We start from the raw sequence: 89,020 nt of genomic DNA, 5'->3' as shown, positions 1-89,020 counted from the left end.
GCTGCTTTTCGACGGCGCGCTCCGAGCCGGCGTGCGTCGCTTCCTGGATGCGGCGCTGCAGATCCGCGAGCTTGCCCGCGGTGGTGTGGATGTCGATGTCCGGCTGTGTCGGCAGGTCGGACTCGGTACGCGCAACGGAACTCACCGTGAACCTCCTCGGTACTCGATCTCATGCTGACGGTACGCAGTACCATTCGGGAAGGCAAGTGGCCTCCGAAGGCCGAAACGGGGAAAGATGGGCGATCATGAGCAAGCCATCCGCGCGGTCCCGACTCGCTGACTCCGCCTTCGCGCTCTTCGACGAGCGCGGATACGAGCAGACGACCGTCGACGACATCGCCGAACGCGCCGGGCTGGGACGTACGACGTTCTTCCGGCACTACCGGTCCAAGGAAGACGTGATCTTCCCCGACCACGACCGGCTCCTCGACCTGATCAGGGACCGGCTGGCGACCTCCAGCCACAGCACCGCCCTGGTCGCCGTCTCCGACGCGGTCCGCCTGGTTCTGCTGCACTACCTCGACGAAGGCGACCTCGCGCGCCGGCGGTACGTGCTCACCAGCAAGGTGGGCGCCCTCCGCGACCGCGAGATCGCCAGTGTGGGGCGCTATCAGCGGCTGTTCCGTGAGTTCATCGCGGACTGGATGGGCGACGCGGCCAAGTCGGCGTCCCTCAGAGCCGAACTCATGTCGGCCGCGGTGGTCGCGGCCCACAACCACGTGCTCCGCCGCTGGCTGCGCGGAGAGACCACGGATCCGGTCGGCGAGGTGGACGAGGCGATGCGTGACGTGCTCGCCCTCTTCCCGGCGGCCGGCTCGCCGGCGGGCGGAGCCGGCACCACGGTCGTCGCCTTCCGTACCGGCCAGGACCTCGACGCCCTGCTCCCCTCGCTGAGGCGACTGGTCGAGGGCGGGGCCGAACACTGAGGGCCGCGCTGCCGGGGAAGACACGATGAGTCGCCGCGTGCCGGCGGCCTGGCCTTGTGGCGCGGACGGCCGCACCGTCGACCACGAGGCCCGTCGCCGTTCGGCCGACAACTTCACGCGTGACCGGACGCCCGCACGTCTGCGACGGCGATGGTGGACCCACTCGCAGCGCGGCGATCCGCAGGACTCCGCTACGCGGCGCGGCTCGATTGACGGGCCCGACCCGATGCCGCACGAACCAGCCTGGCCCGCTGCGCGAGGGACGCGGCGGCCCTCTCCCACTCGGGATACGCAAAGGCGAACCCGGCCGCGCGCAGCCGCCCCGGCACCACCCGACGGCTCTTGAACAGCAGCTCGGTGTCCGAGCGCAGCGCGAACGCCCCCAACTCGGCCATCCAGCGCGTCGCCGGCAGCCCTACGGGGACGCCCCAGGCCGTTCGCAGCGCCCGCATGAAGTCGCGGTGCGGAAGGGGCCCGGGCGAGGCGAGGTTCACCGGCCCGTCGAGGTCGTCCCGTGCGACCAGGAACTCCACCGCTCGCACGAAGTCCTGCTCGTGGATCCAGGAGACGTACTGCGCGCCGCCGGCCACCGGACCGCCCAGCCCGAGGCGCGCCAGCCGCGACAATACGTCGAACACGCCACCCCGATCCGGGCTCATGACCATCGCCGAGCGCAGCGCCACCTTGCGGGTCGCGGGAGTCGGCGCCTCGGCCTGCGCCCGCTCCCAGCTCCTCGCGATCTCGACGCTGTACGCCCAGTAGTCCGGCACCCCGGCCTCCGAGCCGCCGATCACCCCGGTCGCCTCGTCGTGCGCCGCGTCGAAACTGTGGGCGTAGACCGTCGCTGTACTCATCTGCAGCCAGACGCGCGGTGGCCGCGCGGCGGCGGCGATCGCCTCGCCGACCACCCGCGCCGAATCCACGCGGGAGTTCATCATGGCTTGCAGGTTCTCGGGGGTGTAACGACAGGAGACGCTGCGTCCGGCCAGGTTGATAACGACATCGCAGCCGTCGATCGCCTCGGCCCAGCGGCCGAGCGTGACCCCGTCCCATCCGATGTCGTGCGCCCGCACGGGGCGCCGGGTCACCACCGTGACCTCGTGGCCCGCCGCCGTCAGCGCGCGGTCGAGAATCGTGCCCACCTGTCCGGTTCCCCCGGGCAGCACTACCTTCATCGAACCCCCTCGGCTTCGCTCGCCACCAGCGTAGCCCCTCATTTTGAACGTGTTCAACTTGGGGATCCGGTGCGCGCCAGGGCGAGGCGGCGGACACGGGCGGGGGGCCGGACGGCTGCGGCGACGTTCGTCGGTACGTCAGCTTCGTCCTTCGCGGCAAGCCCCAGCCGGATCATCGGGCGGACCAGAGGAAGATGCCGGCGATGTGGAGTCCCGCCAGGCGGATGGCGGCGGTCTTCTCGTAGCGGATGGCGATGCCTCGCCACTGCTTGAGGCGGTTGCTGCACCGCTCGACCGTGTTGCGCAGCATGTAGGTCTCACGGTCGAAGCGTTCGTGTTCGTCCGCCGGTGTGTGTCGGCGTTGTCACGCAGTCAGACACTCGCTTTGGCGCCCGTTGGACCAGTCACCCACTCGTCAAGCTTGATCTTGATCCGGGCGACGGTCGGGCTTCGTCGATGGCCAAGGAGAGACCCGTCAGCGCCAGCCGCGCAATGAGTACGCCACTGCCACAGGAGCAGGGCCTGCTGGTTGTCTGTTCTTGGGGCCGGTAACTGTGGACAGTTTCGAACCGCCGACATCCGCCTTGTAAGTTCGATCCGGGCCCGCTCCCGCCGCGGTCGGCCACTGCTGCGAGGGCCGGACGGAGACGCTGGTGTTCGTCCCCGTCCGGTGTCGTTGATGTCAGCACTGGATGTCAGAAGCCTTCTGATCCGTAGCTCTCCGTCCGGCGCAGCGACGTCGCCTGTCGGCTGCCGGCCAGGAGTCGCCGAACGGGGCTTCGGGCGCCGGCGGGGCCGGCCGGAGACGGGTGGCATTCCATCGATCAAGGTGAGGGTTTGACTGACGTCGTTGACGTTGGTCGCGATCATGATGATATTGAGCGCGGTACCGTGTCCGTCAGCAGCAGGTGGTGTTTGCTACCTGCCTGTTTTCGCTGTTCGATCGACAGCGGGTCACGCGCTGCGCCGGCTTGGTTGCGCCGTCGCGGCGGTGATCGGAACTGCTGTGAAACCCATGGCGCCGTTGGATTGTGACCGTCAGGATGGCGTCCGTGAGTGAGCGATCAACTTGGCCGACCGACAGGCTGACCGCACTGAGCCTGGGCCGGAGGCTGGTCGCGGAGGTCTCGGTGTTGATTCCTTTCAAGACTGTTGACCAGGGGGCTTGGGTTCGATGACAACTGGGCCTGTCAGACGGTTCGCGGCATGCGGCGCACTGTTCCTGGCCCTGGCCGGGTGCACGAGCGAGGGGCACGGCAAGGCTGCGGGTACGCCGCGCCCGACTGCCTCTGCTCTCTCATCGGCCTCGGCGGCGTCCACGCCCGTCGCGGGTCCGGCACGTCCCGTAGGGGTGGCGGCCCGGCTTGGGCCGAAGGACAGCGTTCTCGCGAAGTGGCTCCGTACGGCAGCCCTCCCCCCGGGGCACGCCACGCCGGCCCAGAACACCGTGGTGGTCATCCATCGCGGACAGAAAGGCAGTGGCGAGGTGGGCTGGATATCCGGCGACAGCTACTGCCTCGGCTACCACCGTGAGGATGAATCGGGGTTCAGGTGCGGCCCTTATCGCGTCGCCCACGACCCATCCGTGCCGACGGTCGGCCGGATGGAGGGGCTCACCGACCACAGGCCTTCGTCGGACGAGTTCCAGCAGCCTTCCTACAGCCTCGCCATCGTCGTTGACGATCCCGGCCCCTTCCACTTCACCGGGGACGACCACCAGGGCCTCCTGTATCAGTCCCGGGCCACCTTGGAACCCAACCGGACCGTCACCTTCCTCGAATGGGGCTATACCAGCCCTTCCGTACCCCTACGGGCCAAAATCTGCAGTGCGTCCACTCCCCGCTGCATCACCGACCACGACGGCTGACCGCACCGCGGCCAAGCCGGGCACGTTTCCCGACAACATCCCTCGCGCCACGACGATCACATGCGAACTGGGATCGATCGGATAAACCACCCATGTGTTCAAGTGTGGTTGATTTCGACCGGATTCGAGTAGGTTGCGATGCGGATCGTTCTCAGCCGCCCCGTGCCAGGTGACCTGAGGTGGCACCCGGGAAAAGCTGGGCTCGCCAGTCTTCGAGTTGGTATGGTCCACCTGGCCATGAGTCCTCTAGCGGCCTAAGACCCTGCGCTCGGGTTCGCCCGACGCAGAAACCCCGGTTCGAATCCGGGCCGTGGCCACCTTCTTGCCTTCCAGGGTGCGGTTCCACCTCAACCCACCTCGTTGATGGGCACCTGCGCGAGTGTTTTGCGTGCCGCCTCTGGGCTGGGGCAGCGCTTTTGCCGTCTGTCGTCATCTGCCGTTGCCGGCCGTCATCGGGAGGCTTCAAGACGTCCCCAGAGGTAGCCCCGGAGTCCAACAGCGTGGCCCCTCGATGCGAACTATGGCGCGACGGTCACTGAGGTCTGCCGGGCATGTGTGGAGTCCAACTCCTCGGCGCGCTCGTGTGACTGTCTCGCGCACCGTTCGGCAATGCCGCCGACCATCCGGTGCGGGTGCGCCGGTATCCGTCGGATCTGACGGACGCCGAGTGGGCGGTGGTGCGCACGGCTCTGCCGGTACTGGCCTGTCTGGAAGGCCGCGGTGGCCGCTTGGAGGGTTACTGCCACCGGGAGATGCTGGATGCGGTGTTCTATCTGGTCGACAACGGCATCAAGGGGCGGGCGATGCCCGCAGTTTTCCCGGCGTGTGACCGGGTGTATGCCTTCTTCCGCCGTGGGCGCGACGGCGCGTTGGTCACCGAGCCGGACTACCGACTGCGCGGCCGGGTCCGCGAACGGGCCGGGCGGAATCGCCAGAGCCGCGGCAGTCCCAGACGCAGCCCTTCGCAGCGATGACCGTGCCGTTCGCCGGGCATTGTCACAGGCGCGGGCTGGTGTGCTGCGGGACATGCACGTGGCCCCGACCTGGCAGAAGGCTCGCATGGCCAAGTTGATCTACATGTTCAATGTGTCCCTGGACGGCTACATCGCCGACGCGGACGGCAATTTCGACTGGGCTGTACCGGACGAGGAGTGCTGCTCCTTCATCAAGGACGTGCTGCGGCCGGTCGGGATCTACCTGTACGGGCGCCGGCTGTACGACATGATGGCTGTCTGAGAGACGGACCCGTCCATCGCGGGCCAGTCGTCCGGGCGCGGGAGTTCGCGGAGATCTGGCAGGCGGCCGACAAGGTCGTGTACTCCAGGACGCGGGAGTCGGCCTCCACCACCCGGACCCGGATCGAACGCGACTTCGACCCCGAGGCGGTTCGGCGGCTGAAGGCATCTTCCGGACTTGACCTCACCGTCGGCGGGGCCTCCCTCCGCCACCACACCCAGCCGTGAGCACCCGGTGCAGACCGGGTGCGCCGGGTGCTCAGCCAATCTGCCCCTGAAGGACCTGGCGGGCGATTCTCAGCTGCCTGTCCCGCAGCGCGGTGCGGTCCTTGAGTACGTCGGGGTGATCGTCGAGCCAGCGCTGCTGCATCACGGCGAGTCTTGCGTAGGCGGTGCGCAGGTATCCGGTGTCCTGCTTGCAGTGGACGTCCGCCTTGGTTGCGGGGTGGGTGCGGATGTCCGCGTCGGGCGGCAAGGCTCTGATCAGGTCGAGGGGGTCTTTGGCCTGGACGCGGTTGGTGAGCATGCACTGCCGCCAGCCCTCGTTCGCCTTGCGGAAGAGGGAGTCGTGCTTGAGCCACTTGAACGCTGTCTGCTCCCCTTCGTCGAGCTGCATCCGCAGTTCCGTCCACCGCACCCGGCCGTCGCCCAGCATGTGCTTCTCCGCCTCGGCCTGGCAGCCTCCCGCCGGCATGGTCACCTTGAGCAGCTTGCCCTTGACGGAGATCTCGTTTCCGGGTTTGCCGTAGAGGGCGCGGTTGAAGGCCTCTCCTTGCGGCTGCTCCGGTGGCGCCTGCGTCTGGCTGTCCGCCCCGATTTCTTCGAGGGTCTCGAGACCGAACGGAGTCGGGCGGGACACCGCCGCGTCACCCGCCTTCGCCACGGGAGCGGGCTTGAGGGTGAATCCGCGCTCGGCCATGCAGGCGACGAGGACCTGTTGCTGGGCGGTCGCGATCTGTTCGCCGCTCTGGGTCCAGGCGTAGAGCTGGGTGTAGATCGGCGGACGCAAGCCCTGTTCGGCCAGCACGGCCGGGGACAGCGGACGATGGGGTCGGGGTTCGGGGTTCTGGGCCCTCGCGTCGGCGAGCGCCCAGATCGTTGCGCCCACCGTGACGGTCAGGACGCAGGCGGCGATGTGCCGGCGAGTGCCGTGGAAGCTCAGTGCCATGGGAATCCTGTCGAGGTCCGGAACGTGCGGGCCCGGTTTGCGCCGGGCCCGCCGTTCACAGAGGTCAGAAGCAGTCGGTCGACGTTCGGCCCGGGAGCGTCAGCCGGCTGGCCCGGTTCCGGAGGTCAGCGGGCAGCGGATCGCCGCTCTGCCTGTCCGCCTGGTCGACGGTGGAGGCGGAGTTGACGTAGTGACCGGGGTTCAGGCAGAACAGGAAGCCCGTTCCGTTGGTGTTGTCCCAGTAGTGGCTCTCGTAGTTCCCGGTGCTTGAATTGCTGGCCGAGTAGACGTTGTTGTTGACCGTGTCGTTGCGACCGACCCCGCTCACGTTGTACTCGTCGAAGGTGTCGTTGGAGAAGTCCGGATCGGAGTTGAAGAAGGACTGCCGTGCGGAGTTGATGTCGGTGTAGAAGACGCAGTGGTAGCCGGAGGCGCAGTTGGGGCCGGCGGCCGAGGGGGACGCGCTGGCCAGTCCGAGCGTGGCGGTCATGGCGGCCACTCCTGCGACTGCCGCGAGCTTTGTACGCATGTGCTGTCCTGCCTTCCCAGTGATCCGCTGGTGGGTGTTCTGATCGCTTACCGAGCTGAACCTGAGCTTCACGCTGTGTCCTTTCTTCGCGTTCTCTGCGACTCCGACGTCATCTCCACGGCGGGGGGTGCCTGTTGGACTGGTCGGTGTCGTTCTGGAGGGGCGCACCCGTTCCTTCCTTGATCGGAGGGGCCCCGGAGCCGATGCGCCCGGTACGGGAAGCGATCGTTGTGAGACGCGGTATAGGACCCGTATAGGTCCTGATGGGGATGCGTGCGGTAGGTCATCGGGCGTGGCTTCGGCCGGCTGCGCATCGCGGACCTTCGGGGCATGCGGCCAGGGGGTGCCGGCCCGGGAGGCCGCACCACGCGGCAGTCCGCTGATCCACGTCAGTGCGGCGTCATGCGGGGGTCGGGCGGGCCGGCACGGGTGTCTGCGTCGGAGGGCTGGTGTACCTTCGGGCCGCCGGCGTTGATCCGGGCAGCCTTGGGGGAGGCCAAGTGGAGTTGGGGATTCTGGGGGATCTGGCGGTCCGTCGCGAGGGCTTGCCGGTCGACATCGGATCGCCCAAGGTGCGTCTGCTGCTCGCGGTCCTGCTGAGCAGGCCCGACCGGCCCGTGCCTTCGGAGCTCCTCATGACCGCACTGTGGGGCGAGCGACCGCCGCGCTCGGCGCGTAAGAACCTGCAGCTGTACGTCCATCTACTGCGCAAGGCCCTGGGCCCGGAGCGTATCGAACGGCAGGGCGACGGCTATCGCGTGGTGGCGGGTGATGCGCTGGACGCCACGCGGTTCGAACGGCTGGCCCACCAGGCGGAGGAGTCCCTGCGACAGGGTGAGACAGCGGGCGCGCAGGAGTTGCACGGTGAGGCGCTGCGGTGCTGGAACGGGCCTGCGTTCGCGGAGTTCCTGGATACCGAAGCCGTCGCGACCCGGGCGGCCCGGCTGGAGGAGCTGCGTCTTGCCGTGCATGAGCGGTGGGCCGATTGCGGTCTGGCCCTCGGCAGGCATGCCGAGGTGATCGTGGAGCTGACGGGGCTGCTGCCCCGGCATCCCTTTCGGGAGTCGCTCCGCGGCCAGCTCATGACGGCCCTGTATCGCTCGGGCAGGCAGGCCGAGGCGTTCGAGCTCTACCGGCGGACCCATGCGCTGTACAGGACCGAACTGGGCGTCGAGCCCGGCCCGGGTCTGCAGCGCCTGCACCAGGCGATGCTCCGCGGCGATGAGGGCCTCATGCCCTCTCCGGTCCCCGTCGCGGCACTGGTGCCGGTCGGGGCCAACCCCTACCGGGGCCTGCCGGCGTTCACCTCCTCGGATCACGACCGGTTCTTCGGCCGCGACCGGCTGTGCGGGCTGCTGTGGGAGCGCGTGGAACGCTTCCCGGTGGTCGTCGTGTTCGGCGCGTCGGGATCGGGGAAGACCTCGCTGCTGGCGGCGGGCCTACTGGGCCGGATCCGGCGGGATACGACCGCTCGGTGGCAGCCGGTCATGATGACGCCGACCGACCAGCCGGTGAAACAGCTGGCGGCCGCGCTCGCCGAGCACGACCGGCCCGCCGGTCAGGTGCTGCTGGTGGTCGATCAGTTCGAGGAATTGTTCACCGTGTGCTCCGATCCCATGGTGCGGGAGGAATTCGTCGCCGGGCTGTCAGCGGCGTCCCATGCCGGAACGAAGGTCGTACTCAGTGTCCGTGCGGACTTTTTCGTCCAAATGACCGGGCTGAGCGAGCTGGCGCCGGCGCTGATGAGCGAGGCGCAGCTGCTGGTCGGCCCGCCGTCGGCCGCGGAACTGCGAGAGCTGATCGTCCGGCCGGCAGATCTTGAAGGCTGCTCGGTCGACGCCGATCTGCTGGCCACCGTGGTGGCGGAGGCCTCCGGCGCTGCCGCCGCACTCCCGTTGGTGTCCCACGCGCTGCGGGAGACCTGGCGCAACCGGGCCGGCCGCACCCTGACCCTCGCGGCGTACCAGGCAGGGGGCGGGATGCACGATGCGATCGCCCAGACCGCCGAACACGTCTACGCCGAGCTCGAACCCGCCGAGCAGGACCTGGTGCGCCGGCTCATGCAGCGGTTGATCAGCCTGGACGAGGACGGGGTGCGGGACAGTCGGCGACGGGTCCCGCAAACCGAACTCGACGGGATGGGCCCGGCCGCGGCGGTCGCGGACGTGGTCGACGAGCTGGTGGCGGCGCGCCTGGTGGTCGTGGACGAGGATCGGGTGGAGATCGCCCATGAGGCGCTCATCGTGGCGTGGCCCAGGCTGCGGGCCTGGCTGAGCGAGGACCGCCGGCGCCTGGTCGTACGGCAGCGGCTCACCGCCGCGGCCCGAGTCTGGCAGCAGTCGGGGCGGGACGCCGGAGGGCTCTATCGGGGCTTGAGCCTGGCCGAGGCGCGCCCCCACCGCCCGGAGCTGAACCTTCTGGAGCGTGAGTTCCTCGACGCCGGCGAGGTGCTGGCCGAGTCCGAACTCGCCGCGGCGCGGCGCCGGGTCCGCCGGCTGAGGGTCCTGGCGATAGTGCTGGCGGTGCTGCTGACGGCGACCGTGGCCGGGGGCGGTGCCGCCTGGCAGCAGCGGCAGGTGGCACAGCGCGAGCACCTGACCGTCCTGGCCCATCAGGCCGCGCTCACATCGCGCTCGCTGGTCGCCACCGACCCGGACGTCGCCCGGTCCCTCGCCCTGGCCGCCTATCGGCTGCATCCCGACGCCGACACCCTGGGCGCGGTGATCAGTACGTCTGCGTCCGCGCAGCCCAGCGTCGTACTCAACACGAACGGGCCCGCGTCGTTCGGCCTGGCCCTGTCCCCTCACGGCTCGCTGGTGGCCGCGGCCACCAGCGACGGCACCGTGGAGCTGTGGGATCCGAAACGACACAGGAGGCTGGCCTCCTTCACCGAGCATGTCGTCAAGCCGCTCCCCCAGGGGTTCTTCGCGCTGAGGGTGGCCTTCAACGCCGACGGTACCCGGCTGGCGTCCTTGGCCCGGTTGAACAATCCGGAGCAGCCGACCGGAGGCTCGGTCGTCGTGCGGGAGGTCCGGTCGAGGAAGGTGCTGTTCAAGCAGGTAGTGTCCGGCGACCTCAGCAACGGTCTGGCCTTCAGCGCCGACGGCACGGTCGTGGCCTACGGCACCGGCGAGGGCACACGGGTAGCCACGCTCGGCGGTGGCAAGGCCGTGTTCCTGCCCACCGGTATGCCCGCGGCACTCAGCCTGGCCGGCGATCAGCGCTCGCTCGCCGTCACCCGTACCGATGGGACGGTGGCCGTCTGGAACATCGAAACCGGTCGCCGTCGCCTCGAGCTGAACACCGAAGGCGCCCAGGTGGCCCGGTTCGGCTCCACATCCGATGTCCTGGCCACGGCCTCCGAAGAGCACGGCATCAGGTTCTGGCGGCTGACCGGCCGCTCGGCCCGCCAGTTCGCCGACCTCCCGGTGCAGACGGCCTTCCCCTGGATGATCTCCGCGCCGGTCGGTGATCGGATCGCGATCGCCGACGAAGAGGGCATGATCTCGATCTGGGACTACCGGCGCCGCGAGCAGATCGCCCGCCACGCCGACCGCTACCGCTCGGAGACCATGGCTCTTGACCTGGCACCGGACGCGAGCACGGTGGTCTCGGGCGGTCTGGGACGCACCATCGTGGTGCGCCGGACGGCCCTTCCCTTCAGCGGTCACGGCGGCGCCGTGAACGACGTGGACGTCAGCTCCGACGGCCGGCTCGTCGCCTCCGCCGGCGACGACAGGTCCGTACGGATCTGGAATGCCTCCGGTGCTGCCGAACGGCTGCTGGGCGGACACTCCGACCATGTCAAGGCAGTCGCGTTCAGCCCGGACGCCACGGTGCTGGCGGCCGTGACGCGCGACCACACCCTGACTCTGTGGAACCCGTCGACCGGGCGGCGCTACACCACCCTCGCCTTCACCGGTATGGGCACCGGCACGGACGTCGCCTTCAGCCCGGACGGCGGCACGGTCACCGTGATGTCCCTGGGAGGAACGTTCCGCTGGAGGGTCAGCGACCCGGCACACCCCCGTCCACTGCCGGCGCCGACCGGCCCGCGCACCTCGACCGCCATGGCCTACCCCGCTCGGGGCGGCCTCCTCGTCGCGAGCACACCGGCCGGCGGCATCGCCGTGTGGAGCACCGCCGACGATCGGCTGGTGAAGGCTTTCCCGGCCATGCAGGGGTCCACGCAGGACATCGCGGCCACTCCGGCGGGCGATCTGATCGCCACCGCCGGCTCGGACCACACGGTGCGCCTGTGGTCGACCCGGACGTGGAAAGGCAGGGGCACCCTGACCGGCCACACCGCAGCGGTCGGCACGCTCGCCTTCAGCAGGGACGGACGCCTCCTCGCCTCGGCAGGTGAGGATCACACCATCGTCGTCTGGGATGTACGAACCCACCGGCGCATCGCCACCCTCACCGGCCACTCGGCAGACGTGCAGGGCTTGGCGTTCACCCCGGACGGAACCCTGCTGTCCGCGGGAGCCGACCAGCGCATCATCCACTGGCCGCTGACCGCGACCGAAGCCACCCGGCGCATCTGCCGAGCCACCGCCTCACCGCCGACCGCGGCGCAACTCGACCGTTACCTCCCCGGCCAGGACACCGGCGCGCTCTGCCCGCAGCCCTGACCCGGGCACGCCGCCGGCGAGGCGTGCTCCCCTGCAAGCGGTCCGTGGCTGGCACCACCGCCCAGCGCGGCAGGGTGACCTTCGGAAATTCCCGGGCTATACCGACGCAGGGCACGCTCAGTGCACCGGTTGCTCCCGCCGGCGAGCTCACGATGAGGGCCGTACATGACTGCCCCCAACCAGGCCCTCATCATGACCGCCGTGCGGGCGGCACACCGCGACCGAACGCGGCCGTCCCGCAGCGCCCAGCCACAGCGGATGGGCACCTGCCGTCCCATCGCCGCCCGCACACCCCGCCCCAGACACGCATGAACTCGGCACCAAAGAAGGAGACACGGTGAGATCCCTCATCCGCACGCTCAGCCCAGGGCTGCTCGGCAGACTGCTCGTGGCTGTTGCCGCCCTCGTCGTCCTGCCCTGGCAGGCCGCGGCGCCGGCCGCCGCGGCGGCCCCGCCCATCGCCTTCCAACTGCCCTTCACCTGCGGCCAGCAGTGGCGACTCGACACCTGGGCACACGCACCCGCGCTCGACATGGTCCGCGAGCCCGACCAGGTCGGCACCGAAGGAGCACCGGTGCTGGCTCCGGCCTCCGGCACGGTCCGGCAGTCCTTCTACCACTCCAATGCCGGCAACGTGATCCAGATCAACCACGGGCAGCGCTACTTCACCACATACCTGCACCTGCAGAGCCGCGATGTCAGCGTCGGCCAGACGGTGCAGCGCGGCCAACTGATCGGCCGGGTCGGCAGGACGGGGCCTACCTCGAACAACCACCCGCACCTGCACTTCGAACTCGCCTACGACGCCGACAACAACGGATCCGCCACCTGGGGCAACTCCACCTCCGAACGGATCCGCCCCTGGTTCAACGGCGTCGAGTACGGCCAGGCCAACAGCCGGACCTGGCGGAACGTCACCAGTAACAACTGCGGCGGCACACCAGCGCCCACCTGCAGCGGCGTCAACCTCGACTTCACTGCGTACCCCCTCATCCAGCAGGGATCCAACGGCAGTCTGGTCAAGGCGGCGCAATGCCGACTGATCGCCGCCGGACACAATCCGGGAGAACCGGACGGCGACTTCGGGCCCGACACCGCAACGGCGACGATGGCCTTCCAGTCCGCCCGGGGCCTCACGGCCGACGGTGACATCGGCCCCAGGACCTGGACGGCCCTGCTGTCGTACGGCTCGACACCGGCGCTGCGGAACGGGTCGACCGGCGCGGACGTCAGCCGACTGCAGCGAGCACTGACCGCGGCACTCGGCCGAACCGTGGGCATCGACGGGGACTTCGGCCCCAACACCGAACAAGCCGTGCGCGACTACCAGACCACCCGCAGCCTCGGCGTCGACGGCGACGCCGGCCCGCAGACCTGGGCAGCCTTGCAGGCCGGACGATAAGCACCCTCGTGGGCGGGGAAGCACGGCAACTCCGCCCACGACCGGCAACTCCGCCCACGACCGGCGTCGGATCGGCCGCGAGGACGTCCGGTGCTTCAGAGAGTCGAGGCCGGCGTCGCGGTGGTCCTGGAGGGGATCTTGCGCGAGGCCATGCCACAGAACCAAAGCCGAGGCGATCGTGCGGGCGCCGCGTCGCGCGGGGACCACATGTACCTACCCCGGCGGGCGCAGGGACGACGCCGTGTGCAGCCGCCGAGGCTTCCGGTGGGACGAACTACCCCCGCGGGCGCGGGGACGACGGTGCGCCACACCACCGTCGGCCGCATCCTGCGCACCACCACCGCACCGGCCGCACCAGCGGAGCGCACCACCCCCGCGACGAGGAGGCCGTCCCCGCCTGCTCGACCGTGACGACGAGGACTTCGTCGTGGCGACGGCCACCACCCGCCCCGCCAAGCTCGGCCAGCCCTTCACCCGCTGGTCACTGCGCAAACTCGTCGCCTACCTAAGCAAAGTCCACTGCCGGATCATCCGTATCAGCCGTGAAGCGTTACGCGGCCTGCTCGTCCGCCGCGGCATCACCTTCCAGCGCACCAAGACCTGGAAGGAATCTCCCGACCCTGAGCGCGACACCAAACTGAACCGCATCGAGCACGCCCTGGACCGCTTCCCGGACCGCGTCTTCACCTTCGACGCGTTCGGCCCGCTGCCTCACCCCGACCTACGCCTCGTGGGCGAACCCGATCGAGGCACACTTCGGACCGCTACGGCAGTTCACCATCGCCAACTCCCGCCACCGCAACCACACGATGCAGACCCGGGCCCCGCACGCCTACCTCCGCCGGTGCAACGCCAACGCCCGCCACCCGGGCGTCCTGGCCGCCGAAGGCAGGAGTCACGACGAGTCTGAACACAACCTGAACGGCCGGACGGAGTGCCTGGTCAGCCCCATGATCCCGGTGATACGAAAGGGGGTCGCGCAGGGTTCGCCGCCCCCCGGCGCCGCTCGTCCGTCACCTTTCCCCGACCAGCACGACCTCCAGGGTGCGCGGACCGTGCACCCCCTCCACCCGGTCCAGTTCGATGTCACTGGTGGCGGACGGGCCGGAGATCCAGGTCAACGGGCGTGTCGGGTCCAGGCGTTCCAGAGCCTGGGGGACGGAGGCCACCACCTGGTCGGGGACGCGGACGACACAGATGTGGTGGTCCGGGATCAGGGTGATCCGGCGGCGGCCCTGGTCCGGGCCGCCGTCGAGGACGATCGTGCCGGTCTCGGCGACGGCGAGGGCGCAGCCGGTCACCACACTCCCCACCTTGTCGAGCTCACCGGGTGTGCTCACGGCACGGTCGTCGACCCGGGTGGGATCCGCCGCCCCCATCCACTCCGGCGGGAGCCCCGGCGGCACGAGCACGTACCGGGGCCCGCGTTCGGCGAGCAGCCGCTCGATGAGGTCCGGCAGCCCCTCCTCGGTGGTGCGGTGCACGATCGCCCGGTAGTCCGCCAGGTTCTCCGCGAGCAGGTCCACCGTCTCGGCGACACTCCGCGTCCCGTGTTCGCGCAGATAACTCCGGCCCACCGCCTCCTCGTACCGGGGATCCCTCCAGGGCTCTCCGGGCACGGGGGGAGTGTCGTCGTCCCGGGGCACGTCCGCGAGGGCCCGGCGCACCCGGCCCAGGATCAGATCCCTGCCGCTCACTTCGTCGTGTCCTCTCCGCCGCGCGTACGCTGCCACCACACGCGGAACGACTCCGCCGGGACCGCGGGCAGATCACGGGTCCCGCTCCACGCCCGGCCGGGGCCCGGCAGGGTCCGCGGGTGGAAGCGGCGGGTCCCGGAGGCCAGCCGCTGTCCGGCGCCCAGCGCGCCGGGGTGGCTGAACGCCCAGCGCGCCGCGCGCATCGCCGCCCGTTCGGCGGCGTGTCCCCTGGCCGGCTTCAGCACGACGGTGTTGCCGTCCCGGGTCGCCCGCCCGCCCTGCGCGATCCTCTCCCGCAGATGGACGAGGACTTCCGGGATGTCGATCGCGACCGGACAGACCTCGTAACAGGCGCCGCACAGCGAGGAGGCGTACGGCAGGGAGGCGTCGATCTCGCTCGCGGTGCCCCGGAGCTGCGGACTGAGGATCGCGCCGATCGGGCCGGGGTAGACCGAGCCGTAGGCGTGGCCGCCCGCCCGCTCGTACACCGGGCAGACGTTGAGACACGCCGAGCAGCGGATGCAGCGCAGCGCCTGGCGGCCGACCTCGTCGGCGAGCGTGTCGGTGCGCCCGTTGTCGAGCAGGACCAGATGGAAGGCCCGCGGCCCGTCCCCGTCCGTCGTGCCCGTCCACATCGAGGTGTACGGGTTCATGCGCTCGGCCGTCGAGGAGCGCGGCAGGGTCTGCAGGAACACCTCCAGGTCCCGCCAGGTCGGCACGATCTTCTCGATGCCGACGACCGAGATCAGGGTCTCCGGGAGCGTCAGGCACATCCGCCCGTTGCCCTCCGACTCGACGACGACCAGGGTGCCGGTCTCGGCGACCATGAAGTTGGCGCCGGAGACGCCGACTTTGGCGCGCAGGAACTTCTCGCGCAGATGCAGGCGCGCCGCCTCGGCCAGTTCGGCGGGCGTGTCGGTGAGCCCCTCGGGCGCGGCCCTGCCCCAGGCACCCATCTCGCGGACGAAGATGTCACGGATCTCGGCGCGGTTCCTGTGGATCGCCGGGACGAGGATGTGCGACGGCCGGTCCTTGCCCAACTGCACGATGAGTTCGGCGAGATCGGTCTCGTACGCGTGGATCCCCGCCGCCTCCAGCGCTTCGTTGAGCCCGATCTCCTGCGTGGCCATCGACTTGACCTTGACGACCTCGCTCTCGCCGGTCGCCCTGACCAGTTCCGTGACGATCCGGTTGGCCTCCTCGGCGTCGGCGGCCCAGTGCACGACGCCACCGGCCGCGGTCACCGACTCCTCCAACCGCACGAGATAGCGGTCGAGATGGCGGAGCGTGTGATCCTTGATCCGCTTGCCGGCCTCGCGCAGCTCCGCCCAGTCGGAGACCTCGGCGACGGCTCTGGCGCGCTTGGTGCGGATGGTGTGGGTGGCGTGGCGCAGATTGCCGCGCAGGGTGGGGTTGTTGACGGCCTCGCGCGCCGCCTCCGGGAAGGCCGGCATGCCGACGAACGTTCCGCTCATGCGCTCGGCTCCTCTGCCGTACTCGTGTTCTCGCGGGCTTCCGGTCCTGTGACGTCGACCGTGCCGCCGCCTGCTTGCGTGCCTGTTTCGCTGCCGATGTCCCCGCCCGCCTCCGTGCTCGCCAGGATCTCCGCGAGGTGCACGGGCCGCATCCCCGTCCTCAGGCGGCCCATCGTGCCGCCGATGTGCATCAGACACGAGTTGTCGGCGGCGCACAGCACCTCGGCGCCCGTCGACTCGGCGTTGCGCACCTTGTCGAGCCCCATCGCCGCGGAGACGTCGGAGTTCTTGAGGGCGAACGTGCCGCCGAAGCCGCAGCACTCCTCGGCGCCGGGCAGCTCCCGCAGCTCAAGTCCCCTGACGGCACTGAGCAGTCGGCGCGGCCGGTCGCCGAGCCCCAGACCGCGCAGGCCGTGACAGGTGGGGTGATAGGTCACGGTGTGCGGGTAGTACGCGCCGACGTCGGTCACACCGAGGACGTCGACCAGGAACTCGGTGAGCTCGTACGTCTTCGGCACGACCGGCGCCAGCGTCCTGGCCAGGGTGTCGCCACGTCCTTCCGCGCGGGCCCGTTCACCCATCCGCGGATACAGCTCCCGCACCATCGCCCCGCACGATCCGGACGGCGTCACGATCGCCTCGTACTTTCCGAACACCTCGGCGAAACGCCGGGCGAGCGGCTCGGCCTCATGGCGGTAGCCGGTGTTGTAGTGCGCCTGGCCGCAACAGGTCTGCCCCATCGGGAAGTCGACGTCGACACCCAGCCGGGTCAGCAGTTCCACCACCGCGCGGCCGGTGTCCGGATACAGCGTGTCGTTGACACAGGTCAGGAACAGGGCGACACGCATCGCGGCTCCTCGGGGTCGGTCCTGGACGGTTGCAGGGTACGCGGCGGTGTCCGCTTCACGGGTGTTTCATCCTCGGCGCCTCACGGTGTGCCGAGCCTGGCCTCGGCCGCGCGCCACGCCGCCGTGTCACCCCGCGGCTCGTAGTGGCGCAGCGGCTGGGTGCGCGCCACCAGCTCGCGCATCTCGGCACGGTCGCCGACCAGTCCGTGCGCCCGCGCCTGGACGAGGACGTTGCCGAGCGCGGCCGCCTCCGCCGGGCCCGCCACGACGGGCAGTCCGCAGGCGTCGGCGGTGAGCCGGCACAGCAGCTCGTTGCGGGTGCCGCCGCCGACGATGTGCACGACGTCGACCGGATGTCCGGCCAGGGACTGCGCCCGCTCGATCGCCCGGCGGTGCGCGAGCGCGAGGGAGTCGAGGATGCAGCGGGTGATCTCGGCGCGGGACTCGGGCACCGGCTGCCCCGAGGCCCGGCAGGCGTCCGCGATCCGCGACGGCATCCGGCCCGGCGCGAGGAACGCCGCGTCGCCCGCGTCCACGACGGACCGCAGCGGCGCCACCTGGGCGGCGGCCGCGAGGAGTTCACCCAGATCGGGGTCGCCCCACTCCCGTACGCACTCCTGGAGCAGCCACAGGCCCATGATGTTGCGCAGATAGCGGACCGTGCCGTCCAGGCCCAGTTCGTTGGTGAAGTTGGCGGCCCTGCTCGCCTCGGTGAGCACGGGCGCGTCCAGTTCCAGGCCGGCCAGGGACCAGGTGCCGGTACAGATGTAGGCGAACCGCTCCCCGGTCGCGGGAACGGCGGCCACCGCCGAGGCCGTGTCGTGCGAACCGACCGTCGTCACCGGTACGGGCCCGGCCAGTCCGGTCTCCTCCAGCACGCGCGGCAGCAGGGACCCGGCGGGGTCGCCGGGACGGCGCAGCGGCGGGAACAGCCGCAGGTCGATGCCGAGCCGTTCCGCGAGACCGTACGACCAGTCGCGGGTCCTCGGATCGATCAGCTGCGTGGTGGAGGCGTTGGTGAGCTCGGTGCCCAGCTCCCCCGTGAGCCAGTACGCCAGCAGGTCCGGGACGAGCAACAGGTGCTTCGCCGAGGCGAGTTGGGCGGAGGATCGGGCCGCCGTGAGCTGGTACAGGGTGTTGAAGGGCGCGTACTGGAGCCCCGTGGCCGCGTACAGTTCCGCCGCGGGCACGCTCGACCACACCTTCTCCGCGACGCCCTCGGTGCGGGCGTCGCGGTAGTGCACCGGGTTGCCGAGCAGTGCTCCGTCGGCGCCCAGCAGTCCGTAGTCCACCGCCCAGCTGTCGATGCCGACGGAGTCGACCTGCCCGGCCGCGCGGAGTCCGTCGAGGACACCCGCGTACAGCCCGAGGATGTCCCAGCGCAGCCCCTCGGGGACGCGGACGGGCCGGTTCGGGAAGCGGTGCGCCTCCGTCAGGGCGAGCGTGTCCGGGCCGACGCGGCCGACCATGACGCGCCCGCTGGACGCGCCGAGGTCGACGGCGGCGTACGCACGCGCCGGGGCGGTGCGCGCGGTGGAGCCGAGCGGTGCGGAGGTGTGCGGGGCGTTCATCGACGTCATCGCAGGAAAGCGGCGGCGACGCCGGCGTCGACCGGGATGTGGAGCCCCGTGGTGTGCGTCAGATCCCCGCCCGTCAGGGCGAACACGGCGGCCGCGACATGCTCCGGCAGCACCTCCCGCTTGAGGATGGTCCGCTGGGCGTAGAACTCGCCGAGCTGCTCCTCCTCGATACCGTACGTCGCCGCCCGCTGCGCGCCCCAGCCGCCCGCGAAGATGCCCGAGCCGCGCACGACGCCGTCCGGGTTGACGCCGTTGACCCGGATGCCGTGCGCGCCCAACTCGGCTGCCAAGAGCCGTACTTGATGCGCCTGGTCGGCCTTCGTCGCGGAGTAGGCGATGTTGTTGGGGCCGGCGAAGACCGCGTTCTTGGAGGCGATGTAGACGATGTCACCGCCCAGCTTCTGCGCGATCATGACCCGGGCCGCCTCGCGCGAGACGAGGAAGGAGCCGCGCGCCATGATGTCGTGCTGGAGGTCCCAGTCCTTGGCGGTGGTCTCCAGGAGCGGCTTGGAGATGGAGATGCCGGCGTTGTTCACCACCAGGTCGACACCGCCGAAGGCCAGCACCGCCGCCTTGAAGGCCTCGGCGATCTGTTCCTCGGAGGTGACGTCCACGCCCACGGCGACGGCCTTGTCGGGACCGCCCAGTTCGGCGGCGACCCGCTCGGCCCCCTCGGTGTTCAGATCGGCGACCACCACGCAGGCGCCCTCGGCCACGAGCCGTTCGGCGATGGCCCGGCCGATGCCGCTGCCCGCGCCCGTCACGAGGGCGACACGGGTGGCGAGCGGCTTGGGCCGGGGCATCCGCTGGAGCTTGGCCTCTTCCAGGGCCCAGTACTCGATGCGGAACTTCTCCGACTCCTCGATCGGCGCGTACGCCGAGACGGCCTCGGCGCCGCGCATCACGTTGATCGCGTTGACGTAGAACTCGCCCGCCACCCGCGCCGTCTGCTTGTCCTTGCCGAAGGAGAACATGCCGACCCCGGGGACCAGCACGATCGCCGGGTCCGCGCCACGCATCGCCGGGGAGTCGGGCAGCGCGTGCCGCTCGTAGTAGGCGGCGTACTCCGCACGGTACTCGGCGTGCAGTTCCGCGAGCCGGGCGACCGCTTCGTCGAGGGAGGCGGCCGGAGGGAGGTCGAGCACGAGCGGCCTGACCTTGGTGCGCAGGAAGTGGTCCGGGCACGAGGTTCCGAGGGCCGCGAGCCGTGGGTGTTCGGCGCGGGCGAGGAAGTCGAGCACCTCCTCGGAGTCCGTGAAGTGGCCGACCTGCGGGCGGTCCTGGGAGGCGACGGCCCGGATGTGCGGCGCGAGCGCGGCGGCCCGCTCGCGGCGGTCCTCCGCGGCGAGTGCCTCGTAGCCCTCGACGACCGGTCCGAACGGCTCCGCCTTCCCGCGGTCGGCGAGGAAGGCCTCGGCGGTGCGGATGATGTGCAGCGAGTTGCGCTCGCACTCCTCGGCGGTGGCGCCCCACGCGGTGATGCCGTGGCCGCCCAGGACGCAGCCGACGGCCCCCGGGTTGGCCTCCTTGACCGCCGCGATGTCCAGGCCGAGCTGGAAGCCGGGCCGGCGCCACGGAACCCAGACCACGCGGTCGCCGAAGCACTCGGCGGTCAGCTTCTCCCCGTCGGCCGCGCAGGCGAGCGCGATCCCCGAGTCGGGGTGCAGATGGTCGACGTGCGGGGCGTCGACGAGCCCGTGCATCGCCGTGTCGATCGACGGCGCGGCTCCGCCCTTGCCGTGCAGGCAGTAGTCGAACGCGGCCACCATCTCGTCCTCGCGGTCGACGCCCGGGTACACCTCGGTCATCGCGCGCAGCCGGTCGAGGCGCAGCACCGCGAGTCCGGACTCGGTGAGGGTGCCGAGGTCGCCGCCGGACCCCTTCACCCACATCAGTTCCACGTCACCGCCGGTCACGGGGTCGGTGCCGGTGCCCTTCGCGGAGGCGTTGCCGCCCGCGTAGTTGGTGTTGCGGGGATCGGCGCCGAGCCGGCGCGACCGGGCGAGCAGAGCGGCGGCTTCGGGATGGGGTGCCATGTTCCAGGTCCTTAAGGAGAGGGTGTGGGAACCGAGGAGGAGCGCCCCGCCAGGGGCGCGGGGAACTGCGCGATCAGCCCGGGACTGCCCGGGGCCCGCGGAACCCAGCGCCGTGGGGGCGGGCGCGGCGCGGGCTCGTGTGGAAGAGAGGGGACGGACAGCGCGCCGTCAGGGGCGCGGGGAACTGCGCGACCGGCCACGACGATTCCCGCGGCCCGCGGATCACCGAGCGGGGCAGACGCGGCACGGCGGGCCGTCCCGGCCGATCCCGCCCCGCGGAGGAACCCGCCCTCGGGAAGCCGGCCCCCGCGCAAGGGGCTAGGCCCCCCACCCCGCCTGGGTCCCCCCGACCCGCTCGGCGGCGATCCGCTCCGCCCACCCGGACCGGTGATACGCGGCCACCGGGTCGGGATCGAGCCCCAGCTCCGCACGGACCTCGGCGAGCAGCGGCCGCACGTCCGTGTTGTACGCGTCCATGACCACCGCGTTCGCGGCCAGCACGTCCCCGCTCCGCTGAGCCTCGGCGAGCGCGGCACCGTCGACGAGCAGCGCCTTGGCCGTGGCCTCCTGCACGTTCATGACCGAGCGGATGATCGCCGGGATCTTCGCCTCGATGTTGTGGCACTGGTCGAGCATGAAGGCGACGTCCGGCGTGAAGCCGCCGCCGCGGATCACCTCGTACATGATGCGGAACAGCTGGAAGGGGTCGGCGGCGCCCACCATCAAGTCGTCGTCGGCGTAGAAGCGGGAGTTGAAGTCGAAGGCGCCGAGCTTGTCCTCGCGCAGCAGCGTGGCGACGATGAACTCGATGTTGGTGCCGGGGGCGTGGTGCCCCGTGTCGACCACGACCTGCGCCTTGGGGCCGAGCTTGAGGCAGTGCGCGTACGCGGTGCCCCAGTCGGGGACGTCCGTCGCGTAGAAGGCGGGCTCGAAGAACTTGTACTCCAGCAGCATCCGCTGGTCGTCGCCGAGTCGGGCGTAGACCTGCGCCAGAGCCTCCGCCAGCCGGTCCTGGCGTGCGCGGAGGTCGTCCTGGCCGGGGTAGTTCGTCCCGTCGGCGAACCACAGCTTCAGGTCCCGCGAACCCGTGGCGTCCATGATGTCGACGCATTCGAGCAGGTGGCCGACCGCCTTGCGGCGTACGGCCGCGTCCGGGTGGCAGACGGAACCGAGCCGGTAGTCGTCGTCCTGGAAGGTGTTGGAGTTGATCGCGCCGAGCTTCAGGCCGCGCTCCTCGGCGTGCTTGGCGAGCGCCGCGTAGTCGTCGGTCCTGTCCCAGGGGATGTGCAGGGCGACGGTCGGGGCCGCGCCGGTGAACTCGTGCACCTTGGCGGCGTCGTCCAGCTTCTCCTGGGGGGTCCGGGGCACGCCCGGTTGCGCGAACACCTTGAACCGGGTGCCCGAGTTCCCGTACGCCCACGACGGCGTCTCGACGGCCTGGGTCTTGAGCGCGGCCTTCACCGCGGCGAACTCGGTCACTTCGGGACTCCTACGACTTCGAAGGGGAGGGCTTGTCCGACGGCTTCCCGAACCGTTCGGGGCGGTGTCCCGGGGGGCTTCCGAAAGGACGCTCCGCAGGACGCCCGCCCGTGCTGTTCAGCGGACTTCTGAACACACTCTCTGAAACGATTCAGAAGCTGAAACTATGAGCGCCCCGAAAGGCTGTCAACCCCTCCGGCAGGGAGTGATTGCCGTGACCCTGTTGTGACACAAGGCAGTAGAAGAATTTCGACACGAACCCATTGACGTGACCTGGGTCGCATGCCTAACGTCCCGGCAACCCAATTGAAACCTTTCACGACGCTGTGGGGGCCGTCCCGCCGGCGTCGTCGAGGAGCCCCTCATGACCCACCCGTCCGACACGGGACCGGCCCCGGTGCTGGCGCTGAAGGACATCTCGAAGTCCTTCGGCGCCGTGCGCGCCCTGCGGGATGTGTCCCTGGAACTGTTCCCCGGCGAGGTGCACGCGCTCGCCGGAGAGAACGGCGCGGGCAAGTCGACCCTCATCAAGACGCTCGCCGGCGTGCACCGACCGGACGCCGGCCAGGTACTGCTGGACGGCGAACCCACCGTCTTCCACGGCCCCGCCGACGCCCGCGACGCCGGCATCGCGGTGATCTACCAGGAGCCCACGCTCTTCCCCGACCTCTCCATCGCCGAGAACATCTTCATGGGCCGTCAGCCCCGGCGGGCCCTCGGCCGCATCGACCACAAGGCCACCCACGCGGCGACCGCGGCCCTCATGAAGCGCCTCGGCGTCGAACTCGACCCCGAGCGCCCGGCGCGCGGACTGTCCATCGCCGACCAGCAGATCGTCGAGATCGCCAAGGCGCTCTCCTTCGACGCCCGCGTCCTGATCATGGACGAGCCGACCGCCGCCCTCACCAGCAGCGAGGTGACCCGTCTGTTCGGCGTGGTCCGGGCGCTGCGCGAGCAGGGCTCCGCGGTGCTGTTCATCTCGCACCGGCTGGAGGAGATCTTCCAGATCTGCGGGCGCGTCACGACCCTGCGCGACGGAGCCCTGATCTCCAGCGAGCCGCTGGAGGGCATGACGGAGGACGACCTGGTACGCCGGATGGTCGGCCGCGACCTCGACGAGCTCTACCCCAAGCAGGACGTCGAGGCGGGCGAAGTCGCCCTGAGCGTGCGCAGGCTGACCCGGGAGGGCGTCTTCACCGATGTCTCCTTCGACGTCCGGCGCGGCGAGATCGTCGGACTCGCCGGCCTCGTCGGCGCGGGCCGCACCGAGGTCGCGCGCTCGGTGTTCGGCGTGGACCGCTGGGACGCCGGGGAGGTGGAGGTCGACGGCCGCGCGCTGACGAACGGCGCGCCCTCCACCGCCATGGCCGCCGGACTCGCCCTCGTCCCCGAGGACCGGCGCGCCCAGGGTCTGGTGATGGACATGTCCATCGAGCGCAACATCGGCCTGACCGGGCTGCGTTCGACCGCCAGGGCGGGCCTGATGGACCGCGGGGCCGAGCGCAGCCGCTCCCTCGACTGGGCGGTCAGGCTCCAGGTGAAGTACGCCCGGATCGCCGACACCGTCGCCACCCTCTCCGGCGGCAACCAGCAGAAGGTCGTCCTCGCCAAGTGGCTGGCCACCGGCCCCAAGGTGCTGATCGTCGACGAGCCCACCCGTGGCATCGACGTCGGTACCAAGGCCGAAGTGCACCGCCTGCTCAGCGAGTTGGCCGCCGACGGGGTGGCCGTCCTGATGATCTCCTCCGATCTGCCCGAGATCCTCGGCATGGCCGACCGCGTGCTGGTGATGCACGAGGGCCGGCTCACCGCCGAGATCCCGCGCTCCGAAGCCACCGAGGAGTCCGTGATGGCCGCCGCCACCGGGAGGGCCGCCGCATGACAGCCATCGAGAGGGCTGCCCGAATGACCCCGATCATCCCCCGGAGGGCCGCCGCATGACGGTGACCGCGCCCACTCCCGCCCCCACCACCGAGGTGCCCAGGTCCAGCGGCGCCCGGCTGGTGGACCGTGTCTTCAAGATGCGCGAACTCGCCATCCTGGCCGTCTTCCTGGTGATGATCGCCGTCACACAGATGGGCAACAGCGAGTTCCTCTCCGAGCAGGGCGTCAAGGACCTGCTGCTGAACGCGACCATCCTCGTGCTGGTCGCCACCGGCCAGTCCCTCGTCGTCATCACCCGCAACGTCGACCTGTCCGTGGGTTCGACCCTCGGCATCAGCGCGTTCGCGGCCGGCACCTACCTCCAGGGCGGCGGCAACCCCGTCGTCGCGCTGCTCCTCGCGGTGCTGCTCGGCGTCGGCTGCGGACTGGTCAACGGCCTGCTCGTCAGCCTCGGCCAGGTGCCCGCCCTCGTCGTCACCCTCGGCACGCTGTACATCATCCGCGGCATCGACTCCATCTGGGTCGGCTCCCGTCAGATCACGGCGGCCGACCTCCCCGGAGGCTTCGTCGACTTCGGCTCCGGGGGCATCTCGGCGGTCCCGTACCTCGCCCTGATCGCCCTGGCCGTGCTGGTGGTCGTCGCGTACTACCTCAAGCACTTCGGCAGCGGCCGCGAGCTCTACGCGCTCGGCTCCAACCCCGAGGCCGCGCGGCTGGCCGGCATCCCGGTCCGGTCACGCATCCTGACCGCGTACGTCGTCTGCGGCGGCCTCGCCGGACTGGCCGGCGCCCTGTACCTCGCCCGGTTCGGCAACGTCGACTCCGGCACCGGTACCGGCTACGAACTCACCGTCGTCAGCGCGGTCGTGGTCGGCGGCGTCGTCTTCACCGGCGGTTCCGGCAGCGTCTACGGAGCCGCGCTCGGCGCCTTGCTGCTCACCTCCGTCAACAGCGTCCTGCCCGCCCTCGGCGTCAGCTCCGTCTGGGTGCTCGCCATCAACGGCGTCCTGCTCATCCTCGCCATCGCGGTCGACCGGATCGTCGCGCTGCGCGTGGCCTCCGCACTGAAGAAGAGGAACGCCCGCCATGGCTGACTCCGCTCTCGCGCGCGCCGTCCGCTGGGACACGGTCGTCGGCGCCCTGCTCATCGTCCTGCTGCTCTTCTCCTTCTCCTTCGTGGACGGCTTCGGCAACGCCCTCAACCTGTCGTTCCTGATCGGCAACACCCTGCCCATCGCGCTGATCGCCCTGCCGATGACCCTGCTCGTGGTGGCCGGCGAGATCGACCTGTCGGTCGCCTCCACGGCCGGGCTCTCCGGATCGGTGATGGGCGCCCTGTGGAACCAGGGCATGGCGATCGAGACGATCATCCCGCTCTGCCTGGTGCTCGGCGTGGTGTGCGGGCTCGTCAACGGCCTGCTGGTGACCCGGCTCGGGCTGCCCTCGCTCGCCGTCACCATCGGAACGCTCGCCGCCTACCGGGGCATCGCGCAGATCGTGCTGGGCTCCGACGCGGTCACCGACTTCCCCACCCAGTACCAGGACTTCGCGGCCGGACGCATCGGGGACACCTTCGTCCCGCAGGCACTCCCGCTCTTCCTGGTTCTGTTCGCCGTAGCCGTTCTCGTGCTGCACGCCACCCCCTTCGGGCGCTCCGCGTTCGCGACCGGCGCCAACGAGGAGGCCGCCCGGTTCGCCGGCATCCGGGTCAAACGGCAGAAACTGCTGCTGTTCGTCGCGACCGGCTTGATGGCCTCCCTGACCGGCGTGTTCTGGGCCCTGCACTACGCGAGCGCCCGCTACGACAACGCCACCGGACTCGAACTGTCCGTCGTGGCCGCCGTCCTGCTCGGCGGTATCGACTTCGACGGCGGCAAGGGCACGCTCGGCGGCGCCATAGCGGGAGTCTTCCTGCTCGGCTCGCTGCAGAACGTGATGAGCCTCCTCAACGTCTCCGCGCAGTCGCAGATCGTCGTCACCGGCGTCCTGCTCGTCGTCTCCGTGCTCGGCCCCCGGGTCGGGCGCCAGATCTCCGTGGCGAGGGCGGGCCGCAGAGCCGCCTCGACTCCGACCTCGTAACCCCGCTCCGCTCACCCTCGTAAAGGAACCCTCACCCATGCGCAAGTCATCGATCCGCCGCACCTGCGCGGCGCTCGCCGCCGTCACCTCCCTCGCCCTGGCCGTCACCGCGTGCGGCGGCACCACCAAGAACGACGTCAAGGACTCGGGCGGTTCCAACGCCGCCGCCGGCGGCAAGGCCGACCCGAACGCGGCCACCAAGAAGGGGCTGACGGTCGGCTTCCTGCCCAAGGCGGTCAACAACCCGTACTTCACCTCCGCCGACAAGGGCGGCGAGAAGGCGCTGACCGAACTGGGCTCGAAGTACAAGGAGGTCGGCACCAGCAGCGCCACCGACACCAGCGGACAGGTGAGTTACGTCAACACGCTCACCCAGCAGCAGGTCGACGCGATGGCGGTCTCCGCACAGGACCCGGGCGCCCTGTGCACCGCGCTCAAGCAGGCCATGACGAACAAGATCAAGGTCGTCACCTACGACTCCGACACCAAGGCCGACTGCCGCAACGCCTTCGTCTCGCAGGCGAGCGCCGAAGACCTGGGCCGCACCGAGGTGCAGCTCCTCGCGAAGCAGATCGGCTACAAGGGCGAGATCGCGATCCTGTCCGCCGGGCAGACCGCGACGAACCAGAACACCTGGATCGACTTCATGAAGGAGGAGTTGAAGGACCCCAAGTACAAGGACGTGAAGCTGGTCAAGGTCGCCTACGGCAACGACGAGGCCCAGCTGTCCTTCCAGCAGACCCAGGGACTGTTGCAGGAGCACCCCAAGCTCGCCGGGATCATCTCCCCGACCACCGTCGGCATCAAGGCGGCCGCCCAGTACCTGTCCGGCTCCAAGTACAAGGGCAAGGTCAAGCTGACCGGCCTCGGCACCCCCAACGACATGCGCAAGTACGTCAAGAACGGCACCGTCGAGGGCTTCGAGCTGTGGGACCCGGCCAAGCTCGGCGAGCTGGCCGCGCGCACCGCCGTGGCACTGTCCTCGGGGCAGATCACCGGCAAGGAGGGCGAGACCTTCAAGGCCGGTGACATGGGCTCGTTCACCATCGGCAAGGACGGTGTGATCAGCCTCGGCAAGCCGACCGTCTTCGACGCGAAGAACATCGACCAGTTCAACTTCTGACGGTCCGGCCGTCCGGTCCGCCGACGTTGTCACCTTCTGACGTCGTGACGGTCCGGCCGGTCCGACTGCCCGGCCCGGAGGGTCATCGATGCAACGTGTGTGCTTTCTGCTGAAGGTCCGTGCGGACCGCCTCGACGAGTACCGCGAGCGGCACGCCGCCGTGTGGCCCGAGATGCTCGACGCCCTCTCGGCCACCGGCTGGCACAACTACTCGCTCTTCCTGCGCGAGGACGGCCTGCTGGTCGGCTACCTGGAGACCGAGGACTTCGTGGCCGCGCGGGCCGCCATGGAAGCCACCGACGTCAATGCCCGCTGGCAGACGGAGATGGCGCCGTTCTTCACCTCGCTGGACGGCGCCAGACCCGACGAGGCCATGAAGCCCCTCACCGAGGTGTTCCACCTCGCCTGAACGACCGCGGTGTTCCCCCCTCGCGTGAACCTTCGAGGTGTTCCGCCCCGCCCGGGCAGCCCGCCCCACGTGGCGGAACAGCCGCCCGGCCCACCCGCCCGCAGTCCGATCGAGGAGCCCGTACATGAGACGACGCACCGTGCTGACGACGGCCCTGCTGGGCGCCGTGGCAGGCCCCGCCCTCACCGCGCAGACGGCGCGAGCGGCCGTTCCCGGCCCCTCCGTCACCCAGTCCGGCACCACCCGACTCGACTCCCAGGCCCTCTACTTCGTCTCCTACGACGGACTGGTCAACAACAACTCCTTCCAGAAGAACGGCCTGTTGACCTACCGCGGCTACCAGTACGCGGCCTGGTACACCGCCGACCGCAGCGCGGTCGTCGCCCGCCGTGTCCTGGGCGGTGCCACCTGGTCCACGATCACGCTCACCCACAAGCTCAAGAGCAGCGACTCCCACAACGTCATCTCCATGGGTGTCTCCCGGACCGACGGCCGGCTGCACCTGAACATGGACTCGCACAGCGACGGCTTCTTCTACGTCAAGTCGGTGGCCGGGCTGCTCGACAATCCCGCGTCGACGGCCTGGACCTCCGCCGTCCTCGGGGCCGTCCAGACCTCCCTGGACGGCCTCGCGCTCACTACACAGTTCACCTATCCGCAGTTCGTCGCGACCCCGGACGGCGGGCTCCAGCTCTCCTACCGGGTGGGCGTCTCGGGGAACGGGCGCAACGCCCTCGCCGAGTACAACGGTTCGTCCTGGACGGCGCTCGGCGAATGGTCCGCCTCCACCGGGACCTACACCAGCGCGCACGGATCGAGCACCGCCCGCAACATGTACCTGCACGGGATCGACTACGACGTGAACGGCCGGCTGCACGCGTTCTTCACCTGGCGCGAGCAGAACGCCGCCGTGATGTGCAGCGCCGGCGGCATCACCAACCACGACACCGGCTACGTCTACTCCACCGACCGGGGCCGCAGTTGGCGCAACGACGCGGGCACGGTCGTCGGCACCACCGGGACCTCGGGCACCGTCGCCGTCACCGACGCCGGACTCGTCGTCGACTCCCTGGACCCCGACCACTCCCTGATGAACCAGGAGAGCCAGGCCACCGACTCGGCCGGACTGCCGCACGCGATCATCAGCTATGTCCCCGGACGCTTCGGCCAGTGCACCACGAACTACGTCACGGACCGCACGGCCAACGGCCGGGCCTTCCATCTGCGCAAGAACTCCTCGGGCGGCTGGACCAAGACCGAGATCCCGGTCGCCCCGAACTCCAGCCAGCGCACCAGACTGGTCCTGGACCGGTACGACAACGCCTACGCGATCCTGCCGTTCGGGCGGATCGCGGGCGCCTCGAAGGCCTCCGGGCACACCGACTGGAAACTCCTGTTCGACGGCGCCGGGCTGAACGCCTTCGGCGAGGTCGTCATCGACGAGACGCGCGTCCCACAGGACGGAACGCTGTCCGTGATGTACCAGGAGAAGTCCGGCGGGACCACGCCCTCGGCCCTGCACGTCATCGATTTCCGGCTGCCCTCATGACCGCTGTCCGCGGCCCGCTCGCGGGTAATGTGAAGGCCTGCCTGCCGCTACCCGCTCTTCTTCTGGAGGTTCCCGCCTGATGGCCCAGTCGGTGGGTATCAAGGACGTCGCCCGTGCCGCCGGAGTCTCCGTCGGCACGGTCTCGAACGTGATCAACCGCCCCGACTCGGTGGCCTCCGAGACGAGGGCACGCGTCCTGTCCGCCATCGACCGGCTCGGCTACGTACGCAGCGAGTCCGCACGCCAGCTCCGGGCCGGACGCAGCCGGATCATGGGGCTCCTCGTCCTCGACATGGGCAACCCGTTCTTCGTGGACGTCGCGCGGGGCGCCGAGCGCGCCGCGCGGGAGGCCGGACTCGGGGTGATGGTCTGCAACAGCGCCCAGTCCCCGAGCGAGGAGGCCGACTATCTGTCGCTCTTCGCCGAGCAGCGGGTGCGCGGGGTGCTGCTGACACCGTCCGACGCGAGCGGGCGCAACATCGAGGCGTTCCGCCGCAACGGCATCCCCTTCGTGCTGGTCGACCGGGTCGCCGACGGCACCACCGAGTGCTCCGTCTCGGTCGACGACGTGGCGGGCGGCGCGCTGGCCGTCCGGCACCTCGTGGACGCCGGACACCGCTCGATCGCGTACGTCAGCGGTCCCCCCGGTCTCAGCCAGGTGAGGGACCGCCGTACGGGCGCCCTGCACGCCCTGAGCGAGGCGGGACTCGGCCCGGAGAACCTGCGCGAGCTGCCCACCGAGCGCCTCGACGTGGCGGCGGGGCGCGACGCCGGCGCCCGGCTCCTCGGCCTCGCCGAGCGGCCCACCGCCGTCTTCTGCGCCAACGACCTGCTCGCCCTCGGCGTCCTGCAGGCCATGTACGCGGCCGGCGTCGGTGTGCCCGGCGACCTCGCGATCGTCGGCTACGACGACATCGAGTTCGCGGCCGCCGCCGCGGTCCCGCTCACCTCCGTGCGCCAGCCGGCCGTGACCATGGGCGCCCTCGCGGCCGAGCTGCTCCTGGAGGAGATCGACGCGGAGACCGCGCCCGCCCCGCACGAGCACCGCCGGGTCGTGCTCCAGCCGGAACTGGTGGTGCGCCACTCCAGCCTGGCGGCGCGCTGACCAGCGGTTCAGTTTCGCGTCACCGGCCTGCTGAGTCACTGTTCAGTTCATTTTCCCGATCCCCGGGCCGCGGAGCCCGGGCGACATGTGCTCAACTGGGACGCAGCCTGGAATCCGTACGTCTCGGGAGACCTGTTGACCGTCAGCTACCGCCAGCCCGGTGTCGTCCTCACCGACCACCGCTTCACCGTGCCGCTCGACCACGACCGACCGGCGGGCGAGACCATCGAACTGTTCGCCCGCGAGGTCGTGGCGAGCGACAAGGCGCACCAGAATCTGCCGTGGATGGTCTACCTCCAGGGCGGCCCCGGCTTCGGGGCGAATCGTTTCGTCGGCCGTCAGGCCTGGCTCGACCGGGCCCTGAAGGACTTCCGTGTCCTGCTGCTCGACCAGCGCGGCACCGGACACTCCACGCCCGCCAACCGGCAGACGCTGCCACTGCGCGGCGGCCCCCGCGAGCAGGCCGACCACCTCGCGCTCTTCCGCGCCGACTCCATCGTCCGCGACTGCGAGGCCATCCGGCCCTCACTCACCGGCGGAGCGCCCTGGACGGTCCTCGGGCAGAGCTTCGGCGGCTTCTGCACCGTGCGCTACCTCTCCAGCGCCCCCGAGGGCCTGAGCGCGGCCGTGATCACCGGCGGCCTGCCCTCCCTCGACGGGCACGCGGACGACGTCTACCGCGCCGCCTACCCGCGCATCGAGCGCAAGGTCGCCGCGCACTACGCGCGCTACCCGCAGGACGTCGAGCGCGCCCGCCGGATCGCGGAGCACCTGCTCCAGCACGAGCCGGTGCTGAGCGGCGGCTACCGCCTGACCGTCGAGGCCTTCCAGTCGCTCGGCATCCTCCTCGGCGGCAGCGACGGCAGCCACCGCCTGCACTACCTCCTGGAGGACGCCTTCGTCCGCACCCCGCAGGGCCCCGCCCTCTCCGACGCCTTCCAGGAGGAGGCCCAGGCGCTTCTGTCGTACGCGGGCCACCCCCTGTACGCGCTCGTCCACGAGGCCTGCTACGCCCAGGGCGACCGCCCCACCGCCTGGTCCGCCGAGCGGGTGCGCGCCGAGTTCCCCCAGTTCGACGCGGCCAAGACCCTCGCGGACGACGGGCCGCTGCTGTTCACGGGTGAGTCCATCCACCCCTGGATGTTCGAGAACGACCCCGCGCTGCGCCCGCTGCGCGACACCGCCGAGGAACTGGCCGCCCGCACCGACTGGGCGCCGCTGTACGACCCGGCCCGCCTCGCCGCGAACGAGGTGCCGGTCGCCGCGGCGGTCTACCACGACGACATGTACGTCGACGCCGGCCACTCCCTGCGCACCGCCCGCGCCGTCCGGGGTCTGCGCACCTGGGTGACCGACGAGTTCGAGCACGACGGAGTACGGGCCGGCGGCCCGCGCGTCCTGGACCGGCTGCTGGCGCTCACGCGCGACGAGGTCTGAGCCGCCCGACCTCCTCTAGGATTCTGACGAACCGTCAGAATTCTGAGGGGGTAAGGATGATCGACACCACCCGTACGGACATCCCGGTGGGCGAGGAACGCCTCCGCCTCGACGTCGAGGACGGGATCGGCGTCCTCACCCTGTGCAGACCGGCGAAACTCAACGCGTGGAGCTGGGAGTCCACGCGCCAGCTCGGCCTGGCCGCCGAGCGGATCCGCTTCGACCCGTCGGTCAGGGCGGTGCTCCTGCGGGCCGAGGGGCGTGCCTTCTGCGCGGGGATCGACGTGAGCGCCCCGGGCGGCGCGATCACCGGCCGCTCGGGTGCCGAGCGCGCCCACGCCTACTACGAGGGCATCCGCTGGGCCCATGAACGCTTCGCGGCCTTCGCGCGGCTGCCGCAGCCCGTTGTCGCGGCCGTCCAGGGCTACTGCCTCGGCTTCGGGTTCGAGCTCGCGCTGATGGCGGACATCAGGATCGCCTCCCGCGACGCCGTGTTCGCCCTGCCCGAGGCGCAGTTGGGGCTCGCCGTGGACGCCGGCGGGGATCTGCGGATCGCCCGCGAGGCGGGCGCGGGCTGGGCGAAGTTCCTCGCCCTGACCGGGAGACGGCTGGACGCGACGACGGCCGAACGCCTGCACCTCGTCCAACTCGTCACCGAGGAAGCGGCGTTGGACGAGACGGCCCGAGCCGTCGCCGCGGAGATCGCGGCGAACGCGCCGCTCGCGGTGCAGGGCGTCAAGCGCGACATCGACGCCTACGCCGAGGCCCCGCTGACCGCCGCTCTCGACCGGACCGCCCTGTCGGCCGCGCTCACCCTCACCTCCGACGACGCGGGAGAGGGATACGCGGCCAAGGGCGCCCGCCGCGCGCCCCGCTTCGAGGGAAAGTGACCCACGTGTTTTGATCGGACCCTGTTGCGTACGACGAGGCAGGGGGACCGATGCACGACAGTGAACTTCTCGCGGACAGGTTCGAGGAGCACCGGGGCCGGCTGCGGGCGGTGGCCTACCGGATGCTGGGATCGCTGAGCGAGGCGGAGGACGCCGTCCAGGAGACGTGGCTGAAGCTCGGCCGCACCGAAGCGGACGAGATCAGGAACCTGGGCGGCTGGCTGACCACCGTGATCGGCCGGGTGTGCCTGGACATGCTGCGTTCCCGCGCCGCGCGCCGCGAGGACCCGCTCGAACCCTCCGGCACCTTCGTCCCCGACCCGGTCGTCAGCACCCCGGACCGGATCGACCCCGAACAGGAGGTGCTGCTGGCCGACTCCGTCGGGCTCGCCCTCCTCGTCGTCCTGGAGACCCTGGAGCCCGCCGAGCGGCTCGCGTTCGTGCTGCACGACATGTTCGCGGTGCCCTTCGACGACATCGCGCCCGTCGTGGGCCGGAACCCGGCCGCCACGCGTCAGCTCGCCAGCAGGGCGCGCCGTCGCGTCAAGGGAGCCGCTCCCGAGCCCGAGCGGAACGTCATCCGGCAGCGGGAGGCCCTGGACGCCTTCCTCGCGGCGTCGCGCGGCGGGGACTTCGAGGCGCTCCTCGCCGTCCTCGATCCCGATGTCGTGTTGCGCGCCGACGCGGGCGCGCTGGTCGGCGGTGTGACCGTGTCCAAGCTGGTGCGGGGCGCCGAGGCGGTGGCACGGCAGGCGCTGGCCTTCCGCCGGTTCGCGGCGAGTTCGCGGCTCGTCCAGGTCAACGGAGAGGCGGGTGTCGTCTCGATCGTGGACGGCCGGCCGCAGTCGGTCATGGGTGTCACCGTCGCCGACGGCAGGATCGTCGCGATGTACATCCTGGCCGACCCCGAACGCCTCGCCCGTCTCGATCTCGGTGGGGACAAGCCGGGGGAATGACGGTCAGCCGGTGAAGGGACCACGCCCCAGCTGGTCCCGCACCGGCGTGACCGGCGGGGCGACCAGATCCCTTCGCTGCCAGTTGGCGCCGTCGACCACCAGGGTGTGACCGGTGATGAAGCGGGCGTAGGGGGACGCGAGGAAGGTGGCGGCCCAGCCGAGTTCACGGGGTGTGCCGACCCGCAGGGCCGGCTGCCGCCGGCCGAGCGCTTCCCGCTCCGCGTCGTCCTCGCCGGGGCCGCCGGTTCTCGCGTCCCCGGCCGGTCCTTCCCCGCCCTCTCCGCTGTTCCCGCCGGCCGCCGTGGCCGTGCCGGCCGCGGCCCGGGCCAGGTTGCCGCGGATGTCCTCCGTCATGTCCTCGTGCGGCATCAGCCCGGGTACCAGACCGTTGACCTGGATGCCGTACGGTCCCCACTCGACGGCCAGGGTCCGCACCAGGCTCTCCACGCCGGCCTTGGCGGCCGCGCTGTGCGCGAAACCGGGGCCGCCGGTCCAGGCGTAGGACGCGCTGACGTCGATGACCGACCCCGGCGTGCCCGCCGCCAGATGCCGCCGCCCGAACTCACGGGTCATCAGAAACGTTCCCGTGAGGGTGATGTCGACGACCGCCTGCCAGGCGTTGGGGGACATGTCCTCCGTGGGGACGGGGAAGTTGGCGGCCGCGTTGTTGACCAGGACGTCGGGCAGCGCGCTTGCGTCGAACACCTCGGAGACGCGCTTCGGATCCCGGATGTCACAGACCGCGGACCTGACCCGGGTGCCCAGCTTCGCCAACTCCGCGCGGGCGGGCCCCAGATGCCGCTCGCGACGGCTGACGATCAGAAGATCGGCGCCCAGCCGGGCGAACTCCGCCGCGATCGCCCTCCCGAGTCCGGTGCCGCCACCGGTCACCAGCACCAGCGAGCCGTCGTACGTCCCGGCGGGCAGGGCGCTCGCGCCCAGCGGGGGAGGGGCGGGGAGGCCGGGGAGCGCTGTGGAGTCCATGGCGGTCTCGATACCCGGTGCCGCCGCGGAACATCCGGACGGGGAGGACGAGGAACACCCGGCGAGGAGTCGAGGACGTCAAGTCGCCCCGGTTCAGGGCACGTCCGGGCTGACTGGGCCGGAGGTCACGCACGCGTACGGCAGCGCCCCTTCCGCCTCCACGCGCCGCTCCGGTACCTTGACGAGGCCCTGACGGGAGCGGGCCCTACTCGGCCGTGCGGGCCAGGCTCGCCGCCCGCCCCGGCACCACCGGCGCGCGCCGTTCGAGGTGCAGGCGCAGTCCCTCCGGCATCAGGGTCAGCCGCTCGGCCACCCGCAGCCGGTAACCGGGGTCGGGGCGCAGGTCGTAGCGGCGCAGCAGCAGTCCGAGGACCAGCGTCGCCTCGTGCAGCGCGAACTGGCGGCCGATACAGGCGCGCGCCCCGGTGCCGAACGGCTTGAAGGTGTGTGCGGGCCGGGCCCGTACCGCCTTCGCGTCGAAGCGGTCCGGGTCGAACTTCTCCGCGTCGGCGCCCCACACCCGCGGGTCGCGGTGCAGCATCGCCGTCAGGACCAGCGCCCACGCCCCCCGCCGCATCGGGTGGACACCGCCGAGCAGGGTGTCGTCCCGGGCCTCGCGCGCGAACGCCGGGGCCGTCGGCCACAGGCGCAGCGACTCGTCGAGGACCCGGCGGACGTAGCGGAGTCTGGCGACCTGCTCGTAGCCCGGCCGGTCCGTGCCGCCCCAGACGCGGTCGACCTCGGCCCGAGCACGGGCGGCCGCCTCCGGGTGCCGGGAGAGGTAGTGCAGGGCGAAGGACAGGGCGCCCGAGGTGGTCTCGTGGCCGGCGATCAGGAAGGTGATGACCTGGCGGCGGATGTTCTCGGGGGTGAGCCGCTCCCCGGTCTCGGGGTGCGCCGTCTCCAGCATGCGGTCGAGCAGGTCGCCGTCGCCGCCGGCCCGGCGGGAGGCCACCACGGCGTCGACCGTGTGATTCAGGTAGGCCATGTCGGCCGCGTTGCGCCGGGAGGCGCCCCGCAGCAGAAGCGGTGCCAGTGGGACCGGGACGACGTTGAGGCGCTGCGCGTAGGTCAGCGTGCCCACCATCGCGTTCACGAAGGGGTGCGGGCGGGAGCGCTCGAAGGAGGCGAAGTCATGGCCGAAGCCGGTCCTGGCGATCGTCTCCAGGGTCAGCTTCGTCATGTCACCGGGCACGTCCACCGCGCGGCCCGCGGCCTGCTCCCGGTCCCAGTGGTCCGTCAGCCGCTCGGTCACGGCCAGCATCATCGGGTGGTAGCCCTCCATGGCCTCGCGGCTGAAGCCGGGGGCGAGGACGTCGTGCGCGAGCTGCCAGTTGGGCTCGTGGTTGTAGGCGGTGAACAGTCCGTCCCCGGCGACCGGACGGAGGTTGGCGACTCCCAGGCCCACGTGTTTCGCGAACCGCGCCTCGTCGGCCAGTTCGGCGGCGAGATCCGCGCCCCAGACGAAGACGATCTCGTTGCGGAAGGCCCGGCGCCGGAAGATCGGTCCGAGCCGCTTCCCGAACTTCATGGAGTCCTGGAGCGGGGAACGGACGCCGGCGCCGAGCACATCGCCGAGCAGGGGGACGCGGCGCGGCGGGTGCGGGATGCGGTGCAGTTCCGGCCAGCCCAGTTCCGCGCTGCGGAACCCCCCGGGCCGCGCCGTCTCCTTCGTCTCCGCCATCACGCCATCTCCCTTGTGACTCGGGCCGGTTGAGTCTGTTGTACGCGAGTTCAATAGCGGTGTTCAGTCTGATCCCGTTGTTGAACCGGCGTCAAGTAAGGTGCGGGCATGACGGGGAAGCAGGGGGAGCGCGGGCGCCGCCGGCTCAGTACCGCGGAGCGCCGGGAGCAGTTGCTGTCGGTGGGAGCCCGGCTGTTCTCGGAGAGCCCGTACGACGACGTCTGGATCGAGCAGGTCGCCGAGATCGCCGGAGTCTCGCGCGGACTCCTGTACCACTACTTCCCGACGAAGCGGGACTTCTTCGCCGCCGTGGTCGAGCGTGAGAGCGGGCGGATGCTGCGGATGACCGCGGCGGTGCCCGGTGTCCCGGTGCGTGAGCAGCTCGGCGCGGGTCTGGACACCTTCCTCGGGTACGTGGAGGAGCACGCGCACGGGTTCCGTGCCTTCCACCGTGCCGACGCGGCCGGTGACCAGGCGGTGCGCAGGGTCTACCAGCAGGCGCTGGCCGCGCAGGAGACGCAGATCCTCTCGGCCCTCGCCGCGGATCCCGAACTCGGCCGGTCCTGCGAGGACCGGCCCGAACTGCGGATCGCCGTCCGCGGGTGGCTGGCCTTCACCACGGCCGTGTGCCTCGAATGGCTCCGGGGCGCGGATCTGACGCGTGGGCAGGTGCGGGATCTGTGCGCGCGGGCACTGCTCGGGGCGATCACTCCCTGAGGGCCGGTCCGCCCCGTGACCGCGACTCCTTTTCCGGCGGGTGGATCCACGGCCGGGCGATCGGCCGGGGAGGCGTGGTTGGCGTACACCCCGATCTTCGATAGGTTAGGCAAGCCTTACCTAAGGAGGAAGCTGATGGGTGACCGTGACACCTGGACGGCCGCGCCCGCCGCGGCGGAGCACGCCCGTTCGGTGCTCGCCGCGGCCTGGTCCTGCGCCGTGAGCGCCGAGGGCGGCCGGGAGGAGTTCTTCGGCTCGCACTCCGTCACCGCGGACGGCCGGGTGCTCCTGCGGGTGCCCGAGGACAGCACGCTGCTCGCCGCGGCCATCTGCTCCCCGCGCGGAGAACCCTCCGCCGTCCTGGAGTTCGCCGATGTCGCACCGGTTCCCGTACGGAACCGGGTCCGGGCCCGGCTCTGGCTCGCCGGCTGGTTCGTCCCCGAGGACGGACAGCTCTCCTTCCGCACCACCCGGGCCGTGCTGCGCCGGCCCGGCGGGACGGTGGTGATCGACCTGGACGAACTGGCCGAGGCCCGGCCCGACCCGCTGGCCCTCGCCGAGGCCCAGCTCCTCAGCCATCTCGCCGACGCCCACCCGGACGCCGTCGAGCGGCTGACCCGGCTCGTCGAACCGGACAGTCTGCAGGGCGCCGTGCGCGTCCAGCCCCTCGCGGTCGACCGCCACGGACTCACCCTGCGCGTCGAACGCGCGCGCGGGAACGGCGATGTGCGCCTGCCGTTCCACGCACCCGCCGACGACGTCTCCCAGCTCACGGAGCGCATGCACGTCCTGCTCACCCAGGCGAGCCTCGCCTCCTGCCCCCGTCCCCTACAACGGCAGCGCACAGACCGCGAGGGGTGAGGCGAACGGCTCGCCCGCGCGCCGGAGTTCACCGCTCTCCTGGTCGACCCGGAACACCGTGACCGTGCTCGACCGCTGGTTCGCCGCGAACAGCAGCCGTCCGTCCGGCGAGAACGCGATGTGACGCGGGAAGTCGCCGTCCACGGGCACCGTGTCCAGCAGCCGCAGCCGGGCGCCGTCCGCCTCGATCGCGTACCGCGTCAGGCTGTTGTGGCCCCGGTTGGCGAGGAACGCGAACGAGCCGTTCGGCGTCACCAGGAGCTGGGCCGGGTAACTCGTCCCGCTTCCCGTGCCCGTGGACTGGGGTTCACCCACCGAGAGGCGGCCGGCCGCGGGGTCGTAGCCGCAGACCGTCACCGTGTTGTCGGCCTCGTTGGCGAGATAGGCGTACCCGCCGCCGGGGTGGAACGTGAGATGGCGCGGCCCCGCGCCCGGCCTCGTCCGCGCCCGGGAGACCTCGGTGAGCGTGCCCCGGGTGTCGTCGAGACGGTAGCTGTACACCGTGTCGGTGCCCAGGTCGACGGCGAGCAGGTGCCCGCCGTCCGGAGTCGTGATGAACTGGTGCGCGTGCGGGCCCTGTTGGCCGGGACCGGGAGCCGGGGACGTGTGTCTGGCCAGATCGGTGCGCTCGCCGAGCGCGCCGGACGCCTCGATGGGATGCACCGCGACGCTGCCCGAGGCGTAGTTCGCGCTCAGCAGCCAGCGGCCGCTCGGATGCACCGACAGATGACAGGGGCCCGAGCCGCCGGTGGAGCGGCTGTTGAGCACCTCGTTCCCCGGGAGACCCACGGCCGTCACCGCGCCCGGCGTCTGCTCGTCCACCGCGTAGAGCGTCAGGCCGTCCGGATGCGCCGCGAGGAAGGACGGGTTGTCGACGCCCGTCACCACACCGCCGCCGGTGACCGCGCCGGTCGCCGCGTCGTACGTGGCGAGACCGATCCCCTTCCCGCCGCCCTCGCCCGAGGTGTACGTGCCCAGGAACAGCGGACGCGGACCGGAGGAGGGGGCCGGGGACACGGGTACCGGCGCGGCCGCCGACGCGGAACCGGAGGGACCGGCCGCCGAACCGGAGGGACCGGTCGCCGTCGCCTTCGGGAGCGGCGTCTTCTCGGCGGGCTCCGGGGCCGCCCGGGGCGTCGCGCATGCCGGGACCGCCGCCATCGCGCAGGCGGCCCCCGCCAGCGCGCCGACGAAACGCCGTCTGGTCCAGTCGCCGTCCGTGCCGCGCGACGGCCGTGCACCACTGCTCATGCCTGCACCTCGGGGTGTCGGTTGCCTCGGCTGGGACGGCCACCTTGGCGTGCGACACCCCGGACGTGCAAAAACGGTCCCCCGCGTTGCATCCTGCGCAACGCGGGCGACCTACCAGTCGCCGTCCTCCACGGGCTTGCCCGGCTTGCCGAGCGGGTGCACCTGATGGGGCGAGGGCTGCTGCCAGGGCTCGTGGTCGTCGCCCAGCCAGTCGCCGACCGGCTGCACCGAACCGAGCTCGTCCGCAGGCGCCAGATCGGCGGCGTCCTGGTCGTAGTAGTCGTACCAGGGAAGCCCCGCGCGGGTGTACGCCGCGCGGTCCACCGGGGACGGCGGCGGCGCCTCGCCGGTGATGCGGCGCCACTCCGGAGGCGTCACGAGGTGGACGAACACGCGTCCGGCCGGCTCCTTCGCCCAGGCCTTCGACGGACGGTCGTCGCGGTAGACCTCCTGACGCATCGAACCGCCGACACCGAGACCCATCGCCGGGGCACTGCGCGCACGCGGGGCACCCCCGGGACGCGCGGCTCCGGGAGCGGCGCCCGGCGCGGGCGGCGCGGCCATCATCGGCATGGCGCCGCCGTACGCGCCGACCGAGGGAGGCATCGGAGGCATCCGCAGCCGCTCCTCCGCCTTGCGGCGCTCCGCCTCCCGCCACGCCGCCAGCTCCCCGGCCTCCAGCGGGAACGACTGGAGCTGGACACCGCCCCAGACCTCCTCGCCGGTGACCTGGCCCTCGACCGTCGCGCCCAGCCCCAGCGGCACGGCCACGAACTGGCGGACCGTCCCCTTGCCGGAGTTGATCCCGTCGAGCCACGGCTGCCGGGGGAGGACGACATAGTTCTGCGGATCACGGGCGAGCCGGGAGGTCCACGGTTCGCCGGACACGGCGCACACCTTGCCGACGCCCACCTGCAACGCCGCCGGCTCCGCCGTCCCGGCGAAACTCAGCCACATGGCCTCGCGCAGATACACCGGCAGCATCACGCCACCGCGCGCCCGCCACTCGGCGGGCACCCGGTCCCCGTAGTCCTCGACGCGCCGGACGGGGAACTCGCCGAGCCCCGGCGGCAACGCGTGCGTGCCCGACTCGGGCAGGCGCAGCGTCCGTATGAACCGCACCTGCACCCCACCCGGCAGCCGCAGTGCGTTCCCGTCGATCCGCACGGTGTCCTCGGTCATCCGCCCGCCCCCTGGTTCTCTCGCCGCCGCCGACGCCGGGCGGTTCACCTCCCCGGCTTCGTGCGGCTTCCTCTCACGGAACTCCTCACCTAGAACGCCCGGAGGCGGGGGAACGGTTCCGCTTCCGGCGCGGCAGGCGCAGCCGGCGCCGCAGCCGGGTCAGCCGCGGCCTGCGCTCACGCTGCTCGCGGGTGCAGCGGTCCAGCTCCTCGAACAGGCGGCGGGTGCGATGCTCGGTGTCCAGCTCGTCGAGGATGCGGGTGACCTCGGTCAGGACCGAGCCGTGAAGCTGCCACTGGCTCGCGTCGCGCCGGACCTCGTCGAGGAACAGCTGGGCCAGTTTGTCGCGGGTGGCGGCGGCGGTGGCGAGTTCCGCGGTGAGCCGCTCCTCGGCGGACGCGGCGTTCCGGGTGACGTCGCTGGTCACCAGCACCGCGAAACTGACGATCGCGTCGGCGACCTCGGACAGCAGCTCCCGCAGGACGGCCCCGGCCTGCGGTTCGAACAGGGGCCGGGGTTCGCGCTCCTTGGCCAGGTCGGTGAGGCTGCGGGCGATGACCCGCAGGACCACCGTGCAGATCTCCAGGGTGTCCAGACCGGTCCGCAGCACGACCCGGTGCAGCAGCCCCTCGCGCACGCGCGGGTTGAGCTTCAGACTGTCCTCGGCCTGCCGCAGGGCCGCGTCCACCACGGCGATGTCGTTGTCGAGCCGGCGGGCCTCGTGCAGCCGCTCGGCCGCCACATGGAAGGGAGTGTGCGCGACGGCGCCCTCGCCGACCCGCAGCATGAGCTGCCGCATCCGGCGTGCCAGGTCCTCGATCTGCTCACCGGCCACGCCCACCCACACGGGGGGCGCGAGCACGAGGTTGCAGGCGAGACCCACCACCGCCCCGATCAGTGTCTCCAGCACGCGGGCCCACGCGGTGTCGCCCACCCGGGTGACACCGAGGACCAGCATGGCGCTGATCGCCACCTCGGGCACGAACTCGCTGACCCGGACCAGATGTCCCACCGCCAGCGAGGCGAGGATGATCAGCCCCAGACTCCACCAGGTCAGGCCCACCAGGCTGCTGAAGCCGATGGCGATGACGACGCCCACCACGACGGAGTTCACCCGCCGGATCGCGGTGGTGATCGTCGAGTACAGGGTGACCTGCACGACCAGCAGCGCGGTCAGCGGCGCGGTCAGCGGCGCGGGCTCGGGACTGAGGTGGATGGCCACCACGTACGCGATCGTCGCGGCGGCCGTCGAACGAAGTGTCTGGACGACCACCGGCTCCCGGCGCCGCTCCACGATCTTCGCGACGGATGCCGTCCATTCACCACGTGCCTCGTACATCCTTGGGGCCTTCCCGTTTAACACGAGTACCGAACGTGTCGATCGCGGACCGTATCTGTCCGCAAGGCCTCCTAGATTGAAGGCATCAGCCGGGTCGGACCGCATCAGGAGGCACCGAATGAGCGCAATGGGCGACGTCGAGGGCATCGAACTGCTGACACTGTCGCACGACCGGCTGCGCTCCGTGGTCGCCGGTGTGCCGCGGAGCGCCTGGCCGGCGCCGACGCCGTGCGGCGAGTGGACGGTGGCCCAGGTGTTCGACCACGCGCGGCTCGACCAGCAGGCGTACGGCGCGGCGGTCACCGGTACCGGGTGGCCCGAGGCGGACGCCTTCCACCCGCGGGACACCCTGGAGGCCGATGCGACGGCGGCGCTCGACAAGGTCCTCATGGGCGTCGCCGACGTCTACGCGGGGCTGTCCGCCGACGCGGAGGAGGTGGCGACGCCGCTCGGGCCGCTGCCGTTCCGTGTCGCGGCCGCCGCGGCCGCCATGGACGCGGGCGTGCACGCCTGGGACATCGCCGTGGCGACCGGCCAGGCGTCCCCCCTCGACGACGCCCTGGCCGGCGGCATCCGGCTCGCGGCGGACCGGCTGGCCGGCCATCTGCGCGACGCGTTCGGCGTGTTCGCCGCCGCACGCGAGGTCCCGGCGGACGCCGGCCGGGCCGAGGCGCTGCTCGCCTTCCTGGGCCGGGACCCGCACTGGACGCCGGCCGGGGCCTGAAAAGCACCGGCGCCCGGAGCGGCCGCCCGCGGTTCAGTCGCGCAGCTTCGCCAGGAAGGCGGACAGATGGCCGGCCGTTCGGGCGATCTGCTGTTCCGTCGTGAGGGTCTCCTCGAAGCGGCTGCCCGCCAGGAGGGCCTTCTTCCCCCGGATGTAGAGGGAACAGGCGAGGTCGGCGCAGATGTAGATGCCGGCGGAGTTGCCCTCGCGGCCCGCCGCGCCCGCCTTACGGGCCGTCATCAGCGAGACCCCGTCTCCCGGGTGCGTGGTCAGGCACAGCGAGCACATGCTGCGATGCGAAAACCCGCGCCGGGAGGAGGGGAGGCGCAGGGCGACGCCTACGGGCTCCCCTTCCCGTTCGGCGACGAGATAGCTCCGGCCGGGAGCTCCGGGATCGCGCCAGCCCAGGAAGTCCAGGTCGTCCCAGGGGCGTTCGGCGAGATCGCGAGGCATCGCGAGCCGTTCGGTCTCCCCCCGGGAACAGTTGACGAACGAGTCGCGGACGGCCTGTTCGGTCAGTGGTCGCATGGGGTTCTCCTGGCTCGCTCGGGTGCCTTCGGTCAAACCTAGGGGCACTAGGTTTTAACCGAAGGTACCTAGCCCTTCGGAAGGGATCCAATGGATTTCGGGAACGACCGGGCTTCACCGCGCGACGGCTGCCGATCCACGGGCCCACCTGACAGAGTGGGCCCATGGGCGAGGGGGACGCGGGAGTCGGCACGGACGGGTGGGAGCGGGCCGGGCGGGCCCTCAGGGAGGCCGGGCTGCCGCCCGGGAGCCTCGTCGGCCGCCGGGCCCTGTCGGGTGGCACGTACAACACCGTCGAGGAGCTGAGGCTCGCCGACGGCAGCCGCTACGTGCTGAAGGTCCCGCCGCCCCGGACCGTCCCCACGCTGGCCTATGAACGGCAACTCCTGGTCTCCGAGGCGGAGTTCTACGTACAGGCCGCCACCGTCGGGGTACCGGCGCCCTCGCCGGTGGGCGGGTGCCGCGACGGTCACCTGCTGATGACGCACTGCCCCGGCGAGCCCTGGGCGGACCTTGCCGACGGTGAACGCCGGACGCTGCGCCGGGAGTTGGGCCGGCTGGTGGCCCGGCTGCACCGGGTCACCGGCCCGGGCTTCGGCTACCCGTCCGGCGCACTCGGCCCGCTCGCCCCCGACTGGCGGACCGCCTTCACCGGGATGTACGAAGCGCTCCTGGACGACGCCCGCGGCTACGGCGCCTGGCTGCCCCGCCCCGTGGGCGAGGTGGCCCGTACCGCGCGGACCGCCTTCGACGCCCTGGACGAGGTCACCGTCCCCCGGCTCGTCCACTTCGACCTGTGGCGGGGGAACATCCTGGTCGAGCGGGCGGAGGCGGGCCCGCGCATCGGCGGTCTGATCGACGGCGAGCGCATGTTCTGGGGCGATCCGCTCGCCGACTTCGTCTCCCTGGCCCTGCTCGGGAACATCCGCCAGGACACCGACTTCCTGACGGGCTATCAAGAGGGCGGCGGAGTGGTCGCGTTCGATGGAGCCACCCGGCAGCGCCTGGCCCTGTACCGCAGCTACCTCTATCTGATCATGCTCATCGAGACCGTCCCCCGCGCGTCCGGCGACGAACGGGTCGCCTGGGTGCGCGCCACGGTGGCACCCCAGCTCACGGCCGCCCTCGACGAGATCGGCCGGGGCACGGACACCCCGGCCGATCACGGTTCCTAGGCCCCGCCGTTCGGATCACGCGGCGGGACGCGGGCCCGGACGCCAGGCCCAGGAGCGGCCGCGCCTCGGCGGCCGCGCGGGCTCAGGCCGCCTTGCTCGCGCCCCCGCGGTGCTCGCGGACGATCTCCGCGTAGCGGTGACCGCTGCCCTTCACCGTCCGCACCTGCGTCTTGTAGTCGACGTGCACCAGTCCGAACCGCTTGTCGTAGCCGTACGCCCACTCGAAGTTGTCCAGCAGCGACCAGGCGAAGTAGCCGGCCAGCGGAACGCCCTTGCGGGCCGCCGAGGCGCAGGCCGCCAGGTGCTCTTCGAGGTACGCGGTGCGCTCCGGGTCGTCGACGGTACCGTCGGGGCGCACGACGTCGGGATAGGCGGAGCCGTTCTCCGTGACGTACAGCTTGCGGGCGCCGTACTCGTTCGTCAGGCGCAGCAGCAGGCTCTCGATACCGGCGGCCCCGACCTCCCAGTCCATGCCCGTGACGGGCACACCGGGCCGGCGGACCTGGCGGGCGTACGGGGCAGGACCGGTCGGGTCGTCGACCACGCTGGACGGGAAGTAGTAGTTCAGTCCCAGCCAGTCCAGCGGCGCGGCCATCGTCTCCAAGTCACCGGCGACCTCCGGGAGTTCGACCCCGTACACCTCGACCATGTCGGCGGGGAAGCCGCGGCCGTGCACCGGGTCGAGCCACCAGCGGTTGGTGTGCCCGTCCTGCCGCTTCGCCGCCGCGATGTCCTCCGGGCGGTCGGTGGCGGACTCGATGCTGCCCAGGTTGTTGACGATGCCGATCTGCGCGCCGGGCACGGCCGCGCGGATCGCCTGCGTGGCGAGCCCGTGACCGAGCAGGAGGTGGTACGAGGCGCGGACGGCGGCCGTGAGGTCGGTCAGGCCCGGGGCCATCCGCCCCTCCAGGTGGCCGATCCAGGCCGAGCACAGCGGCTCGTTGAGGGTGGTCCAGTGCTGGACGCGGTCGCCGAGCCGCTCCGCGACGGCCGACGCGTAGGCGGCGAGGTGGTGCGCGGTGTCCCGGGCGGGCCAGCCGCCCCGGTCCTGGAGCACCTGCGGCAGGTCCCAGTGGTAGAGCGTGACCGAGGGCGTGATGCCCGCCTCCAGCAGGCCGTCGATCAGCGCGTCGTAGTAGTCGAGCCCTTTGGCGTTGACCGGGCCGTCCCCGCCCGGCATCACGCGGGGCCAGGCGACGGACAGCCGGTAGGCGTTGGTGCCGAGCCCGCGCATGAGGCCGATGTCCTCGCGCCAGCGGTGGTAGTGATCGCAGGCGACGTCCCCGTCGTCGCCGTTGTCGATCTTGCCGGGGGTGTGCGAGAACGTGTCCCAGATGGAGGCGGAGCGGCCGTCCTCGGCGACGGCACCCTCGATCTGGTAGGCCGACGTGGCCGTGCCCCACAAGAAGTCCTCGGGGAGGGCGGCAAGGTCGATGGTCACTGAAGTCCCTTCGTCGTCAATGGTGTCGATGTCCTCGGCGGGTACGGTCACTTGACGGCTCCCGCCGTGAGACCGGCGACGAGATAGCGCTGGAGCAGCAGGAAGCCGGCCACCACCGGGACGCTGACGACCAGCGAGGCGGCCATGATCTGGTTCCAGTACACGTCGTTGAGCGTGGAGTAGCCCTGGAGGCCGACGGCGAGTGTGCGGGTGTCGTCGTTGGTCATCACCGACGCGAACAGCACCTCGCCCCAGGCGGTCATGAAGGCGTAGACGGCCACCGCGACGATGCCGGGGATCGCCGCGGGAACGACGACCCTGAAGAGCGCCCCGAGCGGCCCGCAGCCGTCCACCAGCGCCGCCTCGTCGAGATCGCGGGGCACCGAGTCGAAGTACCCGATCAGCATCCAGATCGAGAACGGCAGCGAGAAGGTCAGATACGTGAGGATCAGACCGCCGCGCGAGCCGAACAGCGCGATCCCGGTGGCGTTGCCGATGTTCACGTAGATCAGGAACAGCGGCAGCAGGAAGAGGATGCCGGGGAACATCTGGGTGGACAGCACGGTGACCGTGAACACGCGCTTGCCGCGGAAGCTGTAGCGGCTGACGGCGTAGGCGGAGAAGACGGCGATCACGGCCGAGCAGGCCGTGGCCGCCCCGGCCACGATCAGCGAGTTCGCGAAGTACTTCGCCAGCGGCACCGTCGACCAGATGTCGATGTACGGCCGCAGCGTCAGTCCGCTCGGCACCCAGCGGAACTTCCCCGAGACGTCCGCGAGCGGCTTCAGCGAACTGGAGACCATCACGTAGACGGGCACCAGGACGAAGCCGGTGAGCAGGGTCAGGAAGATCCGCCGGGACCACAGGAAGGACCGCGGGGGAGCCATCGGCGAGCGGGGGGTGGTGGAGGTGCTAGACATCGGCCGTCTTCCTTCCCCGGGAGGTCAGCAGGAGGTAGACGCCCGTCACGACGAGCAGGAAGAGCAGCAGCAGTACGGACATCGCCGAGCCGGTGCCGAAGTTCCATGTCACGAAGGACGCCTGGTAGATGTGGACCGAGATGAGGTCCGCCGCCTCCGGGGCCGTCTTGCCGAACAGGACGAACGGCGTGTTGAAGTCGTTGAACGTCCACAGGAACAGCACCAGCACCAGGACCTGGTTGACCGGCCGCAGCGACGGCAGGGTGATGCGGCGAAGCTGCTGCCACAGACCGGCGCCGTCGAGGGCGGCGGCCTCGTACAGCTCGCCCGGGATGTTCTGCAGGCCCGCCATGACGATCAGGAAGGCGAACGGCCAGCCCTTCCACACGGACACGGTGAGCAGGGCGTAGAAGCTGTTGTCGCCGATCAGCCAGAACGAGGGCTTGTCGGTGAGGTGGAGCTGGTCGTGCAGGACGTGGTTCACCAGGCCGTTGTCGTGCTGGAACATGAACACCCAGGTGATCACGGCCGCGTACACGGGCAGCGCGTAGGGCACCAGGAACAGGGCCCGCAGGATGCCGCGCCCCCGGAAGGTGTCCTGCATGTAGATCGCGGCCGCCGTGCCGATCAGCCAGCACAGGCCGACCGAGAGCAGCGTGAAGGCGATGGTGACGAAGAACGAGTGCAGCAGTGCCTCGCCGACGGGTTCGTCGAAGTGCACCGACACCGAGTAGTTGTCGAAGCCGGCCCAGGGCGCCGTGCCCCAGTCACGGATGTAGAACTGGGTGAGCTCCTTGAAGCTCATCACGATGCCGATCACCATCGGCACCAGGTGGACCAGGAGTTCGAGGACCAGCGCGGGCAGAAGCAGCAGGTAGGGGAGTCCGATGCGCTTGATCCGCCCGGTGCGGCGCGGGCCGCGCGCCGCACCGGGGGAGCTCTTGCGCACCGTCCGCTCGCCGGGTTCGGCGGAAGCGGCGGTCGTGGTGGTCATGACGGTGTCCGCACTCACTTCTTCGGCATCTGCTGCTGGGCCTTCTCGAGCGCCGCCTTCACCGACGCGGTGGTCACCGCGCGACCGGCGGCGGCGTCCGCGAACAGGCCCTTGACGGCCGTACCGACCGCGGTCTCGAACTGGGACTCGTCGGCGACCTGCGGAAGGGCGGCGGCACTCTTGGCCAGGGTGTCCTTGAGAACCGCGTTCGAGGGGGAGGTGAACGCGGTGTCCGTCTGGGCGGTCTTGACCGGCGGGATGGAGCTGTAGGCGCCGTTGAGGATCTTCTGCTCGGCGTCGCTGGTCAGGAACTTCACGAACTTCGCGGAGCCGTCGAGGTTCTTGGTGTTCTTGAACACCGCGAGGTTGATGCCCGCGACCATCGAGTTGACGTTCGCGCCCGTTCCCGGGGTGCCGGACTGCACGGGCACCGGGGCGATGCCGTACGCGTCCTCGCTCATGCCCTGCGACTTGAGGTTGGCGGCCGCGGACTGCCACAGCAGCATGGCGTTCTTGCCCTTGGCGAAGTCGCTCACCGACTGGTTCTGCGCGTACTCGGCGTTGCCCGGGGCGATGATCTTGTCCTTCGCCATCAGGTCGACGTACTGCTTGACCGCGGCGACGACCCCGTCGTTGGTGAAGTCGGCCTTGCCGTCGGCGGTGAAGAAGTCGGCGCCGTGCTGCTTGGCGAAGACGAAGGCGTGGTGGATGTTCTCCGAGGCGTTCGAGCCCTCCGCGCCGATGCCCCACTTGCCGCCCTTGGAGAGCTTCTTGCCGTCGGCGACCAGCTCGTCCCAGGTGGCCGGCGGGTTGGCGATCCCGGCGTCGGCGAACATCTGCTTGTTGTAGTAGAGCGCGTACGCCATCGAGTACAGCGGCACCGCGGCGGGGTCCTTGCCCTCGGCGCCCGTCGAGCCGAGCGCGGAGTCGACGAAGCGGTCCTTGCCGCCGATCTTGGCGAAGTTCTTCGCGTCCCAGGGCAGCAGCGCGCCGGTGGCCTGGAGCGAGGCGCTCCAGGTGTTGCCTATGTTGAGGACGTCCGGGCCCTGGCCCGACGTGGTGGCGGTGAGGATGCGGTTCAGCAGGTCGGACCAGGGCACGACCTCCAGCTTCACCTTGATGCCGGTCTGCTTCTCGAACTTCTTGAGTTCGGGCGCGAGCACCTTCTTGTCGATCTCGATGCTGGCACCCTGGTTGGACGCCCAGTACGTGAGCGTCTTCGGCGAGGCGTTGGACCCGCCGCTCGACGAGCCGCCGCCACAGGCGGTCGCGGCGGTCAGCAGGGTGATGGTGACCGCACCGGCGGCCGCGGCTCGGATTCTGCGCATGGCTGCTTCTGTCCCTTTCCCGGAGGGAGCGCATGAGGAGCGCCCGTGTTCACTTCCCGAACGATCCTCATGGCTTAATTTAGGACGTGAGTTAAGACCCGGAAGAAAGTCGCGTCAAGGGATCGCGCAGGGGTATCTTGCAGTTCGGGCAGGCCGGAAGGGACATCACATGGCGGGGCGGAACGGGCGGACAGTGCGTGACCTGCGGCGGGGCAATCGCACCGCCGTACTACAACGGTTGTATTTCGACGGGCCGATGAGCCGCTACGAACTCGGTCCGGCGACGGGGCTGAGTTCCGGTTCCATCAGCAACGTGGTCGCCGAACTCGTCGCCGACGGCCTCGTCGAGGAGGCCGGAAGCGTCGACTCCGACGGCGGCCGGCCCCGCACCCTGCTGCGTGTCGTGCCCGGCAGTGGCCACATGATCGGTGTCGACGTCGGTGAGACCCGGGTCCGTATCGAGTTGTTCGACCTGACTCTCACCGAACTCGCCCGCGCGGAAAGGCCGTTGGAGCGCCAGGGATACGAGACCGACCACCCGCTCCCGCGCCGGGAGTACGACGTCGACGTCATCGTGGGCCACATCCGCGACGGCATCGCCGAGGTCCTCGCCGAGGCGGACGTCGCCCCCGAACAGCTCCTGGGCGTCGGCATAGGGGTGCCCGGCATCGTCGCCCGCACCCCCGAACTCGGCGCGGTCGTACACGGCCAGACCATCGGCTGGGACGCCGTCCCGCTGGAGTCCCTGCTCCGCTCCGCCTGCGAACTCCCCGACACCGTCCCGTACTTCGCGGACAACGGCGCCCGCACCCTGGGGCAGGCCGAGATGTGGTTCGGCGCCGGACGCGGCGCCCGCAACGCGGTGGTCGTGCTCTTCGGCTCCGGCGTCGGCGCCTCTCTCGTCACCGAGGACGTCGAGAACGGCCGGTCCGTCGAGTGGGGGCATCTGACCGTGCGGGTCAGGGGCCGCCGCTGCCGCTGCGGCGCCCTCGGCTGCCTGGAGGCGTACGCGGGCGCCGAAGCGCTTCTGGACCGCTGGCGCGAGGAGGGCGGGCGGCCCCCGCAGGGCACGGACGAGGAGACGGCGCTCACCGCGATGCTCGCCGCCGCCTACCCGCCCGAGGGCACCGAGCCCGACCGGATCGCCCTCGCCGTCCTGGAGGAGACCGCCGAGTACCTGGGCGCCGGCCTCTCCGACCTGATCAACCTCTTCCAGCCCGAACGCATCCTCATCGGCGGCTGGGCCGGCCTCCAGCTCGGCTCCCGCTTCCTGCCCGCCGTCCGCCGCTACGCCTCGTCGTACGCCCTGCGCTATCCCGCCCAGCACGTCACCGTGGACCTCGGGCGCCTCGGCCCCGACGCCGTCACGGTCGGCGCCGCGATCCTCCCGCTGGCCGACTTCTTCGCCCGTGGCGGCCGGCGCGAGGAACCCGCGCCGACCGGACCGTCCCCCGCCTGGCGCACGGCCCTGGAGGAACGGGCACCCCACTGATCCTCCGGCGCCCGCGCGGCTCACCCGAAGGCGTTCACCCCCGTCAGCTCGGCCGACAACTCCCACAGCCGGGCGGCCTGTTCGGGGTCGGTCGCGTGGGCGCTCACACCGGTCCGGGTGCCGCCCGCCGGAGCGGGCTCGGCGATGTCGCAGTCCTCGCAGTACACCCCGCCCAGGTCGGCCAGTTGCGGTGAGGTCGCGGCCCACACCTGGGTGGCCGCTCCCTGCCGGGGTGTCTTGAAGCCCTCCGGGTTCAGCGGCGTGCCGTTCTCGTCGATCCAGCCCCGCTCGACCATCTCCTGCCTGGGCAGGTGCCGTTGGAGCGGGGTGAGGATGCCGCCCGGGTGCAGCGAGAAGGCTCGGACGCCGAAGTCCCCTCCACGGCGGTCGAGTTCCACGGCGAACAGGACGTTCGCCGTCTTCGCCTGCCCGTACGCCTCCCACTTGTCGTAGCCGGTCCGCCAGTGCACGTCGTCCCAGCGGATACCGGAGTAGTGGTGGCCCGCGGAGGACACGGACACGACCCGCGCGCCGCCCGGCGCGATCGCCGGCCACAGCCGGTTGACCAGCGCGAAGTGACCGAGGTGATTGGTCGCGAACTGGGCCTCCCAGCCGGGGCCGACCCGGGTCTCCGGGCAGGCCATGATGCCGGCGCTGTCGATGACCATGTCGATGACACGGCCCGAGGCCAGGAACCGCTCGGCGAAGGCGCGCACGCTCTCCAGGTCGCCGAGATCCAGTTCGTCGGTCTCGGCGCCGTCGATGTCCGCCAGCGCCTCGCGCGCGGTCGCCGGGCGACGCGCGGGGACCACGACGCGGGCGCCCGCCTCGGCCAGCGCCCGGGTCGTCTCCAGGCCGAGGCCCGAGTAGCCGCCCGTGACGACCGCGAGCTTGCCGGAGAGGTCGATGCCCCGCAGGACGTCGTCCGCGGTGCTCCGGGCACCGAATCCCGAACCGATCTTGTGCTGTGCAGTGCTCATGCCTCGCACGCTACGAATTCGAGCGGACTCGAAGTCAAGCGGACACGGCCGCGGCGGCGAACGACCCGCCGCGGCAAAGGAAAGACCCCGACCGGACGGGGGAATCTCGGTCGGGGTCGTCTGTGGGGGCGCCGATGGCGGTCGCCACGCGGCGAACGCTCCGCAGGGCTTCAGCCGGACGATCGTCCCCAGGGGTTGTTGTGCGAGCCCCGGGGGCACCGGGAGGAGACCCGGGGACACCGTCCCCTCCGCGCCCTCGGTTTGTTCAACGGGTAACTATCTATGGGTGTTCCCCGGAACGGGGCCGTCAGCGGTGACGTGTGTCACGGAGTCTCGCGGGTCCGGGCCCAGGTGAGCAGGTCCTCCAGCGCCCAGGTGGTGACGACCCGCTCCGGCGGCACCCCGCACTCCTCGGCCCGCGCGCACCCGTAGATCTGCCAGTCCAGCTGTCCGGGAGCGTGCGCGTCGGTGTCCAGGGAGAACAGGACACCCGCCTCGACCGCCTGGCGCAGCAGCCGGCGCGGCGGGTCGAGACGCTCCGGACGGCTGTTGATCTCGACGGCCGTGCCGGTCTCCGCGCAGGCCGCGAAGACGGCTTCCGCGTCGAACGCGGACTCGGGGCGGCCACGGCCCGAGATCAGCCGGCCCGTGCAGTGGCCGAGGATGTCCGCGTGCGGATTGCGCACGGCGGCGACCATACGACGGGTCATCGGCCCCGCCTCCATACGCAGCTTGGAGTGCACGGACACGACCACCACGTCCAGCAGCTCCAGCAACTCCGGCTCCTGGTCGAGCGATCCGTCGTCGAGGATGTCGCACTCGATGCCGGTGAGCAGCCGGAAGGGCGCCCAGCGTTCGTTCAGGTCGGCGACGACCGCCAGTTGCTCGCGCAGCCGCTCCGGCGACAGGCCGTTCGCCACGGTCAGCCGGGGCGAGTGGTCGGTGAGCACCGCCCACGCGTGGCCGAGCCGTGCGGCGGTGCGCCCCATCTCCTCGATCGGGCTGCCGCCGTCCGACCAGTCGGAGTGCAGATGGCAGTCCCCGCGCAGCAGTTCCCGCAGACCCTCACCGCCTTCGGTGAGCGGCCCGGCGTTCTCCCGCTCCACCTTCTCCAGATAGCCGGGCACCTGGCCGGCCAGCGCCTCCCGCACCACCTGCGCGGTCTTCGGGCCGATGCCCTTGAGCGATTCCAGCGTCCCGGTCGCCGCGCGCTCGCGGACCTCGTCGGCCGGCAGCCCCGCGAGCAGGCTCCCCGCGGTACGAAAGGCCCGTACGCGATAGGTGGGCGCCAGACTCCGCTCCAGCAGGAACGCGATCCGGTCCAGGGCCTCGACGGGGTCCATCGGCACTCCTCCCTGCGGTCGCGACGGCCGCCGCACGCTCTCCCCAGCGTTGCCCAGTCGTCGGCGGACCGCACGGCGGACGTCCGGTGCGCAAGTGCCGCCGGGTTCGGAGGTGCGGGGCGGCCACGTCACCCGGCCGGGCGAACGCCTCGATGGACGCTGCCGCGCCCCTGCCGGGCGGCACGGGCGGCACGCTTCTGACGCTTTGCCGCTGACCGGCGGGGACACCGGGAATCGCTTTACGATCTGGTCATGACCGAAAGCGCGAGCCCCCACATCTCCCACCCACGGATCATGGTGCTCGGGGTGCAGCCGGGCACGCCGCCGTTCCGGATCATGGAGATCGACGGCGAGATGGTGGGCGAGGCGAAGGCGATCACGGACGTCCTGGAGTACGCGGCGGCGTACGGCATCACGGTCCACGATCTGGACGATCCCGACGTCGTCCGCTGGGTGGGCGGCGACAAACTCACCTGGCATCCCGGCTGACCCGGTTCGGGCCCGGAACCCCGTCGTGGCGCGGTGCCGCGCCGGGCTCCGGCCCGGCGCGGGGTCACGCGGTCCGCCACGGTGTGATCAGCCGCCGGTGGCGAAGCCGGGGAAGAGGGTCATCCCGCCGTCGACGAACAGGGTCGTGCCGACCACGTAGTCCATGAGGTCCGAGGCCAGGACCGTCACGGCGGCGGCGATGTCCTCGGGCTCGCCGACCCGTCGGTAGGGGATCAGCCTGAGCAGGTCCGCCTCGGCCTCTGGGGTCTCCCAGGCGCTGCGGTTGATCGGGGTCTTGATGGCGCCGGGCGCGACGGCGTTGACCCGGACTCCGCGCGGGCCGAGCTCCTGGGCCAGCGTCTGCATGAGCATGAGGACGCCGCCCTTGGACGCGGCGTAGTTCAGGTGACCGGACCACGGGATGATCTGGTGCACGGAACTCATGCAGACGATCTTTCCGGCGGAGCGGGAGACCTCCGGCACGACACCGCGCCGCAGGAACTCCTTCGTGGCCTCCCTGGCACACAGGAACTGGCCGGTGAGGTTCACGTCGATGACCTTGTGCCACTGTTCGATGGTCATCTCCGTCACCGGCGCGTCCCGTTGCAGTCCGGCGTTGGCCACCAGGACGTCGATCGTGCCGAACTCCTCCAGCATGCGCGCGAACATGCCGACGACCTGACCCTCGTCGGACACGTCCGCCTCGTGCGCGAACGCCCGCACGCCGAAGCCCTGGATCGTCCGGACCACGTCCTCCGCGGCCTCCTGTCCGGCGACGTAGTTGACGACGACGTCGGCGCCCGCCCGGCCGAGCGCGACCGCCGTCGCCAGTCCGATGCCGGAGTTCGCCCCGGTCACCAGGGCCTTCTGGCCCCGCAGCAACGGCAGCCCCGCGAGCTGCCTCTTGATGTCCACGCCTGAGGTCACTGCCGTCTCCTGTCGCCCGCCGAACTTCGGCACCGACCCACAACACTCCTCGGCCCTCGGCGTGTACGCGGGCCGACGGGTGGCCCCACCCGCCCATTCGGGCAGCGATGCCCCTCCAACGGCCCAGCACGGGCTCGGCCGGGCCTGGTCCGGCCGCTCCCGCACCCAGGGGCGCCCGGGGGCTCCGTCATCGGTCGGGGAGGACTGTCGGCGCCGCGGCCGGCCCTCCGGCGGCGGAGAACCGGTCGGAGGAGATCCGCTGCCGGAAGACGTGATAGGTCCAGCCCTGGTAGCAGAGGACGACGGGGAGCAGGACGAGGACGACCACGGTCATGACCTTGAGCGCGTACGGGCCCGACGCGGTGTTGTGGACGGTCAGGTCGAAGGCGCTTCCCGTGCTGGAGACCATGACCCGGGGGTAGAGCTCGGTGAAGAGCGACGCCACGGTTCCGGCGATCGCGAAAGCGGTGGCACCGAAGGCCCAGCCGTCGTGACCGCCGCTGATCAGCCAGGCCGCGGCGGCGACGGCCAGGACGGTGGCGAGTTCGGCGAGGTTGAGGAGGATGCCGCCGTTCGCGAGCGAGCGGGTCCAGAAGACGAAGGCGAGCACCACCAGACCGGCGGGCAGGACGGTGAGCCGGGCCAGTCGGCGGGCGTGCTCGCGGATGTCCCCGCTGGTTTTGAGGGAGACGAAGGTGGCGCCGTGCAGGAGGCAGAGCACGGTGAGGGTGATCCCGGTGAAGACGCCGTAGCCGGTGAACAGGTCGGCGAACGTGCCCGCGTACTCCTGGTCCTTGCCGATGGGGACGCCGTGCAACAGGTCACCGAGGGCGATGCCGAGCACCAGGGGCACGGTCACGCTGCTCGCGGTCAGCAAGGCCGTCCAGTTGCGTCGCCATCGCGCGCTGTCGACGCGGTCGCGGTACTCGATGGCGACGCCGCGGACGATGAGTCCGGCCAGCAGGAGCACGAGTGCGAGGTAGAAGCCGGAGAACAGGGTGGCGTACCAGCCCGGGAAGGCGGCGAACATCGCGGCGCCGGCGGTGACCAGCCAGACCTCGTTGCCGTCCCACACCGGTCCGATGGTGTGCAGCACCGCCCGGCGCTGCGGTTCGTCGCGGGAGATCAGTCCGTGGAGCATGCCGACCCCGAGGTCGAAGCCCTCCAGAACGAAGAAGCCCGTCCACAGCACGGTGACGAGGATGAACCAGAGGGTGGTGAATGCCATCGCGGGCCTTCCGGCGGCTCGGGACCTCAGTAGGTCATCTCGGGTGCGGGCTGGTCGTCCTGGCGCAGAGGGCCGGTGCCCTTGCGCGTGTGGCGTGTCATCAGCACGGCGGCGATCACTGCCATCGCGGCGTAGAGGAGGAAGAAGGCCACGATGCTGATGGTGACCTCGGTGGCGCTGACGGAGGAGGAGACCCCGTCCTTCGTCAACTGGAGGCCTTGCACGATCCAGGGCTGGCGTCCGTTCTCGGTGAGGAGCCAGCCGGACGTGTTGATGAGGAACGGCAGCACCACGGCCCACACCGCCGCGGTCAGGAACCAGCGTGCGCGCGTGAGCCGTTCGCGCCACAGCAGCCACAGGCCCCACACTCCGAGGAGGAGGGCGAGACAGGCGAAGTAGGCCATGACGCGCATCGCCCAGTACTGGATGAAGACATTCGGTACGTAGTTGCCCGGACCGTAGGCCTGCTCGTACTGGCTCTGGACCTCGTTGAGGCCGATGACCTTGCCGTTCCAGTGGTTGGTGGCCAGCAGGGAGAGCAGGTGCGGGATCTCCAGGACCTGCGTGGGCGTCTGGTCGTTGTTGCCCCCACCGATCTGGAAGAGGGAGAAGGAACAGGGCTGGCAGGTCTCCCACTGCGCCTCGGCCGCCGCGATCTTCATCGGCTGGTACGTGCCCTCGGTGACGCCCAGTTCGCTGCCCACGAGCATGTTGAACAGCAGGGCCGGTACGAGGATGAACAGCGACAGGCGGGCCGACAGCCGGAACCCCGAGGCCGCCTCCCTCGCGGCGTCCGGGGCGCCCTGGTCCTGGACCTCGGCCCCGGCCCCGGCCCGGGCGGCCTTCTCCTCGGCGCGGCCCTTGTCGTCGCCCTCGCCGCCCATGTCGCCCTTGTCGTCACGGAGCACCTTGCGCAGCTGCCAGGCCGAAACGGAGAGCATGACCATCGAGCCGGTGACCAGCGCGGCCAGCAGGACGTGCAGGTAGCCGCGGAGGAAGACGGGGTTGGTGAACAGGGCCCAGACGTCGTCGAGCTGCGGGCGGCCGGTGGACGGGTCGGTCTTGTAGCCGACCGGGTGCTGCATCCACGAGTTCGCGGCCATGATGAACAGCGCCGACAGCGCGCTGCCGGCCGCCACCGCCCAGATGGTCGCCAGGTGGACGCGCTTGGACAGTTTGTCCCAGCCGAAGATCCACAGACCGAGGAACGTCGACTCCAGGAAGAACGCGGCCAGGCCCTCCATCGCCAGGGGCGCACCGAACACGTCACCGACCGTGCGGGAGTAGCCCGACCAGTCCATACCGAACTGGAACTCCTGGACCAGGCCGGTCACCACGCCGACGGCGACGTTGATCACCAGCAGGGTCCCGAAGAACCGGGTCAGCCGCAGGTACGCGACCTGCCCTCCTCGGTACCAGGCGGTCTGGAGCAGGGCCGTCAGCAGGCTCAGGCCGATGGTGACCGGGACGAACAGGAAGTGGTAGATCGACGTCATCGCGAACTGCAGCCGTGCCAAGTCCAGCTGGCTCATCTGTCCTCATCCATCAGATCGCACGGCAACGCAGGGTGATGCGGCCGCCCAGACAAACAGACTGGTTCCCTGGCAGCCGGCAAACCGCGCTCGTGAAGGACCGTGGCCATCCGTTCGGGGGATGTACGTCGTCGCCGTGGCCGGGCCGTCAACGCGCTCGCCCGGCCACGGCGCTGACGGCCCGGGTCACCCGGACGGCTTCGTGGCGGTGCGTGCCGTACGCGGGTGTAGTGGATTGGACCTCGACGCAAACCGCCTCGTCCCCACGGCCGGTCCGGGTACGGGCGTGCTCGACGGATGCCCTGAAGGCAGCCCTCGTCGGCGAAGTCGGCCCGCGTCGGCGCCGAGTCGGGCGCAAGACGGATTTCACGATCCGCCGCAGGCGGGGTGCGGGGTTGTGGACGCGCTTGAGATCCCGCGGCGCCGAGCGGTGGAAGGAGGACGACCGCCGTGACCGACGAAGACATCCTCCTGGGCATCGCCCTGACCGTCGCCCTCGCCACGGGCTCGCAGATCCTGGCGAACAAGCTGCGCGTCCCCGCGCTGATCATTCTCCTGCCCGTCGGCTTCACGGCGGGCGCCCTGACCGACGTCATCCACCCCGGAAAGCTCATCGGCCCGGACTTCCCCGCGCTGGTCTCGCTGTCCGTCGCCGTGATCCTCTACGACGCGGGTCTCGGGCTGAACCTGCGCAACCTGACCGGCCGTACCCGCTCGACCGTCGTCCGGCTGCTGGTCATCGGCATCCTGGTCACCTTCTTCGCCGTCGGGGGCATCGGGCCGGCCCTGTTCGGCATCCCGCTGCGGGGTGCCGCGATGATCGGCATGATCCTCGTCGTGTCCGGCCCCACCGTCGTCGGCCCGCTGCTCGAGTACGTCCGGCCGACGGACAGGCTGCGGCGCATCCTGATCTGGGAAGGAACGCTGACCGACCCGATCGGCGCCATCCTCGGAGCCGTCGTCTTCCACGCCGTCGCGACCTCCCACCGGGTCGACCTCGGCCGGGGCTACCAGATCGGACAGTTCCTGCTCAGCGTGGGAGTCGGTCTCGCGGGCGGCGCGGTGGGCACCGCCATTCTCTGGCTGACGCTGAACAAGCTGCGGCTCGGTGAAACGCTCGGCACCCTCGCCCAGTTGGCGACGGTGATCCTCGTCTCCGCGGGCTGCGACATCGTCCGCGACGACACCGGCCTCATCGCCGCCATCTTCACCGGACTCGCCATCACCAACCTGCGGGGGATGGACATGCCGGCCCGCCGGCCCTTCCTCGAAACACTCGTCCAGATGATCATCGGCCTGCTGTTCATCTCCATCTCCTCCGCCGTCACCCCCGACTCCGTGGTGCCCGTGCTCGTCCCCTCGCTGATCCTGATCGCCGTACTCGTCCTCCTGGTCCGGCCGCTCATCGCGTACGCCTCCGCATGGGGCTTCATCGGGTGGATGGCACCGCGCGGCATCGTCGCCGCCTCGACAGCCTCCGCCTTCTCCGCCACCCTCGTGGCGAAGGGACTGCCCGGCGCGTCCAAGATCCTTCCGATCACCTTCCTCGTGATCGTGGGGACCGTCCTGCTCTACGCCCTGACCGCCGCGCCCGTGGCGCGCAAGCTCGGCGTCGTCCGGTCGGCGCGGACACGGCCGCTCCTGGTGGGCGGAGCCCCCTGGGTCATCGGCCTGGGGAAGGCCCTGGAGACCGCCGGACTCCACGTCCTGATGTGGGCCGGACTGGACGAGGAACGCGAGCGGATCACCGCGGCCGGAATCGAACTCGCGCACGGGGAGATGCTGGCGACCGCGACCAACCCCCGAGCCCGCCTGGAAGGCGTGACGGCGGTCTTCCTGCTCACCGACGACGACGATTTCAACGCGCTCGCCTCCGTCGTCATCAAGGACAACGTGCGCGGGCCCGTCTACCGGGTGGGGCCGCCGCGGGACAGCCACGGCGTCGTCGCCCCGTACACCGGCGGCGACATCCTCTTCGGCCGCGCGCTCGTCCGGCACCGCCTGGCGGCCCGCTACGAGCAGGGCGCCCGCTTCCACGTCCAGCCCGGATCCCAGCCGGTCCCCCCGGACCACGACATCCTGTTCGTGGTCCGGGCCGACGGCCAGTTGGCCCCGGTCACCGGCGCGCAGACGATCACACCCCAGCCGGGCGACACCGCCGTACTCATGGGGTCCGTATGACCTCGTGGGCCGCACGCTTCCGCCTGCGGCAGTACGCCAAGGCGAGCCTGTGGATCGTCCCCCTCTTCGGGCTCGTGCTCGGCGTCGCCCTCGCCGAGGCGGCGTCCGCCGTGGACGGCGCGTCCTGGCTGCCGAAGAGCTGGAACTACTCCGCGTCGACCGCGAGCAGCGTCCTCAGCTCCGTGGTCGGCGCGATGATCGCGCTGCTCGGGTTCGTCGTCACCATCGGGGTCCTCGTCATCCAGCAGGCCACCGGGACCCTCTCACCGCGCTACATGCGGCTCTGGTACCGCGACCGCTTGCAGAAAGCGGTGCTGGCCACCTTCACCGGCACCTTCGCGTTCGCCTACACACTGCTGCGGAGCATCGAGACCGATTCCGTGCCCAACCTCGGTGTGACCCTGGCCGGCGTCGCCGTGTCCGTGAGCCTCCTGCTCCTGCTGATCTACCTCAACCGCTTCACCCACAACCTGCGGCCGGTGGCCATCGCCGACATCGTGGGACGCCTGGGCGAACAGGTCCTGGACCGCATGGCGGCCCATGTACGGAGCACCGGGGTGCCCGGCGGGGCACCACCGGTGGCCGGCCCGGTGGCCCGCATCCGGTCGGAACGCGGCGGTGTCATCCAGGCGTTCGACGCGCCCGGCATGGTCGCGCTCGCGGCGCGGCACGACTGCGTGTTCGTGCTGGCCGCGTCGGTCGGGGACTTCGTCCCGCCCAGCGGCACCGTCGTCGAGATCCACGGCGGTGCGCCCGCGCCCGGCCCGCGCCCGGTGACCGGCCTCCTCGCCCTCGGCGCGGAGCGGACCATCGAGCAGGACCCGGCGTTCGCCCTGCGCATCCTGGTCGACATCGCCATCCGCGCCCTGTCGCCCGCGGTCAACGACCCCACCACGGCCATCCAGGTGCTGAACCACATCGAGGCGTTCCTGCACGCCGTCGGACGTGCCGGGACCCGCGGTCAGTACGTGCTCGCCGACGACCGCGGCAGGCCACGCGTCGTGGTGCCCGGCCGGCCCTGGGAGAACTACCTGGAGCTCGCCGTCACCGAGATCCGCGACTACGGCGCGACCTCCGTCCAGGTCTGCCGACGGCTCCGGGCCCTGCTCGAAGGTCTCCTCGCGGCGCTGCCGGACGATCGCGGGCCCGCTCTGCGCGCCGAACTGGGCCTCCTCGACGACGCGGTCGAACGAGCGTTCGCGGACGCCCCTCGCCGCGCCGACGCGCGGACGGCCGACCCCCAGGGCATCGGGGGACGCAGCCGCCAGGAAGCGCCCCCCGACGTCTCACCGACCGGCGAGCCCGGCCCGTAGGACGTCGACAGGGCGTTCCTGGCTCGGCGCGGGCACCCTGTTCATCTCAGGCGTCCTTGCTCGGCGCGGGCGTTCCCGCTCAGCGCAGGCGTTCCGCGATGAGGTCGCCGACCCGAAGGGCGTTGGCGATGGCGGTCAGTGACGGGTTCACCGCGCCGATGCTCGGGAAGAAGCTGGTGTCGACGACGTAGAGGTTGTCGAGATCGTGGGCCTTGCAGTCGACGTCGAGGGCCGAGGACGACGGGTCCGTCCCGAAGCGCACGGTGCCCGCCTGGTGGGCGGTGGCGCCGATCGGCATGCCTTTGTGCAGGTAGAGGCTGTGCGGCAGCAAGTGGTGGGGGTGCATGCCCAGCTGGCCGAGCATCTTCTGGAGCTTGTGCTGAAGACGCGTCAGCCCTTCGGTGTTGTTCTTCTCGTCCAGGGCGAGGTGAATGTCACCGTTGGCGTCGAGCGTGACCCGGTTGTCCGGGTGAGGAAGATCCTCACCGCAGAGCCAGAAGTCCACCGCGTGATGGGCCAGCACCTCGAAGGGAAGATCCGGCGAGGCCATGCCCGCCCACCGCGGTGCCTCGCCCCGGATCTGATCGGAGTCCGACTTGCCGAGCATCTGGATTCCGCCCAGCGGGTAGTCCCAGTCGTCCGCGCCGAGATACCAGTCGTTCAGGGCGAGGGTCTTCTGGAACTGGGTGTCGTTGGGTTCCTTCGACACGGCCATCAGCGCGAGGTTGTTGTGCCGCATGTAGTGGCGGCCCACCACGCCCGAGCTGTTGGCGAGGCCGTCCGGATGACCGTCGTTCGCCGAACGCAGCAGCAGAGCAGCGGAGTTGACGGCACCGCAGGCCACCACCACGATGTCGGCGGAGTACTCCACGACCGTCCCGTCGGCGAGTTCGGTGACCACCTTGTCGACGCTGCGTCCGGTCGGCCCGGTCTCCAGCCTGCGCACGTTCGCCCCGGTGATCATCGTGACGTTGTCGTGCTCCAGGGCCGGGTCGACGCAGATGACCTGGGCGTCGGCCTTGCCCTGCACCAGGCACGGGAATCCGTCGACCCGGTTGCAGCGGATGCACACGCTTCCGTGGGCCGCGCCGCCGTGGTCGTCCTGGGTGAGGTTGACGCCGATCGGCAGGTGGAACGGGTGCAGCCCCTGTTTCTCCAGGTCGTCGCTGAGCTGCTGGATCCGTGGTTCGTGCCGCACCGGCGGATACGCGTACTGGGCACTGACCGGCCCCTCACCCGGGTCCTCGCCGTGCCGTCCGTGCACCAGATACAGGTGTTCGGCCTCGGTGTAGTAGGGCTCCAGATCCTCGTAACGGATCGGCCAGGCCGGGGAGATGCCGCCGTGATGACGCAACTCGCCGAAATCCTCGGGGCGCAGACGGAACAGCGCGGCGCCGTAGAACTTGGTGTTCCCGCCCACGTAGTAGTTCACCTCGGGCGGGAACTTCTCACCGTGTTTGTCGAACCAGAATTCCGGTGCGCGGTACTTGCCCTTGACGAAGACCGCGGTGGACTCCCAGTTGTCCCGCTCGCGCGGCAGGTATCCGCCGCGTTCGAGGATCAGGACACGCTTGCCGGTGGGAGCGAGACGGTGGGCGAGAGTGCCGCCGCCTGCTCCGGTGCCGATGACGATGACGTCGTAGTGCTCGGTTCCTGTCATGAGGGCGCCTCGGATCATGGGGGATGGGTGCGGGCGGGCCGGGACCAGCCGGTTCGTGGGTCGTACGTGGTTCGTTCGCGGGTCAGAGCACGGCGATGGGGTTGACGGGCGAGCCGGTGGCCGCGGGGAGCCGCAGGGGCGCCACGACGCACAGGAACGACCAGCGGTCCGCCTCCTCGCAGAGCGGCACCAGGTCCTCGAACCGCAGGTAGTCCATGAAGTGCAGCCCGAGGGCGTGGATGCCCAGGACGTGCACGGGGAAGTCCACGCCCTCGGTGAGGCTGGGGGCCGTGTCGTTGTTCCCGTCACCGCCCAGTACGGCGACCCGGCGCTCGGCCAGGAATTCCATGGCGGCCGGGTGCAGGCCGGCCCGGCTGCGCGAGGCGTCCCACGGCCCCGCTTCCTCACGCCTGCGGCGGTGGCCGACCCGTACGAGAAGGATGTCCCCGGCCCCGACCCGTACGCCCTGGGCGGCCTCGGCGGCTCTGAGATCATCGGCGGTGACGTGGTCGCCGGGCTCCAGCCAGGGCACGCCCCGCAGGCGCGGGATGTCGAGCAGGACGCCACGGCCGACGATTCCGTCGTGAGCGAGGTCGATGGACAGAGCCGTGGCGCCCTCCGCCGTCAGGGTGCTCGCCGGGACGCCGCCGTACAGCGTGCCGTCGAAGACGACGTGACACAGCGCGTCGAGGTGGCTGTCCGCGTCGCCGTGAACGTTCATGGTGAAGCGGTCGGTGGCGAAGTGCAGCCCTCTGTCCGCGGGTTCGGTCTCGGGGCCGCTGGTGAGCCGGTGGCCGGCCGGGTGCGGATTGTCGGGGGCCACGCGGGTCTCGATCGGAGACGCCAACGAGACGGTCAGGCCGGAGAGGACCTCGGCCGCGGCGGCGAGAACCCTCGCCGGGGTGATGGTGGACAGCGCCCCGCGGGGGCCGGGGGAGGCCGTCGGACCGGCGGTGTCCGCCCGCTGCCGCAGCCGCGCGTACAGGGCGTCGAAGGCGGCGCGGCTCTGCGGGCGGCCGTCGGTGTCCGGCGCGGCCGGCCCCGGCTGCCTCTGCCTCGGCTGCCCACGCCCCGGCTGCCCATCCCCCGGCTCAACCACGCTGCCGCGCCCGGTCGATGGCCTCGTCCAGGGTCGAGGCCGCCATGATGAGCGACAGATGGGTGAACGCCTGCGGGAAGTTGCCGAGTTGCTCGCCGCTGGGGCCGATCTCCTCGGCGAACAGGCCGACATGGTTGGCGTAGGTATGCATCTTCTCGAAGGTGTAGCGGGCCGGCCTGATCCGTCCGGCGCGGGCCAGGGCGTCGACGTAGAGGTAGGTGCAGAGGCTGAAGGTCCCCTCCGAGCCGCGGAGACCGTCCGGGGAGGCGGCCGGGTCGTACCGGTAGACGAGACTGTCCGAGACGAGCTTGCGCTCCATGGCGTCCAGGGTGGAGAGCCAGCCGGGGCTCTTCGCGGCGAGGAACCCGACACGCGGGATCAACAGGAGGGAGGCGTCCAGGACGTCTCCGCCGTAGTGCTGCACCAGGGCCTGCTCGGTCTGGCTCCAGCCCTTGTCCATCACCTGTTCGAGGATGCTGTCGCGGGCGTTGCGCCAGCGCGGGATGTCGGCGGGCCGGCTGAGCTCCGTGGCCAGGCGCAGGCCCCGGTCGAAGGCGACCCAGCACATCACCCGGCTGAACGTGAAGTCGCTGCGGCCTCCGCGCGTCTCCCAGACGCCTTCGTCCGGACGGTCCCAGTTGTCGGACAGCCAGTCCAGCGTCCGGGCGAGTCCCTTCCAGCCGTGGAAGCCCAGTTCCTCGCTGACGTCCATGCCCTCGGCCATCGCGTAGATGGCCTCACCGTAGATGTCGAGTTGCAACTGGTCCGCGGCGGCGTTGCCGGCGCGTACGGGCCGTGATCCCCGGTACCCCTCCCAGTGGTCGAGGATCTCCTCGGTCAGGTGCGGGTCCCCGTCCACCCGGTACATGATCTGCAGCCGCTCGCCGGGCAGGTCCTGCCGGTCGCGCATCCGCTCGCCCAGCCACTTGGTGAACGCCGACGCCTCCTCGGTGAACCCGAGGTCGAGCAGGGCGCGCACGGAGAGGGACCCGTCCCTCACCCACGAGTACCGGTAGTCCCAGTTGCGCTCACCGCCGACCTGCTCCGGCAGGCCCATGGTGGCGGCGGCGACCGGGGCGCCCGTCGGGTGGTAGGTCAGAAGCTTGAGCGTGATGGCGGAGCGGTTCACCATCTCGGCCCAGCGTCCCCGGTAGTGGGAGGTGTGCAGCCACTTCTGCCAGAAGTCCACCTCACGCCACAACGCCTCTGTCACGCCGTCGACGGTGAGCGGAGGAGGGGCCTCGCCGTCGAGGGCGCACGTCGTGAACACGGCGACGGCCGACTCTCCGATGGCGAGCGTGACCGCGCCTGTCACGTCCAGTCCGTCCCGTACCAGCGGAAAGGACGTCTGGAGGTGACCCGCGATCCCGGGCCCCCGGAACACCGCGTCCTGGGGCCGTAGATCCAGCTCGTGGTCGGCACGGCCGTAGTCGAACCGCGGCCTGCACTCCAGCAGGAACCGCACGGTGCCGCGCACCACGCGAATCACCCGCACCAGGCTGTGCCGGTCGGTCGGGGCGCGGCTGGTGTTCGCGGGCATCCAGTCGATGACCTCGCCGACGCCCTCCGGCGACATGAACCGCGTGACCAGCACACCGGTGTCCGGATAGTAGAGCTGTTTGCAGGTGACATCCGAGTGCTCCGGCGCAAGCCGGAAATACCCGCCGCGGTCATGATCGAGCAGCGAGGCGAAGACACTCGGCGAGTCGAACCTCGGCGAGCAGAACCAGTTCACCACGCCCTCGGAGGACACCAGGGCGGCGGTCTGGAGGTCGCCCACCAGACCGTGGTTGGCGATGGGGGGATAGCGGTCCATGAGCGTCCAATCAAGGAGGTTCCGGCGCGATCCACTGTCTGACAGGCCGTACACGGGCGCCTCTCGGAGCCCCGGACGGGCGAATCAGGCCATGGACGTCGGCCGGCGGTGCCTACGAGCCCGGATGCTCCGCGCCGCCTGCCTCCATTTCCGCCGCTCCCCGGAGAGGCGGCACGCCCAGCCGGGCCGTACGGGCTAGCCGACGCCGGCCGACGGGTCGGACCGGCGACCGTGACCCCGTCCAGTTCGAGCGGCTCACGACGCTCGCGGCGGCGGTGGACACGGCGCCCTGCGCACGGAGGACGGGCCTGTTCCTCCCGGCCGTTCGGCGGGGCGCAGACGAGGTCGTCGCGGCCGGCCAGGGTGTCGGGACGGGTGGCGCCGGGGGTTTCGTCAGCCGCCAGTTGTGCCGGGGCGAGGATCGGCCGACCGGATGCAGTCACTGAGGGCGGCAAAGGACACTGATGGACCGGCCGCCGCGCGGACCACGCCCAGGCTGACGCTGTCCGAGTCCAGGGTGGCGACTACTGGGCGGGGGAGTACGTAGAACTCCCATTGAGCTGTGTCGAGTGGTTCGTAGACCGCGTGTTCACGGGCAGTCTGGACGGCGAAGACGTAGACGTCGGCGTTGTGCGACTTTGCCTCCGAGTAGCCGCCGTCAGGTGACCACGTGCGAGCGCGGAGCCCACTGAAGCGGATTTGGGACAGTGCGCACTGCTTCCAGGCTTGCAGGTAGGCGCCGGCCTTGACCTCGATGCGCAGTCCGTCGTCGGTTTCGACATCGTGGCTGGCCCATTCCATACGGGGCTCGTGGGAGCCGACCGCCTGCTGGACCAGGAATTCGGCGAACAGACCGCGTGTGTTGTTCATACGGAGGTCCGGCATGACGAACCGCCAGAAGTCGACCACCGTTGTGTCTGGGACGCCGATGATCGACTCGTCACCGCGGAGCGGTGGCATGGGCCGCGGGGTCAAATGCAGACGGTCAGGCTGCTTCATGGGCCGCAGTCTGACAGCACGGCGCGGACGCTTGCGCACCTGCCGTCAACAGCCCTTGCTGAGACGCTGGCTGGGGGCGCGGAGGCGGAGCTGGGCCCACGCTCCAACTCGCGACTCATGCATGATGATCTGGAAAGCTGTGGATTTCGGGACTGGGCAAGGTGCGCTGGGTGGTTGAGTGCGCCTTAGCCTGGCTGCACCAGTTCCAACGGCTCCGCACCCGCTACGAACGAGGCGCCGATCTCCACCAGGGCCTGCTCGAACTGGCCTGCAGCCTCATATGCCTCAGCCGGGTAATCGCTCAACGCTGTGACCTGCGACCCAGCTGTCGGCGGTTGTCCAGCGCTGGTCGTCGTTGAGCGTCCTCGGGCGGCCAAGCGACGGCCCGAGCGAGGGTGTCGCGCTGTGCCCTCGATGCGAACTACGGGCGCGAGGTCGCTGAGGTCTATGAGCCTGGTCGGTGAATCCCCTGCTCGGCTACGGCTGCGGCCAGGGCCAGGATCGCCTCAACCTGAGCGGCCGCGATGGCTGTGTCGTAGTGACGCTTCCTGGCCGCAGACTTCGCATCAACCGCTTCGAGCAGTTCGCGGGCGTTCTGAGCGTGGGTCGCGTAGTCAGCCATCAGACCTCCCGTGTCGGTGGTACGCACCATAACGATCACGCGAGGTCGGCGAAGTCTCAATGGCTCAGTTCCCCATGCTGGAGAACCCGGGCACACCTGAGAGCATCCCACCATGGGGATCGACCTACAGTTGCACGACGGCCGCCCGCACTGGCCCAGCCGGCGCTCGAAGCGCAAGCCAACGCTGATCCGTCAGTCCTTCGAGCACGGCGAAGCGCTGGCCGAGCTGATGGCCAAGCTCCCTGTAAACACCTCGGGCAAGCTCTGGATGGTCGACCCGTACAACGACACGGCTTTCAACGCGCAAGTGGCCGAGGCTGCCCTCCGCGAGATCCCAGATCTCCTGGACCGCTGCACCGAAGATGCCCAAGTTCAAGCGGTCCAGGACCTCGCGGCCTACTTGAAGGACTGCGCCGCGACTTCGGGCAGCTACCTGATCTTTGTCGGAGATTAGCGCGGTGTCCCCTGCTCAACTCGGTTGACCGGAGGAGCCGTGGTTGCTCTACTGCGATGCCGGACCGGGGAGGGCATGTGGCAGAACTGCCGGAGAGTGTGGATCGCGACATTCTGGAGGGGCGCACCATCCTCGCAGTGAAGGCGATTCGTGAGGCGCGAGGATGCCCGCTCCGCGAAGCGGTTGATCTTTACCATCAGCGCTACGGAGAGCTTCATCCTGAGCCGCTCTCAGCCCAGGAAGCTCCCCGGCCCCGCGTGCTGCGGTTCGAGCAGGACGGCTCTTTGGTCGTGCTTGAGGGGCTGCAAGACGGTCAGTAGCCGAGCCCTCTTCAGCTGTGTGCACGTACGCGGTCTTGGAATCCGTCGTGGTGGCGATGCCACCGTGGGTTCAAATCCCCCACGCACCGCGGGTGAACGGCCCCTGACCAGGAACTCAGTCAGGGGCGTGGGTGCGCGAGGGACCCGTCGACTGGAGACACCTCGGCGGCATCACCGTTCGAAGCCGGAAGGCATGGAGCGGTGTTAAGGGGCGGGGACCTCAGCGGTGAGGCGGCCGGACCAGGGGCACCAGTAGTAGCCAGGGAGGAAGGGGCCGCCGACTTCGTCCAAGTGGTCCTCGACGTAGGGGATGGTGGAGTCGCAGACCTCGGGGGCTCCATCGGCGAAGCTGACGGTGTCCGGGTTGTAGTGGAAGTCCCACGTGGGGTTGTAGCCGGCCGCGCGCATGATGAGCCGGCCGATAACGATCTTGCTTTCCCCGCTCTCGACGATCTCGCGGGCTTCCTTGATGACTTCCGGCCTGTTGATCGCGATGACGAAGTTGTGGCCGGTGACGTCCTTCATGTTGAAGTACGCGACATCATCGGCGGCGCCGGCCTGTCCGCTCTGACCCGTGGCCAGAGCGAGCAGGGCAGTGATCGCGAGGGTGCCGATCCGGGTGGTGATACGTCGCATGGGGCAGCTCCGTGCCTGGGCCGTGACACTCACGACCATTCATGGCGCAAAGTAGTCGAATAACTACCATAAGTAAACGATCATGCTCGGGAGCCTCCCCGTGAAGAGGGCGGCGCACGGCCGAGTGATCCGTGTCGGGTACCGGCCCGGCGCGTCCTCGCGCCAGGGCGGTTCGGCATTTCCCGGTCGTGCGGGAGCGGCGCCGTCCCAGCCCACCACGTGCACCTGGCGGCCGTGCACGGGGCCGGATGGGGCTGGTCGAGGCCGGGACCGGGGCCGACCGGCCCATACGGTGCACCCGGTCAGCCCCTGGGGCGCGACCCTGGACCGCTGGATGCTCGAAGTGTCGACAGGTTTCGAGGAGGCCAGTGATGACGGACGACGACCGCACCCCGGTGCACGCGCTGCTTCAGGACGGCACCACGGTCTGTATACGTTCCGTGCTGCCCCGTGACCACGAGCAACTGCACGGCCTGTACGAGGAGATGTCCCCGGACAACCTCCGCCTCCGGTTCTTCGCCGCGAGCCACCGCTCCGCCGAGATGGCCGCGGACAGGGCCTGTGCCCCGTCGCGGCCCGGGTACCGGGCACTGCTCGCCGAGACACAGGGCCAGGTCATCGGTCTCGCCGAGTACGAGACCGAGTACGAGACCGGTGACGGCGCGGGCACGGCCGAGATCTCCATCGCGGTCGCCGACGGGCTGCACCACCGCGGCGTCGGCACCCTGCTCGTGGAGCACCTGGTCTCCGCCGCCCGCGCGGAGGGCATCCGCGCCTTCACCGCCGACGCGCTGTCCGAGAACCACGAGGTCCTGCGGCTCTTCGCCGATCTCGGCCTGCGCACGTCCCGGCACTTCGAGGGACCCGAGGTGCGCTGCACCATCGAACTGGCCGAGGGCGACACCTACCTCGGGGCCGTCGAGACACGCGGTCGGGGTGCCGGCGTGGCGAGCCTGGAGCCGCTGCTGCGTCCCGACGTCGTGGCGGTGATCGGCGCCGGACGCCGGCCCGGATCGGTGGGCCGGGCCCTCCTGCACCACCTGCGCGCGGGCGGCTTCAAACGCCGGCTGTTCGCCGTGAACCCCGGCGTGAACTCGATCCTCGGTGTGCCGTCCTTCCCCTCGGTCAGCGCCCTGCCCCTCGTTCCTGACCTCGCGGTCCTCGCGATCCCGGCCTCCGCCGTGCCCGCCACCGCCGAGGAATGCGGCAAGGCCGGGGTACGGGCACTGCTGGTGGTGACGGCCGGGCTGGACGCGGATCAGGGCAAGGCACTGCTGGACGCGTGTCGCACGTACGGCATGCGGCTCGTCGGACCGAACTGCCTCGGTGTCTCCAACACCGACCCGGAACTCGTCCTCGACGCCACCTTCGCCGCCGGCCACCCGCGCCCCGGGACGGCGGGGATCGCCGTGCAGTCGGGCGGTGTCGGCATCGCCCTGCTCGACGGGCTGTCCCGGCTCGGCATCGGCGTCTCCTCCTTCGTCTCGCTGGGCGACAAGTACGACGTCAGCGGCAACGACATGCTCCAGTGGTGGGAGGGCGACGGGCGCACCGACCTCGCCCTGCTGCACCTGGAGTCGTTCGGCAACCCCCGCGCCTTCTCCCGCACCGCCCGCCGCGTGACCCGCCGTATGCCCGTCCTCACCGTCGACGCGGGCCGCACCGACGCGGGCCGCCGCGCCGCCGCCTCGCACACCGCGGCCGCCGCCACCCGCACCATGACCCGCCAGGCCCTGTTCACCCAGGCAGGCATCACCGCCACCCGTTCGGTGGGTGAACTCCTGGAGACCGCGGCCCTGTTGCACGCACAGCCGTTGCCCTCCGGCAGCCGCGTCGCGATCGTCACCAACGCGGGCGGCGCGGGCGTCCTCGCCGCCGACGCCTGCGCGGAGGCCGGGCTGGTCCTCCCGGCTCTGACGGCCGAACTGGTGGACGACCTGCTTGCCGTGCTGCCCGACGGTGCCGCCGTGGGCAACCCCGTCGACGTCACCGCCGCCGTCAGCGAGGAGCAGCTCAGGGAGTGCGTGGACCGGGTCGCACGGCATGCGGGCATCGACGCCGTCGTGGTGGCCCTGGTCCCCACCGCCGTCGCCACCGCGACCGGCGACGATCTCGTCCGGGCGCTCACCGACGGGCGGGCCCGACGGGAACGTCCTGTCGCCGTCGTACGACTGGAGCAGGCACTGCCGGTCGAGCTGCTGCCCGTCGCGGACGGCGGCACCATCCCGTCGTACTCCGAACCCGGCGCGGCGGCACGTGCGTTGGCGCACGCCGCCCACCGTGCGGCCTGGCTGAGCCGGCCCGCCGGAACCGTCCCCGACCTCGCGGACATCGACACCGGACGCGCCCGGACGATCGTCGCGGACTTCCTCGCGGCGCACCCTGACGGCGGCTGGCTCGACCCCCGCACGTGCGGCGAACTGCTCGCCTGCTACGGCGTTCCGCAACTGAACTGGGCCTGGGCCGAGACCGAGGACGACGCGGTCCTGGCCGCCGAACGGCTGCGCGGGCCCGACGGCCGCGTCGTCATGAAGGCCCACTGGCCCGGCCTGCTCCACAAGAGCGAACAGCACGCCGTGCACCTCGACCTCCAAGGCGACGCCCAAGTACGAGCCGCCTTCCGGGACTTCGAGACCCGGTTCGCCGGACTCCTGACCGGAGTGGTCGTCCAGCCGCTCGCCGCGCGCGGCACCGAACTGTTCGCCGGGGTCGTCCAGGACGAGGTCTTCGGACCCCTCGTCCTGTTCGGTCTCGGCGGTACGGCGACGGAGGTGCTGGCCGACCACGCGGCCCGTCTCGCTCCTCTGACCGACCACGACGTCCACGACCTGATCACCTCGCCACGCTGCGCACCGCTGCTCTTCGGCGCGCACGGCTCCGGACCGGTGGACCTCGAAGGTCTGGAACAGGTGCTCCTGCGCCTGTCCCGCATGGCGAGCGATCTCCCGCAGCTCACGGAAGCCGACTTCAACCCCGTCCTCGCGACCCCCGGCGCGGTCAGTGTGCTCGACGCACGCGTCCGTCTGCTGCCGCGCCGCGCACAGGACCCCTACCTGCGCCGACTGCGCTGAGGAGGAACAGCCATGAAGAACAACAAGGTCGGATCCGTGATGACGACGGACGTCGTCCGGGCACCGTACGGAGCCCCCTTCAAGGAGGTGGCACGGTTGCTCGCGGGCCACCGCATCAGCGGCCTGCCGGTCGTCGACGACGACGAGAAGGTCATCGGGGTGATCTCCGAGTCCGACCTCCTCGCCCGGCAGGCGCAGACCCCCGACCCGTACGAGCCGAAGGCACGCTTCCGGTTCGTCCTGCCGACCCGCGCCGCCCGGCGGCAGGCGGCCAAGGCGCGGGCCCGTACGGCCGGACAGCTGATGTCCGTACCGCCCGTGATCGTGTACGCGGAGAACACCATCGCCGAGGCCGCCCGGACCATGGCGCAGAACCGGGTGGAGCGGTTGCCGGTGGTGGACGAGGAGGACCGGCTCGTCGGCATCGTGACCCGCCGTGACCTGCTTCAGGTCTTCCTGCGTCCGGACCGGGAGATCCGCTCCGAGGTGATCGACGAGGTTCTGGTGCGGTCGCTGTGGCTGGCACCGCAGACCGTGGCGGTCAGCGTCCACGAGGGGGTGATCACGCTCGACGGTCACGTGGAACGCCGGAGCGAGGCGGAGATCGCGGTCGCCATGAGCCGCCGCATCGACGGGGCCGTCGGCGTCGTCGACCAACTCGCCTATCGCTTCGACGACGCGCACCTGCGCCCCGGTGAGCCGGCCGTGCACGGAGTCACCGATGACTGGCTGCGCAAACTGTGAGAGGAGGCGTACCACCATGCCGAGCAACGTTCTGGTCGCCTATGGGACGACCAACGGATCCACGGCGCGAATCGCGGAGAGAGTGGCCGAGATCCTGCGCAAGGAGGGGATGTCCGCCGAGGCTCTGCCCGCCGGTTCCGTGACGAGCGTCGAGCCGTATGACGCCGTCGTGGTCGGCGGCGGCCTGTACGCGGGGCGCTGGCACAAGGACGCCCGTCACTTCGTGCGGCGGCACCGCCGCGCGCTGGTCGGACTGCCGTTGTGGTTCTTCAGCAGTGGCCCGCTCGACGCCTCGGCCTCGGAACGGGACATCCCGCCCGTGCCCGCCGTGAAACGCGCGATGGACCGGCTCGACGTGACGGAACACGTCACGTTCGGAGGGTGCCTCCAAGAGGGGGCGAAGGGATTCATCGCCCGGAAGATCGTCTCCTCCGGCAAGGGCGGCGACTTCCGTGACTTCGAGCGGATCGAGGCATGGGCGGCCGGTATCCGCGCCGAGTTGGCGGCAAGCGACCCGGAAAGCTGACTCCCAACCCGCGACGAACAGCCCGCGAACAGCCCGCGAACGACCCGCGAACCGTCGTGGCCGGGCGGACTTCGACCGGTCACGACGTGGTTCTGCCCAACTCGTGGGTGGGGGAGGTCGGGTGCGGCCCGTCGCCGGGCGGGGTGATGCGATGTGCTCATCGGCCGGTACGGTTCAGGCGGCGGCGGGGTCCCCTGTCTCCCGTGCCGGCCGGAGGATTCGATGAGCAGGGATCAGCGCGAACGCTCGGAGCGGCACGTTCCGAAGCTGCGACTCGACGAGCTGCTGGGCGAGTTGCAGGTGCGCATCGACGCGGTCAGGGGTACCAGAGACCGGCTGCACAGCTTGCTGGAGGCGGTCCTGTCGGTCGGCCGGGAGCTGGACCTGCCCCAGGTCCTGCGCAGCATCGTCGAGGCCGCCGTCGTGCTCGTGGACGCCGAGTACGGCGCGCTGGGAGTGATCGGTGCCGATCGGAAGCTCTCCGAATTCCTGACCGTGGGCATCGACGACGCACAGCGGGCGCGGATCGGAGCGTTGCCCAGTGGTCACGGCCTGCTCGGCGAACTGATCAGGCACCCGGAGCCGCTGCGGCTGCCGCAGCTCTCCGACCACGGAGCCTCCTACGGTTTCCCGGCCAATCACCCGCCGATGGATTCCTTTCTCGGCGTGCCCATCCGGGTCCGCGACGAGGTGTTCGGGAACCTCTACCTCACCGAGAAGCGCAGCGACAAGGAATTCGACGCCGAGGACGAGGCCGTTCTGTCCACGCTCGCCGTGGCCGCCGGCGTGGCCATCGAGAACGCTCGCCTGTACGAGGAGACCAGGCTCCGCGAGCGGTGGCAGCGGGCCAGCGGAGAGGTCACGAGCCTCCTGCTGTCCGGTTCGCCGAGTACGCAGGTGCTGGAGCTGATCGTCGACCAGGCACGGAAGATCCTCTCCGCGGACATGGGGATGATCGCCGAACGCCTGCCGGGCGAGGAAGCCCTGCGCCCGGCTCTCGCCGTCGGCCTGGACGCGGAGCGGCGCGCCGGGCTGGTGATGTCGGCCGGGGACGGACTGGTGGCGGCGGCGCTGGCATCGGTGGAGCCCGTCGTCAGTGACGACGTCGGGCAGGACGGTCGCAGGGCGGACAGCGAAGCGCCATGGGCGGGGCTGGGCCCTGTCGTCGCCGTGCCGCTCGGTGCGGGCGGGAAGGCACGGGGTGTGCTGCTGCTGGGACGTGTGCCCGGTGGTGCCCCGTTCAGTGAGGCGGCCACCGGCCTGTTGCTCGGGTTCGCCGACCAGGCCGCGCTGGCACTGGAACTCGCCGAGCGGCGACGGGACGCGGAACAGATCGCGCTGCTCCAGGACAGGGACCGCATCGCGCGGGACCTGCACGACCTGGCCATTCAGCGGCTCTTTGCCGCGGGGATGACACTGCAGAGCAGCCAGCGTTTCATGGAGCATCCCGAGGGCCGGCAGCGTCTCGTGCGGACCGTGGACGACCTCGACGACACCATCAAGATCATCCGCTCCACCATTTTCGGGCTGCGGACGCACGACGGTGCCCCGGAGGGCAGCGGGCTGCGCGCCAGGGTCGCCGAGGCGGTGACGGCGGCGACGCTCTCCCTCGGGTTCGCTCCGGCGCTGCGGATCGAGGGCCTTGTCGACACCGACGTTCCCGGCGGCGTCGCGGACCACGCGGCCGCGGTACTCAGCGAAGCCCTCAGCAACGTGGCCCGGCACTCCGGCGCCAGGACGGTCGACGTCCGGCTCCGTCTCGCCGGAGGCCAGTTGACGCTCACGGTCACGGACGACGGCTGCGGTGTCGCGGCCGACGTGCCGCGCAGCGGCCTCAAGAACATGGCGGAGAGGGCCGCCGTCCTCGGCGGGACCCTGACGCTGGGCGAGCTTCGGGAGAGCGGCGGCACGCTGCTGGAGTGGCGGGTGCCAGTGTCGCTGGACGGGGCCGCCGGGACTGGTTGACCGCAAGGCGACCGAAGACTCAACGGGTCGTGTGCTGGTCCCTCGTGTCGGGGTGTTCGATGTGGCTGGCCAGTACCGCCGCCTGGACCCGGCGCTGGACGCCGAGCTTGGCCAGGAGGCGGGAGATGTGGTTCTTGACCGTCTTCTCGGACAGATAGAGCTTCTGGCCGATCTCGCGGTTGGTGAGCCCGTCCCCGATCAGCGCGAGGATGTCCCGTTCGCGCGGCGAGAGACTGGCGAGCTCGGGCGAGAGGGCCGGTTCCTCGGCCGGGTCCGCGCGCAGTTTGCGCATCAGCCGGGCGGTCGTGGTGGGGTCCAGCATCGACTGGCCGGACGCGACGGTACGGACCGCCGAGACCAGGTCGGATCCCTTGATCTGCTTCAGTACGTAGCCCGCCGCCCCGGCCATGATCGCGTCGAGCAGCGCTTCCTCGTCGTCGAACGACGTCAGCATCAGACAGGACAGCTCCGGCATCTGGTTGCGCAGTTCCCGGCACACGCTGATGCCGTCGCCGTCCGGCAGGCGTACGTCGAGCACGGCCACGTCGGGCCGCAGCGCGGGGCCGCGTACCAGGGCGTGCGCGACGCTGCCCGCGTCACCGACCACCGAGATGTCCGGTTCGCTGTCCAGGAGGTCGGTGAGACCGCGCCGCACCACCTCGTGGTCGTCCATCAGGAAGACCCGGATCGGGTTCTGCTCGGAGAACGTACGCGCCTCGGCCATGGCGACCCCTTGTTCAGTGACGGACCACGGACCGTGAGCCCGCTGACGCCGATCATCACCCTCCCGGCCCGGATGCACCAGGGCCGACCGGCCCCATCCGGGCCCGGTCCGTGACCGCGTTGACCCTTCGGAGGTGAAGCCGGCCCTGCGTGGGTGCCGTCGCACGCCGGCTGAGCAGCTTCGGAAGGATCTACGTGCCGCTGCGCTTGCGGTCGTCTCACCGCTCCCGGACGCGCTCCGGGCCGGTGAGGTCGAATCCGACGTCCACCACCCCTTCCACGGCCCGCACCAGCCGGGCGGCCACGGGTACCAGTGCGGTGTCGCGTACGCGTCCGGTGAGGGTGACGACACCGCCCCGCACCGTGACGCGGACCGGCGAGGGCGACGCGTGGAACAGGTAGGACACGATCTCCCTGCGTACCTCCTCGGCGATGTCCTCGTCACTGCGCAGGAACACCTTGAGGAGATCGCCGCGGCTGACGACGCCCTCGAGGCCGCCGGTCTCGTCGACGACGGGCAGCCGCTTGACCTTGGCGTGCGCCATGACGCGGGCCGCCTGCGCCAGGGGCGCGTCCGCGCGCACGGTGATCGCCGGAGACGTCATCAGTTCCTCCGCGGTCAGTCCGCCGGCCTTGGCGAGATCCTTCAGCCGCCGCAGTTGCGTTTCGCGGTCGGGGTCGCCGTCGCGGAACTCCTCCTTGGGCAGCAGATCGGCTTCCGAGACGACTCCGATCACACGGCTCTCGCCCTCGACGACGGGCAGGGCACTGACCTGCCACTGCTCCATCAGTTGCACGATCTCCTTGAAACCGGCCCCACGGCCGATGGCGGCGACGGTGTGGGTCATCACGTCGCTCACGATGTGCGGACTGCCGTGCACGGTGGCTCCTCCGTCGGTTCCGGATACGTCGGTCAGCGGGGGTCGCCGCTGCCGTAGGGGGCGTACAGGTCGAGCAGCCGGGTCCGGGTCGACTGGAGCCGGTGGGCGACGATCTCGCCGGTCCACCGGGTCACGGCGCTGCCGAATCCGGGATCGGCCCGGCACATCGCGCTGACGGTCTCCGCGTCGAACTCGTAGGCCCGCACGGGGCTGGCCGCCCTGGCGCCCAGATGCCAGGTGTGCGGGTGGAACAGCCAGGACCAGCCGACGAGTTCGTTGTGCCCGAGCATTTCGATGACGGCCGCTCGGCGGCCCGGCACTCGTAGGTCGAGGGCCACCGTCCCGGTCCGGATGATCCAGAACCGGTCCGCGAGCCGGCCTTCCTCGAACAGGCGGGCGCCCGCGGGGAACGACACCTCGCGGGCCACCCGCATCAGCCGGTCCCGGTACTCGGTGGGCAGCGCCCTCAGCATGGTGGATGTGGTGGAAGCGTTCATGATCCTGCCTCTTCCTGGCGCGTGATCCTCCCACCTCCAATCTGCGCCCGTGTCCCGCCCGCCGCCATGGGCCACCCGGCCCCCGCGGCGGGCCGCATGGCATCGGCCGGGGCCGATCGGCCCTGAGGGTCGGTACTGCCCGGTCCCCGCGCGCGGGCGGGCGGCCCGCGAAGCCCTGCCGGGGCACGGCGCTCACTACCCTCCAACCGCCTTCCTGTGGAGCCGTCTTGGCTGAACTGTGTCGGCGGGGGTCGTGAAGTCCCCTTCCGTATGGGGCTGGTTGGTCCCCTTCAGGGACCAGCGGCCCCTCCTTCCGCGGCCGGGCGAACACGAGACTGATCCCGTATCCATCAAGGAGGTCATCACATGTCCCGCACCGTCGTCGTCGGTCTGGACGGTTCGCCCGAGAGTCTCGCGGCGGCCGACTGGGCAGCTCGTGAAGCCCTGCGCACGGACGCGCACCTGCGTGTCGTGCACGCCTGGCAATGGCACCCCTACATCTACGCCCCGCTGGCCGGCGTCGCCGTTCCGGCGCCGGAGGACGATCCGCAGCGCGAGTGGGCCGAACGCCTGCCGCACGAGACCGCGGCCAGTCTGGCTGCCGTTCATCCGGGCCTGTCGGTCAGCGCCGAACGCGTCGCCGAGCAGCCGGTCACCGTGCTCCTGGCCGCGGCCGAGGACGCCGACCTGTTGGTCCTCGGGTCCAGGGGGCTGAGCGGAGTCGCCGGTTTCCTGACGGGGTCCGTCGGGCAGGCCGTGGTGGCCAGGAGCCGCACGCCGATCGTCTTCGTACGCGCGGCGGAAGGTTCCGAGGCCGTGCCCGAGATCCGGCACGTGGTCCTCGGCCTCGACCTGGAGCACGCGGACACCTCCGTGATCGCCTTCGCCTTCGAGGCGGCGGCTCGCAGGACGGCGGACCTGCGCGTCGTCCATGGCTGGAGTCTGCCGGCCCACCACGGCTACGGCGGAGCCACCGACGCGGTGGCCGAAGCGGACTTGCTCGCCGAGGCACAGCGGCGCCTGACCGACGTACTGCATCCCTGGCGTGAGAAGTTCCCCTGCGTCCAGGTCCACGAGCAGGCCGTGGTGGGCGGTGCGGGTCCCCACCTCGTGGACGCCTCACGAGACGCGGAACTGGTCGTGGTCGGTCGCCGTCACCGGCGGACTCCGGTCGGCACTCACATCGGACCGGTGACCCAGGCGGTACTGCACCACTCCGCCGCACCGGTCGCGGTCGTCCCGCACGAATGAGCGCCCGGGCCGGGGAAATGCCGTGAGGGGCCCGGGGTACCCGACCCGGTCCCCTCACGTCAGGACGCGGTCCGGTCGGGAACCACGGCGCCATTGCGCGGTGGCGGGGGCCGCCCGGTCCCCCGGTGGGGACCGACCGGCCCATGCGCGGAGCATCCGCCCCGGTCAGGCTGGAGATACCGCGTCAAGTCTCGACTTGAAGGGGATCGTCATGAAGGCACTCGTGTTCCACGGCCCAGGAAGCTCCGCGTGGGAGAGCGTGGCGGATCCCGGTATCGAAGAGGCCACCGACGCCGTCGTCCGGGTCGACACCGTCACCATCTGCGGCACCGACCTGCACATCCTCAAGGGCGACGTGCCGGAGGTGACCCCCGGCACGGTCCTCGGCCACGAGGCCGTCGGTGAGATCGTCGAGGTCGGCAGCGACGTGCGTACGGTCCGGCCGGGCGATCGTGTCCTGGTCTCCTGCATCACGGCGTGCGGACGTTGCCGCTTCTGCCGGGAGGGCGCCTACGGACAGTGCCGCGCCGACGGTGGCTGGATCCTCGGCCACCTGATCAACGGCACACAGGCCGAATACGTCCGCGTCCCGCACGCCGACCTGTCCACACATCTCCTGCCAGGAGCCGTGGACAGCAAGGACGCGGTCCTGCTGGCCGACATCTTCCCCACCGCCTACGAGGTCGGCGTGCTCAACGGGCGGGTACGCCCCGGAGACACCGTCACCGTCGTGGGAGCGGGGCCCATCGGGCTCGCCGCGATCGCGACGGCGCACCTCTACTCGCCCGAGAAGATCATCGCCGTCGATCTCGCTCCGGCCCGGCTCGACGCGGCCAAGCGTCTCGGCGCCGACGCCGTCGCGACGGGCGAGGAGGCCGAGCAACTCGTCTCCGATCTGACCGACGGGCTCGGAGCCGACGTCGTCATCGAAGCGGTCGGTGTCCCGGAGAGTTTCGAGATGTGCACGCGCATGGTGCGGCCCGGCGGACACGTCGCCAACATCGGCGTGCACGGCAGGCCCGCGACCCTGCACCTCGAAAGCCTGTGGATCAAGAACGTGACGATCACCACCGGCCTGGTCGACACCCACACCACCCCCACCCTGCTGCGCATGATGGCCGCGGGCCGGCTTCCGGCCGCGTCCCTCGTCACCCACACGTTCCCGCTGGACCGCATGGAGGAGGCGTACGACGTCTTCGCACGGGCCGCCGACACAGGCGCCCTCAAAGTGGTCCTCGGTGAACCGCAGCACGACGCACTGACGGTCAGGACACCCTGACAGAAGGAAGCGAAGGCCATGTCCGAACAGACGCAAAGCGGCACGTTCAGCGCGGCACCGCAGGACGAGGGAACACCCTGGCCGACGTCGGTCGCGACAGCGGACGCCAGGGAGACACCCCGGCCGACGGTCCGCACGGCCGCTTCGGCCGCGGCGTCACCGGGCGACATCGGGCGGCGCATCGCGACCCGACGGCAGGAACTCGGCCTGACCCGGGAGGACACGGCCGCCCGCGCGGGCACAGCCGCGGGTTACCTCCGGTACCTGGAAGAACAGTCCACGGCGAGACCTGGAAGCAGCGTCCTGATCCGGCTCGCGGGTGCCCTCGACACGAGCGTCGCCGCTCTGTACGGAGGAGAATCCGACCTGCCGCCCGGCCTCGGCCAGGCCGCGGGCCACGCCGCACTGATCGAGCTGGGCTCCGAGGACTGCCTGCGACGACTGTCGACGCACGGCGTCGGAAGGCTCGCAACCGATACCCCGGGCGGCCTTGTCATCCTCCCCGTCAACTACAGCGTCATCGACGGTGCGATCGCCTTCCGGACCGCGCCGGGTTCGACGATCGCGGCAGCGGTCGGATCGAACGTCGCGTTCCAGGTCGACCACGTCGACGAGGCCCTCAGCCAGGGCTGGAGCGTACTCGTCCAGGGCAGCGCCCGGGCCGTGACCGACCCGGACATCAGGCGCCGGCTCGATGCCCTCGCCTACAGCCGTCCCTGGGCCGGCGGCGAAGCGCGCGACCTGTGGGTACGCGTCGAACAGGACCGGATCAGCGGACGCCGGATCGCGGTGCGGTGATCCGGGCACTGCGCGCCGAACACCGGAGGGAATGACCTTCCCCGTTCTCCGGAGACCGGCAGGTCCGATGAGCCTTGGCCCCGATTGTTGTCCCGCCCCAGGTGCAAGGCCGCTTGTGGCAGAAGCGCCGTACCGCGTGAGAGTTGACCCGCTGATGAATCCCAACGACGGATTTCGTGAACTCGGCCGGCAGGAATGCCTGGACCGGCTCGGTGACGCGCCCATCGGCAGGGTCGTCCACACACGAGACGCGCTGCCCGCGGTCCTGCCGGTCAATTTCTGTCTCGACGCCGACTCCGCCGTCGTGCTGCGGACGTCGGCGGACTCGGAACTGGCCCGCACCATCGACGGCGTCGTGGTGGCGTTCGAAGCCGACGCGGTGGACGCGACCGCGCACTCCGGCTGGAGCGTCGTCGTGACCGGCCACGCCCTGGTGGTGAGCGATCCCGCCGAGCATGATCGCCTGACCCGGACAGGACCCCGTTCCTGGGTGCCCTCTCCCCGCGAGGTGTTCATCCGGATCGCGTCCGAACTGGTCACCGGCCGGGAGCTCGTAGGCGGCCGTACGCAGTACGGGGTGGAGCGGTCTTCCTGACCTCCGTCGTCGCGGGGGTGGGCCGAACGGCCCTCGGACAAGGGCGTTCGGCGCCCCGGCCGGTGCTGTCCGGCCCTCGTCCCGGCCACGTTGAACGACAAGTATCGACAGTGCAGGACATTCCGAGCAGCGTGAGGGGAGACCGGCGATGACCACAACGATGACGGCTGGGGACCGGACGGACGAGGCGTGGCACGGTTTCGCCGGGACGTCGTGGCGCGAGCGGATCGACGTGCGTGACTTCATCCAGGCCAACTACACGCCCTACGAGGGAGACGCGGCCTTCCTGGCCGGGCCGACGGAGCGCACCCGAGCCGTCTGGGGTACGGTCAGCGCGCTGTTCCCGGAGGAGCGGCGCAGGGGAATTCTCGACGTCGACACCGCGACCCCGTCGACGATCACCTCGCACGCGCCCGGATACATCGACCGCGAGCGGGAGTTGATCGTCGGTTTGCAGACCGACGCGCCGCTGAAGCGCGCCATCATGCCCAACGGCGGTCTGCGGATGGTCGAGAGCGGGCTGAAGGCGTACGGCTACGAGCCCGACGCCTTCGTCACCCGTGTCTTCGGGACCTACCGCAAGACCCACAACGACGGCGTCTTCGACGCCTACACCCCTGCGATGCGCGCCGCCCGCAAGGCCGGCATCATCACGGGTCTGCCCGACGCGTACGGCCGCGGCCGGATCATCGGCGACTACCGGCGGGTGGCGCTGTACGGAACGACCCGGCTCATCGCCGCCAAGCGCGCGGAACGCGCCGGACTCGACGCCGCGCCGTCGACCGAGCACATCATCCGCGACCGCGAGGAACTCGCCGAGCAGATCAGGGCGTTGGACGAGTTGACCCGGATGGCGGCGACCTACGGCTGCGATGTCTCCCGTCCCGCCGGCACCGCCCACGAGGCCGTGCAGTGGCTCTACTTGGCCTATCTCGCCGCCGTGAAGGAACAGAACGGCGCGGCGATGTCGCTGGGCCGCACCTCGACCTTCCTGGACGTGTATCTCCAGCGCGACCTGGCCGCGGGTGTCCTCGACGAGACCCACGCCCAGGAACTGATCGACGACTTCGTGATCAAGCTGCGCATCGTCCGGTTCCTGCGCACCCCCGAGTACGACGCCCTGTTCTCCGGCGACCCGACGTGGGTCACGGAATCCATCGGCGGCATCGGCGAGGACGGTCGCCCGCTCGTCACCCGCACCTCCTTCAGGTTCCTGCAGACCCTCTCCAACCTGGGTCCGGCCCCCGAACCCAACCTCACCGTGCTGTGGTCGCCCCGACTCCCGTCCGGCTTCAAGGAGTTCTGCGCGAAGGTGTCCATCGACACCAGCGCCGTCCAGTACGAGTCCGACGAACTGACGCGGCCCGGCACCGGCGACGACACCGCGATCGCCTGCTGTGTCTCCGCGATGGCCGTCGGCAGGCAGATGCAGTTCTTCGGAGCCCGCGTCAACCTCGCCAAGGCCCTGCTCTACGCGATCAACGGCGGCCGGGACGAGATCAGCGGCGAGCGGATCGCCCCCGAGACGCCGCCCCTGACCGGCGAGTACCTGGAGTACGAGGAGCTGTCGAAGGCGTACGACGGGATGCTCGACTGGCTGGCGGAGACCTATGTCAACGCGCTCAACGTCATCCACTACATGCACGACAAGTACGCCTACGAGCGCGTCGAGATGGCGCTCCACGACTATCCCGTGCACCGCTTCATGGCGTGCGGCATCGCCGGCCTCTCCGTCGCGACCGACAGCCTGTCCGCCGCCAAGTACGCCCGGGTCAAGGTGATCCGGGACGAGACCGGGCTGGCCGTGGACTACGAGATCGAGGGCGAGTTCCCGGCGTACGGGAACAACGACGACCGGGCGGACGCCATCGCCGTCGGCCTGGTGGACACCTTCATGACGAAGCTGCGCGAGCACCCGACCTACCGGGACGCCGAACACACCCAGTCGGTCCTGACGATCACCTCGAACGTCGTCTACGGCAAGCACACCGGCAACACACCCGACGGCCGCCGCGCGGGACAGCCCTTCGCCCCCGGCGCCAACCCGATGAACGGCCGCGACCGGCACGGGGTGGCCGCCTCCGCGCTCTCCGTCGCCAAACTGCCCTACGAGCACGCCCGCGACGGCATCTCGCTGACGACGACGATCACCCCGGAGGGCCTGGGACACGTGCCCGGCGAACGCGTCGGCCATCTGGTCGGCATCCTCGACGCGTACACGGCCTCCGGCGGATTCCACATGAACGTCAACGTGCTGGACCGGGCCACCCTGGAGGACGCGATGGAACACCCGGACAAGTACCCGGAGTTGACCATCCGGGTCTCCGGCTACGCCGTCAACTTCGTCCGCCTGACCCGGGAACAGCAGCTCGACGTGATCAGCCGCACCTTCCACGGAACGCTGTGAGGACGATGACGACGGGCCGGATCCACTCCTGGGACCTGTCCACCGGCGTGGACGGTCCCGGGACCCGGTTCGTCCTCTTCGTCAACGGCTGCCCGCTGCGCTGCCTCTACTGCGCCAACCCCGACACCTGGCACATGCGCGACGGGAAGGAGGCCACCGTCGACGAGGTGATGGCGGAGATCGAGAAGCACCGCCCGTTCATCACCGCCGCCGGCGGAGGCGTGACCATCACCGGCGGCGAACCCCTGCTCCAGTCCGCCTTCACCGCAGCCCTGCTTCGCCGCTGCAAGGAGGCCGGGCTGCACACCGCCCTGGACACCTCCGGCTTCCTCGGCGCCCGCGCCACCGACCGACTCCTCGCCGACACCGACCTGGTGCTGCTCGACATCAAGTCCTTCGACGCAGAGACCTACCGTGACCTGACCGGCGGCCGACTCGAACCCACCCTGGACTTCGCCACGCGCCTCGACCGCCTCGGCGTCCCGATGTGGATCCGCTACGTGCTGGTCCCCGGCTGGACCGACGATCCGCGATCGGTGGACTCCCTGGCCCGGTTCGTCGCGAATCTCAGCACGGTCGACAGGGTCGACATCCTGCCTTTCCACAAGCTGGGCGCGGAGAAGTACGACACTCTCGGCATCCCGTTCCCGCTACGGGACACCCCTGTTCCCGATCCCGACATGATCGACCGGGTCCGCCGGCAATTCAGGGATCACGGTCTGGCCGCCTACTGACACGCCCTGCCCGAGGGGCGGCGGGGCAGCGGCGTTGTCCGGTCCGCCCCCCTCCGGGCGTGGTCACCTCGCCGGGCCGGAGATGCGGGCCGGTCCAGGGGCACCCGCCGTCGGCGATGGTGTAGTACCCGGTGGGCGCCTCCCTCAGAGTGTGCGTGACGAAGGTGTTGTACAGGCCCAGGTTCTGGCTGGAGCCCTTGGCATAGGCGTAGCCACCGCTGGTGGTGGCCCGTCCCGCCTGGACGTGGCTGTAGTTGCTGCCCGTCCAGCAGGCGGCGGTACCGCCGGTGGTGGTCGCGGTGATCGCCCCCGAGCCGGCTCCCGCCGTGCCGCCGGAGTCCCGGGCGGCGACCGCGTAGGTGTGCGAGGTGCCCGCCCGCAGCCCGGTGTCCGTGTACGACGTGCCGTCCGGTGTTCCGACCGGAGTGCCGTCGCGGCGGACGACGTAGCCCGTGGCACCGCTGACGGCGTTCCAGCTCAGGCTGATGCTCGTGTCGGTGGCTCCGGTCGCCGTCAGTCCGGTCGGCGCGGGCAAGGAGCCCGTTCCGGTCCCGGAGCCGTCGAGGCCGAAGAACGCGGCGATCCAGTGGCTGGAGCAGATCGAACCCAGGAAGTACGGGGCGCCGGTGCTGCCGCACTGCTCCGGGCCGGTGCCCGGGTCGACCGGGGTGCCGTGACCGATGCCGGGAACCCGGTCGACCTCGACGGCGACCGTGCCGTCGGCGGCCAGGTACTCGTCGTGCCGGGTGGAGTCGGGCCCGATGGTGGTGGTGCGGGTGGGGGTCTGGGACAGCCCGTGCAACGCCGTCCACTGGTCGCGCAGTTCACCGGCGTCGACCGGAGCGACCGTCGTGTCCTGGTCGCCGTACCAGATGGCCGTGCGCGGCCACGGGCCGGTGTACGAGGGGTACGCGTCGCGCACCCGCTGGGCCCAGTCGCCCGGGCCGAGGTCGACCCCGGGGTTCATGCACACGTAGGGACTGTTGTCCTTCGTGCAGTTGTAGGGGAGCCCCGCGACGACGGCGCCGGCCGAGAAGACGTCGGGGTAGGTGGCGAGCATGACCGCGGTCATGGCACCTCCCGCGGACAGCCCGGTGGCGTAGACGCGCCGGGAGTCGGCTCCGTACGTGGAGACGGCGTCGCTCACCATCTGCCTGATGGAGAGGGCTTCTCCCTGGCCTCGCTGGTTGTCGCCCGACTGGAACCAGTTGAAGCACTTGTTGAGATTGTTCGAGGAGGTGGTCTCCGCGAGCACGAGCAGGAACCCGTCCCGGTCGGCGAGTTGGGGCAGCCCGGAGTTGTCCGCGTAGACCTGAGCGCTCTGGGTGCACCCGTGCAGCGCGACGACCACGGGCGGGTTCACGGGCAGGGACGCCGGCCGGTACACGTACATGGTCAACGCGCCGGGATTGGAGCCGAAGGTGCCGACGCGGGTGAGTGCGACGGCGGCGTGGGCGGGAGCGGGACCGGTCAGCGCGGCGCCCAGGACCAGGGCGACGACGGTGAGGAGACGGGGCAGGGCGCGAACCCATCGGCTCCGGAGGCGGACGTGGACTGAGGAACGGGGCATCGGCGGCTCCTTCATCGAGTGCCCGGCGTGTTCTCGACTCTCGCGCGCATCGATGGGCGCCGGGCGCGCTGAGGCGTTGCGGCACCTTAGAAGCGGGCACGCGGCGCCGGCATGGCACCAGGCACCACAGCGGGCCCCGAGTCAGTCGACCGCCCACGGATTGCTCGCGTGCCGCCCGGTCTGATAGGGGCGTTGGGATCGGCGAGGCCGTCGGACGTCGGGGCGGTCCATCGCCCTGACACGGGAAAGCTCCAGGCCGCTGTGTGGCCTGGAGCTTCGAACGCCGTGCGGGTTCAGCCTGTTCTGTGACTCCAACGGGGTCCCACGAGGTCCCATTCGACGCCCCATCCGTCGATACGACGCCTGTCCAACCGGTACCGGACCGCAGCGCCGGCGCCGAAGACGATGCCTGTGAGCGCGAGGGCGGCGGTGGCACCCAGGAAGCCGGACTCGACGGCTGCCGTCGAGGAACTGGGCGGAGCGAGGGCGAGCCGACCTTGTCCGTCCTGCCAGACGGTGATCTCGGCTCCGGCCTTGAGGCCGCTGCTCACCTGGGTCCGGCCGGTACGGGCGGAACCGCTGGGTGTCGTCCAGCGTACCGAGGCCAGCCTATGGTCGGTGGTCGTGCCCAACGCGGTGACGGTGCGGGGTACGTCGTTCAGGAGCACGGCTGCGACGGACTGTCGCTCGGCCCGCTGCCGAGCGAACATCTCATCCCCGGCGAGGGCCGTCACCAGCCCGGCGGACACGCCGCCCAGCGCGACGATCCCCCGCACGGCCAGCACGATCCAGGCTTCCACGATGTCATCGCGTCGCCGCAGTGGATTCTTCTTCCACCGCCAGAGCCACTTCCTCGTGTGCTCTCCCCGGGCCATCGGTCTGCACCTCCTCGTCGTCGTTACAGGTTCGACGGTGACAGCCGGAAGGGCGCCCGGACATGGGCCGACCAGGTACCCCCGTAGGGCCGCTCGGCCGCAACTCAGCTACAGGCCAAGGTGGTTCGAGCCGGGCCGGGCGGTCGGTGCCCATCGTGAACTCGGTCCGCACGCGCAGTCCACTTCCATCGAGTTGTCCGGTGAGGGCGGTGGGCCCCTCGGCGGGCGACGGATCAGACGGTGCGCGGTGCGACGGCCACCGGGCAGGCGCTGTGGTGCAGCAGGGTGTGGGACACCCGGCCGAGCTGGAGACCGAAGCGACCGGACCTGTGCCGTGCTCCGAGGACCACCAGGTCGGCGGCGGCCGAGCGACTGACGAGCACCTTGCGGGCCGATCCCTCGATCGCTGTCCTGCGCAGCCGCACTTCGGGATGCTCCGCCGCCGCGTCGGCGACAAGCGCGTCGAGCAGGGCGTAGGCCCGCTGCTCATGCTGATGCGCCGGATCCTCGGCCGACGCCCGGTCGTCGGCTGTCTCGCGTGCGGGGCGGCGCCAGGCGCGGACGACGTCCAGCTCACAGCCACGTGCCTCGGCCTCCCGGAACGCGAACCGGACCGCCTCGCGGCTCGTCTCGGGGTCTCCGGCGCCGAGCAGGACGCGCCCGTGCGAGCCGACCAGAGCGGCCTTGTCACCCCTCACCACGATGACCGGGCAGGATGCGCGGGCCGCGACCGCCAGGCCCACCGAGCCGAGCAGCGTCCCCTTCAGCTCTCCGCGGCCTCTTGAACCGGTGACCAGGGCGGCGGCATTCGTAGCTTGGTCCAGGAGCGCGGACACCGCCTCAGCGGCCACCACTTCCGTGGAGACCTTGAGATCGGGATTGTGCCGGTGGACGCGTTCCGCCGCCGAAGCGACGATGTGCTCCACCAGTACCTTCTCCGAGGTGCGCTCCCGGCTCATCGTCGGCAACGCTCCCTCGTACCGTTCCCACAGCGAGGCGTGGACCAGCCGCACCGGAAGCCCGTTGCGGGTGGCCTCGTCCACCGCCCAGTCGATGGCCAGGAGGCTGCCGTCCGATCCGTCGACGCCCACGACGAGGGGGAGAGTCATTGTCTCCACCGCCTACTCTCTTGCTGCGATGCCGTGCGGGGGTACCCATTCCACGATCGCCCCCGGCGTCGGGCGGTGGCAGGGGCCGTCCAGCCCTTTCCCGGGACGACCGGCCCTGGCGCGCGGAGCCGGACGGCGGTGACCGGCAGGGCCGGCTCTTCGGCTTACCGGCTCCGGTCGGGGAGGGCTACGGTGATGACGTCCCCTTGTGTACGGGCCCGTACCCCGACCGGGACACACCGAGAGGCCGGGAGGAGCAGCGTGGGAACCCCGGACGAGCTCCGCGGACTGCTGCCACAGCTGAAGCTGGACGAGTTGCTGGAGGAACTGCAGGCCAGGCTGGAGGCGGCCCGGAGCACACGTGACCGGGTGCAGAGCCTGCTCGAAGCGGTCCTGTCCGTCGGCCGGGAACTGGACCTGGAACAGGCCCTGCGCTCGATCGTCGAGGCGGCCGCGACGTTGGTCGACGCCAAGTACGCCGCGCTGGGGGTCATCGGATCCGACGGCACGAGCCTGTCGGCGTTCCACACGGTGGGCGTCAGCGAGCAGCAGATCTCCGACATCGGCTCCCTCCCGGAGGGGCACGGCATTCTCGGCGAGCTGATCCGCCACCCCGAACCCCTGCGTCTGGAGAAGCTCTCGCAGCACCAGGCGTCCTACGGCATTCCGGCCGGCCATCCGCCGATGGACAGCTTCCTGGGCGTTCCGATCCGCGTACGCGACGAGGTCTTCGGCAATCTGTACCTGACCGAGAAGCGCGGCGGGGCGCCGTTCGACGAGGAGGACGAGTCGTTGCTGTCCACGCTGGCCGTGGCAGCCGGCGTGGCGATCGACAATGCCCGCCTGTACGAGGACTCACGACTGCGCGAGCGCTGGCTGGAGGCGAACGCGGACATCAGTCACAGTCTGATGTCCGGCAGCGAACGTGCCGAGGCGCTGAACCTGATCGCCGAACACGCCCGGGACATCTCCTGCTCGGCTTTGGCGGCGGTCGCGATGCCCGTGGAGGGCGGCAGGTCGCTGAGCGTGGAGATCGCCGTCGGAGTGGACGCGGAGGCGCACCGGGGGCTGGTGCTGCCTCTGAAGGAGACCCTGGTGGGACTGGCGTTTTCCACCGCTGCCCCGGTCAACAGTGACGACGTCACCCAGGATGACCGGATTTCCCCCGAGCCACCGCGTTTCCAGGGACTGGGACCAGCCGTGGCCGTTCCGATCGGCACCGGCGCGGGTGATGTACGGGGAGTGGTCCTGCTGGCCCGCGAGACCGGCCGACCGGTCTTCTCCAGCACGGAGACCGCGATGCTGCAGGGTTTCGCCGTGCATGCCGCGATCGCCATGGAACTGGCCGAGCGGCGGCTGGACGCCGAGCAGATCGCCGTGCTGCAGGACCGCGACCGGATCGCCCGTGACCTGCATGACCTGGCCATCCAACGGCTCTTCGCCACCGGGATGACGTTGCAGAGCGCGGGCCGGTTCATCACCCACCCCGAAGCCTCCGAGCGGGTGCTGCGGGCCGTGGACGACCTGGACGAGACCATCAAGATCATCAGGTCGGCCATTTTCGGCCTCCGGGCCCGTGAGACCGACGCGACCGGCCGCGGACTGCGGGCCAAGGTCGCCAAGGCGGCCGCCGAGGCCAGGTCAGGACTCGGCTTCGCACCCAGCGTGCGGATGGAGGGTCTGCTCGACACCGACGTTCCACGCGAGATCGCCGACCATGTCGTGGCCGTGCTCGTCGAGGCTCTGGCCAACATCGCCCGGCACGCCCATGCCGGCCGGGCCGACGTGGCGCTGACGACCGACGGCCGTGAGGTACGTCTGAAGGTCTCCGACGACGGGGTGGGCATTCCGGCGGACGGCCGCCGCAGCGGACTGCGCAACATGGCTGAGCGGGCCGAGCAGCTCGGTGGGCGTATGGAGGTCTCCGCTTCCGGCACCGGTGGTGCCCTGGTCGACTGGCAGGTCCCGCTGCCGGTGAAGTAGGGGCTCCATGGGGCCGAAGGCCGACGCCGCCGCGCGATGCGCGGAACGACCGGAGGTCTCGCCGCCACAGGGGCCCTGGACGCGGCCTACGAGATCGTGCGCGGCCGGTGCGGCACCCTGATCCGCGCCGACCTCGCGGCCGGCTGACCGGCAGGCGCGGCGACACCCTCGACGTCATCCACTCCCTGCATCACAACGCCCAACAGCCTTGGAAAAGAGGGCCGTTCGGCCCTCTGGTCGCGGACCTTCGGCATCCGTCGCCGACCGGCGTGCACGGTCAGAGTGAGGGGTGTCAGACACCGACCCGATC

At 70.7% G+C, this 89,020-nt stretch carries 73 protein-coding genes, 1 tRNA gene and 4 pseudogenes; 41 read left to right on the top strand and 37 right to left on the bottom strand.

Annotated elements, in window-relative coordinates; translation table 11 throughout:
- Nucleotides 1-245: 245 nt before the first annotated feature.
- Complete coding sequence (locus ACF07B_RS41460) at nucleotides 246-926, top strand: TetR/AcrR family transcriptional regulator (RefSeq protein ID WP_392182750.1); 681 nt, start codon at nucleotides 246-248, stop codon at nucleotides 924-926.
- 191 nt (nucleotides 927-1,117) lie between these two features.
- Here the strand turns inward: ACF07B_RS41460 and ACF07B_RS41455 are convergent, their stop codons facing one another.
- Nucleotides 1,118-2,101, bottom strand: a complete 984-nt coding sequence (locus tag ACF07B_RS41455) for a TIGR01777 family oxidoreductase (RefSeq protein ID WP_392182749.1) — start codon at nucleotides 2,099-2,101, stop codon at nucleotides 1,118-1,120.
- A 172-nt stretch (nucleotides 2,102-2,273) separates the two neighbouring features.
- A pseudogene (locus tag ACF07B_RS41450) lies at nucleotides 2,274-2,429 on the bottom strand (IS5/IS1182 family transposase); the annotation flags it as partial.
- A gap of 1,122 nt (nucleotides 2,430-3,551) precedes the next feature.
- Between ACF07B_RS41450 and ACF07B_RS41445 the strand changes: the two are divergent.
- The 4 genes from ACF07B_RS41445 to ACF07B_RS41430 all read left to right on the top strand — a co-directional run bounded on the left by ACF07B_RS41445 (nucleotide 3,552) and on the right by ACF07B_RS41430 (nucleotide 5,204).
- Nucleotides 3,552-3,968, top strand: a complete 417-nt coding sequence (locus tag ACF07B_RS41445; RefSeq protein ID WP_392182748.1) for a hypothetical protein — start codon at nucleotides 3,552-3,554, stop codon at nucleotides 3,966-3,968.
- Nucleotides 3,969-4,201: 233 nt separating this feature from the next.
- Nucleotides 4,202-4,285: transfer RNA gene (locus ACF07B_RS41440), tRNA-OTHER, on the top strand.
- 315 nt (nucleotides 4,286-4,600) lie between these two features.
- A complete protein-coding gene (locus ACF07B_RS41435; protein ID WP_392182747.1) occupies nucleotides 4,601-4,942 on the top strand; it encodes a transposase in 342 nt (113 codons plus the stop codon).
- Between the two features lie 85 nt (nucleotides 4,943-5,027).
- On the top strand, nucleotides 5,028-5,204 hold the full coding sequence (locus tag ACF07B_RS41430; protein WP_392182746.1) for a dihydrofolate reductase family protein: 177 nt from the start codon (nucleotides 5,028-5,030) through the stop codon (nucleotides 5,202-5,204).
- Nucleotides 5,205-5,462: 258 nt separating this feature from the next.
- On the opposite strand, the gene ACF07B_RS41425 is transcribed toward ACF07B_RS41430, so the two are convergent.
- Both ACF07B_RS41425 and ACF07B_RS41420 read right to left on the bottom strand, forming a co-directional pair.
- On the bottom strand, nucleotides 5,463-6,371 hold the full coding sequence (locus ACF07B_RS41425) for a hypothetical protein (RefSeq protein WP_392182745.1): 909 nt from the start codon (nucleotides 6,369-6,371) through the stop codon (nucleotides 5,463-5,465).
- 64 nt (nucleotides 6,372-6,435) lie between these two features.
- A complete protein-coding gene (locus ACF07B_RS41420; protein ID WP_392182744.1) occupies nucleotides 6,436-6,861 on the bottom strand; it encodes a hypothetical protein in 426 nt (141 codons plus the stop codon).
- A 539-nt stretch (nucleotides 6,862-7,400) separates the two neighbouring features.
- Between ACF07B_RS41420 and ACF07B_RS41415 the strand changes: the two genes are divergently transcribed.
- The 3 genes and pseudogenes from ACF07B_RS41415 to ACF07B_RS41405 form a co-directional block, all read left to right on the top strand.
- On the top strand, nucleotides 7,401-11,534 hold the full coding sequence (locus ACF07B_RS41415) for a BTAD domain-containing putative transcriptional regulator (protein WP_392182743.1): 4,134 nt from the start codon (nucleotides 7,401-7,403) through the stop codon (nucleotides 11,532-11,534).
- Between the two features lie 337 nt (nucleotides 11,535-11,871).
- Nucleotides 11,872-12,936, top strand: coding sequence for a peptidoglycan-binding protein (locus ACF07B_RS41410; protein WP_392182742.1), 1,065 nt, complete (start codon nucleotides 11,872-11,874; stop codon nucleotides 12,934-12,936).
- Nucleotides 12,937-13,306: 370 nt separating this feature from the next.
- Nucleotides 13,307-13,823, top strand: a pseudogene (locus ACF07B_RS41405) (hypothetical protein); the annotation flags it as partial.
- A gap of 126 nt (nucleotides 13,824-13,949) precedes the next feature.
- On the opposite strand, the gene ACF07B_RS41400 reads toward ACF07B_RS41405, so the two are convergent.
- The 6 genes from ACF07B_RS41400 to rhaI all read right to left on the bottom strand — a co-directional run bounded on the left by ACF07B_RS41400 (nucleotide 13,950) and on the right by rhaI (nucleotide 22,051).
- Entirely contained in the window at nucleotides 13,950-14,633 is a 684-nt protein-coding gene (locus ACF07B_RS41400; RefSeq protein ID WP_392182741.1) for a lactate utilization protein C, read from the bottom strand.
- Entirely contained in the window at nucleotides 14,630-16,108 is a 1,479-nt protein-coding gene (locus ACF07B_RS41395; protein ID WP_392182740.1) for a LutB/LldF family L-lactate oxidation iron-sulfur protein, read from the bottom strand. Before ACF07B_RS41395 ends, ACF07B_RS41400 begins: the two co-directional genes overlap by 4 nt.
- Nucleotides 16,105-16,956, bottom strand: a complete 852-nt coding sequence (locus ACF07B_RS41390; protein ID WP_392182739.1) for a (Fe-S)-binding protein — start codon at nucleotides 16,954-16,956, stop codon at nucleotides 16,105-16,107. The genes ACF07B_RS41395 and ACF07B_RS41390 overlap by 4 nt, the downstream gene beginning before the upstream one ends.
- A gap of 80 nt (nucleotides 16,957-17,036) precedes the next feature.
- Entirely contained in the window at nucleotides 17,037-18,527 is a 1,491-nt protein-coding gene (locus ACF07B_RS41385) for a rhamnulokinase family protein (protein WP_392182738.1), read from the bottom strand.
- A gap of 5 nt (nucleotides 18,528-18,532) precedes the next feature.
- Nucleotides 18,533-20,572 (bottom strand): bifunctional aldolase/short-chain dehydrogenase, encoded by a 2,040-nt coding sequence (locus ACF07B_RS41380; protein ID WP_392182737.1) that lies wholly within the window; start codon nucleotides 20,570-20,572, stop codon nucleotides 18,533-18,535.
- A 318-nt stretch (nucleotides 20,573-20,890) separates the two neighbouring features.
- Nucleotides 20,891-22,051, bottom strand: a complete 1,161-nt coding sequence (gene rhaI, locus ACF07B_RS41375; protein WP_392182736.1) for an L-rhamnose isomerase — start codon at nucleotides 22,049-22,051, stop codon at nucleotides 20,891-20,893.
- Between the two features lie 364 nt (nucleotides 22,052-22,415).
- Here rhaI and ACF07B_RS41370 point away from each other — a divergent pair, with 364 nt between their 5' ends.
- The 10 genes from ACF07B_RS41370 (at nucleotide 22,416) to sigJ (ending at nucleotide 33,483) form a co-directional block, all read left to right on the top strand.
- Nucleotides 22,416-23,933: a sugar ABC transporter ATP-binding protein gene (locus ACF07B_RS41370; protein ID WP_392182735.1), complete on the top strand. Its 1,518-nt coding sequence runs from the start codon at nucleotides 22,416-22,418 to the stop codon at nucleotides 23,931-23,933.
- A 55-nt stretch (nucleotides 23,934-23,988) separates the two neighbouring features.
- A complete protein-coding gene (locus ACF07B_RS41365; RefSeq protein WP_392182734.1) occupies nucleotides 23,989-25,029 on the top strand; it encodes an ABC transporter permease in 1,041 nt (346 codons plus the stop codon).
- On the top strand, nucleotides 25,022-26,014 hold the full coding sequence (locus ACF07B_RS41360; RefSeq protein WP_369482025.1) for an ABC transporter permease: 993 nt from the start codon (nucleotides 25,022-25,024) through the stop codon (nucleotides 26,012-26,014). The genes ACF07B_RS41365 and ACF07B_RS41360 overlap by 8 nt, the downstream gene beginning before the upstream one ends.
- A gap of 37 nt (nucleotides 26,015-26,051) precedes the next feature.
- Nucleotides 26,052-27,137 carry a rhamnose ABC transporter substrate-binding protein gene (gene rhaS / locus ACF07B_RS41355; protein WP_362403607.1) on the top strand — a complete coding sequence of 362 codons (1,086 nt, stop codon included), beginning with the start codon at nucleotides 26,052-26,054 and terminating at the stop codon, nucleotides 27,135-27,137.
- An 88-nt stretch (nucleotides 27,138-27,225) separates the two neighbouring features.
- Nucleotides 27,226-27,546 carry an L-rhamnose mutarotase gene (locus ACF07B_RS41350; protein ID WP_392182733.1) on the top strand — a complete coding sequence of 107 codons (321 nt, stop codon included), beginning with the start codon at nucleotides 27,226-27,228 and terminating at the stop codon, nucleotides 27,544-27,546.
- Nucleotides 27,547-27,670: 124 nt separating this feature from the next.
- Nucleotides 27,671-29,095 carry a BNR repeat-containing protein gene (locus tag ACF07B_RS41345; protein WP_392182732.1) on the top strand — a complete coding sequence of 475 codons (1,425 nt, stop codon included), beginning with the start codon at nucleotides 27,671-27,673 and terminating at the stop codon, nucleotides 29,093-29,095.
- A gap of 79 nt (nucleotides 29,096-29,174) precedes the next feature.
- Entirely contained in the window at nucleotides 29,175-30,200 is a 1,026-nt protein-coding gene (locus ACF07B_RS41340; protein ID WP_369482021.1) for a LacI family DNA-binding transcriptional regulator, read from the top strand.
- A 135-nt stretch (nucleotides 30,201-30,335) separates the two neighbouring features.
- Entirely contained in the window at nucleotides 30,336-31,637 is a 1,302-nt protein-coding gene (locus ACF07B_RS41335) for an alpha/beta fold hydrolase (protein WP_392182731.1), read from the top strand.
- 56 nt (nucleotides 31,638-31,693) lie between these two features.
- A complete protein-coding gene (locus ACF07B_RS41330) occupies nucleotides 31,694-32,527 on the top strand; it encodes an enoyl-CoA hydratase/isomerase family protein (RefSeq protein WP_392182730.1) in 834 nt (277 codons plus the stop codon).
- A gap of 50 nt (nucleotides 32,528-32,577) precedes the next feature.
- Nucleotides 32,578-33,483 carry an RNA polymerase sigma factor SigJ gene (gene sigJ, locus ACF07B_RS41325; RefSeq protein WP_392182729.1) on the top strand — a complete coding sequence of 302 codons (906 nt, stop codon included), beginning with the start codon at nucleotides 32,578-32,580 and terminating at the stop codon, nucleotides 33,481-33,483.
- Nucleotides 33,484-33,486: 3 nt separating this feature from the next.
- On the opposite strand, the gene ACF07B_RS41320 is transcribed toward sigJ, so the two are convergent.
- Together ACF07B_RS41320 and ACF07B_RS41315 are read right to left on the bottom strand one after the other, a co-directional pair.
- Nucleotides 33,487-34,467, bottom strand: a complete 981-nt coding sequence (locus ACF07B_RS41320) for an SDR family oxidoreductase (RefSeq protein WP_392182728.1) — start codon at nucleotides 34,465-34,467, stop codon at nucleotides 33,487-33,489.
- Nucleotides 34,468-34,672: 205 nt separating this feature from the next.
- Nucleotides 34,673-36,151: a cytochrome P450 gene (locus ACF07B_RS41315; protein ID WP_392182727.1), complete on the bottom strand. Its 1,479-nt coding sequence runs from the start codon at nucleotides 36,149-36,151 to the stop codon at nucleotides 34,673-34,675.
- Nucleotides 36,152-36,259: 108 nt separating this feature from the next.
- Here ACF07B_RS41315 and ACF07B_RS41310 point away from each other — a divergent pair, with 108 nt between their 5' ends.
- Both ACF07B_RS41310 and ACF07B_RS41305 read left to right on the top strand, forming a co-directional pair.
- Nucleotides 36,260-36,868 carry a TetR/AcrR family transcriptional regulator gene (locus ACF07B_RS41310; protein WP_369482015.1) on the top strand — a complete coding sequence of 203 codons (609 nt, stop codon included), beginning with the start codon at nucleotides 36,260-36,262 and terminating at the stop codon, nucleotides 36,866-36,868.
- Between the two features lie 135 nt (nucleotides 36,869-37,003).
- Entirely contained in the window at nucleotides 37,004-37,729 is a 726-nt protein-coding gene (locus tag ACF07B_RS41305) for a DUF2470 domain-containing protein (protein WP_392182726.1), read from the top strand.
- Here the strand turns inward: ACF07B_RS41305 and ACF07B_RS41300 are convergent.
- From ACF07B_RS41300 to ACF07B_RS41290, 3 genes are all read right to left on the bottom strand, one after another.
- Nucleotides 37,697-38,980, bottom strand: a complete 1,284-nt coding sequence (locus ACF07B_RS41300; RefSeq protein WP_392182725.1) for a lactonase family protein — start codon at nucleotides 38,978-38,980, stop codon at nucleotides 37,697-37,699. The genes ACF07B_RS41305 and ACF07B_RS41300 overlap by 33 nt on opposite strands.
- A gap of 111 nt (nucleotides 38,981-39,091) precedes the next feature.
- Nucleotides 39,092-40,162: a hypothetical protein gene (locus ACF07B_RS41295; RefSeq protein ID WP_392182724.1), complete on the bottom strand. Its 1,071-nt coding sequence runs from the start codon at nucleotides 40,160-40,162 to the stop codon at nucleotides 39,092-39,094.
- A gap of 85 nt (nucleotides 40,163-40,247) precedes the next feature.
- Nucleotides 40,248-41,501 carry an aromatic acid exporter family protein gene (locus ACF07B_RS41290; protein ID WP_369482011.1) on the bottom strand — a complete coding sequence of 418 codons (1,254 nt, stop codon included), beginning with the start codon at nucleotides 41,499-41,501 and terminating at the stop codon, nucleotides 40,248-40,250.
- Between the two features lie 118 nt (nucleotides 41,502-41,619).
- Here ACF07B_RS41290 and ACF07B_RS41285 point away from each other — a divergent pair, with 118 nt between their 5' ends.
- Nucleotides 41,620-42,225 (top strand): TIGR03086 family metal-binding protein, encoded by a 606-nt coding sequence (locus ACF07B_RS41285; protein ID WP_392182723.1) that lies wholly within the window; start codon nucleotides 41,620-41,622, stop codon nucleotides 42,223-42,225.
- Nucleotides 42,226-42,258: 33 nt separating this feature from the next.
- Here the strand turns inward: ACF07B_RS41285 and ACF07B_RS41280 are convergent, their stop codons facing one another.
- Nucleotides 42,259-42,753 (bottom strand): FBP domain-containing protein, encoded by a 495-nt coding sequence (locus ACF07B_RS41280; protein ID WP_392182722.1) that lies wholly within the window; start codon nucleotides 42,751-42,753, stop codon nucleotides 42,259-42,261.
- A 164-nt stretch (nucleotides 42,754-42,917) separates the two neighbouring features.
- On the opposite strand from ACF07B_RS41280, the gene ACF07B_RS41275 reads away from it, so the two are divergent.
- Entirely contained in the window at nucleotides 42,918-43,928 is a 1,011-nt protein-coding gene (locus ACF07B_RS41275) for a phosphotransferase family protein (RefSeq protein WP_392182721.1), read from the top strand.
- An 82-nt stretch (nucleotides 43,929-44,010) separates the two neighbouring features.
- On the opposite strand, the gene ACF07B_RS41270 is transcribed toward ACF07B_RS41275, so the two are convergent.
- Genes ACF07B_RS41270 through ACF07B_RS41255 form a run of 4 tightly spaced genes read right to left on the bottom strand, consistent with a single transcriptional unit; the run spans nucleotide 44,011 to nucleotide 48,611 of the window.
- A complete protein-coding gene (locus tag ACF07B_RS41270) occupies nucleotides 44,011-45,369 on the bottom strand; it encodes a GH1 family beta-glucosidase (RefSeq protein ID WP_369482033.1) in 1,359 nt (452 codons plus the stop codon).
- Nucleotides 45,370-45,416: 47 nt separating this feature from the next.
- Complete coding sequence (locus ACF07B_RS41265; RefSeq protein ID WP_392182720.1) at nucleotides 45,417-46,289, bottom strand: carbohydrate ABC transporter permease; 873 nt, start codon at nucleotides 46,287-46,289, stop codon at nucleotides 45,417-45,419.
- Nucleotides 46,282-47,283: a sugar ABC transporter permease gene (locus tag ACF07B_RS41260; RefSeq protein ID WP_328673090.1), complete on the bottom strand. Its 1,002-nt coding sequence runs from the start codon at nucleotides 47,281-47,283 to the stop codon at nucleotides 46,282-46,284. Before ACF07B_RS41260 ends, ACF07B_RS41265 begins: the two co-directional genes overlap by 8 nt.
- A gap of 14 nt (nucleotides 47,284-47,297) precedes the next feature.
- Nucleotides 47,298-48,611 (bottom strand): sugar ABC transporter substrate-binding protein, encoded by a 1,314-nt coding sequence (locus tag ACF07B_RS41255; protein WP_369482006.1) that lies wholly within the window; start codon nucleotides 48,609-48,611, stop codon nucleotides 47,298-47,300.
- A 169-nt stretch (nucleotides 48,612-48,780) separates the two neighbouring features.
- On the opposite strand from ACF07B_RS41255, the gene ACF07B_RS41250 reads away from it, so the two are divergent.
- Nucleotides 48,781-50,103, top strand: coding sequence for an ROK family protein (locus ACF07B_RS41250; protein ID WP_392182719.1), 1,323 nt, complete (start codon nucleotides 48,781-48,783; stop codon nucleotides 50,101-50,103).
- A 20-nt stretch (nucleotides 50,104-50,123) separates the two neighbouring features.
- Here the strand turns inward: ACF07B_RS41250 and ACF07B_RS41245 are convergent, their stop codons facing one another.
- Together ACF07B_RS41245 and ACF07B_RS41240 are read right to left on the bottom strand one after the other, a co-directional pair.
- Entirely contained in the window at nucleotides 50,124-51,083 is a 960-nt protein-coding gene (locus ACF07B_RS41245) for an SDR family NAD(P)-dependent oxidoreductase (RefSeq protein ID WP_392182718.1), read from the bottom strand.
- Nucleotides 51,084-51,406: 323 nt separating this feature from the next.
- Nucleotides 51,407-52,426, bottom strand: a complete 1,020-nt coding sequence (locus tag ACF07B_RS41240) for a PHP domain-containing protein (protein WP_392182717.1) — start codon at nucleotides 52,424-52,426, stop codon at nucleotides 51,407-51,409.
- Between the two features lie 252 nt (nucleotides 52,427-52,678).
- Between ACF07B_RS41240 and ACF07B_RS41235 the strand changes: the two genes are divergently transcribed.
- On the top strand, nucleotides 52,679-52,915 hold the full coding sequence (locus ACF07B_RS41235) for a hypothetical protein (RefSeq protein ID WP_362403543.1): 237 nt from the start codon (nucleotides 52,679-52,681) through the stop codon (nucleotides 52,913-52,915).
- 87 nt (nucleotides 52,916-53,002) lie between these two features.
- On the opposite strand, the gene ACF07B_RS41230 is transcribed toward ACF07B_RS41235, so the two are convergent.
- From ACF07B_RS41230 to ACF07B_RS41220, 3 genes are all read right to left on the bottom strand, one after another.
- Entirely contained in the window at nucleotides 53,003-53,797 is a 795-nt protein-coding gene (locus tag ACF07B_RS41230) for an SDR family oxidoreductase (protein WP_392182752.1), read from the bottom strand.
- 232 nt (nucleotides 53,798-54,029) lie between these two features.
- On the bottom strand, nucleotides 54,030-55,070 hold the full coding sequence (cydB, locus tag ACF07B_RS41225; RefSeq protein WP_392182716.1) for a cytochrome d ubiquinol oxidase subunit II: 1,041 nt from the start codon (nucleotides 55,068-55,070) through the stop codon (nucleotides 54,030-54,032).
- A 26-nt stretch (nucleotides 55,071-55,096) separates the two neighbouring features.
- Entirely contained in the window at nucleotides 55,097-56,602 is a 1,506-nt protein-coding gene (locus ACF07B_RS41220) for a cytochrome ubiquinol oxidase subunit I (protein ID WP_392182715.1), read from the bottom strand.
- 450 nt (nucleotides 56,603-57,052) lie between these two features.
- On the opposite strand from ACF07B_RS41220, the gene ACF07B_RS41215 reads away from it, so the two are divergent.
- On the top strand, nucleotides 57,053-58,783 hold the full coding sequence (locus ACF07B_RS41215; RefSeq protein WP_392182714.1) for a cation:proton antiporter: 1,731 nt from the start codon (nucleotides 57,053-57,055) through the stop codon (nucleotides 58,781-58,783).
- Nucleotides 58,780-60,096, top strand: a complete 1,317-nt coding sequence (locus ACF07B_RS41210; RefSeq protein ID WP_392182713.1) for a DUF2254 domain-containing protein — start codon at nucleotides 58,780-58,782, stop codon at nucleotides 60,094-60,096. Before ACF07B_RS41215 ends, ACF07B_RS41210 begins: the two co-directional genes overlap by 4 nt.
- Before the next feature lie 79 nt (nucleotides 60,097-60,175).
- On the opposite strand, the gene ACF07B_RS41205 is transcribed toward ACF07B_RS41210, so the two are convergent.
- The 4 genes from ACF07B_RS41205 to ACF07B_RS41190 all read right to left on the bottom strand — a co-directional run bounded on the left by ACF07B_RS41205 (nucleotide 60,176) and on the right by ACF07B_RS41190 (nucleotide 65,670).
- Nucleotides 60,176-61,756, bottom strand: a complete 1,581-nt coding sequence (locus tag ACF07B_RS41205; protein WP_392182712.1) for a GMC oxidoreductase — start codon at nucleotides 61,754-61,756, stop codon at nucleotides 60,176-60,178.
- Between the two features lie 82 nt (nucleotides 61,757-61,838).
- A complete protein-coding gene (locus ACF07B_RS41200) occupies nucleotides 61,839-62,741 on the bottom strand; it encodes a cyclase family protein (protein ID WP_392182751.1) in 903 nt (300 codons plus the stop codon).
- A 106-nt stretch (nucleotides 62,742-62,847) separates the two neighbouring features.
- A complete protein-coding gene (locus ACF07B_RS41195; protein ID WP_392182711.1) occupies nucleotides 62,848-64,671 on the bottom strand; it encodes a glycoside hydrolase family 15 protein in 1,824 nt (607 codons plus the stop codon).
- Nucleotides 64,672-65,064: 393 nt separating this feature from the next.
- Nucleotides 65,065-65,670, bottom strand: a complete 606-nt coding sequence (locus ACF07B_RS41190) for a hypothetical protein (protein WP_392182710.1) — start codon at nucleotides 65,668-65,670, stop codon at nucleotides 65,065-65,067.
- Between the two features lie 146 nt (nucleotides 65,671-65,816).
- Here ACF07B_RS41190 and ACF07B_RS41185 point away from each other — a divergent pair.
- Nucleotides 65,817-66,029 (top strand): annotated as a pseudogene (locus tag ACF07B_RS41185) (transposase); the annotation flags it as partial.
- Between the two features lie 86 nt (nucleotides 66,030-66,115).
- Here the strand turns inward: ACF07B_RS41185 and ACF07B_RS41180 are convergent.
- A complete protein-coding gene (locus tag ACF07B_RS41180) occupies nucleotides 66,116-66,292 on the bottom strand; it encodes a hypothetical protein (protein WP_384235134.1) in 177 nt (58 codons plus the stop codon).
- A 112-nt stretch (nucleotides 66,293-66,404) separates the two neighbouring features.
- On the opposite strand from ACF07B_RS41180, the gene ACF07B_RS41175 reads away from it, so the two are divergent.
- Both ACF07B_RS41175 and ACF07B_RS41170 read left to right on the top strand, forming a co-directional pair.
- The gene (locus ACF07B_RS41175) at nucleotides 66,405-66,746 is read left to right on the top strand and encodes a hypothetical protein (RefSeq protein WP_392182709.1); all 342 of its coding nucleotides are present in this window, start codon (nucleotides 66,405-66,407) and stop codon (nucleotides 66,744-66,746) included.
- A 77-nt stretch (nucleotides 66,747-66,823) separates the two neighbouring features.
- The gene (locus ACF07B_RS41170; protein WP_392182708.1) at nucleotides 66,824-67,066 is read left to right on the top strand and encodes a hypothetical protein; all 243 of its coding nucleotides are present in this window, start codon (nucleotides 66,824-66,826) and stop codon (nucleotides 67,064-67,066) included.
- Nucleotides 67,067-67,270: 204 nt separating this feature from the next.
- Here ACF07B_RS41170 and ACF07B_RS41165 read toward each other — a convergent pair whose 3' ends face one another.
- Entirely contained in the window at nucleotides 67,271-67,702 is a 432-nt protein-coding gene (locus ACF07B_RS41165; protein ID WP_392182707.1) for a calmodulin-binding protein, read from the bottom strand.
- Nucleotides 67,703-68,073: 371 nt separating this feature from the next.
- Between ACF07B_RS41165 and ACF07B_RS41160 the strand changes: the two genes are divergently transcribed.
- From ACF07B_RS41160 to ACF07B_RS41145, 4 genes are all read left to right on the top strand, one after another.
- Nucleotides 68,074-70,773 carry a GNAT family N-acetyltransferase gene (locus ACF07B_RS41160; protein WP_392182706.1) on the top strand — a complete coding sequence of 900 codons (2,700 nt, stop codon included), beginning with the start codon at nucleotides 68,074-68,076 and terminating at the stop codon, nucleotides 70,771-70,773.
- Between the two features lie 12 nt (nucleotides 70,774-70,785).
- Entirely contained in the window at nucleotides 70,786-71,517 is a 732-nt protein-coding gene (locus ACF07B_RS41155; protein WP_362403506.1) for a CBS domain-containing protein, read from the top strand.
- 16 nt (nucleotides 71,518-71,533) lie between these two features.
- Nucleotides 71,534-72,043 (top strand): flavodoxin domain-containing protein, encoded by a 510-nt coding sequence (locus ACF07B_RS41150; RefSeq protein WP_369481995.1) that lies wholly within the window; start codon nucleotides 71,534-71,536, stop codon nucleotides 72,041-72,043.
- Between the two features lie 222 nt (nucleotides 72,044-72,265).
- A complete protein-coding gene (locus ACF07B_RS41145) occupies nucleotides 72,266-74,008 on the top strand; it encodes a GAF domain-containing protein (protein WP_392182705.1) in 1,743 nt (580 codons plus the stop codon).
- Between the two features lie 19 nt (nucleotides 74,009-74,027).
- On the opposite strand, the gene ACF07B_RS41140 is transcribed toward ACF07B_RS41145, so the two are convergent.
- The 3 genes from ACF07B_RS41140 to ACF07B_RS41130 form a co-directional block, all read right to left on the bottom strand.
- Nucleotides 74,028-74,732 (bottom strand): response regulator, encoded by a 705-nt coding sequence (locus ACF07B_RS41140; RefSeq protein ID WP_392182704.1) that lies wholly within the window; start codon nucleotides 74,730-74,732, stop codon nucleotides 74,028-74,030.
- A gap of 217 nt (nucleotides 74,733-74,949) precedes the next feature.
- Nucleotides 74,950-75,612, bottom strand: coding sequence for a CBS domain-containing protein (locus ACF07B_RS41135; protein WP_392182703.1), 663 nt, complete (start codon nucleotides 75,610-75,612; stop codon nucleotides 74,950-74,952).
- A gap of 32 nt (nucleotides 75,613-75,644) precedes the next feature.
- On the bottom strand, nucleotides 75,645-76,109 hold the full coding sequence (locus ACF07B_RS41130) for a cyclic nucleotide-binding domain-containing protein (protein ID WP_362403492.1): 465 nt from the start codon (nucleotides 76,107-76,109) through the stop codon (nucleotides 75,645-75,647).
- 366 nt (nucleotides 76,110-76,475) lie between these two features.
- Here ACF07B_RS41130 and ACF07B_RS41125 point away from each other — a divergent pair, with 366 nt between their 5' ends.
- The 6 genes from ACF07B_RS41125 (at nucleotide 76,476) to pflA (ending at nucleotide 83,173) form a co-directional block, all read left to right on the top strand.
- Nucleotides 76,476-77,360 (top strand): universal stress protein, encoded by an 885-nt coding sequence (locus ACF07B_RS41125; RefSeq protein ID WP_392182702.1) that lies wholly within the window; start codon nucleotides 76,476-76,478, stop codon nucleotides 77,358-77,360.
- A 211-nt stretch (nucleotides 77,361-77,571) separates the two neighbouring features.
- The gene (locus ACF07B_RS41120) at nucleotides 77,572-78,639 is read left to right on the top strand and encodes a zinc-dependent alcohol dehydrogenase family protein (RefSeq protein ID WP_362403486.1); all 1,068 of its coding nucleotides are present in this window, start codon (nucleotides 77,572-77,574) and stop codon (nucleotides 78,637-78,639) included.
- An 18-nt stretch (nucleotides 78,640-78,657) separates the two neighbouring features.
- Entirely contained in the window at nucleotides 78,658-79,437 is a 780-nt protein-coding gene (locus ACF07B_RS41115; RefSeq protein WP_392182701.1) for a helix-turn-helix domain-containing protein, read from the top strand.
- Between the two features lie 154 nt (nucleotides 79,438-79,591).
- Nucleotides 79,592-80,032, top strand: a complete 441-nt coding sequence (locus ACF07B_RS41110; RefSeq protein WP_392182700.1) for a pyridoxamine 5'-phosphate oxidase family protein — start codon at nucleotides 79,592-79,594, stop codon at nucleotides 80,030-80,032.
- 148 nt (nucleotides 80,033-80,180) lie between these two features.
- Complete coding sequence (pflB, locus tag ACF07B_RS41105; protein ID WP_392182699.1) at nucleotides 80,181-82,439, top strand: formate C-acetyltransferase; 2,259 nt, start codon at nucleotides 80,181-80,183, stop codon at nucleotides 82,437-82,439.
- A gap of 5 nt (nucleotides 82,440-82,444) precedes the next feature.
- Nucleotides 82,445-83,173: a pyruvate formate-lyase-activating protein gene (pflA, locus tag ACF07B_RS41100; RefSeq protein ID WP_392182698.1), complete on the top strand. Its 729-nt coding sequence runs from the start codon at nucleotides 82,445-82,447 to the stop codon at nucleotides 83,171-83,173.
- On the opposite strand, the gene ACF07B_RS41095 is transcribed toward pflA, so the two are convergent.
- The 3 genes from ACF07B_RS41095 to ACF07B_RS41085 all read right to left on the bottom strand — a co-directional run bounded on the left by ACF07B_RS41095 (nucleotide 83,145) and on the right by ACF07B_RS41085 (nucleotide 86,727).
- The gene (locus tag ACF07B_RS41095) at nucleotides 83,145-84,743 is read right to left on the bottom strand and encodes a PHB depolymerase family esterase (RefSeq protein ID WP_392182697.1); all 1,599 of its coding nucleotides are present in this window, start codon (nucleotides 84,741-84,743) and stop codon (nucleotides 83,145-83,147) included. The two genes, pflA and ACF07B_RS41095, sit on opposite strands and share 29 nt — an antisense overlap.
- A 293-nt stretch (nucleotides 84,744-85,036) precedes the next feature.
- A complete protein-coding gene (locus ACF07B_RS41090) occupies nucleotides 85,037-85,618 on the bottom strand; it encodes a hypothetical protein (protein WP_392182696.1) in 582 nt (193 codons plus the stop codon).
- A gap of 233 nt (nucleotides 85,619-85,851) precedes the next feature.
- The gene (locus ACF07B_RS41085) at nucleotides 85,852-86,727 is read right to left on the bottom strand and encodes a universal stress protein (protein WP_392182695.1); all 876 of its coding nucleotides are present in this window, start codon (nucleotides 86,725-86,727) and stop codon (nucleotides 85,852-85,854) included.
- Nucleotides 86,728-86,988: 261 nt separating this feature from the next.
- Between ACF07B_RS41085 and ACF07B_RS41080 the strand changes: the two genes are divergently transcribed.
- Both ACF07B_RS41080 and ACF07B_RS41075 read left to right on the top strand, forming a co-directional pair.
- Entirely contained in the window at nucleotides 86,989-88,710 is a 1,722-nt protein-coding gene (locus ACF07B_RS41080; RefSeq protein WP_392182694.1) for a GAF domain-containing protein, read from the top strand.
- Between the two features lies 1 nt (nucleotide 88,711).
- Nucleotides 88,712-88,857: pseudogene (locus ACF07B_RS41075) on the top strand (carbamate kinase); the annotation flags it as partial.
- Nucleotides 88,858-89,020: the final 163 nt, after the last annotated feature.

The sequence above is a fragment of the Streptomyces sp. NPDC015532 genome (genome assembly GCF_043078065.1).
GTDB lineage: Bacteria > Actinomycetota > Actinomycetes > Streptomycetales > Streptomycetaceae > Streptomyces.
The sequence above is the reverse complement of the archived record's forward strand: the minus strand, read 5'-3'. Positions and strand labels throughout refer to the sequence as shown.

Excerpts from the sequence above, each read along its gene's own strand:
- ACF07B_RS41095 (WP_392182697.1), bottom strand. The coding sequence starts at position 84,743 with ATGCCCCGTTCCTCAGTCCACGTCCGCCTCCGGAGCCGATGGGTTCGC.
- ACF07B_RS41455 (WP_392182749.1), bottom strand. The coding sequence starts at position 2,101 with ATGAAGGTAGTGCTGCCCGGGGGAACCGGACAGGTGGGCACGATTCTC.
- ACF07B_RS41160 (WP_392182706.1), top strand. The coding sequence starts at position 68,074 with ATGACGGACGACGACCGCACCCCGGTGCACGCGCTGCTTCAGGACGGC.
- ACF07B_RS41240 (WP_392182717.1), bottom strand. The coding sequence starts at position 52,426 with ATGGACCCCGTCGAGGCCCTGGACCGGATCGCGTTCCTGCTGGAGCGG.
- ACF07B_RS41295 (WP_392182724.1), bottom strand. The coding sequence starts at position 40,162 with ATGACCGAGGACACCGTGCGGATCGACGGGAACGCACTGCGGCTGCCG.
- ACF07B_RS41350 (WP_392182733.1), top strand. The coding sequence starts at position 27,226 with ATGCAACGTGTGTGCTTTCTGCTGAAGGTCCGTGCGGACCGCCTCGAC.
- ACF07B_RS41380 (WP_392182737.1), bottom strand. The coding sequence starts at position 20,572 with ATGGCACCCCATCCCGAAGCCGCCGCTCTGCTCGCCCGGTCGCGCCGG.
- sigJ (WP_392182729.1), top strand. The coding sequence starts at position 32,578 with ATGCACGACAGTGAACTTCTCGCGGACAGGTTCGAGGAGCACCGGGGC.
- ACF07B_RS41155 (WP_362403506.1), top strand. The coding sequence starts at position 70,786 with ATGAAGAACAACAAGGTCGGATCCGTGATGACGACGGACGTCGTCCGG.
- ACF07B_RS41260 (WP_328673090.1), bottom strand. The coding sequence starts at position 47,283 with ATGACCACCACGACCGCCGCTTCCGCCGAACCCGGCGAGCGGACGGTG.
- ACF07B_RS41180 (WP_384235134.1), bottom strand. The coding sequence starts at position 66,292 with ATGGCTGACTACGCGACCCACGCTCAGAACGCCCGCGAACTGCTCGAA.
- ACF07B_RS41430 (WP_392182746.1), top strand. The coding sequence starts at position 5,028 with ATGGCCAAGTTGATCTACATGTTCAATGTGTCCCTGGACGGCTACATC.
- ACF07B_RS41220 (WP_392182715.1), bottom strand. The coding sequence starts at position 56,602 with ATGAGCCAGCTGGACTTGGCACGGCTGCAGTTCGCGATGACGTCGATC.
- ACF07B_RS41320 (WP_392182728.1), bottom strand. The coding sequence starts at position 34,467 with ATGGACTCCACAGCGCTCCCCGGCCTCCCCGCCCCTCCCCCGCTGGGC.
- ACF07B_RS41125 (WP_392182702.1), top strand. The coding sequence starts at position 76,476 with ATGTCCCGCACCGTCGTCGTCGGTCTGGACGGTTCGCCCGAGAGTCTC.
- rhaS (WP_362403607.1), top strand. The coding sequence starts at position 26,052 with ATGCGCAAGTCATCGATCCGCCGCACCTGCGCGGCGCTCGCCGCCGTC.
- ACF07B_RS41120 (WP_362403486.1), top strand. The coding sequence starts at position 77,572 with ATGAAGGCACTCGTGTTCCACGGCCCAGGAAGCTCCGCGTGGGAGAGC.
- ACF07B_RS41205 (WP_392182712.1), bottom strand. The coding sequence starts at position 61,756 with ATGACAGGAACCGAGCACTACGACGTCATCGTCATCGGCACCGGAGCA.
- ACF07B_RS41365 (WP_392182734.1), top strand. The coding sequence starts at position 23,989 with ATGACGGTGACCGCGCCCACTCCCGCCCCCACCACCGAGGTGCCCAGG.
- ACF07B_RS41115 (WP_392182701.1), top strand. The coding sequence starts at position 78,658 with ATGTCCGAACAGACGCAAAGCGGCACGTTCAGCGCGGCACCGCAGGAC.
- ACF07B_RS41275 (WP_392182721.1), top strand. The coding sequence starts at position 42,918 with ATGGGCGAGGGGGACGCGGGAGTCGGCACGGACGGGTGGGAGCGGGCC.
- ACF07B_RS41425 (WP_392182745.1), bottom strand. The coding sequence starts at position 6,371 with ATGGCACTGAGCTTCCACGGCACTCGCCGGCACATCGCCGCCTGCGTC.
- ACF07B_RS41290 (WP_369482011.1), bottom strand. The coding sequence starts at position 41,501 with ATGTACGAGGCACGTGGTGAATGGACGGCATCCGTCGCGAAGATCGTG.
- ACF07B_RS41255 (WP_369482006.1), bottom strand. The coding sequence starts at position 48,611 with ATGCGCAGAATCCGAGCCGCGGCCGCCGGTGCGGTCACCATCACCCTG.
- ACF07B_RS41330 (WP_392182730.1), top strand. The coding sequence starts at position 31,694 with ATGATCGACACCACCCGTACGGACATCCCGGTGGGCGAGGAACGCCTC.
- ACF07B_RS41250 (WP_392182719.1), top strand. The coding sequence starts at position 48,781 with ATGGCGGGGCGGAACGGGCGGACAGTGCGTGACCTGCGGCGGGGCAAT.
- ACF07B_RS41195 (WP_392182711.1), bottom strand. The coding sequence starts at position 64,671 with ATGGACCGCTATCCCCCCATCGCCAACCACGGTCTGGTGGGCGACCTC.
- ACF07B_RS41420 (WP_392182744.1), bottom strand. The coding sequence starts at position 6,861 with ATGACCGCCACGCTCGGACTGGCCAGCGCGTCCCCCTCGGCCGCCGGC.
- ACF07B_RS41210 (WP_392182713.1), top strand. The coding sequence starts at position 58,780 with ATGACCTCGTGGGCCGCACGCTTCCGCCTGCGGCAGTACGCCAAGGCG.
- ACF07B_RS41245 (WP_392182718.1), bottom strand. The coding sequence starts at position 51,083 with ATGAGCACTGCACAGCACAAGATCGGTTCGGGATTCGGTGCCCGGAGC.
- pflB (WP_392182699.1), top strand. The coding sequence starts at position 80,181 with ATGACCACAACGATGACGGCTGGGGACCGGACGGACGAGGCGTGGCAC.
- ACF07B_RS41460 (WP_392182750.1), top strand. The coding sequence starts at position 246 with ATGAGCAAGCCATCCGCGCGGTCCCGACTCGCTGACTCCGCCTTCGCG.
- ACF07B_RS41385 (WP_392182738.1), bottom strand. The coding sequence starts at position 18,527 with ATGAACGCCCCGCACACCTCCGCACCGCTCGGCTCCACCGCGCGCACC.
- ACF07B_RS41360 (WP_369482025.1), top strand. The coding sequence starts at position 25,022 with ATGGCTGACTCCGCTCTCGCGCGCGCCGTCCGCTGGGACACGGTCGTC.
- pflA (WP_392182698.1), top strand. The coding sequence starts at position 82,445 with ATGACGACGGGCCGGATCCACTCCTGGGACCTGTCCACCGGCGTGGAC.
- ACF07B_RS41280 (WP_392182722.1), bottom strand. The coding sequence starts at position 42,753 with ATGCGACCACTGACCGAACAGGCCGTCCGCGACTCGTTCGTCAACTGT.
- ACF07B_RS41305 (WP_392182726.1), top strand. The coding sequence starts at position 37,004 with ATGGGTGACCGTGACACCTGGACGGCCGCGCCCGCCGCGGCGGAGCAC.
- ACF07B_RS41315 (WP_392182727.1), bottom strand. The coding sequence starts at position 36,151 with ATGGCGGAGACGAAGGAGACGGCGCGGCCCGGGGGGTTCCGCAGCGCG.
- ACF07B_RS41265 (WP_392182720.1), bottom strand. The coding sequence starts at position 46,289 with ATGTCTAGCACCTCCACCACCCCCCGCTCGCCGATGGCTCCCCCGCGG.
- ACF07B_RS41370 (WP_392182735.1), top strand. The coding sequence starts at position 22,416 with ATGACCCACCCGTCCGACACGGGACCGGCCCCGGTGCTGGCGCTGAAG.
- ACF07B_RS41395 (WP_392182740.1), bottom strand. The coding sequence starts at position 16,108 with ATGAGCGGAACGTTCGTCGGCATGCCGGCCTTCCCGGAGGCGGCGCGC.
- ACF07B_RS41390 (WP_392182739.1), bottom strand. The coding sequence starts at position 16,956 with ATGCGTGTCGCCCTGTTCCTGACCTGTGTCAACGACACGCTGTATCCG.
- ACF07B_RS41145 (WP_392182705.1), top strand. The coding sequence starts at position 72,266 with ATGAGCAGGGATCAGCGCGAACGCTCGGAGCGGCACGTTCCGAAGCTG.
- ACF07B_RS41190 (WP_392182710.1), bottom strand. The coding sequence starts at position 65,670 with ATGAAGCAGCCTGACCGTCTGCATTTGACCCCGCGGCCCATGCCACCG.
- ACF07B_RS41285 (WP_392182723.1), top strand. The coding sequence starts at position 41,620 with ATGAGCGCAATGGGCGACGTCGAGGGCATCGAACTGCTGACACTGTCG.
- ACF07B_RS41175 (WP_392182709.1), top strand. The coding sequence starts at position 66,405 with ATGGGGATCGACCTACAGTTGCACGACGGCCGCCCGCACTGGCCCAGC.
- cydB (WP_392182716.1), bottom strand. The coding sequence starts at position 55,070 with ATGGCATTCACCACCCTCTGGTTCATCCTCGTCACCGTGCTGTGGACG.
- ACF07B_RS41150 (WP_369481995.1), top strand. The coding sequence starts at position 71,534 with ATGCCGAGCAACGTTCTGGTCGCCTATGGGACGACCAACGGATCCACG.
- ACF07B_RS41110 (WP_392182700.1), top strand. The coding sequence starts at position 79,592 with ATGAATCCCAACGACGGATTTCGTGAACTCGGCCGGCAGGAATGCCTG.
- ACF07B_RS41090 (WP_392182696.1), bottom strand. The coding sequence starts at position 85,618 with ATGGCCCGGGGAGAGCACACGAGGAAGTGGCTCTGGCGGTGGAAGAAG.
- ACF07B_RS41235 (WP_362403543.1), top strand. The coding sequence starts at position 52,679 with ATGACCGAAAGCGCGAGCCCCCACATCTCCCACCCACGGATCATGGTG.
- ACF07B_RS41340 (WP_369482021.1), top strand. The coding sequence starts at position 29,175 with ATGGCCCAGTCGGTGGGTATCAAGGACGTCGCCCGTGCCGCCGGAGTC.
- ACF07B_RS41165 (WP_392182707.1), bottom strand. The coding sequence starts at position 67,702 with ATGCGACGTATCACCACCCGGATCGGCACCCTCGCGATCACTGCCCTG.
- ACF07B_RS41300 (WP_392182725.1), bottom strand. The coding sequence starts at position 38,980 with ATGAGCAGTGGTGCACGGCCGTCGCGCGGCACGGACGGCGACTGGACC.
- ACF07B_RS41130 (WP_362403492.1), bottom strand. The coding sequence starts at position 76,109 with ATGAACGCTTCCACCACATCCACCATGCTGAGGGCGCTGCCCACCGAG.
- ACF07B_RS41140 (WP_392182704.1), bottom strand. The coding sequence starts at position 74,732 with ATGGCCGAGGCGCGTACGTTCTCCGAGCAGAACCCGATCCGGGTCTTC.
- ACF07B_RS41345 (WP_392182732.1), top strand. The coding sequence starts at position 27,671 with ATGAGACGACGCACCGTGCTGACGACGGCCCTGCTGGGCGCCGTGGCA.
- ACF07B_RS41310 (WP_369482015.1), top strand. The coding sequence starts at position 36,260 with ATGACGGGGAAGCAGGGGGAGCGCGGGCGCCGCCGGCTCAGTACCGCG.
- ACF07B_RS41085 (WP_392182695.1), bottom strand. The coding sequence starts at position 86,727 with ATGACTCTCCCCCTCGTCGTGGGCGTCGACGGATCGGACGGCAGCCTC.